General features: G+C 61.1%; 73 protein-coding genes and 2 pseudogenes. 51 read left to right on the top strand and 24 right to left on the bottom strand.

Going from position 1 to position 81,234, the window contains the following annotated elements; translation table 11 throughout:
- Window positions 1-437: 437 nt before the first annotated feature.
- Window positions 438-1,463 (bottom strand): zinc-dependent alcohol dehydrogenase, encoded by a 1,026-nt coding sequence (locus AC3EA7_RS12940; protein ID WP_488614476.1) that lies wholly within the window; start codon window positions 1,461-1,463, stop codon window positions 438-440.
- Between the two features lie 824 nt (window positions 1,464-2,287).
- Here AC3EA7_RS12940 and AC3EA7_RS12935 point away from each other — a divergent pair.
- The 7 genes from AC3EA7_RS12935 to AC3EA7_RS12905 all read left to right on the top strand — a co-directional run bounded on the left by AC3EA7_RS12935 (window position 2,288) and on the right by AC3EA7_RS12905 (window position 8,915).
- Window positions 2,288-2,914, top strand: coding sequence for an ABC transporter ATP-binding protein (locus tag AC3EA7_RS12935; RefSeq protein ID WP_488614475.1), 627 nt, complete (start codon window positions 2,288-2,290; stop codon window positions 2,912-2,914).
- Window positions 2,915-2,975: 61 nt separating this feature from the next.
- The gene (locus AC3EA7_RS12930) at window positions 2,976-3,722 is read left to right on the top strand and encodes a heme exporter protein CcmB (RefSeq protein ID WP_488614474.1); all 747 of its coding nucleotides are present in this window, start codon (window positions 2,976-2,978) and stop codon (window positions 3,720-3,722) included.
- A 57-nt stretch (window positions 3,723-3,779) separates the two neighbouring features.
- Window positions 3,780-4,787: a cytochrome c biogenesis protein gene (locus AC3EA7_RS12925; protein WP_488614473.1), complete on the top strand. Its 1,008-nt coding sequence runs from the start codon at window positions 3,780-3,782 to the stop codon at window positions 4,785-4,787.
- Window positions 4,771-5,004, top strand: coding sequence for a hypothetical protein (locus AC3EA7_RS12920; RefSeq protein ID WP_488614472.1), 234 nt, complete (start codon window positions 4,771-4,773; stop codon window positions 5,002-5,004). The genes AC3EA7_RS12925 and AC3EA7_RS12920 overlap by 17 nt, the downstream gene beginning before the upstream one ends.
- Before the next feature lie 25 nt (window positions 5,005-5,029).
- A complete protein-coding gene (locus AC3EA7_RS12915; protein ID WP_488614471.1) occupies window positions 5,030-5,449 on the top strand; it encodes a cytochrome c maturation protein CcmE domain-containing protein in 420 nt (139 codons plus the stop codon).
- A 132-nt stretch (window positions 5,450-5,581) separates the two neighbouring features.
- Window positions 5,582-7,945 (top strand): heme lyase CcmF/NrfE family subunit, encoded by a 2,364-nt coding sequence (locus AC3EA7_RS12910; protein WP_488614470.1) that lies wholly within the window; start codon window positions 5,582-5,584, stop codon window positions 7,943-7,945.
- 1 nt (window position 7,946) lies between these two features.
- Window positions 7,947-8,915, top strand: a complete 969-nt coding sequence (locus AC3EA7_RS12905) for a J domain-containing protein (protein ID WP_488614469.1) — start codon at window positions 7,947-7,949, stop codon at window positions 8,913-8,915.
- 102 nt (window positions 8,916-9,017) lie between these two features.
- Here AC3EA7_RS12905 and AC3EA7_RS12900 read toward each other — a convergent pair whose 3' ends face one another.
- Entirely contained in the window at window positions 9,018-9,440 is a 423-nt protein-coding gene (locus AC3EA7_RS12900; protein ID WP_488614468.1) for a type II toxin-antitoxin system VapC family toxin, read from the bottom strand.
- Window positions 9,437-9,676 carry a type II toxin-antitoxin system Phd/YefM family antitoxin gene (locus tag AC3EA7_RS12895; RefSeq protein WP_488614467.1) on the bottom strand — a complete coding sequence of 80 codons (240 nt, stop codon included), beginning with the start codon at window positions 9,674-9,676 and terminating at the stop codon, window positions 9,437-9,439. Before AC3EA7_RS12895 ends, AC3EA7_RS12900 begins: the two co-directional genes overlap by 4 nt.
- A 319-nt stretch (window positions 9,677-9,995) precedes the next feature.
- Here AC3EA7_RS12895 and AC3EA7_RS12890 point away from each other — a divergent pair, with 319 nt between their 5' ends.
- The 4 genes from AC3EA7_RS12890 (at window position 9,996) to AC3EA7_RS12875 (ending at window position 14,053) form a co-directional block, all read left to right on the top strand.
- Window positions 9,996-10,586 (top strand): TlpA disulfide reductase family protein, encoded by a 591-nt coding sequence (locus AC3EA7_RS12890; RefSeq protein ID WP_488614466.1) that lies wholly within the window; start codon window positions 9,996-9,998, stop codon window positions 10,584-10,586.
- Window positions 10,587-10,670: 84 nt separating this feature from the next.
- Window positions 10,671-11,360, top strand: coding sequence for a response regulator transcription factor (locus AC3EA7_RS12885; RefSeq protein ID WP_488614465.1), 690 nt, complete (start codon window positions 10,671-10,673; stop codon window positions 11,358-11,360).
- Between the two features lie 190 nt (window positions 11,361-11,550).
- Complete coding sequence (gene proB, locus AC3EA7_RS12880) at window positions 11,551-12,654, top strand: glutamate 5-kinase (protein WP_488614464.1); 1,104 nt, start codon at window positions 11,551-11,553, stop codon at window positions 12,652-12,654.
- 127 nt (window positions 12,655-12,781) lie between these two features.
- Window positions 12,782-14,053, top strand: a complete 1,272-nt coding sequence (locus AC3EA7_RS12875; protein ID WP_488614463.1) for a glutamate-5-semialdehyde dehydrogenase — start codon at window positions 12,782-12,784, stop codon at window positions 14,051-14,053.
- Between the two features lie 23 nt (window positions 14,054-14,076).
- Here AC3EA7_RS12875 and AC3EA7_RS12870 read toward each other — a convergent pair whose 3' ends face one another.
- Window positions 14,077-14,925, bottom strand: a complete 849-nt coding sequence (locus AC3EA7_RS12870) for a nitronate monooxygenase (RefSeq protein WP_488614462.1) — start codon at window positions 14,923-14,925, stop codon at window positions 14,077-14,079.
- 54 nt (window positions 14,926-14,979) lie between these two features.
- Here AC3EA7_RS12870 and AC3EA7_RS12865 point away from each other — a divergent pair, with 54 nt between their 5' ends.
- A complete protein-coding gene (locus AC3EA7_RS12865) occupies window positions 14,980-16,185 on the top strand; it encodes a cytochrome P450 (RefSeq protein WP_488614461.1) in 1,206 nt (401 codons plus the stop codon).
- 55 nt (window positions 16,186-16,240) lie between these two features.
- Here the strand turns inward: AC3EA7_RS12865 and AC3EA7_RS12860 are convergent, their stop codons facing one another.
- Window positions 16,241-17,137, bottom strand: coding sequence for a hypothetical protein (locus AC3EA7_RS12860; RefSeq protein ID WP_488614460.1), 897 nt, complete (start codon window positions 17,135-17,137; stop codon window positions 16,241-16,243).
- A 175-nt stretch (window positions 17,138-17,312) separates the two neighbouring features.
- Here AC3EA7_RS12860 and AC3EA7_RS12855 point away from each other — a divergent pair, with 175 nt between their 5' ends.
- From AC3EA7_RS12855 to AC3EA7_RS12830, 6 genes are all read left to right on the top strand, one after another.
- The gene (locus AC3EA7_RS12855; protein WP_488614459.1) at window positions 17,313-19,286 is read left to right on the top strand and encodes a GAF domain-containing protein; all 1,974 of its coding nucleotides are present in this window, start codon (window positions 17,313-17,315) and stop codon (window positions 19,284-19,286) included.
- Window positions 19,287-19,491: 205 nt separating this feature from the next.
- Window positions 19,492-20,595 carry a M24 family metallopeptidase gene (locus tag AC3EA7_RS12850; RefSeq protein ID WP_488614458.1) on the top strand — a complete coding sequence of 368 codons (1,104 nt, stop codon included), beginning with the start codon at window positions 19,492-19,494 and terminating at the stop codon, window positions 20,593-20,595.
- Between the two features lie 288 nt (window positions 20,596-20,883).
- Window positions 20,884-21,438 (top strand): SMC-Scp complex subunit ScpB, encoded by a 555-nt coding sequence (gene scpB / locus AC3EA7_RS12845; RefSeq protein WP_488614457.1) that lies wholly within the window; start codon window positions 20,884-20,886, stop codon window positions 21,436-21,438.
- 444 nt (window positions 21,439-21,882) lie between these two features.
- A complete protein-coding gene (gene dnaA, locus AC3EA7_RS12840) occupies window positions 21,883-23,226 on the top strand; it encodes a chromosomal replication initiator protein DnaA (RefSeq protein WP_488614456.1) in 1,344 nt (447 codons plus the stop codon).
- A 234-nt stretch (window positions 23,227-23,460) separates the two neighbouring features.
- A complete protein-coding gene (locus tag AC3EA7_RS12835; RefSeq protein WP_488614455.1) occupies window positions 23,461-24,627 on the top strand; it encodes a lipocalin-like domain-containing protein in 1,167 nt (388 codons plus the stop codon).
- A gap of 47 nt (window positions 24,628-24,674) precedes the next feature.
- Window positions 24,675-25,052 (top strand): YbgC/FadM family acyl-CoA thioesterase, encoded by a 378-nt coding sequence (locus tag AC3EA7_RS12830; protein ID WP_488614454.1) that lies wholly within the window; start codon window positions 24,675-24,677, stop codon window positions 25,050-25,052.
- A gap of 7 nt (window positions 25,053-25,059) precedes the next feature.
- Here the strand turns inward: AC3EA7_RS12830 and AC3EA7_RS12825 are convergent, their stop codons facing one another.
- Genes AC3EA7_RS12825 through polX form a run of 4 tightly spaced genes read right to left on the bottom strand, consistent with a single transcriptional unit; the run spans window position 25,060 to window position 27,872 of the window.
- Window positions 25,060-25,482: a hypothetical protein gene (locus tag AC3EA7_RS12825; protein WP_488614453.1), complete on the bottom strand. Its 423-nt coding sequence runs from the start codon at window positions 25,480-25,482 to the stop codon at window positions 25,060-25,062.
- Complete coding sequence (locus AC3EA7_RS12820; protein WP_488614452.1) at window positions 25,483-25,680, bottom strand: hypothetical protein; 198 nt, start codon at window positions 25,678-25,680, stop codon at window positions 25,483-25,485.
- An 8-nt stretch (window positions 25,681-25,688) separates the two neighbouring features.
- Window positions 25,689-26,102 (bottom strand): HIT family protein, encoded by a 414-nt coding sequence (locus AC3EA7_RS12815; RefSeq protein ID WP_488614451.1) that lies wholly within the window; start codon window positions 26,100-26,102, stop codon window positions 25,689-25,691.
- A gap of 30 nt (window positions 26,103-26,132) precedes the next feature.
- A complete protein-coding gene (polX, locus tag AC3EA7_RS12810; protein ID WP_488614450.1) occupies window positions 26,133-27,872 on the bottom strand; it encodes a DNA polymerase/3'-5' exonuclease PolX in 1,740 nt (579 codons plus the stop codon).
- A gap of 403 nt (window positions 27,873-28,275) precedes the next feature.
- On the opposite strand from polX, the gene greA reads away from it, so the two are divergent.
- The 6 genes from greA to AC3EA7_RS12780 all read left to right on the top strand — a co-directional run bounded on the left by greA (window position 28,276) and on the right by AC3EA7_RS12780 (window position 33,631).
- Window positions 28,276-28,749: a transcription elongation factor GreA gene (gene greA / locus AC3EA7_RS12805; RefSeq protein WP_488614449.1), complete on the top strand. Its 474-nt coding sequence runs from the start codon at window positions 28,276-28,278 to the stop codon at window positions 28,747-28,749.
- A 132-nt stretch (window positions 28,750-28,881) separates the two neighbouring features.
- The gene (gene lysS / locus AC3EA7_RS12800) at window positions 28,882-30,351 is read left to right on the top strand and encodes a lysine--tRNA ligase (RefSeq protein WP_488614448.1); all 1,470 of its coding nucleotides are present in this window, start codon (window positions 28,882-28,884) and stop codon (window positions 30,349-30,351) included.
- Between the two features lie 69 nt (window positions 30,352-30,420).
- Window positions 30,421-30,636 (top strand): hypothetical protein, encoded by a 216-nt coding sequence (locus AC3EA7_RS12795; RefSeq protein WP_488614447.1) that lies wholly within the window; start codon window positions 30,421-30,423, stop codon window positions 30,634-30,636.
- A gap of 96 nt (window positions 30,637-30,732) precedes the next feature.
- Entirely contained in the window at window positions 30,733-31,119 is a 387-nt protein-coding gene (locus AC3EA7_RS12790; RefSeq protein ID WP_488614446.1) for a type II toxin-antitoxin system death-on-curing family toxin, read from the top strand.
- Window positions 31,120-31,145: 26 nt separating this feature from the next.
- Window positions 31,146-32,111: an NAD-dependent epimerase/dehydratase family protein gene (locus tag AC3EA7_RS12785; RefSeq protein WP_488614445.1), complete on the top strand. Its 966-nt coding sequence runs from the start codon at window positions 31,146-31,148 to the stop codon at window positions 32,109-32,111.
- A gap of 191 nt (window positions 32,112-32,302) precedes the next feature.
- Window positions 32,303-33,631 (top strand): lysophospholipid acyltransferase family protein, encoded by a 1,329-nt coding sequence (locus AC3EA7_RS12780; RefSeq protein WP_488614444.1) that lies wholly within the window; start codon window positions 32,303-32,305, stop codon window positions 33,629-33,631.
- A gap of 113 nt (window positions 33,632-33,744) precedes the next feature.
- Here the strand turns inward: AC3EA7_RS12780 and AC3EA7_RS12775 are convergent, their stop codons facing one another.
- Window positions 33,745-34,827 (bottom strand): glycosyltransferase family 2 protein, encoded by a 1,083-nt coding sequence (locus AC3EA7_RS12775; protein ID WP_488614443.1) that lies wholly within the window; start codon window positions 34,825-34,827, stop codon window positions 33,745-33,747.
- Between the two features lie 101 nt (window positions 34,828-34,928).
- Here AC3EA7_RS12775 and AC3EA7_RS12770 point away from each other — a divergent pair, with 101 nt between their 5' ends.
- Complete coding sequence (locus AC3EA7_RS12770) at window positions 34,929-36,455, top strand: LCP family protein (RefSeq protein ID WP_488614442.1); 1,527 nt, start codon at window positions 34,929-34,931, stop codon at window positions 36,453-36,455.
- A gap of 189 nt (window positions 36,456-36,644) precedes the next feature.
- Window positions 36,645-37,184, top strand: a complete 540-nt coding sequence (locus AC3EA7_RS12765) for an acyl-CoA thioesterase (RefSeq protein WP_488614441.1) — start codon at window positions 36,645-36,647, stop codon at window positions 37,182-37,184.
- Between the two features lie 464 nt (window positions 37,185-37,648).
- Here the strand turns inward: AC3EA7_RS12765 and AC3EA7_RS12760 are convergent, their stop codons facing one another.
- Window positions 37,649-38,647: an MraY family glycosyltransferase gene (locus AC3EA7_RS12760; RefSeq protein ID WP_488614440.1), complete on the bottom strand. Its 999-nt coding sequence runs from the start codon at window positions 38,645-38,647 to the stop codon at window positions 37,649-37,651.
- Between the two features lie 140 nt (window positions 38,648-38,787).
- On the opposite strand from AC3EA7_RS12760, the gene AC3EA7_RS12755 reads away from it, so the two are divergent.
- Both AC3EA7_RS12755 and AC3EA7_RS12750 read left to right on the top strand, forming a co-directional pair.
- Window positions 38,788-39,408, top strand: coding sequence for a biotin transporter BioY (locus AC3EA7_RS12755; protein WP_488614439.1), 621 nt, complete (start codon window positions 38,788-38,790; stop codon window positions 39,406-39,408).
- Window positions 39,409-40,020: 612 nt separating this feature from the next.
- Window positions 40,021-41,232 carry a hypothetical protein gene (locus AC3EA7_RS12750; RefSeq protein ID WP_488614438.1) on the top strand — a complete coding sequence of 404 codons (1,212 nt, stop codon included), beginning with the start codon at window positions 40,021-40,023 and terminating at the stop codon, window positions 41,230-41,232.
- 172 nt (window positions 41,233-41,404) lie between these two features.
- Here the strand turns inward: AC3EA7_RS12750 and AC3EA7_RS12745 are convergent, their stop codons facing one another.
- On the bottom strand, window positions 41,405-42,691 hold the full coding sequence (locus tag AC3EA7_RS12745; RefSeq protein WP_488614437.1) for an ArgE/DapE family deacylase: 1,287 nt from the start codon (window positions 42,689-42,691) through the stop codon (window positions 41,405-41,407).
- A gap of 4 nt (window positions 42,692-42,695) precedes the next feature.
- Complete coding sequence (locus AC3EA7_RS12740) at window positions 42,696-43,712, bottom strand: dimethylarginine dimethylaminohydrolase family protein (RefSeq protein WP_488614436.1); 1,017 nt, start codon at window positions 43,710-43,712, stop codon at window positions 42,696-42,698.
- Between the two features lies 1 nt (window position 43,713).
- On the opposite strand from AC3EA7_RS12740, the gene AC3EA7_RS12735 reads away from it, so the two are divergent.
- The 3 genes from AC3EA7_RS12735 to AC3EA7_RS12725 all read left to right on the top strand — a co-directional run bounded on the left by AC3EA7_RS12735 (window position 43,714) and on the right by AC3EA7_RS12725 (window position 45,456).
- Window positions 43,714-43,842, top strand: a complete 129-nt coding sequence (locus AC3EA7_RS12735; protein WP_488614435.1) for a hypothetical protein — start codon at window positions 43,714-43,716, stop codon at window positions 43,840-43,842.
- A 252-nt stretch (window positions 43,843-44,094) separates the two neighbouring features.
- Entirely contained in the window at window positions 44,095-44,295 is a 201-nt protein-coding gene (locus tag AC3EA7_RS12730) for a hypothetical protein (RefSeq protein ID WP_488614434.1), read from the top strand.
- Window positions 44,296-44,316: 21 nt separating this feature from the next.
- Window positions 44,317-45,456 carry a hypothetical protein gene (locus AC3EA7_RS12725; RefSeq protein ID WP_488614433.1) on the top strand — a complete coding sequence of 380 codons (1,140 nt, stop codon included), beginning with the start codon at window positions 44,317-44,319 and terminating at the stop codon, window positions 45,454-45,456.
- A 487-nt stretch (window positions 45,457-45,943) separates the two neighbouring features.
- Here AC3EA7_RS12725 and AC3EA7_RS12720 read toward each other — a convergent pair whose 3' ends face one another.
- Window positions 45,944-47,965 (bottom strand): monovalent cation:proton antiporter family protein, encoded by a 2,022-nt coding sequence (locus tag AC3EA7_RS12720; RefSeq protein WP_488614432.1) that lies wholly within the window; start codon window positions 47,963-47,965, stop codon window positions 45,944-45,946.
- 446 nt (window positions 47,966-48,411) lie between these two features.
- On the opposite strand from AC3EA7_RS12720, the gene AC3EA7_RS12715 reads away from it, so the two are divergent.
- Window positions 48,412-50,829 (top strand): FtsK/SpoIIIE family DNA translocase, encoded by a 2,418-nt coding sequence (locus AC3EA7_RS12715; protein WP_488614431.1) that lies wholly within the window; start codon window positions 48,412-48,414, stop codon window positions 50,827-50,829.
- A 35-nt stretch (window positions 50,830-50,864) separates the two neighbouring features.
- Here the strand turns inward: AC3EA7_RS12715 and AC3EA7_RS12710 are convergent, their stop codons facing one another.
- Window positions 50,865-52,367, bottom strand: a complete 1,503-nt coding sequence (locus tag AC3EA7_RS12710; RefSeq protein WP_488614430.1) for a Ppx/GppA phosphatase family protein — start codon at window positions 52,365-52,367, stop codon at window positions 50,865-50,867.
- Window positions 52,368-52,392: 25 nt separating this feature from the next.
- Complete coding sequence (locus AC3EA7_RS12705) at window positions 52,393-52,566, bottom strand: hypothetical protein (protein ID WP_488614429.1); 174 nt, start codon at window positions 52,564-52,566, stop codon at window positions 52,393-52,395.
- A 198-nt stretch (window positions 52,567-52,764) separates the two neighbouring features.
- Between AC3EA7_RS12705 and AC3EA7_RS12700 the strand changes: the two genes are divergently transcribed.
- Together AC3EA7_RS12700 and rnhA are read left to right on the top strand one after the other, a co-directional pair.
- Window positions 52,765-53,835 (top strand): Gfo/Idh/MocA family protein, encoded by a 1,071-nt coding sequence (locus AC3EA7_RS12700; RefSeq protein ID WP_488614428.1) that lies wholly within the window; start codon window positions 52,765-52,767, stop codon window positions 53,833-53,835.
- Between the two features lie 293 nt (window positions 53,836-54,128).
- Window positions 54,129-54,863, top strand: a complete 735-nt coding sequence (rnhA, locus tag AC3EA7_RS12695; RefSeq protein WP_488614427.1) for a ribonuclease HI — start codon at window positions 54,129-54,131, stop codon at window positions 54,861-54,863.
- A 212-nt stretch (window positions 54,864-55,075) separates the two neighbouring features.
- On the opposite strand, the gene AC3EA7_RS12690 is transcribed toward rnhA, so the two are convergent.
- Window positions 55,076-56,149: a c-type cytochrome gene (locus AC3EA7_RS12690; protein WP_488614426.1), complete on the bottom strand. Its 1,074-nt coding sequence runs from the start codon at window positions 56,147-56,149 to the stop codon at window positions 55,076-55,078.
- Between the two features lie 1,545 nt (window positions 56,150-57,694).
- Here AC3EA7_RS12690 and AC3EA7_RS12685 point away from each other — a divergent pair.
- From AC3EA7_RS12685 to AC3EA7_RS12660, 6 genes are all read left to right on the top strand, one after another.
- Window positions 57,695-57,931, top strand: a complete 237-nt coding sequence (locus tag AC3EA7_RS12685) for a CPBP family glutamic-type intramembrane protease (RefSeq protein ID WP_488614425.1) — start codon at window positions 57,695-57,697, stop codon at window positions 57,929-57,931.
- Window positions 57,932-58,206: 275 nt separating this feature from the next.
- On the top strand, window positions 58,207-59,388 hold the full coding sequence (locus tag AC3EA7_RS12680; RefSeq protein WP_488614424.1) for an MBL fold metallo-hydrolase: 1,182 nt from the start codon (window positions 58,207-58,209) through the stop codon (window positions 59,386-59,388).
- Between the two features lie 28 nt (window positions 59,389-59,416).
- Window positions 59,417-59,668, top strand: a complete 252-nt coding sequence (locus tag AC3EA7_RS12675) for a sulfurtransferase TusA family protein (RefSeq protein WP_488614423.1) — start codon at window positions 59,417-59,419, stop codon at window positions 59,666-59,668.
- A gap of 268 nt (window positions 59,669-59,936) precedes the next feature.
- Window positions 59,937-60,521, top strand: coding sequence for a DsrE/DsrF/DrsH-like family protein (locus AC3EA7_RS12670; protein ID WP_488614422.1), 585 nt, complete (start codon window positions 59,937-59,939; stop codon window positions 60,519-60,521).
- 18 nt (window positions 60,522-60,539) lie between these two features.
- A complete protein-coding gene (locus AC3EA7_RS12665) occupies window positions 60,540-61,037 on the top strand; it encodes a protein tyrosine phosphatase family protein (RefSeq protein WP_488614421.1) in 498 nt (165 codons plus the stop codon).
- Window positions 61,038-61,057: 20 nt separating this feature from the next.
- Window positions 61,058-62,815: a SulP family inorganic anion transporter gene (locus AC3EA7_RS12660; protein WP_488614420.1), complete on the top strand. Its 1,758-nt coding sequence runs from the start codon at window positions 61,058-61,060 to the stop codon at window positions 62,813-62,815.
- Between the two features lie 130 nt (window positions 62,816-62,945).
- Here the strand turns inward: AC3EA7_RS12660 and AC3EA7_RS12655 are convergent, their stop codons facing one another.
- The 3 genes from AC3EA7_RS12655 to AC3EA7_RS12645 are packed head-to-tail and all read right to left on the bottom strand — an operon-like array spanning window position 62,946 to window position 65,960.
- Window positions 62,946-64,712 carry an ATP-binding cassette domain-containing protein gene (locus tag AC3EA7_RS12655; RefSeq protein WP_488614419.1) on the bottom strand — a complete coding sequence of 589 codons (1,767 nt, stop codon included), beginning with the start codon at window positions 64,710-64,712 and terminating at the stop codon, window positions 62,946-62,948.
- Window positions 64,658-64,978 carry a metal-sulfur cluster assembly factor gene (locus tag AC3EA7_RS12650; protein WP_488614418.1) on the bottom strand — a complete coding sequence of 107 codons (321 nt, stop codon included), beginning with the start codon at window positions 64,976-64,978 and terminating at the stop codon, window positions 64,658-64,660. Before AC3EA7_RS12650 ends, AC3EA7_RS12655 begins: the two co-directional genes overlap by 55 nt.
- On the bottom strand, window positions 64,965-65,960 hold the full coding sequence (locus AC3EA7_RS12645) for a radical SAM protein (protein WP_488614417.1): 996 nt from the start codon (window positions 65,958-65,960) through the stop codon (window positions 64,965-64,967). The genes AC3EA7_RS12650 and AC3EA7_RS12645 overlap by 14 nt, the downstream gene beginning before the upstream one ends.
- Before the next feature lie 132 nt (window positions 65,961-66,092).
- On the opposite strand from AC3EA7_RS12645, the gene AC3EA7_RS12640 reads away from it, so the two are divergent.
- The 7 genes from AC3EA7_RS12640 (at window position 66,093) to AC3EA7_RS12610 (ending at window position 72,810) form a co-directional block, all read left to right on the top strand.
- Window positions 66,093-66,671, top strand: a complete 579-nt coding sequence (locus tag AC3EA7_RS12640; RefSeq protein WP_488614416.1) for a class I SAM-dependent methyltransferase — start codon at window positions 66,093-66,095, stop codon at window positions 66,669-66,671.
- Window positions 66,668-67,177, top strand: coding sequence for a carboxymuconolactone decarboxylase family protein (locus tag AC3EA7_RS12635; protein ID WP_488614415.1), 510 nt, complete (start codon window positions 66,668-66,670; stop codon window positions 67,175-67,177). Before AC3EA7_RS12640 ends, AC3EA7_RS12635 begins: the two co-directional genes overlap by 4 nt.
- The gene (locus AC3EA7_RS12630; protein ID WP_488614414.1) at window positions 67,174-67,863 is read left to right on the top strand and encodes a response regulator transcription factor; all 690 of its coding nucleotides are present in this window, start codon (window positions 67,174-67,176) and stop codon (window positions 67,861-67,863) included. Before AC3EA7_RS12635 ends, AC3EA7_RS12630 begins: the two co-directional genes overlap by 4 nt.
- A gap of 4 nt (window positions 67,864-67,867) precedes the next feature.
- Complete coding sequence (locus tag AC3EA7_RS12625) at window positions 67,868-68,950, top strand: sensor histidine kinase (protein ID WP_488614413.1); 1,083 nt, start codon at window positions 67,868-67,870, stop codon at window positions 68,948-68,950.
- 597 nt (window positions 68,951-69,547) lie between these two features.
- Window positions 69,548-70,858 carry an ABC transporter substrate-binding protein gene (locus AC3EA7_RS12620; RefSeq protein ID WP_488614412.1) on the top strand — a complete coding sequence of 437 codons (1,311 nt, stop codon included), beginning with the start codon at window positions 69,548-69,550 and terminating at the stop codon, window positions 70,856-70,858.
- A 90-nt stretch (window positions 70,859-70,948) separates the two neighbouring features.
- Window positions 70,949-71,941: a carbohydrate ABC transporter permease gene (locus AC3EA7_RS12615; protein ID WP_488614411.1), complete on the top strand. Its 993-nt coding sequence runs from the start codon at window positions 70,949-70,951 to the stop codon at window positions 71,939-71,941.
- On the top strand, window positions 71,938-72,810 hold the full coding sequence (locus AC3EA7_RS12610) for a carbohydrate ABC transporter permease (RefSeq protein WP_488614410.1): 873 nt from the start codon (window positions 71,938-71,940) through the stop codon (window positions 72,808-72,810). The genes AC3EA7_RS12615 and AC3EA7_RS12610 overlap by 4 nt, the downstream gene beginning before the upstream one ends.
- 70 nt (window positions 72,811-72,880) lie before the next feature.
- On the opposite strand, the pseudogene AC3EA7_RS12605 reads toward AC3EA7_RS12610, so the two are convergent.
- Both AC3EA7_RS12605 and AC3EA7_RS12600 read right to left on the bottom strand, forming a co-directional pair.
- Window positions 72,881-73,507, bottom strand: a pseudogene (locus AC3EA7_RS12605) (DNA methyltransferase); the annotation flags it as partial.
- 18 nt (window positions 73,508-73,525) lie between these two features.
- A complete protein-coding gene (locus AC3EA7_RS12600; RefSeq protein ID WP_488614409.1) occupies window positions 73,526-73,825 on the bottom strand; it encodes a hypothetical protein in 300 nt (99 codons plus the stop codon).
- A gap of 378 nt (window positions 73,826-74,203) precedes the next feature.
- Between AC3EA7_RS12600 and AC3EA7_RS12595 the strand changes: the two genes are divergently transcribed.
- Window positions 74,204-74,404, top strand: coding sequence for a PIN domain-containing protein (locus AC3EA7_RS12595; protein ID WP_488614408.1), 201 nt, complete (start codon window positions 74,204-74,206; stop codon window positions 74,402-74,404).
- Window positions 74,405-74,419: 15 nt separating this feature from the next.
- Here the strand turns inward: AC3EA7_RS12595 and larC are convergent, their stop codons facing one another.
- Together larC and AC3EA7_RS12585 are read right to left on the bottom strand one after the other, a co-directional pair.
- Window positions 74,420-75,607: a nickel pincer cofactor biosynthesis protein LarC gene (gene larC / locus AC3EA7_RS12590; protein WP_488614407.1), complete on the bottom strand. Its 1,188-nt coding sequence runs from the start codon at window positions 75,605-75,607 to the stop codon at window positions 74,420-74,422.
- A gap of 127 nt (window positions 75,608-75,734) precedes the next feature.
- Window positions 75,735-76,673 carry a sensor domain-containing diguanylate cyclase gene (locus AC3EA7_RS12585; RefSeq protein WP_488614406.1) on the bottom strand — a complete coding sequence of 313 codons (939 nt, stop codon included), beginning with the start codon at window positions 76,671-76,673 and terminating at the stop codon, window positions 75,735-75,737.
- A 151-nt stretch (window positions 76,674-76,824) separates the two neighbouring features.
- Between AC3EA7_RS12585 and AC3EA7_RS12580 the strand changes: the two genes are divergently transcribed.
- The 3 genes and pseudogenes from AC3EA7_RS12580 to AC3EA7_RS12570 all read left to right on the top strand — a co-directional run.
- Window positions 76,825-77,601, top strand: a complete 777-nt coding sequence (locus AC3EA7_RS12580) for an MBL fold metallo-hydrolase (protein ID WP_488614405.1) — start codon at window positions 76,825-76,827, stop codon at window positions 77,599-77,601.
- 42 nt (window positions 77,602-77,643) lie between these two features.
- Window positions 77,644-80,652, top strand: a complete 3,009-nt coding sequence (locus tag AC3EA7_RS12575) for a hypothetical protein (protein WP_488614404.1) — start codon at window positions 77,644-77,646, stop codon at window positions 80,650-80,652.
- A 187-nt stretch (window positions 80,653-80,839) separates the two neighbouring features.
- A pseudogene (locus AC3EA7_RS12570) lies at window positions 80,840-81,234 on the top strand (hypothetical protein); the annotation flags it as partial.

Raw genomic sequence — 81,234 nt, 5'->3', positions numbered from 1 at the left:
GGCGTCTTCCGCGTCCGGGTAGAGGTAAGAGACAGGAGGTGAGAGGGGTGTAACCTCCCCCTTCTCCCCGTGTGGGAGCAGGGGGGAAGAGGGGCAAGCAGGCGTCTTCCGCGTCCGGGTAGAGGTAAGAGACAGGAGGTGAGAGGGGCGCCACTGCTCCCTTCTCCCCGTGTGGGAGCAGGGGGGAAGAGGGGCAAGCAGGCGTCTTCCGCGTCCGGGTAGAGGTAAGAGACAGGAGGTGAGAGGGGTGTAACCTCCCCCTTCTCCCCGTGTGGGAGCAGGGGGGAAGAGGGGCAAGCAGGCGTCTTCCGCGTCCGGGTAGAGGTAAGAGACAAGAGGTGAGAGGGGCGCCACTGCTCCCTTCTCCCCGTGTGGGAGAAGGGGGGGGCGGGGGGATGAGGGGCAGAGGATGAGCGCGAGAAAGGAAATGCACCAACTCAGAGTTCGGAGAACACGATGCGCGGCGCCTTGTTGCGACCGTGCTCCACGTCCTCAAACGCCTCGTTCACCTGCTCGAGCGCGCGAGTCTCGTAGAGAACGCGCGTCTTTCCGGCAGCATGCAGCGCAAATGTCTCCGCCAGGTCTACGCGAGTGCCAACAATCGAGCCAATGACGTGGATGCCATTGAGCACCGTCTCGAAGATCGGCAACTGGATATAGTTATCGGCAGGGAGCGCAACGAACACCAGTCGTCCGCCACGGCTCAGTGATCGATACGCCTGCTCGAATGCCTTTGGCGATACCGCCACGCAGATCGCGGCGTCGGCGCCGCCCCATTTCTTGAGTTCCTCAACCGGATCATGCGTGCTGGCATTGATCGTGATGTCGGCGCCGAGTTCTCGCGCAGCCTGCAACCGCTCATCGAGCAGGTCAATTGCCGCCACCGTCGCTCCGGCAATCTTGGCGTACTGCAACGCCAGGTGCCCCAACCCGCCGACGCCGAAGACGGCGACCAACTCCGAAGGACGCGCCCCGGAGACTTTCACCGCCTTGTAGGTCGTGACGCCTGCGCAGGTCAGTGGCGCAGCGTCGAGCGGCGAAATGCCCGAAGGAACAATCCCCACATACTTTGCGAAGGCTTTGGCATACTGAGCATACGCGCCATCGATGAAGTAGCCGGTGTTGAGTTGACGTTCACAGAGCGTTTCCCAGCCGGAAGCGCAATATTTGCAATCGCCGCATGCGTGCCCCAGCCAGGGGATTGCCACGCGGTCGCCTTCCTTTACGTTGGTCACGCCTGATCCGACGCTCTCGACGATTCCTACTCCCTCGTGACCGGGAATGAAGGGCAGTTTCGGCTTGACGGGCCAGTCGCCGTGCGCCGCGTGAATATCGGTGTGACACAGACCCGATGCTTCGATTTTGACCACGATTTCGCCAGGTCCTGGCTCCGGCTTGGGCCATTCCTCGATCCGCAACGGTTGCTGGAAGTCGTGGACGACGGCGGCCTTCATTGTCTTCATTGGCTTTCCTCCTGTTCTCTGAGCGCCTACACGAAATCGATGTGCGAAGAGCTATCTTCGAGCAAAAAGGCCCTTATTATCCCTTCAGAATGAAAGGATCAAGCTTTTGGGGCAAATTGCGAAAAATAAACCGTGCTATCAGGCGTACAGCTAACCTGATGCTGATAGAGGTATTTTCTATCTTTATTCTAAAAAAATAGATAGCGAAGCAAGGGAATCGATCATAGAGAGGTCTCGAGCCTGCAACCTCCCATACAGGCGCAAAGCGCACGTGACGCCATCCAAGGAATTGATGGTTTCTATCAGTGCATCAAGACTTCTTAAACAATCTTAGACTGACAATGCTGAATTGAGAGTACGGAGTTGGATTGATGCTCAGAAGTTATGTTAGAACTATAGCATGTGGAAAAAAGAATGTCAATAGGGGTATCTGACAACTGATAACACCTCTTGTTCGTTGCAGCGATCTGCCATGACACAGTGCGTTTTATCTTTTATCTTTGCACCATCTCACCAGGAGGCGAAAGTTGCCCGTGATCCGTCTCCGTTGGGCGCGGGAAGGTTTGTTCTGTGTGACGTGTCACAAGCGAAGTATGGCGAAGCCAGGAGACCATAGTATAGTATGGGTGAGAAGGCGGTACGAGAGAACTCAAGGGAAGCGGAGAGGGATTTGGGAAGGCAAGCCGTTCGCGTGCTACGCCCTCTGCGCCTCTCTGGGATTCAGAACAACAGGTGCGAAACCTGACCCCTAACCTCCATTTGCCGGAAAGCCTCTTCCGCAGTACCATACCGGATGTCGCTGTCGAACCCCGACATGGATGCGAATGAACGAACCTTTGCGTTTAATCGTCAACGACGTGGCAATCGAGTACGGCGCGCGGCGGGTGCTGGCGGGCGTATCGTTCGAGTTGTGCGCCGGTGAGACGCTGGTCGTGGCCGGCGCCAATGGCAGCGGGAAGAGTTCGTTGCTGCGGGTTATCTGCGGGTTGCAACGCCCGGCGCGCGGCACAGTGGTGATCAGGACGAACGGAACGGTCCTGCGCCCATCGGAGGCGTTGCACCTCCTTGGCTGGGTTGCGCCCGATCTGTACCTCTACCGTGAGTTGACCGCCCTAGAGAACCTGGCATTTTTCGCCGCCGTGCGGGGCATTCGCTGCACCCGCGCCGACCTGGAAGCACTGCTCGATCGGGTTGGGTTAGGCGGGCGCGGCGACGATCTCCTGGCGGCGTACTCGTCGGGTATGACGCAGCGGTTGCGTTATGCCTATGCGTTGCTGCACCGTCCGCGGATCCTGGCGCTCGACGAACCGACTGTGACCTTCGATGCGCGTGGTGTGGCGCTGGTCGAACAAGTGATCGCCCGGCAGCGCGATCATGGAATCACAATCATTGCCACCAATGACCCGCGTGAAGAACGGTTTGGCGATTACATCCTGCGGTTGGCGCAATAGCGCTCCCGCCTGCGACGTTCCGCGACGCCGGGGATCTGGAGCGCCATAACGAGACAACGTGATGGACCCGCATATTTCACCTCAGAGCGCGATTGAGACTTCCTCGACCGCAATGCCGCCAGAAGCGCCGCTCCTGATGGCGGCGTGGGCGGTGTTCCGCAAGGATGTGCGCAGCGAGCTGCGGACACGCTACGCGCTCAACGCCATTCTGCTGTTCGCCGTCAGCACCGTTGTGGCAATGAGCCTGGGGATGGGACCGCTGACCGTCTCACGCAATGCCGACCTGCCGATCATCCAGGCGGCGCTGCTGTGGGTCGCTATTCTGTTTGCGGCGTTCACCGGTCTGGCACGCGCCTTCGTACAGGAAGAAGAAGCGCGCACTGCCGCTGCGCTGCGCCTTTCCGCCCGCCCGACCGCTGTTTTCCTCGGTAAACTGCTGTTCAATCTGGCGCTGCTGCTGCTGCTCGTTGCAGTGACGACCACGCTCTTCATCATCATGCTGCGGGTGAAGGCGGGCAACCCGGGGTTGCTGGCGGCGCTGCTGCTGGCGGGCAGCCTGGGGCTGGTGGCGGCGACGACGTTGATCGCAGCGATCATTGCGCGCGCCAGCGTGAAAGGGGCGCTCTTTGCAGTGCTGTCGTTCCCGTTGCTGGCGCCGCTGCTGGTGGTTGCCATTCAGGGAAGCGCCAATGCGATAGCGGGGCGCGGGTGGGAGAGCGGCGTCGGTTCATTGCAGGTGCTGGCGGGGTATACAATTGCTCTCTTTACAGCTTCACTTTTCCTGTTCAACAGTGTATGGGAACCGTAAAAACATTTGATTTACCCTGTCACATGTAGTATCATTTCAGCAATCAGCATCCGCGCGATGCCTAGAAAGAGCTGTTCCATGAGTGACAGGCTTCGCCTCGATCAGGCTGCCAAGTTCCTCCTTGGCGTCTGGATGTCCGGAATCGTCGTAGCGATGTTCCTGATCGTGCCGCAGTACGTTGGCCTCGGCGACGCCGGGCGTATCATTATTCTGCACGTTCCCACCGCCTGGATTACAACCGTCGCCTTTGCTGTTTCTGCAGTGTACAGCATCCGTTATCTCTGGAAACGCCGACCTGCGGACGATGCCGGCGCCGTGGCGGCGGCTGAAGCCGGATACCTGTTCTGCGCGCTGGCAACCGTTTCCGGGATGTGGTTCGCCAATATCGTCTGGGGGACGCCATGGAACTGGGATCCGCGCGAGACGACGATTCTCATTCTGCTCCTGATCTATGCCGCCTACTTCGCGCTGCGTTCCGCGCTCGATGATGTTGAGCGCCGCCGTCGCCTCGCGGCAGTCTACAATCTGTTCGCCGCAGTGACGATGCCGTTCCTCCTGTTCGTTGCGCCGCGCATGGCCGATAGCACGCTGCATCCGAATTGCGCCTTCATTCAGGGCAGCCATTGCGACGGCATCTGGCTTGAATTGAATGGGACGCGCATCGGTCAGCTTGGTGATGTGGTGCTGGCGCTGCAAGGGGTTGAGCAACGCGGCGATCTTGCGGTTGCGCAGGTGGAAGTGCGTATGCCCGGCTTGCGCGAGGTGGCGTTGCTGGAGCCGTCGTTTGAACTGGCAAGTGGTAAACCGGCGGATCGTCCTGAGTTCCCCGGTCAACAGTTCCTTCTGGCGGTCGAAGGCGTCGATCTGGCGAATGGTCGGGTGCTGCTCAACATGGAAGCGCCAGGAAGCGGGCTGCTGAGCAATAGCCGCACTTTCTGGACCTTTATGGCGGCAAATATTGGCTTTCTGGGGTTGTTTATCTGGTTGTATCGACTTCGTGCCGACGTGCTGCTGTTGCAGGAGCGTCTGGCGCGACGGGAGGCGGCGTATGAACTTCCTGCTTGAACCGGCGATTGCGATCTACACGGCGCTGGCAGTGGCGCTGACGGTCTGGATCGGTATTTTTATCTTTCTATGGCGGATCGATAGCGCCACCCGCGAACTGCGCCGCCGCCTCGATGAGGAAGCGCCGGTTGAGCCGGCAGCGACGCCGCGCGTCACCCTCGAAACTCGCAATGGCCACGCGCGCGAGGCGGTATCGGTGACAGATGCTCAAGAGTAAGCGTTTGAGACGCCAGGAGGCGACAATGGCGACGTTTTCTTCTCCAGTTCGCCGTGCACCGGCGATTAAGCCGCTCCACATGCTTGGCGCGGCAGTGATTGTGCTGGCGATTGGTCTGGGATACTACGGGCTGACCGCGTCGTACCGACCGTACACGGTCAGCATCGACGAAGCGACGCAGAGCGGACGCAGCGTGCAACTGGCCGGCTACCTCGGCGATATGGGCAGGTACGACGCCGATGGCAACTTCGTCTTTATGTTGCAGGACAACACGGGCAAGATGATTCCGGTCGTCTACGCTAAACCAAAACCGTCGAATTTCGAGCAGGCGGTGAGCATCGTGGCGATTGGCCACTACGATACAGCGCGCGGCGTTTTCCTCGCCGATGATCTGCTCGTCAAATGCCCGTCGAAATATCAGGAAATGCAATCGGCTGCGCAGTAACATGTACAGTCTTTATGTTTGACTCCGGCGCCGCGTGTCGCGTCGGCTGAGCCTGTCGAAGCCGACATAACCCGCACAACGTCCGGGCATGACTTACGCAGGGTAAGAAGCGCTCTAGATATCGAGGGTGGGATGTATCTGCTTGGAACAACTCTGATCATCGCCGGGCTGGCGTCCGCCCTGCTAGCGACTGCCGGGTATGCGCTGGCGCCGCGCGGTAATCTGGCGGCGCTGACTTTCGGGCAAGTCGGCGTGCGAATGACGCTGGTTGCAGTGCTGGCGATTGTGGCGCTGCTGAACTATCTGTTCATCGCGCAGCGGTACGATATTGAGTATGTCTATAACTACACCGAGCGCGCGCTCGATCCAGCCTTTCGTGTGGCGGCGGTCTGGGCTGGTCAGTCGGGGTCGTTCGTGATCTGGGCGCTGTGGGGGGTGATTGCGGCGCAATTCCTGGTGCGCCGCACGCGCCACTCCGAGCCGTATGTGCTCACGATTTTTATGGCGATCCAGGCGGCGCTCCTGTTCTATGTGCTGATCCGCAACCCGTTTGTGCCTCTGATGCAGAATGGCGTGGCGGTGACGCCGCCGGACGGTAAAGGACTCAACCCGACGCTCCAGAACATGTGGATGCTCATCCACCCGCCGGTGTTGTTCGTCGGCTTCGCGCTCATGGCTGTGCCGTTCGCCTTCGCCATTGGCGGGTTGTGGCGCCGCGACTACGATGGCTGGGTGCACGATGCGCTGCCCTGGACGCTGGCTGCCTGGGTGTTCCTCGGCCTGGCATTGCTGCTCGGCGGCTACTGGGCATATGAGACGCTGGGGTGGGGCGGTTACTGGGGATGGGACCCGGTTGAGAATTCGTCGCTGGTGCCCTGGCTGACATCAACCGCGTTGCTGCACGCCATGCTCGTGCAGCGCACCGGTCATGGATTGCGGCGCACAACATTCGCTCTGGCAATTGCTACCTATATTTTCGTCTTCTATTCGACGTTCCTGACCCGCAGCGGCGTGCTGTCGTCGTTTTCGGTGCACTCGTTCGTCGAAGAAGGGCTGAAGACCGTCCTCTTCGCTTCACTGGCGATCCTTGCGATTGGCGGGTTCGGTGCGCTGGCGTGGCGCTGGCGCGATATTCCTGGCAGACCGCTCTCCGATAAGCTCCTTTCGCGCGATAGTTTCTTTGCGCTGGGAATTATTGCGCTGCTGGTCATCGCTGCCGTCGTCGGGTTGGGCACGTCGATGCCGCTCATCTCCGCCATCCCTGGCGTCGGGCATCAGTTGCAGTCGATCTTCGCCGGTTCGTTCAAGATCGACGATGGGACGACCTTCGACCCCAACGCGCAGCCGTTCGCCGATGGGCGCTTCGGTCTGGTGGGCGATTTCTACAGCACGACGGTTCCGCCGCTGGGATTGATCCTGGTGATCCTCCTGATCGTCGGTCCGCTGCTTGGGTGGCGCGACACGAACAAACGGTCGCTCCTCCGCGCGCTGCGCTTCCCGGCGATCCTGGCAGTCGTTGTGGCGTGTGTGGGACTGTTGCTCGGTGCGCGTGATCCGCTGCCGCTCGCGTATGTTACCCTGTGCGCTTTCGCGGTGGGCACGAACGTCCTGATGATTGTGCGCACGTTGCGGAGCGGCTGGCTGCGTATCGGCGGCTACCTGGCGCACGTCGGTCTGATGGTCTTCCTGGTTGGCGCGGTTGCCTCGACTCTGTATGCGACGGAGGAGGTGCGCCTGCTCGTGCCGGAAGGGGAGAGCGTCAGCGCGTTCGGCTATGCGGTGACGTTCAACGGCTGGCGACAAACGCCGGAGGGTCGCGGCATTCTCGACTTGACCGTGACCCACGGGAACGAAACCTTTAGCGCGACGCCGCAGCTCTATTTCAATCAGACGATGGGCGCCACGATGGCGACCCCTTCGATCCGAAGCGAATTGTTCCGCGATGTCTACATCTCGCCGTCGGAATATCAGCCGCCATACGACCGCAATATGGCGGATATGGGCATCGGTCAGTCGGGAACGGTTGGACCCTACGAGTTTACGTTCCTGGCATTCGATGTGCCGGATGCGCATGCCACTGGCAGCGCCGATGTGGGGGCGAAACTGCGCGTCACCTACGAAGGGGAATCGATCGAACTGACGCCCAAAGTGCGGTTGGTGACCAGCCCGTCGGATCCGGTTGGCAGCATTGTGGATCTGCCTGCTGAGCTGCCTGGCGGTCACCAGGCGACGCTGGCGGCGTTCGATCCAATGCAGCGGCGGGTGCTGATCCGCGTCGAAGGGCTGAACCTGCCGGTTGATCCCGCGAAAGCCGTCGTCACGCTGAGCCTGAAGCCGGGAGTGATGCTGGTGTGGCTGGGAGTGATCATCGGCGTCACCGGAGGCCTGATTGCAGTGGTGCGGCGCACACTCGAAGGGCGCGGCGCGCTCGAAGGGCGGCGGGTGCGCCTGCCGCGCGGGTTCGGCGAACTGGCGCGCTTTGTAAGTTTGCGCTGATATGACGATGCCGGATTATTACGAGATCCTGCACGTTGCGCCTGATGCCGATGATGAGGCGATCAACACGTCCTATCGGCGCTTGCGCGAACAGTACGACCCGCAAAAGTTGAACGGCGCTGCTGCGGATCTGGTCCAACTGGCGCAGCAGCGCCTGGCGATCATCGATGAAGCATATGCCACGCTGTCTGATGCGCAGCGCCGCGCGCAATACGATGCACAGCGGCAGGCGGCTTTCCAGGATGCGCCCGATTACCGTCCGCTTCCTCCGGCACAGCATACCGAGCGTCCGCGCGATTTCAATGCCCGCCCTACGTTGAGCCAGCCGGCGCCATCGGCTCAAATTGCAGGTCCGGCGGCAGCGGTGATTGCGGTGCTGGCAGTTGCACTGGTGTCGATCATTGGCGGATTGATCCTGACCGGTGGCGGGGGTGTGCCACGGGCGGTTCCCACTCCCACGCTTTCGCCGATGGACGCGCTGGAGACCATGATTGCCCGCGCCCGCCAACTCGCCGAGCAGAACGAGAACGATGCGCAGGCGTGGCTGGACTATGCGAACCTTCTGTACGACAGCGTGCAGATTGTACGAGAGCAGGCGCCCGACAGCGTGTTGTACCAGCAACGCCTGCCGCGCTGGCTCGAAGCGGCAAAAGCCTACGAGCGCGTCCTGGCGCTCGATCCGACGAATGCCGTCGCGCGCGGCGACCTCGGCGCTTCTCGCTGCTTCTATGGCGCCGGCGTCGGGGATCAGACGTTCGTTGTGGAAGGGTTGAAGGACCTCGAAGCGGCAACGACAGCACGCCCCGAAGATACGCGCCTGCTGCTCAATCTCGGTTCGTGCCTGGCATCGACCCAACCACCGCGCACCGATGAAGCCATTGAGGTCTGGCAGCGGATTATTTCACTGGCGCCCGCCGGATCACCTGTCGCCAACGAAGCGCAGCGCCTGATCGACCTGGCGCGCAGGTAGCGTGGTTTTCACAACGCTCGAACCGCACAATAACCGCCTTGCGCGCCGCGCTGGCTGAGCCTGTCGAAGCCAGCGCCTGGCGCACAAATAAAAGCCTGAGCGTCACGAAATGAGATGGACGCCACAGCGTTCCGCTGCGTGTTGCAGCGCTGTGTCGAGCGTTGCCAGCGGCAACCCGTTGCGCATGGCTGTCTCCAGGTACGCGGCATCGTAGGTGGACAATCCCTGTTCACGCGCCAGTGTGACGACATCGTTCAGCATTCGAGGTGCTGATACAGCTTCTATCTCAATCGGCAACCCCCGAATCAACGACAAAAAGCGATTGCTTGCCGCCTGGCTCAACCGCCCGCGTCGTTCAGCGCCGAGCAAGGCGTTTCCGATCTCCAGAGACCAGATCGCAGGAACCAGTGCTGAGGTTTGCGCCAACCGATCCAGCGCCAGATCGGCCAGATTGCTGCTCTCGTCCTCGAAACACCAGGCAAGAGTGATAGATGCATCAAGGACAAACCGCTGATCGACGCTCATGATCGCCCTTCCTCGATCAACTCGCGCGCAGTTATTCCGCTCAGGCGCCGCCCTCTGCGAAATGCCCGGAGTTCGGCGATGACCTCGGCATATGGACGTGTGGAGGTTTCTTCCACCGGCGCAAGGACAGCAACCGGCGTTCCATGGAGGGTAATAACAATGCGCTCACCCTGACGCACACGAGCCAACAATTCGGAAAAGCGAGTTTTTGCTTCGTACGATCCTATAGTGATCACGACATTATCCTTTTTAGACCAGTCTACAACCAGTCTATTCCATGTTTTGTGTGTTGTCAAGGATGCGTCATGCCAATTTTTCAGGATTGAGATCAACAAGTTCTCGGTTCGCGCCGCCCGCATACTCTGGAACAGCGCAAGAGGCAACGAGCAGGCGACATGTCACTCATCGCTCATCACTCGTCACTGACCAGCGCGCTGCCTGTGCACTCAGGGCCGGCGCAAACACTTATGCAATGCCGTGGACTCCTGGGCTCATATTCCGCTATACAGCTCCCGCCAAATGTGTTAAAATGCAGCAACGGGAACGTTTACACGTATGAATGAACAAACAACGCTTCCAAAACGCGCATCGTCTCAACGGAGAGGCATCAGCAGGCGCGAACTGATCACATCTGTAGCAGGGGCGTTTCTCGGCGTCCTGATCATTGGTCTGGTCTGGTTCACGGTTAGTCGTGAAAACGGCGCTGCGTTGCCTGCGGTTGGCGAGTTGAACCGCCCCGCGCCAGACGTGGCGCTGCCGACGCTTGACGGCGGCAGTGTACGTCTGGCAGACCTGCGCGGCAAGGTTGTGCTGGTCAATTTCTGGGGCACCTGGTGCGAACCGTGCAAGGAAGAAACCCCGGCGTTGCAGGCAGCGCACCAGCGATTAGCATCCGAAGGGCTGGTCATTGTCGGCGTCAATCTGCGTCGGCAGGAGACCAGTGACGAGGCGGTGCGCGAATTTGTGCAGCGGTACGGAGTCACCTACCCGATTGCGCTCGATGTTGATGGAGAGGCGGCGCGGTTGTTCCAGATTTCGCCGATACCGGTCAGTTACTTTATCGATCAAGAGGGTACGATCCGGTATGTCCGCATTGGAACGCTTACGACGGATGATGTGGCAGTGCTGTTTGCACAATTACGGTAGTACATTGCCGAAGGCTCTGTGCAGGTTTCCAAATCAATCCGCGTGTACTGGCGCCGGTGTGGCGCGAGAGGCAAGGGTGAGGACATGCAGGGGAATGAGCAGCGTCGAATCTTGATCGTGGATGATGAGCCTGGTCTGCGCGATCTGGTGCGCATCAACCTCGAGCACGAGGGGTTCAGCGTGATTGAGGCTGAGAGCGGCGCTCAGGGTTTGCAGATGGTGCGCGATCAGCATCCCGATCTGATGATCCTTGATGTGATGATGCCGGAAATGGACGGATGGGAGGTCTGCCGGCGGTTGCGCGAGTTCTCGCAGATACCGGTGCTGATGCTGACGGCGCGCACGCAGAGCAAGGATATCGTCACCGGCCTGGAAAGCGGCGCCGATGACTATCTGACCAAGCCGTTCAACATGGATGAGCTGACGGCTCGCATTCGAGCGTTGCTGCGTCGGGTGCCCTCTCCTAATCGCCCGATCGTCGCCGGCGGCGGCGAAATTATGATCGACGAGCAAAAGCGTGAGGTGCTGGTGCGCGGTGAGCCGATCGATCTGACGCCAACTGAGTACGATCTGCTTCTCCTGCTTGCCGAGCACGCCGGCGCTGTGCTCGATCACGAAACGCTCCTGCGTGGGGTGTGGGGGCACGAGTACACTAAGGATAACGACTACCTCAAGGTGTATATCTGGCACCTGCGCCGCAAAATTGAACAGGATCCGCGCGAACCGAAATTGCTGCTGACGGAATGGGGAGTCGGGTATCGTCTGGCGCCGTAGGTGAGGGGTGAGGGGTTAGGTTAAGGGTTAGGGTTAGGGGTTGGGAGGTTCAGTCTCCTGCTGCCTGCCTTTAACCCGTAATTTCTACCTGCTTTGTGCAACCTGCAACCTTTTGCCTCTGCTCTCTCGCCCTTTGCCTGATGCCTCGCGCCCGATGTCGCCCGAAGCCTGATGCCTCGCGCCTGAATGTATGACTCATCCCAGCCGGATTGTTGTCAAAGTTGGCACTAATGTTCTCACCGCCGGCAGTGATAAGGTGCATCGCCCTACGCTCGTGTCGCTGGTGCAGCAGATTGCTGCTGTGCGCAGTCAGGGGGTCGAGATCGTGCTGGTGACTTCAGGCGCCATTGCGGTGGGGCGTGAGCGCCTGAACTTCCCGGCGCGACGACGCGATATTCCGCTCAAACAGATGCTCGCAGCGGTCGGGCAGAGCCGCCTGATGCATCTGTATGAGCAGATCTTCGAACTCTACGGCATTACCGTGGCGCAGACGCTCCTGACCCGCGGCGATCTGGCAGACCGGAATCGGTACCTGAATGCGCGCAATACGTTGCTCGCCTGCCTGATGCACAATGTGCTGCCGATCGTCAACGAAAATGACGTGGTCGCCGTTAGTGAGATCCGCGTTGGCGACAATGACAATCTATCAGCCCTGGTCGCCAACCTGGTCGATGCCGATCTGCTGCTGATCCTGACCGATATCGATGGCCTCTACACTACCGACCCGCGTCGCGATCCGTCTGCAACGCGCATTGCTGTCGTACCCGACATTACCGACCACATCTATGCGATTGCCGGCGGGAGCAATATCCGCGGCACCGGCGGCATGCTGACCAAAATCCAGGCAGCGGACCTTGCGACGCGCAGTGGCGCCGATGTGGTGATTGCCAGCGGTGCTGAACGCGACATTATTGCGCGTGTTGTGGCGGGTGAGGCGATCGGCACGCGCTTCCCGGCGCAGGCGACGAAGGTCGAGAGCCGGAAACGCTGGATTCTGGCGGAAACCGTCCGCCATAGCCGCGTCGTCGTCGATGAAGGCGCGGTGCGCGCTTTGATCAAGGGGGGCAAGAGTCTTCTCCCTGCCGGCGTGGTTGCCGTTGACGGCGATTTTGCCAGAGGGCAGACCATTCGCATCTATGCGGCCGATGGACGGGAAATTGCGCGCGGCATGACGCAGTACGCAGCAGCCGATCTCCGACGCATTCGCGGGCTGCAATCGTCACAGATTGCTGAAACGCTCGGCTTCGATTATGGTCCCGAAGTTGTGCATCGTGATGATATGGTGTTACTGTAGCAGCAATCTCCCTGCGCAACAGGCGTCTGTGTTGGCTGCGCTTCGCGTGCGATAGGCGGCGCCTGGCGCGCTGCGCAACGACGGCGGTGCAGGGTTTATTCTGCTGCGTGTTTTGCAGGAGTGACCTATGGCAAACCTCGAAGAGATTGGCGCTCGCGCTCGCGCTGCCGGACGGCGCCTGGCGCTGATGCCAACCGAGCGCAAGAACGCGGCGCTCGAAGCCATTGCGTTCGCGCTGCTCGATGAGACGAATGTGGCTGAGGTGCTGGCTGCCAACGCCGCTGATGTTGCTGCCGGACGCGATGCCGGTTTGTCGCCGGCGCTGATCGACCGGATGACGCTGACGCCGCAGCGCCTGGCGGCGATTGCCTCCGATACCCGCGCCGTCGCGCATCTGCCCGATCCGGTGGGTGAACGCTTCGATGCGACGGTGCTGGAGAATGGACTGCGGGTGCACAAACGTCGCGTGCCGCTCGGTGTCGTTGGGGTTATTTACGAAGCGCGCCCGAACGTGACAGTCGATGTCGCCGCGCTCTGCCTGAAATCCGGCAATGCGGCAATCCTGCGCGGCGGCAAGGAAATTACCCGTTCGTGCGCAGCGTTGACACGCCTGATCCAGAACGCCATTACGCAAACCGGGCTTCCCGCCGATGCTATTCAGGTGATCGACAACCCGGACCGCGCGCTGGTCGAGCAGTTGTTGCGCCTTGATCGTTACGTCGATGTGATTATTCCGCGCGGCGGCGCCGGGCTGCACCGCTTCTGCCGCGAGAAGGCGACCATTCCGGTGATCACCGGCGGCATTGGTGTGTGCCATATCTACGTCGATCAGGCGGCTGACCTGGACATGGTCGTTCCGATTGTCCATAATGCAAAAGTGCAGCGTCCGAGCGTCTGCAATGCGCTCGACACGCTGCTCGTGCACCGCGCTGTTGCGGCTGAGGCGTTGCCTGCGGTTGCCCGCGATCTGCTTGCCAGCAACGTTGAACTGCGCGTCGATGAGGAAGCGCTGGCTATCCTGCGCACGGCGGGTTTCGACACCCCACAGATCGTTCCTGCGCAGGAGAGCGATTTTGGCGTGGAGTTCATGGCGCTGATCCTCTCCGTTCGCGTTGTCACCGGGTTGGACGAGGCGCTGGAGCATATTGCGCGCTTCGGTGACCATTCCGACGCCATTATCACCCGCGACCCGGCAACGGCAGAAGCGTTCGTGCAGGCGGTCGACTCGTCGGCGGTGTTCGTCAACGCTTCGACGCGCTTCAACGATGGCGGGCAACTGGGATTGGGCGCCGAGATTGCGATCAGCACGCAGAAACTCCATGCACGCGGACCGATGGCACTGCGTGAACTGACGTCCTACAAATGGGTGGTGGAAGGCGATGGGCACGTGCGCGCCTGACCGCACCCGCTAGTGAGGTCTGGTCATGAGGTATTCTCCAGGGCATCCGCGATATGCACTGCTGCCCACGGATCGGCGAGCAGCGCCGATCCTACCTGCACCGCAGTCGCGCCTGCCCTCAGAAAGGAGTGTGCATCAGCAGCCGTTGCGATCCCGCCACACGCCACAACTGGCGCCGGCAGCATGGCGCACACCCTGGTGACGGCTTCCAGCACCAGTGGACGGATGGCAGGACCTGAGAGCCGGCCATGCAGTAATGCGCCGGTATGCGGATCGGGGGCGCAGCCGGTTGGCGGCGTGGCAATCGTCACTGCGTCGGCGCCGGCATCGATCACAGCGCGCGCTGTGGCTATCAGGCGTTCGTGTAAGGGCAGTTTGACCAGCAGCGGCAGCAGAGTCACAGCGCGCACCGCTGCAACGACTCTTGCAGCAGAACTCCACTCGTCGTCGAAGATGAGTTCCATGCCGGCAATGCCTTCGACGCCTTCGAGCGCAGTCGCCACATCGCGATGATCCGCCGCCACGCTCAAAATGACCGGTGTCTTCCAGGCTGCCCATATCGGAACGTACTCGCGCAGCACCCGATCCACCCCGGAATCGCGCCACGCGCCCACACTCAGCAATCCAGCCGGCGTTTCAATGAGGCGCAGCAGCGGCAGAGCGCGCCTGCCGCGTAACGACACGCTTCCGGTGACAATCGCGCCCAGACGTTCGATAGGCACCATCCGCTCGTATTCGACGCCAAACCCCAGACAACCGGCAGCGGTCATCACCGGCGTGCGCAGCGACAGTCCATACGGGTTGTGTGGCGCCAGATCGACCGGCTGCATGCAATCCTCCTCGAATGACCGAATGAACGGAACAATGGTCATCTCGTGTATCGTATCATACATATACAGGATGAAGGGAATAACAAGAGGAAGACTATGCACGCTCCAACCGAACCGCTGCCCGAACTCTGGAGTCCGGCAGCCATCGACAATCCTTACCCGATCTATGACTACTGGCGCGCCGTACAACCGATCCGTTGGACGGGGGGCGACTGGCAGATGTTTCGTTACGCAGACGTACAGACCCTCCTCCGTGATCTGCGCCTGGGCGCCGAACAGTTTCAGGCTGACCCGCAATGGCTGGCAACGACTGGGCTTGCACCGCTCTTTGAAGCCCGCGCGAAGATGATGCTCTTTACCGATCCGCCGGATCATACCCGACTGCGCACGCTCGTCCACCGCGCTTTTACGCCGCGCGTTGTCGAGTCGTACCGTCCGCTGGTGCAGCGCATTGTTGATCAGTTGCTCGACGCTGCCGCAGTACGTGGCGAGATCGAACTGATCGGCGAGTTCGCGTACCCGTTGCCGGTGACAGTCATTGCCCACATGCTCGGCGTGCCTGTCGATATGCACGATCAGTTTCGTCGCTGGTCGGATAGCCTGGCAGCCTTCATCGGCGGCACAACCCGCCCTGAAGCCGAGGTGCTTCCGGCGGCGCTCCAGGCGGTGCTGGACATGAGCGACTTCATTCTGGCTCTGGTGGCTGAGCGGCGCCGCGCGCCACGCGACGACCTGCTCTCGGCGCTGGCGCAGGCGGAAGATGGCGGTGATCGCCTGAGCGAACAGGAACTGGTTGCCAACAGCATCCTGCTGCTCCTCGCCGGTCATGAAACAACCACGAACCTGATCGGCAACGGCACGCTGGCGCTGCTGCGCCATCCCGATCAGTTCGCCCTGCTGCGTGACCATCCGGAACTGACCGCAGCAGCTGTCGAAGAACTGTTGCGCTACGACAGTCCGGTGCAGATGACCAGCCGCCGCGCGCTGACCGACATTGAGTTCCAGGGGCATCACATCGCGGCAGGGCAGACGGTGACCCTCTTCATCGGTTCGGCAAACCGCGATCCGGCGCAGTACGAAGACCCGGGTCGGCTCGACCTGACACGCAGCGATGTGCGGCACCTGTCGTTCGGACACGGTTCGCACTACTGCCTCGGCGCGCCTCTGGCTCGGCTGGAAGGACAGGTGGCGATCAGTACGCTGATACGCCGATTTCCTCATATGCGCACACAAAATGAGCGCGTCGTATGGCGCGACAATTTTGCGCTGCGCGGTTTACAGTCGTTGCACCTTGCCTTGTAGCCGGGCAGTCACAGGCATTGCCTTCGCCTACCCGACGATCTTTTCCGGATAGGCTCTAAGCAGGGACGGCATACTGCGTCTGGTAATCGCGGAACAGCCGCCCCCAGCCGGTATGGTGCAGCCAGCTCAGCAGGGTGGTCGCATCCGCCGGCGTCCAGCGTTGGAAGCAGCGGATTGCCCGGCGGGATGACGGCGCCGCCAGCCCCCACGGTTCGTTCAGCGTATCGCTATCGCCACAGATCGTGATCGCGTTCGGGTTTGCCACGCCCAATCCCTGCCGGTGCGCCTCGCGCAGCCAGGGGACCTCGTGGAGCGGATCGAGACCGAACCGCGCGGCAATGGTTGCGTCGAGCGCCACAGGATCGCGGGATGCCAGGAGCACATTGCGCACCTCGGCGTACTCCGCTTCGGTGTCACGTCCATCACTGATCGTCGTTGCGTCCGCTAGTGCCAGAAGCGGCGCGCCGACGCATCGCACCTGCGCCAGGGCTGGAATGCCACGGAGCGTATTGCGCGTCGCTGTAGCGGGATGCAAGATTGCCGCCGGGCCATGCATGGCGCCAAACAGCCCATTGCACCGGTCAATCCGACACGGCGCCAGCACAACGACCAGCGTCTCGCCGTCGAGCGGCAGCGGGCGGCGTAGCGCCTCAATGCCGAGTGCAGCGGCAATCGACGCATACCCGTACCGGTCGTTGCGGGGAAGGGGCAGCAACGCAGTGATCGAGGCAACTCCCGCGCCACGCAACAGGTGCGCAACCTTCTCCAGTTGCCAGGGCGGTGCGCCGGCGCCGGGAAATGGCATCCGTCGCGCGTATCGTGGGATCAGAATGGCGCGGCGTGGCAGAGCATGGACTTCGATCAGCGCCAGTAACCGCTGATAATCGGCGGCAACGGTGGCTGGAGCGGTATGCACTGCCGCAACGGCAGCGTCTGGCGCGGTGAGCATCATGCAAGATGGTCGTCTTCGTGCGCCAGGATCATACCAGAGGAGAGACAAGCATGCAAGATTGGCGCAGCGATTTGACGTGAAAGCGTCCAATCTTCATGCAACCCCTTCTCAACCAGCGCAGTTTGCTATAATATGCGTGTAGCGTCACAAAAATCTCGTCACATGGCAGGTCTGTATGCACAGCGCGCACACTTCTTTCCTCCCGATGCTCGTGGAGGAACTGCGAGCATCGCTGCCGAATATCTCAGAAGTCATCGATCAACTGGCAGTTAGCCAGTCGAACGAGCAGCGCCGCGTGCTGCTGCGCCAGTTGGGGGCGCTCTGGTATCGTCAGGACGGTGAGCCGGAGGTGCTGGCGGAACTTGGGTTGGCGCTGTCGGAGTTGCACGGCGTCGAGCCGGGGGTTGCGCTCTCCGAATTGCTGCTGGCATACGGTGCAGCGCGCGAGGAACAGCGCACCCGTGAATGGGAAAGCCATCTGGTGCGCCGTATGGCGGAACTCAAAGGTCTCCATCGGATTATCTCCGCCGCCAACTCCACCCTCGATCTGGACACATCGATGCAACTGGTGGTCGAAACCGTTGCGGAAGTGATCGGTGTGGAGGTCTGTTCCGTCTATCTGTACGACAAGAACACCGACGATCTCACGCTGCGGGCGACGCACGGGTTGAATAACGCCGCTATCGGTCAGGTGCGCATTCGTCTAGGAGAAGGTATCACCGGATGGGCGGCGCGGGAAGGGCGCCCGATTGCTGTACGCGATGTGCGCCGCGAGCCGCGCTTCCACATCGAGCCAGGGCTGGGCGAGGAACCGTACCGTTCGATGCTCGCTGTGCCGATCGTTCTCTTCAGTGTTGAACGGTTTCACCTCGGCGCCGCCAAGTTACAGGGCGTGATCACCGTTCAAACGTATGGTCCGCGCGACTTCACTGCCGAAGAGATCAATTTCGTCGAGACCGTCGCGGGCGAACTGGCGTTCTTTATCGTCAATGCACAACTCTACCAGCAGACCGACGAGCAGTTGCACCAGAAGGTGCGCGAACTGACGACGCTGCAGCAGGTCTCGAAGAGCATTGCCGAACAACTCAATCTCGAAGAGGTGCTGAAACTGATTGTTGTCAAGGCGGTGGAACTGTCGCGCGCCGAGCGCGCCGACATTTTCCGCGTCGGCAACGACGGGCGGCTGGAACTTGCCGCCACCTATGGCGGTTCGCCGCGCGGTGAGACTCCCGGGTTCATTGCGCAGGCGGTGCGTGAAGCGCGCCCGCTGGCTGTTCACAACGCCTTCAACGACTCCCGTTTTCCTGAACTGGCGGAGGTCGCCGCGCGCGAGAACTTCTACTCGCTCTTCTGCATGCCGTTGCGCGTCCAGCAAAGTCGAACGATCGGCGCGATCTGCCTCTACACACGTGAAGCGTGCCATTTTGATTATGAGCATATGCGCCTTCTTTCGACATTTGCCGATGAGGCGGCGATTGCCATCGAGAATGCCCGCCTGTACGACGAGAGCCTGCGCGCACTGGCGGTTAAGTCGGCGATGCTGCAGGAAATGCACCACCGCGTGCGCAACAACCTGCAAACGATTTCGGCATTGCTCACGATGCAGCAGCGTCGCCTGACGCCCAACGACCGCGGCGCTCTTGCGCTGCGCGATAGCGTGGCGCGCATCCAGGCGATCGCTGGCGTCCATAACCTTCTCTGCCGCGAAGATGTCGGAGTCACAACGGTTGATGCCGTGGCGCGCCAGATTGCCGACAGCGCCCGCCTCAGCATGTCATCGCCGGAACGCCCCATCCGCTTCGAAATCCGCGGCGATCAGGCGCGCGTCGGGTCGCGCGATGCGACCGTGCTGGCCATCGTGCTGAATGAACTGGTCGTTAACGCCATGACCCATGGATTGGCGGCGGAGGGTGGGTGCGTGATTATCGAAACGACACAGAACGACGGGATGATCACTGTCGAAGTGCGCGACGACGGTCCAACCCGTGTAGCGACCACCGAACCATCGAGCAGCGGCAGCGGTTTGGGGTTGCATATTATTCGCACACTGGTGCAGGACGATCTGCAAGGCGAGTTTTCGCTCATCATTGGCGACGAATGGACAGTTGCCCGGGTGCGCTTCCCGCAGCACGAGAGCGATGGTCAGTAGTGCGGGCGAAGGTGACGGTCACGCGGGAAACGCCCCTCCAGCGACCCCGACGACGGCAGTGCCGCCAGGCTGCTGGGGTGAAGGCGACGGTCACCGCGGGATACATCGGAGGGAAGCGCCCTGCCAGTGACCCTCGCGACGTCAGCGCCGCAGAGTTATCCGCACCCTGACGTGAGCGTCACCAATGAGAGAGAGGATAGCATTTATGACCAAACGCCTCCCGCGAATCCAGGAAGCCCTGCGCCGTCACAGTTTCGACGCGCTGGCGGTTGTGCCAGGAAGCAACCTGCGCTATCTTGCCGGCCTGACGCTGCATGCCGGTCTGCGGCTGACCGTGGCGCTGACGCCAGCAGATGGTCAACCGGCGCTGGTGGTTCCCGGATTGGAGCATGCACGCGTGGCTGAGACAGCGGGCGCTGGGTTTCGCTACTACCCCTGGAGCGACGATGAGGGCCCGGGAAACGCACTGGTGCGCGCGGTGCGTGATACTGGTCTGGGGCAGGGAAGCGTCGTCGGCATCGAACATACCGTCATGCGGGTGTTCGAACTGCGCGCGCTGGAACAGGCGCTCCCCGGCGCACAGTTCGTCGATGCCACCCCCCTGCTGGCAGAACTGCGGACGGTCAAGGACGCAGCAGAACTGGAAGCAATGCGCGTCGCCGTGCAGGTCATCGAAGAGACGTTGCGCCAGATTGTGGCACAGGTGCGGGCAGGCATGCGCGAACGCGACATCGCCGATCTGTGGGAACGCGCCATTCGCGCGGCGGGATGCCAGCCCGCCTTCGAGACGACTGTCGCCAGCGGACCGAACAGCGCGAACCCGCACCATACCAGCGGTGAGCGTGCGTTGCAGGACGGCGACATGGTTGTTTTCGACGGCGGCGCCGTGTATCAGGGATATGCGTCGGATATTACCCGCACATTTGCAGTCGGTCATCCGTCTAACGAAATGCGTCGCGTGTACGAGCTGGTGCTGGCGGCGAACGCAGCCGGACGGGAAGCGGCGGCGCAACCGGGCGCCACCGGCGAGTCGATCGACGCAGCGGCGCGCCAGGTCATCGAACGCAGCGGATACGGACCGTTCTTCATCCACCGCACCGGGCACGGTATTGGTCTCGACGTGCACGAGCCGCCCTTCATCGTCGCCGGAAGCCGGGCGCCGCTGCCGGTCGGTGCGACATTTACCATCGAACCGGGTATCTACCTTCGCGGTGTTGGGGGCGTGCGCATCGAAGATGACGTCGTCATCACTGCTGACGGCGCCGAGTCGTTGACAACCTTTCCGCGGGAACTCCAGTACCTCTCGTAAGACAGGACTTACGCGGTGGCGCGTTTTCAGGTTTCGCCAGAGCCTGCGGCAGCGTGGCGCTCCCAATCAAGGCGGTGCGGTGCACAAAAGAAGACAAGCGCCGCTCTGCCGAAGGCAAAAAGAGCCGTCACGCGGCTCGTCCGTAAGGCGACCGCGCAACTCCTGTCATAAGACAATAATAGCGCGCCAGGCGCAGCATGGACGCAGGCATAGAAGCACAAACAGGCGCAGGCTGAGCGTAGTCGTGCAACCCTTCGTGATCCTTCGTGTCCTCCGTGGATATATCATATGGAACAATCGCTGCTTCTCGACATCCCTGCGCCGCCGGCACCCACAACGGTGCAACTGATTGAGGCGCTGCTGTTCGTCGCCGGTGAACCGGTGACCGTAACTGAACTGGCCCGCGTACTCGACCTGCCACCCGATGCGGTCGAACAGGCGCTCGACGATCTGGCGATAGCCTGCGCCGGGCGGGGCGTGCGCCTGCAACGCCACGCTGATTGCGTTCAGATGGTTTCGGCGCCCGAAGCGGCAGCGGTCATCGAGCGGTTTCTGGGAACGCCAGCATCGTCGCGCCTGTCGGCAGCCGCGCTCGAGGTGCTGACCATCATCGCCTATCGCCAACCGATCACACGTGCGCAGATCGAAGCCATTCGCGGCGTCGACAGCAGCGGCGTGCTCCGCGCGCTCCTGTCGCGCGACCTTATCGCGGAAGGCGGGCGGCTCGAAACCGTGGGACGACCGATTCTGTATGTCACCACTGCTGAGTTTCTCCGGCAGTTCGGTCTGAGCAGCCTGGCCGATCTTCCCCCCCTCGATCTGCCAGATGCGCCTGCGTCGTGATTGTTATGATTGTGTGATAGAATTCAGACGCTTTTCCACATTCTTGCGACAGTTATCCACAATTTCGTGGATAACTGTCGCTTCATCAGGTCTCACTTCATTCCTCATAAACAAGCGATAACAATCGCGCAGGATTGGTTCGGCACGCAAAGTTATCCACGACTCTGCAAACCGTTAGTCGACATAGCAAACGGGCATGTGCCCGATCTCACAATCACGACCGATGATCGGAGGGTGCAGACTATAAGGAAGTGCAATAGACGGAAGCCTTCTTTTGGCTTGAAAAGTCGCGGGGCATGGAGTATGATCGGTGGCACGAGCAAAACATACGAGAAGCTCCTCACCCAAAAGAAGCACCGGTTGCGCTGATTGCACAAACGCTGCACTGGAGTCTAATGGCTACGCTCCAGATAGTTTTCGTCTGCCAAAATCAGGGAGGTTACTGTGAACCTCACCAAAGTCTGGAACACAACTCTGGGATCGCTTCAGGTCCAACTGTCGCGTAACGAGTACAACACATGGATGCGCGGCGTCACCCTTCTCGACATCGATAACGGTGTGGCCATCGTTCGCGCTCCCAATGTTTTTATCAAGGAAGGGCTTGAGAACCGATGCCTGCCTGCTCTCCGTGAGCAGTTGGGATCGATCATCGGGTTTCCTGTCGATGTGCGCGTTGTTCTGGGAACGCCGGAGTCCGAGCGGGCTGAAGGGACGCGGTCATTCCTGCAGCAACTCGATTTGCACCAGGCTGTGCGATCCAGCATGCTCAACCCGCGGTACACTTTCGACCGCTTCATTGTCGGTCCGAGTAATCGCCTGGCAAATGCGGCATGCATGGCGGTGGCGGAGCATCCCGCGCAGGCGTACAACCCGCTGTTTCTCTATGGCGGCGTGGGTTTGGGGAAAACGCACCTCCTGCATGCCATTGGCAATTTTGTGCTGGATCGCGATCCAGAAGTTAATGTGTTGTATGTCTCTTCAGAAACCTTTACTAATGACCTGATTAACTCCATCCGTCGCCAGCAGACCGAGGAGTTCCGTATTCGCTATCGGAATATCGATATTCTGCTGATTGATGATATTCAGTTCATTGCAGGCAAAGAGCAAACCCAGGAAGAATTCTTTCACACGTTCAACACGCTGCATTCAGCCGGAAAACAGATCATCATTTCATCGGATCGGTCGCCCAAAGCGATCCTGACGCTCGAAGAACGCCTGCGCTCACGCTTCGAGTGGGGGTTGATCGTCGATGTGCAAATGCCCGACCTCGAGACCCGCACGGCTATTCTACGCGCAAAAGCCGAGCAATCGCCGGTTCCGGTGCCGCAGTCGGTGATCGATTTCCTTGCCCAACGCATTCAAAGTCACATTCGTGAGCTTGAAGGGTGTCTCAATCGGGTGACTGCATATGCGCAGATGCACAATGTCCCGGTTACAGTCGAGATGGCAACGACGGCGTTGAGTGAACTGATCGATACCAACCGCCGCAAACGAGTCACCCCTGATGCCATCCTGCGCGAGGTCGCTGCGTTCTATAGCGTTGACCTGCGCTCTCTCCAGGGACGCGGGCGCAGCCGCAATATCGTCACGCCGCGTCACGTGGCGATGTACCTGCTTCGCGAGGAAACCGACTCCAGCCTCATGGAGATCGGGCAGTTGCTCGGCGGGCGTGATCATACGACGGTTATGTATGGGTGCGACAAGATCGCCGAGGAACTCGCTACCGATGCACGGCTGCGGCAGGAGGTTATGACTATTCGCGAGCGATTGATGCACAGCACCGGGTAGATCGACAGTCTGCCATCCGCATCGCGAGATCGGTCGTACTTTGCTGTAGCGGTCTAAATCTGGTTCGATCATTGTTAGCCACCGTCTGGTGCTGGCATTTGTAAATATGAGTCCACTGCAAAAAGGCTTAACCACGAAGGACACGAAGCGCACGAAGGTGAATAAAAATGAACAGCATTTCCTTTGTGCCCCTTTGTGACCTTCGTGGTTGCTTGTTGCAGTGAAGTCAAAGATATGACGATCCCTATTCGCATACGGCGCTGGCTGGCATTCGGGCAGCGCCTGGCGCCGATAGTCGCAGTTATGATGATGTTGTCCGCGTGCGGCGCGGCTGCGCCAACTATTGAGCCGCGCGCCCGACTCGCCGTTGCTGAGGCGATGGCAGGCGGCGACGCCGCCGGTTTTGCGCGCGCAACCGCGCCCCGTCCCTTCATTTTCCCACGCGACCACGGTCCCCACCCTGAGTATGCCATTGAGTGGTGGTACTATACCGGCAATCTTCAGTCGTCCGAAGGGCGGCGCTTCGGTTTCCAGTTCACTATCTTTCGCACCGGACTGATGCCCGGCGACCCGGAGCGCCCTTCCGCGTGGGCATCAAACAGCGTCTACATGGCACACTTTGCGCTCAGTGATATAAGCAGTGGGGCGTTCCATGCCTTCGAGCGCTTCAGTCGCGGCGCGGCCGGGTTGGCAGGCGCACAGCCTGAGCCGTTCCGCGTCTGGCTCGAAGACTGGGTTGCCGAAGGAATAGGACCCGATGGCCTGCCCATGCGTGTATACGCCGCCGAAGGGGATGTGGCGATCGACCTGACGCTGGCAGCCGGTAAGCCGCCGGTATTGCAGGGTGACCGCGGCTTGAGCCAGAAAAGTGCTGATGAAGGCAATGCATCGTATTACTACTCCTTTACCCGCATGCCGATCAATGGCGCCGTGCGCGTTGGCAATACCACGTACCAGGTGAGCGGCCTGGGCTGGATGGACCGCGAGTGGAGCACAAGTGCGCTCGGAGCGGATCAGGTCGGCTGGGACTGGTTCGCGCTGCACCTGGACGATGGCCGCGATCTCATGTTCTACCGGTTGCGCCTGCGCGACGGAGGCATCGATCCGTACAGCAAAGGGGTGCTGGTCAGCGCCGAAGGAGCGGCGCGCCGCCTGAGCGTGGACGACGTGCTGGTCGAACCGCTCGATGAGTGGACAAGCCCGCGCAGTGGGGCGACCTATCCGGCACGCTGGCGGTTGCGTGTGCCCGCAGCAGCGATTGACCTCACCCTGACGCCGCTGCTGGCAGACCAGGAGTTGCCGGTGACGGTCGTGTACTGGGAAGGGGCGGTCGCCATCAGCGGCAGCGCTGGCGGCAGCGGGTACATCGAGATGACCGGTTATACCCCAGAAGACAGATAGCAACGTTCATAGATACGTAAACCCTGAATGATATGCCAGGAGCGGCTGTGGAGCACCGTCTGACCTGTAAAGTCTACTACGAAGACACTGACGCACTCGGCGTCGTGTATCACACCAACTACCTCAAATATATGGAGCGCGGACGCAGCGAGTATGTGGAACGGTTTGGCAAACCAATCTGGGAGTGGAATCAGTCCGGTTACTACATTGTCGTCTACGCGATGAACATTCGTTTCAAACGCGCTGCGCAACTCGGCGACATCCTCGAAGTTGTGTCCACATTTAACTTGCAGTCGCCATACCGGGGATTGTTCAAGCAGCGCATCGAGCGCGATGGACAGACCTATGTCGAAGCCGAGGTAGAACTTGCGTGCCTCGACCCGCACTTCAATCTGCGCGAGTTTCCGCCGGAGTTTCGTTCGTGAGACCTCGCTAACGCACACCAATCAGGCGTAACACATCATCGCGGGTCAGATGCAATCCAGGCGGAAGATGCCCCGGCGGATACGATTGCAGGTCCTCGGCATCGAACACCAGGTGAAGGGCAGTGATTGAAGGTTCGCGCAGCATGGCGCGCAGCAGTTGCACAAGGGAGAGCAGACGAAGCCGCGGAACGTTTTGCGGGCGCACAAGACGGTTGCGCTGGGCGAAGCCCAGCGCAGCATCGGGAGACGGAAACGCAAGCAGCGTGCGGGGACGTTTGTGACCGTCGGCAGATGCCACGCTCCCGCTCGGCAGCCAGAACACATAGAACGCATCACCGCCTGCGTGCATACGCAGAGCAGCGAGCGCAGCGCGCAGCGCCTCGAGATTGAGCCCCTGCTCAGCAGCAAGTGTATGAACATCGTCTTCCATTCAGGCAAGCAGGCTCCATGCCGTAGACGTAAAGTTGATAATGTCGGTGCGCTCGATGGCGGCAGCAAACAGGAGCAGGATAAGCAGCAGCAGCACCAGCAGCATGAGCGCCGAAAACGCCTGACGGCGAGCGCTGACGCCATTGCCGGTCAACTCTTCCGTTATATTTGATCGCGTCTCATTATTATCGTTGGCCATAGCGCCCCCTAATCTTTGAGTGCTGCCCGAATCTGTTCCGCAATCGCGCGCAGTTCGGATGGCTCGGCAGGATTAGGCGTCCATGGGCGCAGGACACGGTCGCCCTCCCAGCGCGGTATCAGATGGACGTGGTAATGAAACACCACCTGTCCTGCAGCGGCGCCGTTGTTCTGAACAATGTTCAACCCATCGATATTGAGCGCACCACGGATCGCCAGCGCCACTTTCTGCGCCGTCCGCGCCACTGCTGCAATGAGATGCGGGGGCGTGGCGAAAATGTCCGGGTGCTCTTCCTTGCAGATCACCAGCGTATGCCCCCGACTGGCGGGATTGATATCCATAAACGCCAGCGTCTCATCGTCCTCATACACTTTGACCGATGGCAATTCGCCGCTCACAATACGCGAAAAGACGGATGGCATACTTTCCTCCCCATGCTCTTCAACAGACGCTCAACGTCGACGCAGCCACTCCTGAAGCGCCGCGAAACTCCAGGTATTCGCCACCTGTGATGCACTTGCCCAGCCGCGCCGCGCGGTGACGACGCCTAACCGCATCCACGCCAGATTGTCGGGATGGTGGGCATCACTGTTGATCGTGATAGTGGCGCCAAGCGCCAGCGCGCGTCGCACCGCTGGACCGTCCAGGTCGAGGCGGTGCGGCCCGCTATTGACTTCCAGCAGCACACGATGGTCGGCGGCGGCGCGTGCCAGGGCATCGATATCGACCGGCGCACCTTCACGCGATCCGAGCATCCGCCCCACCGGATGACCGATGATATCGACGTGCGGGTTGCGCACGGCGCGAATCAATCGCTCAGTCGCGGCTTCGGGCGACTGGCGCAACTGCACGTGCGCCGAAGCGACCACAATATCGAGTTCTGCCAGCACATCGTCGGGCAGCGCAAGGTTTCCTTCAGGAGTAATATCGACCTCGACGCCTTGCAGGATGCGAAACGGAACGCCGCGCGCTCCGTATTCCGCATTCAACGCCTCGATGTCGTGGCGCTGCGCGTGCAGCCGCTCCGCGTTCAGTCCGTGGGTCAGCCCGACATACGCGCTATGGTCGGTGATGGCGATATGGGAATAGCCACGGGCGCGCGCCGCTTCCGCCATTGTGCGAATATCGGTGCGCCCGTCGCTCCAGGTGCTGTGCATATGCAGATCGGCGCGGATGTCGCTGAGTTCGACCAGCCGCGGCAGCATACCGGCGCGCGCCGCCTCGAACTCCCCTTCGTCCTCGCGCAATTCCGGCGGGATCCAGGGCAGACCGACGGTAGCGTACACTTCTTCTTCGGTCGCGCAGGTTAGCAACGTGCCATCGGTGCGCCGGAAGCCATGCTCGCTGAAACTCAACCCCCGCGCCAGCGCCAGTTCGCGAAAGCGAATATTGTGTGCCTTGCTACCCGTAAAGTGTTGCAATGCCGACCCCCACATGCCCGGCGGAACGGCGATCAGGTCCGCCTGTATGCCGTTGTGGAGGAGAATGCTGGCTTTTTCGTCCCCTGCCGACTCGACCCGCGCCACAAGCGGCAGCGTCGTAAAGGCGCGCACAACGGCCGGGGCATCGTCGGCAGCCGCCAGAATGTCGAGATCGCCGACCGTGGGGCGGCCCCGGCGCAGGCTGCCGGCATATGCCGCCTGGGACAGCGCGGGCGCAGCGCCACGCAGGGCATCGATCAACGTTTCGGCGATTTCGAGCGCATGCGCCAGCAGCACACGGCGCTCCTGCCGTTCCGCCGCACGGATGCCTTGCAGAATGCTTTCGATCGTTTTAGCGCCGAACCCCTTGAGCGTTGCCAGGCGCCCGCTTTCGGCAGCAGCCCGCAACTCTGCCAGGCTGCTGATGCCAAGTTCGCGGTAGAGACGACCGGCAGTGCGCGGACCGACGCCAGGCACGCGCAGTAACTCGCGCACGCCGGGCGGAACCTTTTCCTGGAGCCGGAGGTAGTACTGCAACTCACCGGTATCCAGGAGTTCGCCAATTTTTTCGGCGATGGCTTTGCCGACGCCAGGAATCTGCTCCAGTTCGCCGCGGGCGCGGTAGGTCGCCAGTGGCGCCGGCAGATCGCGAATCGCATCACCGGCGCGCCGATATGCCTGGACGCGGAACCGATCCTCGTCCAGGATCTCCATCAGGTCAGCAATCGTGCTGAACACCTCAGCAATGTCGTGGTTGGTCAGATAAGACATCGGGCAGCGCAGGCTCTCCGAGTTCCGCACTGCATTATAGCATGGGAACAGGCTTTACAAATGGTTTGCAATCGCATATAATGAGTATCGTCAACGTTATGCAATACATAACGTTGCGCGGGGCGACCCGAGCGGGAGGCTGAGAGCGTGCTCTCAGTCGTTTCATTTACGCGCACGATGCGGCAGAGGTGACCACACACCCTGATGTCTCCCCTTCCAGGAGCGCAGTCAGCCATGTGATCGGGCGCGCACGCGCGTCGGGTTTGCCGGGTCATGTCCTCCTGAGTCGTGGTACGCACGCGCACCGGGAACGCCCCGCAGCGCCATGATGCCGCTTCACGACGGCGGCGACAACCGCAACGCATGCGGATAGGGGAACAAGTGTCGGAAAAAGGTAAGAACGATGAGCGACAGACCAGCATACCTCACTCGTGATGGGCGCGCCAGGCTCGAAGCCGAGTTGGAAGAGCTTGTCACCAAGGGCCGCAAAGAGATCGCAGAGCGCATCAACGCTGCAAAGGAATTGGGTGACATCTCGGAAAGCGGCGAATATGAGGATGCCAAAAATCAGCAGGCTCATCTCGAAGGTCGCATCCGCGAGATTAAGAGCATTCTCGCCCGGGCACAGATCATCGATGAAGAGAATGGCGACAACCACGAAGTTCGCATTGGCTCGCGCGTGACCGTGCGCATCGATGGTGAGCAAGAAGAAGAAACCTGGACGATTGTCGGCAGCACGGAGGCGAAGCCGAGCGAAGGCAAAATATCGAACGAGTCGCCTATTGGCGCGGCGCTGCTTGGGAAACGACCGCGCCAGCAGGTCACGGTGGAGACGCCCTCCGGCGTGATGAGACTCACTATTCTCACTATCCAGTAATCATATTGCTGACTGGCAGTTCCAGGAAAGAACGCGCGCGGATGTCATCCGGGCAGGGTGATATTCGCGCGCGTTTTGATGAATGGCTATGATCTATTTGCGTTTTAACCATAATGGCGTATCATAGGCGCTATGGAACTCAATGAACTACAGCAGCAGCGGCTTGCCAAGCTGGAACGGCTGCGCGCCGCCGGCATCGACGCCTATCCGCCACGCACGCAGCGCACGCACACGATCGGGGCTGTGCTTGCCGGCTTCGACCAGTTGATGGAACGCGGCGAAAAGGTCACCGTCGCCGGACGGATCATCGGTGCGCGGCGGGTGCTCGGTAAACTGGCGTTCGCCCATATTGCAGACGAATCAGGCCAGATCCAGATCTGGCTCAGCCGCGGCGACCTCGGCGACGAGTGGTTTGATCGGTTTCGCGACGATCTCGATACATTTGACATTGTCGAAGCCAGCGGGACATTGCACCGCACGCAGCGCGGCGAACCTTCGGTGTTCGTCACGCATATGGGAGTGCTGGCAAAGTCGCTCAACCCGCCGCCGGAAAAGTGGCACGGTCTTTCCGACATCGAGGAACGCCACCGTCAGCGATACCTCGACCTGATCGTCAATCCTGAAGTGCGCGACGTGTTCCGCACCCGTGCGAAGATCATCAGCACGATGCGGCGTTTCCTGGATGAACGCGGTTTTCTTGAGGTCGAAACGCCAACCCTGCAACCGATCTACGGCGGTGCGTCGGCGCGTCCGTTCATCACCCATCACAATCAGTTGAAGCAGGATCTCTATCTGCGCATCGCCGTTGAACTCTACCTGAAGCGCCTGATTGTCGGCGGCTTTGAGCGGGTCTACGAAATTAGCAAGGTCTTTCGCAACGAAGGGGTTGATCGGACGCATAACCCTGAGTTTACGATGATGGAGTGCTACCAGGCGTATGCCGATTACAACGACATGATGCGCCTGGTGGAAGAGTTGTATCGTACACTCGCACTGGAAGTCGCCGGAAGCACAACGATTGAGTTTCAGGGGCGGACCATCGATTTTGGTCCCGCGTGGCGGCGCGTTTCGATTCCCAAGGCGATTGCCGAACGTACCGGCATCGACATTCTCGAACTGACCGAACTCGAACCGCTCCAGGAGGCGATCCGCGCCGCCGGGCTGAAGGTCGATTTCAAGCCGGCTTGGGGGCGGCAGGTCGATGAACTGTTCAGCGTCTATGTGCAACCGGAGTTGATCCAGCCGACCTTCGTGCTCGATCATCCGGTGGCGCTGTCGCCGCTGGCAAAACGGCGCCCCGATCAACCGCTGCTGGTCGAGCGGTTCGAGCCGGTGGTGGCGGGCATGGAGATCGGGAATGCCTTTACCGAGTTGAACGATCCGCTCGATCAGGAGCAACGCTTTCTCGAACAGGGGCGCGCCTACGATGCTGGCGACGATGAAGCGCAACAGATGGATGTCGATTTTCTCAATGCGCTGATGTACGGTATGCCGCCAACCGGCGGCTTAGGCATCGGCATCGACCGGACGGTCATGCTGTTCACCGATCAGCCGAACATTCGCGAGGTGATCCTCTTTCCGCATCTGCGGCCGCGGGAGTGAGGATGTCTGGGTGTTGCAAGGGCGGGCGGCAGGGGTATACATGGTCCCACAGGCATGGGGGAGGAATCATTGCCACGATCGTTTACCATCGAACGGGAGAACCTGCCCGAAACGGTGCAGGGCTGGTTGCGCGCCGTCGGGCTTGGCGACGAGGAACTGGTCGAATTGATCTTTACCGAGAACGAGGTGCTGCTGCGCCGCCCAATGAGTCCGCAGTTGCGCGAATGGGCGCGTGGCGTAAGCGACCGGTACGATAAGATGTTCCGGGAATTGGCGGGAATCTGAGAGCACCAGGAACCGAGAACTCAGAACCAGGAATGAGAGCGCGGAAACCGGGTGGCTCCCTGATCAAAACGGACTCTCACAGGCGATGTGGATGGCATGGTTCATTATCTGACGACGGACGATGTGCTGGACCTGCATACGTATGCGGTTTTGCGGTACGGGGGGCGTCTGGGGATCGCCAGTCACGACCGGTTGATGTCGGTGGTGACGGCGCCGCGCCAGGTGCTCTTTGAGGCGGAGTTGTATCCTGATGTGCCGAGCAAAGCTGCGGCGCTGATGTTCCTGATGATTAAGAGCCGCCCCTTTGTCAGCGCCAATGAATCGACGGCGCTGCTCTGCATGCTGCGTTTTCTGGCGCTCAATCAAGCATCGCTGCACAACGACGTAGCAGAGGCGGAACTGCTCTGGCTGGTGCGATCCGTCTCGAACTCCGATCTGGATCGCAACGGCGTCGAGCACTGGCTGCGTCAGCGCCTGGCATAATGCAGCGTAGCCCAATAGAGGTGAGCATGACAACAGTGCTGGTCACCGGAGTCGGCGGCGTGCTGGGCAGCCTGGTTGCCGGCATTCTGGCAACACAACCGCGCATGCGCGTAATTGGCGCAGGACGGGTTGCTCCTGAACAGACGCTTGCCGATGTCGAGGTGCGCGTGTGTGATATGAGCGGCGAAACCTTGCTGACGATGATGCGCGCCTCACACGTCGATACGGTCGTCCACCTTGATATGTCCGGCGAAGAAGAAGCGCTTCCTTACGAGATCCCTGGTCGCGGCAACGTATACCGCGCTATCGAGGTGCTCGGCGCATGCCATGCTGCCGGGGTGAAGCGCATCGTTATGCGGAGCAGTACTCTGGTCTACGGCGCACGCCCCGAAGCGCCGATGTTCCTCCCAGAGACCGCGCCGCTGTCCGGCGGGGCGCCGGTCGGCTTGCTGCAGGATTATATCGAGATTGAACGTCTGGTTGCTGATTTCAAGGCGCGCCATCCCGATATGCGCATCATCATGGTGCGCTGCGCACCGGTGACCGGTAACGGCGTCCGTTCGCCGGTCGTGCAGTTTTTCAGCCGCCGCCCGGCGCCGGTGCTGGCGGGTTTCGATCCGCGCGTGCAGGTGCTCCACACGCACGACGCAGCGGTCGCGCTGGCGCTGGCAACCCTGAACGATCAGGTCGACGGCGCGTTCAACATCGCAGCGCATCCTCCCTTGCTCCTGTCGCAGGCGATTCTGATCGCTGGCGGGCAGCCGCTGCCGCTACCCGCGCTTGTGTTTCAGATGGCATCGTTCCTGGATCCGGTCCGTTCGTTGATTGGCACGCTGCCATTCCCGATCGAGTACCTGCAATATGCGTGTGTGGGCGATATTCGCCATGCGGCGCGCGAATTGAACTGGGAACCGCAGCGCGGGCCTGATGAGACGTTGCGTGAACTCGCTGCGGATCACAGGCAATCCGCCTGGCAACTCACGCCTGGTTGAGTCGGCGCCTGTGTCTGACTCGAACAATAACGTCGAACGTAATACCGCATCGTCAGCGGCGTGTGCGCAAAAGCGAAACAACGTCGCTGGAACGCCCCAGAAGTGAACTGCACGCTGCTTCGACCAGGGAGCGTGCAGCCATGGACGGACGACCTGAAATGACCGCATTAGTTGTCCTGAAGGAGGTGGACATGTCGGACGATCCAGAATCGAACGCTCATGATCAGCCCACGGTAATAGATGGATCGAATGTTGCGGATAGTCTTCGGGAGACAGCGCCCACCGGCGAGGCGGAAGAGCGCCCCCCGGTTAACGATGCTGTTTCTGCGGCAGAACAAACCGCGCCTGATGAAACCTCCGCGCCCCAGCCAGAAGAGGCGCCGCCAGCGCCAGAAGAGGAGATCGGCGTGGCGTATGCCGGTGAACAAACCGCATTCGTCGATCCTGTTGCAACCCTGCGCGCCAAGACCGCTGCAGCCGTGCAGGAACTGGAAGTCGAGATTCGCAACCAGACCGAAGGACCGGCGGAAACCCGCGATCTGGCAGCCGACCTTCTGCGCCTGATCCGCGAGAACCTGGAGCGTCTGCGCCCGCCGGCGCTCGACAATGTCGTGACGGCGCTGCGCCAGAATGTGTTCAACAGCGACTATCTCGACCCGGATTTCTGGCGTGGCATTGCTATGGTGCTCCAGTACCAGGTCACCGAACTGACGACATTGATCCAGCGCCGTCTGCGCGGCGAGTTCGCTATTGACGCCTACGGCATGGATACCGAACTTATCGAACTGGTGCGCCCGGTTGCCGGTTTCCTCTACCGTTCCTGGTGGCGCGTCACGAGTGAAGGGCTTGATGGCATCCCCACCGAGGGATCGGCGCTCCTGCTGGCGAACCATTCCGGCGTGCTGCCGTGGGATAGCGCCATGATTGCCACTGCTGTGCTCGAAGATCATCCATCACAACGGCTGGTACGTTCGCTCCACGATCCGTGGATGACGACGGTGCCCGGTCTGGCGCCCGCCCTGGCGGCATTCGGTCAGGCGCCGGCTCTGCCGGAGAATGCCGCGCGCCTGATGGATGACGGGCAACTCGCCTGTGCATTTCCAGAGGGCGCACAGGGTGCAGGGAAACTCTTCTGGAACCGCTACCGGCTGACCGGCTTCGATGCACGCGACTATATCCGGGTTGCGCTGCGCGCCGGCGCGCCGATCATTCCGGTCGCCGTCATTGGCGCGGAAGAGATTTATCCCATGCTGATCAACGTCCGCCCCGTTGCCCAACTGCTGAACCTGCCGTACTTCCCGCTGACGCCGCTCTTCCCCTGGTTTGGTCTGCTGGGCATCACGCCGCTGCCGAGCAAATGGTCAATCATCTTCGATACGCCGATCGACTCATCTGCCTACGGCGCCGCAGCCGCCGACGATCCGACGACGCTGGCGCAGATCAACGATCTGGTGCAACGTCGGATTCAGTCGCTCCTCGATGAGCGCACTGCTGCGCGACGGTCGATATTTTTTGGGTGAGGTGTGATGTGACCGTCATCACTGGACGCCTGGCATGTTCCTGTTCTTCGCCCTGTGCTCCGCGAGGTCAGGCGTGGCATGCGAGTGCTGACGGTCACCTTCGCCCTTGGTTCTCAGTTCTTGGTTCTCGTAACCCCTAACCCCTCATCCTCGACTTGCTCCCCGGTTCTGATATCCTGGCTCTCTGTCAGGCGTTGTTCGAGGCGATCCAGGCGCGCCTGCATATCGCGTTGCCATGCCAGGTCGGCAATTTCCTGCGCGCGAACGCGGTAGAGCACTTCTTCCAGCAGGCGCCGCGTCCCGCCGATCCGGTCCGCCAGAAGGCCGATGAGGAAAATAATGAAGCCAAGAATGAGCGCTGTGCTGCCAACTGCCAGCGACTGTGCGTTATCCTGCGGGAAGTTATCGACCAGTTGGCGCATCAGATACACATACAATGCCCGCCCCAGGAAGAGAAAGCCGGCTATCAGGAAAGGAAGGGCGATATAGGTGAATGTCTTGAGCGGCTCGTATGCCGTGTAGGTGCGCACAATCGTTGACGCCTGCCGTTTGATGAAGTTCCAGTTCCCGGTGTGCAACCGCGAAGCGCGATGCACCGGATTGGTCGCAATCGGCACCGTCTGGATCGTCAGACGGCGCTTGCCCGCCTGGATCAGGTTCTCCACGGTGTATGAAAAATCGCTTGTAACAAATGTGCGCAGCGCCGCTTCACGTGAGAGTGCGCGAAAGCCGCTCACTGTATCAGGCACATTCGTACCCGAAGCCCAGCGCACCACGCCGCTGCCGACCGCCTGCAACATTCGTTTGAGCGGCGAGAAATGGACATTGCTCTCAATCTGGCGATCGCCGATCACCATATCTGCTTGCCCTGCCAGGATCGGCGCGATCAATCGAGGAATCTCACGCCCTGGATACTGATTGTCTCCATCGGTATTGACGATGATATCGGCGCCGAGGCGCAATGCTGCATCAATGCCGGTCTGATAGGCGGTCGCCAATCCTTTGCGACTGGTATGGCGCACCACGTGGTCGGCGCCGTGCGCCAGGGCGACGGCAATGGTATCATCGGTGCACCCGTCGTCGATGATCAACGCTTCGACGCTCGTGATGCCAGGAATGTCGCGCGGAATATCGGCGAGGACGCGCGCGATCGACTCAGCCTCGTTGAGCACGGGGATCTGGACAATCAGTTTCATATGTGTTACGAATGTGTCATCAATTGTGCAGTGCGATTCTAGCCGAGCATGTGATAATTGTAAAGCGCAGCCGCCTGACTGAACGATGATGCCGTGGTGGTATGGAACATCTGATCCTGGACTGTCGTGAAGCGCGGCGATTGATCGATCGCGGCGTTTCTCCGGGTTCGACGCGCCCTGACTGTCGCGCGCTCGGATTTCATCTTGCTGGCTGCGCCGCATGCCGGGCATACCGCGCACGCCGCAATGATGAGTTGCTGGCTGAACTTCTGGCAGCGCCGCGTGATCTTGCGGCGTCGCCGGTAGCGCCGCATCCCCGGCCGGCACGACAGACAGCACGATTGATCCGCAATGTGAGCCTGACACTGGCGGGTATTGCGGCGGTGCTGAGTGTGATGTTTATCGGGCGACTGGCGATTGCTTTCGCCTCGATTGCGGGCAGTATCGACGCGATGGCCGGAAATAACGACCAGGCGCAGATCGCCCCGCCTGTGACAATTCCGCCGGAGCTGGCGACCCTCATCCCGCCAACTGTGCCACCGCCTGCATGGGCAGGCGTCTCCGCCACAGCGATCGTGCCTCCTCCGGAAACTATCGCGCTGACGCGCGTCGCCGACCCCACCGAACCGCCGCGCGCAGTCGCTACGGCTGTGGCAGAACCGCTGACGCCGCGTGCTTCTGCCGCCGCATCGCCGACGTTTGGCGCGCCATCGCCGATGCTGCCGACCATCACCCCCATTCCGTTGCGCCCCGATTATCGTCCCGGGGCGCCAACCCCGCCGCTCGTGCCGATCCCGACGCTGTCGAACGCGCCTCAGCGCGCGCCGCCGCCGGGGACCGCAATGAATGTGTTGCTGCTGGGCATCGACCGGCGACCGGGCGAAACGTTCCCGGCGCGCGCTGATGCGATCATTGTGGCACGTATCGAACCGGAGCGTCGCCGGATCGCGCTCCTTTCGCTGCCACGCGATCTGGTGGCGCCGATTCCAGGATGGGGATGGTCGCGGATCAATGCGGCGACAGTCTACGGCGAACTGAATCCGGCGCTCGGCGGAGGCATCGCGCTTACACGGCGCACTGTCAGCGAGTTTCTGTCCATCCCAATCGACTACACCGTTGCCATCGATTTTACCGGCTTCATTGGCGCGATCGACGCCATTGGCGGCGTGACGATCGATGTGCCGGTTGAACTCTACGATCCGCTCTATCCGACAATGGATTACGGGTATACAGTCGCGCATTTTCGCCCTGGCATTCAGCACATGGACGGTGAGCGCACGCTGATGTACGCCCGTATCCGGCATATGGACAGCGATTGGGAGCGGATGAAACGCCAGCAGGCGGTCATCATTGCAGCGCTCGCACAGGTGCGTGCGCAGAATACCGTCGGACGCATTGAAAGCATCGCTGCGTCGATGACGGCGTTGCGCGGCTACGTGACTACTGATATCCCCGAAACGCAACTCCTCGGTCTGGCATGGGCATTCCGCGACTTCACGCCCGATCAGATCGAACGCTACACGCTCGACGCCAACTATGTCAGCGTCGGTGCGCCAGACGACCCCTACGCCCAGTATGCGCTGCCGGGCGCGGTTGACTATCTGCGCGCACGCCTGCTGGGACAGTGATGTGAACATCGTTCGTATCTCGCGCTGATATGATACAAAGCGCCTCCTGGCGTGCGCGCCTGTCCGATGTCTTTCCTGCATAGCAGAACACCCGTGAAAGAACGGCGCACATGATTGCTGCGCTGGGCAGGCGCTAACTCATGGCATGTGAAGATCTGCTAAAACGGCGCTGTTTGGGAGGAGACAGGAATGGATGAAGATCACAGCTATCGTCGCCTTGAGATGACCGTCTTGATGACGCCGGATATGGCAAACTTCTCCGGGCGCGTCCATGGCGGCTCAATATTGAAACTGCTCGATCAGGTGGCGTATGCCTGCGCCGCCCGATATTCCGGCTCATATGTGGTTACTCTTTCCGTTGATCAGGTTGTCTTTCACGAGCCGCTGTATGTCGGCGAACTGGTCACCTTTCTGGCATCGGTCAATTACACCAGTACGAGTTCGATGGAAGTCGGCGTTCGGGTGATAGCGGAAAATATCCAGGCGCGCAGCGAACGCCACGTGATGACCTGCTATTTCACAATGGTAGCGGTAGACGAGCATGGGAGACCCCATCGCATTCCTTCATTCACCCCCACGACACCTGTTGAGAAGCGGCGCTGGAAGGCGGCGCAATTGCGGCGTGAGTTCCGCCGTGAGATCGAACGTCGCAGTCTGGACATTCGTCTGCACCCTGACGATCTTGCCCCAGAACGCGGGGCGGGCGGGCAGCCCGAAGCGCAGGGGTGATGCTGTCGCAAGGCGGAAGGCGCGTGGGGTGCAAGTGTGAGGCGCACGGAGCGCAGGCAAGGGGGACGCAGGCGAGCAGGGCGCAAGCGGGCAGGCGGGCGCGGCGCAGGTGGAAAGGGTGCACGGTGCAGGCGGAAAGGGCGCGCGGCGCAGGTGGAAAGGGTGCACGGCGCAGGCGGAAAGGGCGCACGGCGCAGGCGCACGAGGTGCAGGTGGGCAGGCGCTTGGATCCGCAGGGCGCAGGCAGAGCGGAGGTGGGCAGGCGTATGGCACACAGTCGTGAGGCGCACGCGGCGCAGGCAGGCGGGATGCAGGTGGACAGGGCGCGAGGTGCGTTCAGGCAAGCGGGCGGGGTGTAAGTGGGCAGGGGCGCGAGGTGCATTCAGGCAAGCGAGCGGGGTGCAAGTGGGCAGGCGGTTAGTCTGAAGGTTAAAGCAAGCAACCTAACCCCTAACCCCTAACTCCTAACCCCCCTGTCGTCGCTCGAACCAGACGATCCCCGCCAGCATCGCTGCGGCGAGCAATCCGGCGGCGATATACCCATCCGGCGCGCGCGCCTGTGAGATGTACACCGCCACCATCCCGGCGCCGCATCCCATCAGGTAACAGACCAACACCGCCTCGCGTCGCGTCAGGCCAAGCGCATTCAGTCGGTGCGATACATGATCTTTGCCCGGCGTAGTCAACGGGTTCTTGCCCCGGCGGAGGCGGGAGACGAAGACCAGTGAGGTATCGAAGATCGGCACTGCCAGAACGCACACTGGCACCAGCCAGGTCACCCACGGCACATTGGACGGAAAGCGCAATCTGATCGCCAGCGCCGCCAGGAGAAAGCCCAGGAAGAGTGAACCGGCATCTCCCATGAAGATCGTCGCCGGGTTGAGATTGTAACGCAGGAAGCCGATACACGCGCCGATCAGTGCGGCAGCCATGGCGCCAACCAGATACTGCCCGCTCATGGCTGACAGGAGCAGAAAATAAGCGGCGGCCACCGTCGTCACGCCGGCCGACAGCCCATCCATGTTGTCGAGCAGGTTGAGCGCATTCGTGATACCCATGACCCAGAAGAGCGTGAGCGCCCAATTCATCCATTCAGCCGGGAAGAGGCGTACCTGTGTGCCGCCGAGGATCAGGATCGCGCCTGCCAGCGCCTGAGCGCCGAGTTTCACGTAGGCATTCAACCCCCAGCGGTCGTCCGCCAGACCGAAGAGCGACACCAGCGTAGCGCCAAGCAAAATGCCGATCAATTCGCGCACATATGCCTGATCGCCAAAGAGAATGAGTGCAACCACGAATGCGGTATAGATGGCAACGCCGCCGAGCAGTGGCACCGGCACAAGTTGCAGTTTGCGTGCGGCAGGTGCATCGACCACGCCGGTGCGCAGCGCCGCCCGTCGCGCTACCGGCGTCGCCAGAACGGAAAAGAGCAGAGCAGTGATGAAAATCAGGAGGATTTGCGTCATCGGTAACCCTGCAAACGAGGTCGCGTGAGCGACATTGTAACTCTTGCAGGATACTATATATCATACTGCTCGTTATGAGAAGTTAAGATGTGCGCATGGGGAGATGCCCCATGCATTTGAAGCATCGAAAGGAGATGTTTATGGTCACACCATCGGTCAGCCATCCGTCGCTCGCGCAGGCCGTCTTTCCACGCGCTTCCTGGTTGCGCGATCTGCTGCTCGTGGTCGGAGGGGTGATTTTTGTGGCGCTGCTGGCGCAGGTTCGGATTGTTTTGCCGTTTACGCCGGTTCCGATCACGGGTCAGACGCTGGGGGTGCTACTGATCGGCGCAGCATATGGCTGGCGATTGGGGTTCATCACGCTGGCAACGTATGTGGTATCGGGAGTTGTGGGGCTGCCGGTCTTTGCGGGCGGCGCCGCCGGTCTGGCGCGCCTCTTCGGTCCGACGGGCGGGTATCTGGTGGCATTTCCGCTGGCTGCGGCATTGATCGGCTTCCTGGTGCAGCGCTTCGGCGTTGATCGCCACCCGTTGCGTTTGGCCGCGTCGATGGCGCTCTGCTCGGTGCTTATCCTGGGGCTTGGTTCGACGTGGCTGTCCTTCGCACTGCAGACGAGCATGAGCGATGCGCTGGCAAAAGGCGCATTTCCCTTCATCCCCGGTGATCTGGTGAAGATGGCGATCGCAGCCCTGCTCCTGCCCGGCGCCTGGCGTCTCATCGGGCGCGCCGATCGGCGTGAGAACGAGGGGTCGCAGGAATAACGCTTCTGGGGAGGAGGAGAGAGAGCCGGATGCCCCTCCTGCAGACGGGTTCCTGCATGCGCTCGGCGGATGTCGGTTCGCGCCGCTGCAGGAGGGTGCAGCCCAAGCATGCAACATGAGGGTCTGTCCAACACATCCGCGCCGGGAAGTTCTGTCTCGCCGCTCTCTTGCCGGAAACCCTGCAATCTGATTGACGCATCAACCGCAATTTCATATAATCTACTGTGTGTCTGCCTGGTAAATGCAGCCGGCAATCGTGCTTTGCGTTATGAGGAAAGCACGATTGCTGGCTGCACACTTGCTATGGACTGCGGAGGGCAATGCATGCAAAACTGTTGCCAGATACGTCGATCATCGCTCACGTCTTCGGATGAGGCGCATCTCACCCGCCGTCAGTCCTTAGAATCATCCGCTGCGGAACCGGTTACTGGGATTCATAATGACCAGGACGTTGTTATTCCGAACGACGGGCATCGTTTCGACACGATTCGTCTGTACACTGATAGCCGCGCTGATCAACGCCCTCACCCGATGTCAGGTGCGCCGTTATCTCCTGGAGAGTCCCCCCAAAGCGGCGATCTGTCCCATGTTCAACCGGTCTTCACGGCGCCTGTGATTGCGCAGCGAGCGCCAGGCGCCTATCTCCAGCGCACGCCAGCCGAAGATCTGATTGCCGAGCATACGACGATGTTCAACCTGCACGAAGATCGGCTTGGTGCGGCGCTGCTGCAACGCATGCGCAGCGGACAGCACGATTTCATCATGCAGGTGTTCGATGCCCTTGGTTCGACCGACCGTGATGATGTAGCATACGAAATGATGCATCGCGCATCTGATGCCGATCTCAGGCAGGCTGTGCAGTCGTCGGAAGGACGTCGCTTGCTTGACCGTATGTTCGATGAACTGACCGCCGGCAACGTTTCGCAGGAGGAGCAACAGGAGGCTGACCGTATTGTGCGCGTGAAAGCGGGTCGGCTTAGCCCGGAACAGTTCGAGCAGGGCATGCGCACAGCAAAGATTTTCCCCTTTCGCCTTCCCGGTCTGACGGTTTTGGATGATGCGCCCATCTCAGCAGAACGACGCGAGCGCGGTCGCATCTGGATCAGACAGCCGGTACGTGTGTTGGGAACGTCAATGTTTCGTGCAGAAACGCGCACGCTGCCATCAGAAGTGTTTACCTCCGGGATTGAATTGCCAGAGGACGAGATCGTTGGGGTGCGGATGTACGATATGGGCGGCATTACGATCTACCGTCCGGCGTTGTTTCTCATTCAACTGGCGAATACGACCGATACCACGGTGCTGACCAAGATCATCGAGGTGGCCGGTATCGGCGTGACGCTCGGCACCGGAGCGCTGGCAATCGCTGGCGGTGAGGCGTCTCTGATCGCGCGCGCCTTTGTATGGGCGGATCGTGTGGCATTTGCGCTTGGCACAGTGGCGTCGGTTATTGCCGAGCATCGGGGCTGGATTATCCGTCGCTTCGGCGCATCGGGACAGACGTTCTTGAGAGCGATTGAAATGCTGCAGAGCGCGTTGTCCGTCTACAACATCGTGTCTATCGTGCGCAACACGCCGCGGCTTGTCACCGGGTTGCGGTCTTCGTTCGACGAGTGGAGCGCTGCGGTACGGGGCATCGAACGCGAACTCAGCGCTGCTGAACTTCAGACGATCCGAACTATTAGCGATGAGACGAATACAATTTTGCAGCAGTGCGCCGCTGTTGCGCAGGCAGCGCAGGGTCCGCCCCAAAGCGGCAGTCTATCGGGCGTGGAAAGCGACACTGCTCTCGGTGCAGCGCCCCCTGTCACACGGCCACGGTAATACTCATACGCGGTCATTTGAACAATCATGGTTGTTGAGCACATCATCCGGTACCGCCCGGTGCAGCCCGCGCAGGCGGGCTTTGCAACCGTAGCTCGCGGCTTCAGCCGCTGGTCGGACTCGAACATCTTGTATGAATGACCGCCACGTGGTATAAGATGACGCCCGCATGCTACGCGACACCGCAGAAGCGCAGCGCGGTCAGCGCCAGTGTTTGCGTGGCAATGCGCAGGTCGGCAATCGCAACCCGTTCATTCGGACGGTGGGCATCGCGCACATCCCCTGGTCCGAAGAGGATCGTCGGGGTGCGGCCCTCATTCACCAGCAGACGCATATCAGCGCCATAGGTCATGCCTTCGAATACGGCTGCCGCGCCGGTGATGTCGGTGAACGATTCGCCGGCGGTCAGCACCAGCGGGTGATCGACAGGTGTGTTCGCGGGTGCAAATTGGCCGCCCCACCACTCGATGCGTGGCGGATGCTCGCGGAGCCATGGATCAGCGTGTGCGGCGCGGGTAACCGTTTCTTCCAGCATCTGTCGCGCTGCGGTGAGATCCTCGCCGACTGCCACACCGTATCGTCCCTCGGCAACGAGCGTTTCGGCGACAGTCGAAGCCCACTCACCGGCGCGCACTACACCAATACACAGCGCATATGGGAGGGTATAACGGCGGTAGAGCCAGCTGATGGGATCGTCCCGCAGCCGCGCCTCTGCGTTGCGTGCGGCTTCCAGGTCCATCAGCGCCTGGTAGAGGAGCATAAACTTTTCGATGGCGCTGACCCCTTCTTCGCGCACACACCCGTGTGCTGCGGCGCCGGGAACGGTCAGGCGAAAGTTGAGCGCCCCCGCTTGCGCCGGCGCAATCCGCAGTTCCGTTGGTTCGACCACAATCGCGCCATCTCCGGTATGGCCGCGCAGCACTGTAGCGAGGGCGCCGCAGCCCCCATCCTCCTCGCCGATCACACTCTGGATGAGGAGGCGCCCCTTCAGCCGCACGCCGGCGTCGCGGATGGCTTTCAATGCGAAGAGCGCGCACGCCAGCCCGCCCTTCATATCGAGCGCGCCGCGCCCGTACACCCAACCGTCGGCAATTGTCGCCTGCCACGGCGGGAAGCGCCACAACGCCTCATCGCCCACCGGCACGACATCGACATGTCCGTTGAAGATGAGGGTTGGTCCATTTCCCAGGCCGCTCACGCCGACGACCCCCAACCCACGCTGACGCTCCACTTCTGCCGAAAATGCCGGATGACGGCGCAGTGCAGCGAAGTCGATCTCCCAGACATCCATCTCACACCCCAGACGTTCCAGGGATGCTGCAACATACTCTTGCGCTGCCGACTCGCCAGGGGAACCGGCGAGGCTCGGAATCGCCACCAGGTCGCTGAGAAACGCCAGCAACCCATCGATGTCAACCGCTTCAATGACTGCACGTTCAATCGGATCGGTGATGGCCATTGTCCTACCCTCGCAAAATCGGGCGTGTCAGGCAAGTCGGGCCGCCTTCCGCCTTGATAGAGATCTCGTCGCCACAGTAGGTCAGCACCTCACATCCTGCCGCCTCCAGGCGTTGCTTTGTCAGCGGGTTATTCTCCAGCATCAGGCACTGCCCAGGCGCCAGCGCCAGCACATTCGGTCCCATCGTCGGGAACTCAGCGTCGGGGACCTCGATCAGGCGAAAGCCGCGACGCTGCAATTCCTGATAGAACGGCACTGAGAGCAACGGCGGATACACAACCGCCAGCCGTTCATCGACGATGCTGATCAGCGACAGCAGGTGCAGGCAAGCGTCGGGACCCTGGTAGTACGGCAGTTCGACCGGCAGGGTGCGGATGCCGTGCGGCGCCAGCGCATCGGTCAACTGGCGCCGCCCTTCGGCGTTCGTGCGAAACCCGATGCCGACGGCAAGCGTTTCTTCGTCGAGCCAGAGGAGATCGCCCCCTTCGGCGCGCGCGTCGCCATCGAGCGTTGCGAGGATCGGGATGCCGATCTGGGCGAAGCATTCAGCCAGCGCCGCTTCCTCGCCGCGCCGCAGTTTCTTCCCCATGCGCAGCACAACTGCGCCCGCATTTGTAACGATTGCCGGATCAAAGACAAAAATGGCATCTGCTCGATCAGGCTGCGGGAGATCGTGATACACCACCTCAACGCCAGCGCTGCGCAGGATGGCAACCAGCGCGTCATGTTCTTCCTGAGCGCGCGCGAGATCGGGACGCGCGGTGTACTGCCAGCGCTGCGGGTCCGCCTCGCCGAACGCCTTGTCTGGCCGCCGCACAACGACCCGCCGGAGCGGCGCGATCATGCTCTGAGCGCCATAGGATCGCATGACTGCACCTGCCTGTGTGAAGAACCAGTCTGGGGTAAGCATACCATACCCTGGAGCGAGCGCTTCGATGTGGACGGTTTCGCTGCTGCTCAGTGATGAGTGACGAAAGATGGATGTTCCGCCTGGAACGGTTGACGCTGAGAGCGCAGGCATCTTGCCCGCACGCATTTTGGGAGCGATCCTGGGAGCGCGGGCATCTTGCCCGCACGTGTATACCCTGCGTCAACGGAGCGCCGGTCGCAGCCAGGACATGGAATGGGCAGGCGGCGGCGGCGAAGCGTAAGGGCGGGTCTGAGATCCGCCCTCGCGCTGTCCAGGTCCAGAATGACGTATGGAGCGACAACGCAGCGACGCAAGGTATGACTGCACCTTCATGGGCACAGAGGCGGGGCTTCTTTGATACAATAGAAGTCACAGGAAATGCTCTATCTTTCTTTCCTGGCGCGCACCGTCGGTGAATATGCACAGGCTGCTGTTCGAGACGGTTCCGCAGACCAATTGAAACCACAGAAGCGCTAGATATGGAGGCGCTCGTATGAAACTTCTTCAGGTCATTGCCAGCGGTATTACCCGGCAACTCAGGCGCCTGAGCCGGTTTTTCAGGCGATCTTCTCCTCGCCGTCGCTCCCCTGAACTTGCCGAACTGGAGTCTCAGTTCTATCGGGATACCGACCAGGATCGCGAGCAGGTCTGGAATCGCCAGTTTTCTAACTCTATCAAATCGGGGCGAGGGTGAGCGTCTGCGCGAATCACCTTTATGATGACGACAACCGACACGCCACCTGTTGCTGCCTCGCATCTGCCCGCGATTACGTCCGCCGCTCTGACGATGTATCAGTTTTTCGACATCGGCGACGCCATCGACCTGGATCAGGCGCAACGCTGCCTGAGCAACCCGTCGGAGCGGCGTGTTCGCCCGCGCACGCGCCAATCCGAAAGTATTCGCATCGCGCAGCCGCCGTTGCGCATCGATCTTGGAAGTGTGCCGGTCACACTGGCGGATGAGCAGCGCATCGGCGCGTTGCGCGCCGTCGTGTACGATCTCGGCGCCGTCGAGATTACCATTGAGATACGCCTGACCACGCCGCTATCGTGGGAGAACGTCGCCGATCTGTTTGCCGCTGCGCAGGAATTGCCAGCCGAGCTGACAAAACGTATTGCCGCTGCGCTCGATGATCTGGAAGCGCTCATTCGACCGGCGATCTCCCATCCGCAGCGTTCGCCGGTGGTCGAAGACTACTGCGTGCTGATCGTCGAACGACTCGCCCCGCCCTGCAATGTCGCTGAACTGTCGGATCATCCGGCAGTGCGCGCCGCGCTCCTGGGTGAGCGACGCACCCTCAGCGCGGATGCGTCGCGTCTGGTCACTGCGCTTAGTTATTACTCGGATGACCTGGCGCTCCTGAGCTGGAACGGCGCACTCCTGATTGAATCGGATGCCGCCGCAGCCGCAACGGCTGTCGATATTCTGGCATTTGCCAATGTCGAACTGCTGCTCATTCGATCCTACGACGCCGTGCTCAATGCGCGTCTGCCGGAAGTGCACCGTCGCATCGCCCAGGCGCAGCAGCGTTTTACCATGCCGCTCGTGCGCCGCTACAGTCAGTTGCTCAGTGATGTGCAGCGGCTGGTTGTGGAAGTGACCGAGGTGACCGAACAGATCGACAATGCGCTCAAAGTCACCGACGATGTCTACTGGAACCGGCTCTACAGCGCGGCGCTCAGAGTGCTGCGCGTGCGCGTCTGGCGCGAAGGCGTCGATCACAAACTGGCGCTGCTGCGTGAGACGTATGCCATGCTCCACGCCGATGCCGACTCGGAACGCGCTGCCGCGCTCGAGTGGGCTATTGTGCTCTTGATCGTCTTCGAGATCGTCATGGCGCTGTTGGGGAAGTGACGCTGTGCCCGCTGTATTCAGAGAGCCAGAAAGCGGTTGTGATCGTACTGATGCCAAGTGGCGGTCAGTCAGACAAGTTGTTCGCGCGTTCGTTGTGCAAGGCGCAGTGGTCAACGCGCAGCGGCGGGCGTGTCGCGGACGCATGATGGTGCAGTGGCATCAGCAGTCCCGGCGGGGCGTTCACGTGCAGTGAGCACGGTCGAATCGCGTCCTCAGCCGCCCGGCGGCTGAGGACGCAGGCTACGGGCGCCAAGCCCGCCTGCGCGGGCTGCACCGGGCGATACCGGATTCTTTTCTCGAAAGCCATGATTGAGTCCACTGCAAAAAGGTTTAACCACCAAGGACACGAAGCACACGAAGGTGAATACACATGAAGCGCATTTCCTTTGTGTCCCTTTGTGACCTTCGTGGTTCGCTTTGTGCCGTGAAGTCATGATTGTCCAAATGACCGCGCATCAGTATCACATTGATCGCTCTGTGAGCGAGATCAACACGCATCAACTTCCACCGATGCGCGTACTTCCACTGCCTGCGGCGCTTCTGCCGCAGCATCGTCCAATGGCACACAGAGCGCGTGAACTGCCTGGCGCTGCTCGAGCGTTCCCCAGACGGCGAGCCGGTCGCCAGCCAGCAACAGGGTTTCTGGACCGGGGTTGGCGATGATGGCAGAGTTGCGCTCAATGGCGACAATTGTTGCGCCGGTGCGCCAACGGATATGGTTTTCGCCAATCGTTTTTCCATCGAGCGACGATCCGGCTTCGACCGTCATCCAGGCAAGGCCGGTCGCCGAGGCAGACTTCCGCAGGAAATTGAGCAGCAATTCTTCCTGACCGGGCAATCGTAGCGGTCGATACCCCTGCATACGCACAGCATCAGCCAGCATGTCAATGGCTTCCGGTGCAACATCACAGCGTAACAGCGCCTGGCGCACCATCTCGATCCCCGCCTCGAACTCCGGTTGCACGATCTCGTCCACGCCCAGCGGTTGCAGTTCCTCGATCTGCGCCACGTTCGCCGCGCGCGCGATCAGCGGCACGGTTGCATTCAACTGGCGCACCTGGCGCACCACCTGCTCCACATTGACCCCGCTGGCAACCACCACGAGCACCAGTCGGGCGTGCGCCAATCCAGCCGCTTCCAACACAACCGGGCTGGCGCCGTCGCCGTAGATCACCGGCAACCCCGCCTTCTTTGCACGCTCGACGGCGTTGTAATTCTGATCGATCACGACACATGGCATTCGGAGGTGCTGGAGCGCCCCCGCAGTATAACGCCCGACCCGCCCATAGCCAATGATAATGATGTGATTGTGCAACGTTTGTTCTGGAATGAGATGCGCCTCGGTGACCGTGCGGGTGCGCCGCAGTCGCGCCGCCAGCGGATCGGCGCCTCGCACCGCAAAAGGGGTCAACACCATCGTCACCACTGCCGTCGCCAGCACCAGCGTGAAGGTCTCTTGGCGAATAGCATTGGCATTCAGCCCGACCTGAGCCAGCACGAAGGCAAACTCGCCGATCTGAAACATGCCCAATCCCACCAGGATCGGAATGCCTTCAGCATAGCCGAAGGCGCGCGAGATCGCACCGAAGATCAACGCTTTTCCAATGGCGACGAGCGCCACCACCAGCAGCACAATGCCGAGGTGATCGAGCAGAAACGCCGGGTCGATGAGCATCCCGATCGATACGAAGAACAACAAGCCAAACAGATCGCGGAGCGGACCGATGTTGCTGAGCGCGTGATGGCTATGCTCCGACTCGCTCAAGACCATGCCGGCAACGAATGCGCCGAAGGCGAACGACAGTCCCGCCAGATATGTCGCATACCCCACGCCAAGCCCAATGGCCACAACCGCGATCAGATAGAGTTCGCGCGAGTTCCAGGCGGCAATCTGCCGCAGAATGACCGGCATCAGGCGTGTGCCGCCATAGATCATCAGTGCAAGAAAGAGCGCGGCGCGAAGAATCGCCCAGCCAAGCACAGGCAATCCTGCGCCGGGGTCGTGAAGCGTTGGCAGAATGATGAGCATCGGCACAACCGCCAGGTCCTGCACAATCAGCATGCTCATCATGATGCGCCCTGCCAGTGAACCGAGCCGTCCCTGTTCGAGCAACGTTTTGAGAATGACCATTGTGCTCGACAGCGCCACAATAGCGCCAAACCAGAGCGACTCGTATTCGGGCCAGCCGAGCATACGACCAACACCAAACCCGAACGCCATGGTCACCAGGATCTGAATCGTCGTGCCTGCCAGTGCAATGGTGCGCACCTTTCCCATGCGACCGAGATTGAATTCGAGACCGAGCGCAAAGAGCAGCAGCGCCACACCGATTTCGGCGAGCAGTTCAATGTCGTGAATATTGCTGACGGTAACCCCGCCGGTATGCGGACCAACGACCACGCCGGCAAGGATGTACCCCAGAATGAGCGGTTGACCGAACCGTTGTGCAATAAATCCGCCAATGAGCGCCGCAACGACGATAATGGCGATATCTGCTGCTATTCCCATACGCGTCTCCTTGCGCAGGTCTTGGTGTGACCGGAGCGGACGCAATCGCCTGCGTGAGCAGGGCGTGCGCTGCAGATTCCCCCGAATGAAGATCGCCTGATGCAGATTGGCTGCTATCAACAGCGCCGAAACGTTCGACGCAGATGTTACCGGGGAAGAGAGATTTCCTCACACGTGGACGAGCAGGCAAAAAGCCAGCTCGAAGATGCACATGTCATTATAACGGCATTATCGTTGTTCTGCACGCCAGAGGTTAGGAGTTAGGGGTTAGTCTTAACCTGCAACCTCTCGCCTCTCGCCTCTCGCCTCTTGCCTCTCGCCTCTCGCCTCTCGCCTCTCGCCTCTCGCCTCTCGCCTCTTGCCTCTCGCCTCTCGCCTCTTGCATCCCATGCGAACATATGTTACTGTGATACTGTCAATTTCCTGATTTCTGCGGCACAACGGCTATGGCGCGCGCAAAATCTTCGTCAACCGGGCGTAAATCAGCAGGGACGCGACGCAAACGGGCGAGCGCAAGCTCGACGCCTGCATTACGCCCGGAACATCAGCGCGAACTGTTCGCCCTGGGGCTTATCGCAATCGCTGCGGTGACGGTCGTGTTCTATGTGACCGGTACAGCAGGCGTGATCGGCGCATCGTGGGTCGAGCTGACCCGCCGCCTGTTGGGATGGGGCGCGCTGGTTGTGCCGCTGTCGCTTGGGTTGCTCGGGGTGGCGATCCTTCTGCAAGAACAGTATGAGGATGTGCGGCTGACCGGCGCGACGGTGCTCGGCACGCTGCTGGTGCTGACGGCGCTTCTCGTGCTGCTGGAGTTCTCCATTGGCGTGCGCGACGGGTTCGATGCGCGCGCCGGGGAAGGCGGCGGCGTCGCCGGGTATGCGATCCTGGCGCTTCTTTCACAGGCGATCGGTCGTCCGGCGGCATTCGTGATCGCCTGCCTGACCGGGCTTGCAGGCATTCTGCTGACCTTTGACATCACATTGCACGAGTTGTCCTCTTCGCTTCGCGACGGCTTTGCCCGCTTCCGGGCAACAGTGTGGAACCCCAGCGTCCGGCGCACTGAAGGGTCTTCCGCCCCGGCATCGCGTTCGTCACCGGTCAAGCCTGATGCGTCAACCACCTATGTTCCGCCGCCGCAAACCGACGACGACATTGTGCCGACGCCAATTGCCGAGCGTCCGACACGCGCCAGTCTGTTCCAGCGCCCCGAAACGCGCACCCGCCGCTCGTCGGGGGCGCCCTCCGTTTCCTCCGCCAAACCGGAAATCGCCCCTCCGCCGTCTTCCGGCGCCGCTCCTGGCAATACGACGCTGCTCACCAACCTGCTGACGACGCCGACCGGCAACGCACCTGCGGAAGTGGTTCAGAAACCGCTCGACGGGTTTGAGATGTCGCCGATATACCGCGCCTGGCCCCTGCCGCCGCTTGATCTGCTGGAAAGTTATCCAGAGGGAACGATTACTGATGAGGAAAAACGGCTGCGTTCGCGCCTGATCGAAGAAACCCTGGCAAGTTTCAAGGTCGAGGCGCAGGTCGTCGGCGTCAATACCGGTCCTGCCGTGACGCAGTTCGAATTGCAGCCCGCCGTCGGTGTCAAGGTTTCCAAGATCACCACGCTGGAGAAAGATCTGGCACTGGCGCTGGCAGCGACATCCATTCGCATCGAAGCGCCGATCCCCGGCAAGAATGTGATCGGCATCGAGATTCCCAACTCGGCGATTTCGATTGTTGGCATGCGCGAGGTGCTCGAAAGCGAAGAGTTCGAGCGCGCCAAAGGGCGATTGAAGTGGCCTCTGGGGAAGGATGTGTCCGGCACGCCAATCATCGCCGCGCTGGATCGCATGCCGCACGCACTGATGGCGGGCGCCACCGGCACCGGCAAAAGCGCCGGGATCAATGCGCTGGTCTGTTCACTGCTCCTCAAGCATACCCCCGACGAGTTGAAGTTCATCATGGTCGATCCGAAGATGGTCGAGTTGATCGTCTACAATCGCATTCCGCATATGCTCTCGCCGGTAGTGACCGAACTCGAGCGGGTGGTGCCGACGCTGAAGTGGGCGACGCGCGAAATGGAGCGGCGCTACAAGGTCTTCGCGCGCTACGGCGTTCGCAATATCGAAGGGTACAAAACGGCTGCGCGCCGCCGCGCCGATCTCGAACCATTGCCCTATATTGTCATCATCATCGACGAATTGGCAGACCTCATGATGATGGCGCCGGATGAGGTCGAAACGCTGATCTGCCGCCTGGCGCAGATGGCGCGCGCGACTGGCATTCACCTGGTGATTGCCACGCAGCGCCCGTCGGTCGATGTTGTGACTGGCCTGATCAAGGCGAACTTCCCCACCCGAATCGCGTTTGCGGTCACGTCGCAGACCGACTCGCGCGTCATTCTGGATATGAACGGCGCCGAACAGTTACTCGGTCGCGGCGATATGCTCTACATGGCCGCCGATGCTGCGCGTCCGATCCGACTGCAGGGCACGTGGGTTTCCGAAGCGGAAGTCGAGCGTATCGTGCAGTTCTGGCGCGATGCGACGCCGCCGGTCACAGACGACGAAAAAGGGAAGTCTGGCGAGCCGGAAACGGAGAAACCCGGCGACCAGAGCGGCATGCAGCCCCCCGGCGAGTTTCTCAGCGTCACTGAACAGGACGAACTGTTGCCGCAGGCAATCAAACTGGTGCAACAGCACTCGCGCGCTTCGGCATCGCTGCTGCAGCGCCGGTTACGGATCGGCTACAGCAAAGCTGCTCAACTGATCGATCTGCTCGAACAGCAGGGAATCGTCGGCCCGGCGGAAGAGGGGCGCAGTCGGGAAGTGCTGAAGCGAGCAGAGGATGGAGAGATGGGGGGGTTGGCGTAGGGACAGGTCTGAGACCTGTCCCTGCGCCACCTCTCTCAACGGATCTCCACATCGCGTCCATACGCTTTGCGGAACAAGCGCGACGCCCGGTTCGCATCCCAGATCTCAACGGCGGCATCGCCGATAGTGCGCGCCGTCATGCGCACCGGGTCGCCGATGTCAACCGTAATATCCTGCACAACCTGGCACTTACGCCGCTCCAGATATTCAGCGATCCGCAACAGCGCCGCCAGCCGCAAGACACGCTGCTCATCATCCGGTTGCAGAAGTGCGCGTAGTGAACCAACGTTTACATCACCTTTGCGGTGGAACTGCACCAGCAGTGCGATGAGCGCAATTTCGCGGTGGGTGAACCCCTGCAGAGCGCCATTCAATACCAGATACGCGCCATGTTTGTGGTGGTCGTAGTAATTGACCGCCAGCCCGATGTCGTGAAGTGTGGCCGCATAGCCGAGCAGCGTGCGTTCCCAGTCGCCATAGGCGTGCAAGGGGCGCAGTTGATCGAACATTGAGAACGCCAGATCGCGCACCTTGGCGGCGTGTAACGCCTCGTAGTTGTAAATGCGCGCCAGGTTCTGCACGCTGAACCCGCGCATATCGGCAAAGAGCGGCGGTTGTTCGCCAACCAGGAAATGCTCGTAAAAGATCCCTTCACGCAACCCCTGCCCGCCGACCGTCAACGCCTCGAACCCGCCGCGCCGCATGAGGTGCGCCAGAATAACAGCGCCGGGAAGAATCAGGTCGGCGCGATCACGTCTGAGACCGGGGATCTCCTCGCGCTGCCGCTGATCCATGCCGCGCAACTGCTCGATCAGCGCTTCAAGCCGCTCGCGCGACAGCACGTACCCATGAACGCGGTCGAGAGGATAGTTGTGCATTTTCTGATCGATCTCGGCCAGGGTGCGGATGGTGCCGCCAATCCCGACCAGCGTAGGACCCTGTTCGGCGCTCAGCCAGTCGAGCGAGGCGAAATACTCGCCAATGCCGGATTCGAGTGCACGGAAATCTTTGTTGCTGATCGGATCGGATCGGACAAATCGTTCGGCGGCGCGCAATGCGCCGATCGGCTGGCTGTACCAGCGGAGAAACCCCCGCCCGCGCACCTGCGACACCTGGGTGCTGCCGCCACCGATGTCGATGGTAAAACCGTCGCGCAGATCGATGGAATTGACCACGCCAAGATAGCCGTAGTACGCCTCCTCGCGCGCTGTGAGCACCCGCATCGACAGACCGGCTTCAGCAGCGATCCGCGCAATGAACTCCGCCTGATTAGCGGCTTCACGGACGGCGCTCGTCGCCACCGGTACGATGGTCTGCACATGCTCAGAGTGACTCAATACGTGAAACAGACGCATCGTCGCCACTGCCCGGTCCATCGCGGCAGGTTTCAGCCGTCCGTCGGGACCAATGCCTTCCGCCAGACGCACACTTTCGCGCACTTCATCGAGGAGACGGAATGAGTGATGCGGCGTGTACCCCATCACGATCATGCGGGTTGTATTCGATCCCAGATCGATGATGCCGATACGCTTCTGCATATGCGCATTCTGATCTTTACAGGCATCACTGCACTGACGATTTGGACGACTGCATCAACGCATACAGACGGCGCTCCATACGCACTGCCGCCTCACGGTACATCGCGCGATGCTTGCGAACGGTTGCAAGTTCACGTTGCAATGCCAACGCCCAGAGCGCAACACCGACTATCAGGGTGAGCCAGAGAAATGTGCGCATACATGGTCTCCAGGTGGTCGAGAAGGCATCAGAGTCAGTCTCTTCTCATTCTAACCCATTCTATCGTGAGAAACAACGGCAGGCGCGCCGTTCGTGGTAAGATACTCTGGTATTCGTTCTTACCCGGCGTAGCATACGTCCCATCATTGGCGATGGACGCTCTGGCTACGCTGCATTTGACATCAGGAAGGAACATCCATGTCCACCCCCGTTCGCATTGGCGTCGTTGGCGCGGGCGCGGTCGTTGTCCACGGACACGTCCCCTCGCTTCAGGCTCTTCCCGGCGTTCAAGTAACCGCCATTTGCGACACCAACCTGGCGCGCGCGCAGGAAGCCGCCGCAAAATTCAATATTCCGCAGGTTTTTGCCGATTACCGCGATCTTCTCGCATTGGGCGATGTCGATGCCATCACCGTGGCTGTGCCAAATGTCTTCCACGCCCCGGTTGCGATTGCGGCGCTCGAAGCGGGCAAGCATGTGCTATGTGAAAAACCGCTGGCGACCAGCGTGGAAGACGGAGAGACGATGGTTACAGCCGCCGAGAAGGCCGGCAAAGTGCTGGCGATCAACATGAGCAACCGTCCACGCCCTGAAATCGTACTGCTGCGTCAGATGGCGCAGTCAGGGCGTTTTGGGAAGATCACCTACGCCTTTGGGCGCATGCTGCGACGCAATGGCATCCCCGGCTACGGCTCATGGTTCACGCGCAAAGAACTGGCAGGCGGTGGCGCGACCATGGACATCGGGGTGCACATGCTCGACATGGTCTACTGGATCCTGGGATTCCCGCCGGTCAGCGCAGTGCGCGGCGAAATCCAGGCGGTGCACGGACCGTATGAGCGTGGGCTTGGCGGATGGGGCGCCGACCGGGTGCCAGGCGGAACGTTCGATGTGGATGATCTGGCGGCGATCCATCTGCGGTTGGCGAACGGCGGCCTGGTGACGATCGAGGTCACCTGGGCGATCCACGCGCGCAACGAGGAGCGCATTCAGATTGCAGGCGACCTGGCAGGCGCCGATTACTTCCCCGATCTCTACGGGAAGGATCATCCGCTGCGCATCTACCGCGCCGAAGATGGCGTACCGGTCGAGATTGCGCCCGATGTGCCGAAGAAAGAGTGGGCATGGGCGGAAGGTTTTCGCCACTTCATCGCTGCCTGCCGGGGCGAAGGCGCACCGCTGGCGACGGGTGCGGAGGGGCTGGCGGTGCTGCGCCTGCTCGATGCGGCATACCGATCAGCAGCGACTGGCGCGGAAGTGCGGGTATGACGGGGGGACACGTCGAACGTGTGAACATTGACGGTGAGGGTGCGCCGGTCGCACGCCCGCCGGACCACGGCAGGTAGAGGCGTGCCCGGGACACGCCCCCCTGGGGGCGCGGGCATCGCTCACGTTGTATGGATCACGGGCGCGCAAGAGGCCACGCCCCCCCTTGGGGACGCGGGCATCGCGCCCGCACAACGGCACGCCCCCCCTGGGAGCGCGGGCACGCCCCCGTGCCAATCGCGCAGGGAAAACGTTGCAGACGGACACGTCACGTTCAGGAACAAGGACCGTATTGCATGAGCAGCAAGAAAAAACAGTACTACGTCGTCGTGAAAGGACGAAATCCGGGAGTCTACACGAAGTGGTTCGGTGAAGGCGAAGCCGCAGAGCAGGTCGAAGGATTTCCCGAAGCAGTGTACAAAGGATTCTATACCCATGAAGAAGCCATAAACTGGCTCAAAGAATTCCCAAAGGAGACCTTATTGAACATTGCTCCCAATCTGGTTGACTATCTCGAGCGCCATGGTGGGGCTGCGATCAGTACGAATGAAATAGTCGCAGATTTACTTGAATCTGGCAAAGTGGTGATATTTACCGATGGTTGCGCCGATCCAAAATCAGGTTTCGGCGGTTACGGTGTTATTCTCAAGTATCGTGGGATCACAAAGGAAATATCAGGAGGTTTTCGAGAAACAACCAACAACCGGATGGAAATCAGGGCCTGTATTGAAGGCTTACGATCTCTGAAGAGAAAATCCGAAGTCGTCATCTTTAGTGACTCGAAGTACGTTGTTGATAGCATGTCAAAAGGTTGGGTCGAAAAATGGCGTGCTCAAGGCTGGATGAGGAGTGAGAAAGAACGAGCAGAGAACTCCGATCTATGGGAGCAGTTGCTGGAGCTTTGCAAACAGCACCAGGTGGAGTTTCGCTGGGTGAAGGGCCATAACCACACCAAAGAGAATGAGCGGTGCGACCAGTTAGCATCAGAGGCGGCGAAAAGGGGAGATTTACCAATTGACCATCGGGCTTAATCGGCAACATCGTGTATCCGGTTTGCGGGAGTGGCGATTCGAGAGGTGTAGGCTGACATCGACCGCTCTCACAAACGCGCCGGTCTTGACGTCAAATTGCTGCCTGTACAGGGGCACGGGATTGCGACCCTGACGTTGCGCCTCTCCTGATCGATGAGGTCTTCGAGACCGAACCAGCGGTTGATGCGGTCTGAAAAGCGTCATCGTGACCGTCACCTGTCTGCATGGCAGTGACTGCATGGCAGGTTCGGATTTTCGCCGCCATGCGGCGCCTGGATGCGGTGCATGCTGTGGCACGTCGGGCAGCCGACGCGCGAGGGTGAGCCGCTGTGACAGGCGGAACACTGCGGAAAGCGCACGTGCGGCATTTTGACGACACTCAGCGCGTGCTGGTCGTGGCAGGTCATACATCCGGTATAGATCGCAAGTTCTGGCGGGAGTGAGCCGTCTGTCTCAGAAGCAGGCGGGTTCGTCGCCGCTGGCGGAGGCGGCTGGGTCGGCGTCGGCGCAGGTATTGGCGTCGCGGCATCAGTCGGCGACGGCGGGATAGTCGGAGATGACGCCGTGGGTGATAACGTGTCAGATGCACTCTGTGTCGCTGTCGCCGTAATCGTCGGGCTGCCCGCAACCGGTGTGCGATTGTCAGGAGATGGCGAGGTTGCCGGTGATGGTTCGACCGTTCTTGACGGAGATAAGGAGAGCGTGGCGGCTGCCGTCGGCGCCGGCAGCGCGGTCTCTGTCGGCGCGACTGCGACGGTCGCCGGTTCTGGCGGCAGAGTTGGAGCGGGCGCGGGATCGAGCGCTGGCGCCTGCGCAACCGGCGCCTGGTCGAGCGTCAGCAGGTACGCCGTCAGATCGGCAATATCCTGGTCGCTCAGGATTTCGCCAAAGTCGCGCCCGACCACGGCACGCGCCAGACCCGCTTCGAACCCTGGCACAACGAAATCATCGTGCACCAGAATCGAGCCGCGAATGTACTCGTCGGCGGCGACGCCGGGAATGCGTGAACCAGCGCGCAGTGCAATGCCTGCCAGGTTTGGTCCCAGACCATCACCCGCTGCCGGATCGACGGAATGGCATCCACGGCAGGCAACGAAACCGGCGATTGCCACATCACCGGCAAACAGCGCCGCGCCACGCTGCAGGTCGCCGGTGGGCTGCGCAACCGGTGATGCTACCGGTGTGGCAACTGCGGCGCCAGGCGCTACCTGATTGGCGACGGCGCCGCACCCGGCAAGCAGCGCAAGCCAGAGCAGCAACACCTCCGCCACGTGACGGTGACGCATAAATCGGTTCCTTCTCCTTGTGACCTGTGTTGATCTCGCACAAAGACGCAAATACACAAAGAAGCCACATCCCCAATGCTGTGAATGATGGCTCTTGCGCCCTTGAAAGATATTGAAAGAAGACCTTGTTTAGTATAAAAAAAAACCGTGCGCAGTGGCGATACAAAGCATTTACCGGGTGTAAACGACACACCACATGATTAAGGGTTTGCTAAGGGCAAACAGGCGTCTCTGGCTTTGACAACAGCGAGTGTGTAGTGCTACACTCACCCGCCGGAGAAGGTGACGGTGCGTGAGATGCACCGGAGGGACGAGCACCGCCAGCAACGCAGGCAGCGCCAGCGTAGGGGCGCTCACATGGGAGCGCCCCAATGCGACTATCATCGGGTGCAGGCAGGAATTGACAGGAAGGGACGCACATGACACACTGCCAATCCTGGCAGGCAACACCAGCGGACCCCGGCAGAACAGCGCGTCAGGCGCCTGCCGTGACGTGTTGCGGCGCCGACCCGGTTCTGCGCGCAGGTACGGCATCCTGGCGCCATTCAGCGCACGGGCGTGATGGTTTTGAGCAAATAAGCCAGTATCGCCCGGGTCAGCCCGCGCAGGCGGGCTTTGCAGCAGGAGCCCGCGACTTATGGTTTTTGAGAAATTAATCCGGTATCGCCAAGTCGAGCCCGCGCAGGCGGGCTTTGCAGCAGGAGCCCGCGACTTCAGTCGCCGGGCTACAAGGCGGATAGCGGAATAATGACTTCATTGCCAAAAGCTGTAAACCACGAAGGTCACAAAGGGACACGAAGGAAATGCGCTTCATGTTTATTCACCTTCGTGCGCTTCGTGTCCTTTGTGTTTAAGCCTGTTTGCAGTGGACTCAATAATTATTCAAACTCCGTCAGCCGCCGGGCAGACAAGCGGATAGCGGAATAATGATGCAACAACCATCAGCCGCCGGGCGGGCAGGCGCATTCACACGCCGTGGCGAGAACGCGGCAACGCCCTTCGCGTGATGAGCCCGACAGTTCAGCGTGGCAGCATGGCGGGCTGCCGCCTGACCTTTCATGGTGGGACTGACAGTGGGTGGCAGACAATCTATGATGCCATGGAGAGGACCGAATCGACAATGGAACACACCGCTGCCAGAAAGCGCGTCCTGATCCTGCTGCCCATTCTGCTGATCGCAAGCGCTGCGTTCGTGTTCAGCGCCGCGGCGCGCTGGCTGGGAGAGGCTCCTGGCTATCTGGCCGGCTTTGGCTTCTACTGGTTGTGGTGTCTGAGCGCGCCGCTGTTCCTCTGGGGAAGGCGTGGGCTTCACCACGTGCTCGCAGCAGAGGCGTCCCTCTTCAGAAAAGAAAACTGGCTGCTCATGACGCTGCTATCGCTCACCATTGCCGGCGCTGTCTGGATGTATTTCATCCCTGGTCTGGCGAGCGTGTCGTTGGGGGTGTTGTTGTTCTCACCGATCGCCATTCTCAACGGAACTGCCGAAGAAATCCTGTGGCGCGGGGTCTATGTAAAGGCATTCGAACACAACGTGATGTTGGGTGTGTGTACCCCGCAGCGGGATTTGCGCTGTTTCATCTGGCGCCAACCCTGGTGTTTCCTGCCGAAGGCGGAGCATTCCCATTCATCATGTCCACATTCACCCTGGGATTGGTCTATGGCTGGGTGGCGTACAGGACGAAGACCGCCAGATGGACCGCTGTTGCCCATAGCCTGGCGGGTGTGCTGGCGTTTGGCGAGCCGATCTCGACGAGCATCGCCTGGCTTGTGTTTCCAGACTGAACGTCCATCGGCGATGGTCATGAGGGCGCTCACAGGAGAGCGCCCCTCCGCTGGCGCTGCCCATGTGTCAGCACCGCTTCGATCACAACGTCAACGAGGAACGCCCCTACGCCGACGGCGCCCGTCTATCCGGCGCGTCCCATATGACCGTCGCCTGTACCAGATGCCCGCTTTCTTTACCAGACTCTTACATTCGCCTTGTACGCGCCTTACACTGCCGGCATACACTACGCCTGTTCGTGATTCTTTGTGAACAACAGTACGAGGTTTGATGTATGACGGTTGCAGAATTGCAAACCCAGGCGCCAGCAGTGAGTGCCAGCGCCCTCTATGATGCGTTGTTGCACAACACGGCGCCGTTCATTCTCGATGTGCGCAACCCGGACGACTTCGCGCGCTGGCGGATCGAGGGTCGCGCCGGATTGACGGTTCAGAACGTTCCGTATTACGACTTTATCGAAGATGAAGAAGGCGCGGTCGCCCGTATTCCCGCTGGCCGCGAGGTGCTGGTCGTGTGCGCCAAGGAAGGGTCGTCGCAGTACGTCGCCGAACTCCTGCGTGCGCACGGCATCGATGCACGCTATCTGGAAGGCGGCATTCTGAGCTGGGGGCATCTCTACGATACACGCGACATTGTCAGCGCCTCCTGGGGTCGCATTGTACAGGTTGCGCGTCCGGCGCGCGGTGATGTCAGTTTCATCGTCATCAGCGATGGCGCCGCCGCGGTCATCGACCCGCTGCGCCACACCGCGCCCTACCTGGAAGCCATCGCCGCACACGGCGCACGCCTGACGCATATTTTCGATACGCACGTGCATGCCGACCACATCAGCGGCGGACCGGCGCTCAACCGTGAGACCGGCGCGCCGTATTACGTTCATCCCTACGATGCGATCCACCCGATCGACATGCTGCCAGCAACAATTGCATACACGGCGCTCGACGATGGGCAGACGTATCGCGTCGGGCAGGTCGAACTGCGGATGATCTGGTATCCGGGGCATACGCTGGGGCAGGTGAACATTCTGGCAATCGCTCCCGATGGTTCGCGCTACCTGTTCACTGGCGACGGCATCTTCCTGCGTTCGTTCGGGCGCCCGGACCTCGGCGGCAAAGGCGAGGCGTGGACGCCAATGCTGTACGAGAGCATGACGCGCCGCCTGCCGCCGCACCTCAACGATGCAACGCTCATCCTGCCATCGCACTTCTCGACGCTCGATGAGGCGGACGAAGCCGGGCGCGTGGCAGCGCCGTGGGGCAATGTCCAGCAGACGAACACCTCCCTGTCGCACCTGGAGTCGGAGGAAGCGTTCCGGTCATTCGTCCTCGGCAATCTGCCGGAGTTCCCGCCGCAGTATGTTGAAATCAAGCGGGTGAACATCGGTCTGCGCATACCTTCCGAGGCGGAAGCGGAGGAACTGGAGCTTGGCAAGAACGTATGCGCCCTGGCGCAATAACACCATCAATCAGAAAGGAATAACGTTCATGGAACTGACATATCACCAGACACTCGATGTCAAGGGCGCAAAGTGCCCGATGCCGCTCGTCAAGAGTCGCAAGACGATTACTGACCTGCCGGTTGGTCAGGTGCTGCGCGTTGTCGCCACCGACCGCGGATCGGTCGCTGATTTCCAGGGGTGGGTCAAGACGGCGAAGAACGTCGAACTCCTGGCGCAGGAGGTTATGCGGGAAGACGGGCAGGAACTGTATGTCCATTACCTGCGGCGCACCTCTTGAGAGAACCAAGAACTAAGAACTAAGAACTGAGAACTGAGAACTGAGAGCCCCGAACTGGCGGATCAAGTGCACGACCGGCAACCAGGCGGGCCGCCGTTAGTGTGAGCGCGGCGATCTTCCTGCAGACGACAACGATTCGCCGTTAAAGTATTGCTCGCATGCTTGTCTCATAGCGCTGGGCGTTGGCTTCGACAGGCTCAGCCAACGCCCGGCACAGGCATCTCTCGTATCGTCATAGAAGAGAAATTCATCATAAAGGGGAAAGAGCATGACTGTGATCGAAACAACGATTGAGCGCGAGCATGAGACCGCCGCGCTGCTCGATAGAATTGCTGCGCTCGAGGCGCGTATTGCGGCGCTCGAGGCACATCCCGCGCAAGGCGTCGAGGATCGCCTGGCGATGGTCGTTTTCTCCGGTGACCTGGATAAAGCCATTGCTGCGCTGATCATTGCGACCGGCGCTGCATCGATGGGGCTGGAAACTTCGATGTTCTTCACCTTCTGGGGCTTGAATGCGGTCAAAAAACAGAAGGTGTTCGCCGGGAAGAACTTGCTGGAACAGGGATTTACCGCCATGCTGCCCGGCGGGTTGGGGCAGATGGGTCTGTCGCAGATGAACTTCTTTGGCGCTGGCGCTCAGATCATTCGCAAGTTGATGCGCGACCACGGCGTGATGTCGGTCGAGGAATTGTTCAACCTGGCGCGTGAACTGGGGGTGCGCATGGTCGTGTGCGATATGTCGCGCGAATTGCTTGGTGTGCGTGACGACGAACTGGTCGATGGCCTGGAGCATGGCGGCGTGGCAACGTTCCTCGGCGACGCAAGCCGCGCCAAAGTGACCCTGTTCATCTGATCACGAGGATCAATTTTTATGAAACCTTGTACGAATGACGCCGAACTGGCGGCAGCCCAGAAGGCTGACCTGATTCGCTACGATATCGACGAACGTCTGACGCTTGCCGGGCAGCCGCAGCTGGAACACTGGGCAGCACTGGCAGTGGAAGGGTTCCAGGTCGTTATCAATATGCGCTCCGACCCGGAACGCGCTGCGACTCAGCAGCAGAACGCTGAAGCCGCCGGGTTGCGGTACATTCACCTGCCATTGCCGGTCTATGAATTGGAACCGGAGCATTTGGAGCAGTATCATCAGACTCTCGCTGCAACGCAGGGGCGCGTGTTCCTGCACTGCCGCTCGGCAACGCGCGTTGCGCTGATGTGGCTTCTCGACCGAATCGTGTACGACAGCTGGACCCGTGACCAGGCGGCAGCCGCATTGCGCGCGGCTGGCTATGATGACGACGCAATGGAAACCTTCGCCTTCTGCACGGATGATTATTTTGAACGCGCCGCCGCTGCTTCCAGCCGGTGAGGCGCAATAGCGGAACCAGTATGGCTGTCTCGTCGTCGCTCAAAACGCCGCTGACCGCTCAGGGTCTTCGGCGTTATTTTCCGTTTCTTGGCTGGCTGCTGCACTATCGCCGGGCTGACCTGCCGAATGACCTGGTCGCCGGTCTGGTGACGGCGATCATGCTCATTCCGCAGAGCATGGCGTATGCTCAGCTTGCCGGTCTGCCGCCGCAGGTCGGGTTGTATGCGTCGGTTGCGCCGCTGGCGGTCTACGCACTGCTCGGCACCTCCGCGCAACTGTCGGTCGGTCCGGTCGCCATTACGTCGCTGGCGGTCTTTGCTGGCGTCAGTGCGCTTGCCGAGCCGGGCAGCCCGCGCTACCTGGAACTGGTGTTGTTGCTGGCATTCATCGTTGGGGTGGTCAAACTGCTGCTGGGTGTGTTGCGCCTGGGCTTCGTGATGAACTTTGTGTCACACCCGGTGCTGGCGGGATTCACCTCCGCTTCGGCGCTGATCATTGCCGCCGGGCAACTGAAGTATCTGCTCGGCTACCGGATTGAAGGCGAACGGGTGCATGAGATCGTTCTGAACGCGGTTGCCGGTGTGAACCAGACCAACCCGGCAACCCTGGCGGTCGGCGCGATCAGCATCGCCTTGCTCATTCTGTTTCGTTCGCGGTTGAAGCCGTTCCTGCAGCAGCGCACACGCCTGCCATCCGCCGCCGTGACCCTGATCGTCAGCGGGGCGCCGCTGGTGACGGTGCTGCTTGGCATTCTGGCATCGTGGTTCTGGCGGCTGAACGAGACCGCCGGGGTGCGGGTGGTCGGCGCCATTCCGCAGGGATTCACCCCGTTCACGCTGCCGGCGCTGAGCGCCGCCGATGCGCAGGCGCTCCTTCCCACCGCGATGACGATCGTCTTCATCAGCGTCGTCGAGTCAATCGCGGTCGCCAAGGCGTTGGCAAGCAAGCGGCGCCAGGCGATCGACGCCGATCAGGAGTTGGTAGCGCTCGGCGCCGCCAACCTGACGGCGAGCGTCACTGGCGGCTACCCTGTCACCGGCGGCTTTGCCCGCTCAGTGGTCAACGATCAGGCGGGCGCCGTGACCGGTCTGGCGTCGCTGGTGACCGCAGCGAGCATTGGCATCATTGTGATCGGGTTCACGCCGCTGTTCTACTACCTGCCGCAGGCGGTGCTGGCGGTGACGGTCATCATTGCGGTGTTGAGCCTGTTCAAACCGGGCGAAGTGCTGCGTATCTGGCGCATGAATCGCACCGATGCGGCGACGTGGGGGGTAACATTTGCGGTTGTACTCCTGTTCGGCATCGAGGCTGGCATTCTGGCAGGGGTCGTCTTCTCGATCCTGCTGTTCCTCTGGCGCACCAGCCGACCGCACATTGCCATTGTTGGGCGGGTTAGTCAGAGCGAGCACTTCCGCAATGTCCTGCGCCATCAGGTGCAGACCTGCCCGCACGTCGTGGCGGTGCGCATCGATGAGAGCCTTTATTTCGCCAACACGCGCTACCTGGAAGACACACTCCTGCGCATTGTCGCTGAGCGACCAGAAGTGAAGCATCTGGTGCTGATCGGCTCGGCGATCAATTTCATCGACGCCAGCGCACTGGAAACACTGGAAGCGCTGCTCCACGAACTGCGCGCTGCCGGGGTCGAATTGCACCTGACGGAGATCAAGGGTCCAGTGATGGATCAACTGCAACGCGCCGGGTTCATCGACCACCTCGGCGCGGAACGGGTCTACCTGAGCACACATCAGGCAATGCAGGCGCTGGAGTGCGTTTGATCTTGCCCGGGTTCAGGTGACGGTCATCTGCGCCAACCACCCCGCTGCCGGGCGCCTCCGACGGCTTTTCCGACCGCCAGTGGATGACCGTCACCGCTGCCACCCCCGCCAAACACCGAATTCTATGGAATCAACCGCTTAACTTCCCCAACATTCCCCGAATAATCACATCCACCGCGGTATCTTCGTCAAGCCCGCGCGCCATCAGGGTTTCGAGTTCCTTGCGGTTGACCGAGCCAATCGCCGCTTCGTGGGTGACGTGCGCTTCGTCGCTGCGGACAATGACAGTCGGTATGTTTTCCGCCACAGCATCGCCCCGCACGATCTCGGCGCAGTCCATGTGCCCCCGCGTTCCAGGGGCATTGCCTTCGGCAGTCGTGAAGACCCGGCTGCGGGCGCGATCGCGCACGGCGATACGGGTCTTCGCCAACCCACGCGCCTTCTCTCCGTTGAGACGCACCACCTCGCGCACCTCGATGTCGTCGTCACCGACGCCGTACACCATTGAGGTCAAATCAACGACGCCGGACGCGGCTACATCGGCAATGTAGTCGATCAGCAACCGACCGACGCGCCCGTGCACCAGGCTGAACGTGCTGAAATAGCGCCCTCCTGCACCGATAGCCACGCCAGCGCGCGCTTCGACGACCACGCCGCCATGCGGTCCGTGGTAGTGCGCTTCAGTGTAGTTCATATGAGCATCTTCACTGATGCGCACGGTGGCATCCATGATGTGCCGCAGATCGCGGGCGTTGGGGAAGGTGCAGTGCGCCAGAAACTCGACCTGCGCACCGGCGCCGATCTCATAATCGGCGACAATCCGCTGCACACCGGTTTCCGCGATCATGCCGAAACAGAGGTGCACCGGGCGCTCCAACCGCACCCCGGGCGCAACCACGATCTGCACCTGAACGCCATCCGGCAGCGGTTCGGCGTTGATCGCCACCCCCGGCACTGTGATAGCGCCAAGCACACGATTGGCGCTGACAACCAGCGCCGCAACGCGACCGGATCGCAATGCAGCAATTGGCCCGCCCGCCTGTTCGTATGCTTGCAGGATCGCTTCATACTCATGCGCCCATGCCGGGTCGTTGTGCGGCATGGTCATGACCGGTATCTGTTGCGCTTTCATCGCACACCTCATCGCTTCTTCGGCAGCGCCGGTTATGATGATCGTCCCGGCGTTCATCACCGATGCGCGATCGGCGATTGATGCCATGTCGTTGCGGTGGGTAATGAGCAGCACCGCACATCCTGAACGCGCCATGCGTCGCACCAGTTGTTGAATATCGCCGAAGCTCAACACATCGACGCCAGAGTCCGGTTCGTCCAGAATAGCGAGACGTGGACGCATAGCGTACACTGCCGCCAGTTCGATCCGCTTGCGCTCGCCGCCGCTCAGGGTACGATCCAGGGCGCGCGGCAGATAGGTTGCCGGGTCCAATGCCACAGCGTGCAGCGCTTCCCACAACTCCTCCCGGCTGATCGCCGGTCTGCCGAGCGTCAGGTAGTCGCCAATCGGCAAGCCATCGAAGCGCGCCGGTTCCTGCCAGGCGAGCGTCAGTCCCAGGCGGGCGCGTTCGTGCATAGGCAGATCGCTGATGTCGCGCCCTGCAAACAGAATGCGCCCTGCATCGGGATGATAGTCTTCGCACCCCATGATGACGTATGCCAGGCTCGACTTCCCGCTGCCGTTGACGCCGAGCAGGGCGTGGATCTCACCCGCCAGCACACTGAGGTTGATGTCGTGCAGAATGGTGCGCCCCTCGCGGAAGAGGGCAACGCTCTGTACGTCGAGCAGAACATCACCAGACGGCATTGCCCACGTCCTCCCCCGACCGTTCAGGTCGTCTCGTCGAGCCAGCGCCGCCACGGCGCCGCAGCTGGCGGCGTCCATGGCGCATCGACCAGACGCACTTCCGCTTCCTGGATGCCGGGCACATCCAGCGCCGTCGCGCGAATCTCGTATTCGAGCACACCGGCCAGCGGACAGAGCGGCGTCGTCAGCGCCAATTCGATAAGCGCCCGCCCATCGGCGACCGTGACCGACTGAATCAGACCAAGATCGACCAGACTGAAGCCGAGTTCCGGGTCAATCACGCGCTGCATAGCCTCCCATACAGCGGCTTCCAGCGCAGTTTCCTGCGGATTACCGGCAACCATAGGATGTCGTCACCGCCTTTCGTGGTGCGGAGGCGGTCGAGGGGTAAAAGGCGTCCGCCGCACACCAGAAGCGCGTGCCGTAGCGTTCGATCACCTGCGCTGCACCACTCGACTCCAGCGTGTGCAGCGCCTGGCGCACCTGATCCGGCGCCCAGCGCGCCAGTGCGCGTTCCAGTTCCTCCGCGCGCATCGGGTGGCGTGCGACGATGGCGAGGATCGCTTCGACAGGAGAGGCATACCCGCGCAGATCGAACGTTCCTTCCGCCGGATGAACCACGTGTGCCGCTGCGCCAAGGATCGCGGTTGCACGCATCAACCCTTCGGCATCGGGCGATTCGACCCAGGGTTCCGCCGGGGGGCGTTCCGGCAGCGTGATGTCGATCCGGTCGGGCTGAACGCGCTGCAACGCCGCAGCAATGTCGCGCAGCGCCTCTTCGCTGTCGTTGATGCCGCGCACCAGCATCACCTCGACCCATAATTGCCCGCGATAGCCGGCGCGGAAGGCAATCAACCCCTCCAGCAAACGCTCGAATGTAGTCTCTGGATGGGGGCGGTGCAGTGTGCGATAGACAGCCGCCGAACCTGCCGAGAAGGTTGGCAGAACGGCATCGGCAGCGGCGAGCGCTTCCCGCACATCGGCTAGATAGAGGAGCGCACCGTTGGTAATCACTGCCACCGGTACTGTCGTCCGGCATTTGATGGCGCGGATGAGTTCGCCAATCTCGCTGTGCAGCGTCGGTTCCCCCGACCCGACGATCGTCACCCAATCGATCTCGTTGGGGGCGCGGGCTGCCAGCGCCTGATCGATCTCATTCAATAGAACCGGCAGTGGTACATATACGCGGCGCTCATTCGTCAGCGGGCGCGTCCGCCCAAGCTGGCAGTAGACGCAATTCCAGTTGCAGGTTTTCAACGGTACAGGATCGATACCAAGCGACCGTCCGAGCCGCCGTGATGGAATGGGACCGAAAACGCACGCCATACCGCTCGTCCGTCCTCCTCATTATCCGGTATACTTAATCCGCCTTGCTCTCATGCTAGATCGCGCCGTCACATGATTTGGGGGAGATATGGGTTGCCCAGGGTTGCATCCCTGCAACGAAACAGGTGGATTATGCTCGATCATTTCGACATTCTGGCGCCGGTGTACGAACGGGTGATCGGTCCACCCGATCCGACGCGCCTGAAAACATTGTTATGCCTGCCGACCGATGGATGGCTGCTCGACGCCGGCGGCGGCACCGGGCGCGTCGCCGCGACGTTGCGCCCGTTCGTCGGCGGCCTGATCGTCGCGGATCAGTCACGGCAGATGTTGCAACGCGCCCGCGAGAAACAGACGTTGTCCCCGGTGCGGGTACAGGTGCAACGGCTGCCTTTTGCTGATGGCTTCTTCAGCCGTATTCTGGTGGTCGATGCACTGCACCACTTTCTCGACCAGCCCGCAGCGATGCACGAACTGGTGCGGGTGCTCGCACCAGGCGGACGACTGGTGATTGAAGAGCCGGATATTCATCGTCCGGCGGTCAAACTGGTGGCGCTGGCGGAACGTATCGCACTGATGGGGAGCACCTTCCTGGCGCCGGAGGTGGTGCGCGACATGCTGGCGGCGCACGGGCTGCACGCGCACGTCGCAGAACGCGACCGCTTCTCGGCATGGATCGTTGCTGATAAACCTTCTGGAGGAGACCAATGAGCCGCGCTCCTGTCTTCCCTCGTCGCTGCTATGCCAGTCCCCGCCAGTTTCTGGCGGATGTCGTCTGGCTGTTCCGGCATCGCGCCCGCTTGCGGCAGGCGTACACCACGCTTTCGCCAGCATTCCGCGAGCGCCTGATGCTTGCCGTTACGGCGGTCAATCGCTGTCGCTTCTGTTCGTTCGCACATACGCGAATGGCGCTGGCGGCTGGCGTGACGAATGCCGAGATTGTGCAGATCCTCGACCAGATATTCAGCAATTGCCCGCCAGACGAAGCGCCGGCGCTGACATATGCGCAGCACTGGGCAGAAACCGATGCCACGCCCGACCCGGCGGCGCGTGAGCGCCTCGCCTGCGAGTATGGCGCGCTCTGCGCCGATGCCATCGAGGCACTACTGCGCATGATACGCGTCGGGAATCTGCTCGGCAACACGTTCGACTACCTGCTCTTCCGTCTTTCCGGCGAACGCCTTGGGTTGACCGATGACGACCGGCGCCTGGTATGAGTGCGACCATCCTGATCATTGAAGACGAAGCCAGCATCCGCACCGTTGCGCGCGCCTATCTCGAGCAGGCGGGCTTTCGCGTGCTGCTGGCGCTCAGCGGACCGGAAGGGGTGGAGATAGCGCGCCGCGAGCGCCCCGATCTGGTCATTCTCGATCTGAATCTGCCCGGGATGGATGGGATGGAAGTCGCTGCACGGCTGCGCCAGGAGTCGGATGTATTCATCATCATCCTGACAGCGCGCAGCGAAGAGAGCGACCGGGTCGCCGGGTTGCGCATCGGCGCCGATGACTACGTTACCAAGCCATTCAGCCCGCGTGAGTTGGTGGCGCGGATCGAAGCCATCCTGCGCCGGCGCCGTTCTGCAACCCCGGTGGTTGACTCCACGCTGCGCTTCGCGCATCTGCGGATCGACCCGGACCGGCGCGAGGTCACCGTTGGCGATCAGGTGATTGACCTGACAACGACCGAGTTCGATGTGCTTCTGGCACTGGCGCGGCACGCCGGCAGGGTGCTGAACCGTGAACAGATCCTCGACCTGGTATGGGGGGACGATTTCTACGGCACCGACCGCGTGGTGGACGTGTACGTCGGGCAGGTGCGCCGCAAACTGGAGGCGGTCGCCGGTGTTCCGCTCATTCAGACGGTGCGCGGCGTGGGGTACAAGTTCATCGATGAAGCAGTGTAATCGCATGGGGCTCTGGCGACAACTTCGCTGGCGCATCATCGCCGCACAGATGCTCGTTGTGCTGGTCGGCGTCGTAACGCTGATTGCGACAGCAGACATCCTAGCGGTGCGAACGGTCGATCCCGCATTACTGCCCGCTTTCGAGAAGGCAATGCTCCAGGCGCTGGTCGTCGCCGCGCTGGCATCGGCGCTCGTTGGTCTGGCTGCAAGCCTGCTGCTGGCGCGTGAGATTCTGCGCCCGCTCTATCAACTGGCGACCAGCAGCCGACGGATCGCCAGCGGCCACTACGATGAACGGGTGACTGTGCCGTTGAGCGACGAACTGCGCGATGTCGCGCAGAGTTTCAACCAGATGGCTGAGGCGTTGGCGCGGGTCGAACAACAGCGCGTGACCCTGATCGGCAATGTGGCGCACGAATTGCGCACGCCGCTCGCCGGTCTCGAGGGGTACCTCGAAGGGTTGCTCGATGGCGTGTTGCCCGGTGATCCCGAAACGATCAGCGCCATGCAGCACGAAGTGCGGCGGCTGCGACGGCTGGTCGATGATCTGCAACATCTCTCGCGGGTCGAGGCGGGTCAGGTAACGATTCAGCCGCAGATCTTCGACATCGTGGCGCTGGTACAGCGTATTGTCGCCCAATTGCGACCGCAACTCATCGAGCAGTGTCTGGAGATCGTGGTCGAAGCGCCGGATGGAGCGATGCTGGCATACGCTGACCCCGATCGAACTGCGCAGGTGCTGGTCAATCTGGTGGGCAACGCCATTCGCTACACGCCGGAGGACGGATGCATCACGCTCCGGGTGCGCAGCGATGCGACGTATGTTCAGGTTGCGGTGGAAGATACCGGCATCGGCATTCCGGCGGAAGCGTTGCCCTACCTGTTCGAGCGCTTCTACCGCGTCGATCCATCACGCAGCCGGGCAAGCGGCGGCAGCGGGATCGGATTGACGATTGCACGCCATCTGGCGCGGGCGATGGGGGGCGAGATCACGGCTGCCAGCCCTGGCATTGGTCAGGGGAGCGTCTTTACCCTGACCCTGCCGCGCGGCAGAGATGATGAAGGGGGTAAGCACGATCTGTCGTGATGGGAAGACGGACTTACGCAGTGGTGCATTTTTGCTCCGCGAGAGCCTGCGGCAGCGTAGTACTCCTGATCAAGGCGCAAAAGAAGACAAGCGCCGCTCCGCCGAAAGCAAAAAGAGCCATCACGGGGTGCAGGCATGATTTGTCAAGAAACGACGCTCCGGTTGCCAGCGATTGAAATCGCCCCTGATGGACCTGCGGCCGACCGTCCGCCTGCGCGGACGGGACCGGCGGCGTCCACCTGCGTGGACGCCCGGCGGAACGCCCGCCCGGCACACCCCCCGCTTGCGGGGGGTTGGGGGGTCAGTCGCCAGCCGAGGCGCAGCGCAGCAGGGACGCGCTTGCTTGCCGCCTGACAATTCATGCCTGGACCCGCCGTCACGCGGCTCGTCCGTGAGGCGCCCGCGTAGCTCCTGTCACTAACTCCTGATTGCACCCGACCATGATCTCTGGATCCGTCCAGGATTTGTGCTATACTCTTCTTATCCATCCTCTAAACCGAGCCAGGAGGTGCGCGCTCTTGATGGTTGAGCACCGGGACCGTGGTGATGAGTCATTCTCCGCATGACCATCTTCGTCATCTGAAAGGCAGGGATGCTATGTTCACGACAAAGTGGTTGAAGCTATTCGGCGTCTTTTCGATCCTCGCGCTCGTGCTGGCTGCCTGTGGCGGCGCACCAGCGACCACCCAGCCAACCGCCGCCCCCGCACAGCCAACAACCGCTCCGGCGCCCACCGGCAGCGGCAAACTCGAAATCTTCAGCTGGTGGACGAATGCCGGCGAAGCCGACGGGCTGAACGCCATGTTCGACATCTACAAGCAACAGAATCCTGGCGTGGAAATCGTGAACGCCACCGTCGCCGGCGGCGCAGGCACGAATGCCAAAACCGTGTTGAAGACTCGTCTGCAGGGCGGCCAGCCGCCGGATAGCTGGCAGGTACACGCGGGCAAGGAACTGACGGCATACGTCGATGCCGGGCAGATGGAGCCGCTGACACAGTTCTTCAAGGAGCAGGGCTTCGACAAGGTGATGCCGCCGAAACTGCTCGAGCAGATCACCTACAACGGCGAAATCTGGTCGGTGCCGGTCAACATCCACCGCTCGAACGTGCTCTGGTACAACATCAAGATTTTCCAGGAGAATGGTCTGACCCCGCCAAAGACCATGGACGACTTCTTCAAGGTGGCGGATGCGCTCCAGGCGAAGGGTATCATCCCGCTGGCAGTCGGCGGCAAGGACCGGTTCGAGACGCCGCACCTGTTCGAGAGCGTGCTGCTGGCAGTCTTTGGACCAGAAGATTATGCCAAACTGTTCCAACCCGGCGCCGACTGGAGTGACCCGCGTGTGCGCGAGGCTGCGGAAATCGCCAAACGGATGCTGGAGTACTCCAACAGCGACCGCTCGTCGCTGGGGTGGGCTGACGCCGCGCAACTGGTGCTCGATGGCAAAGCGGCCATGACGATTATGGGCGACTGGGCGCATGGCTACTTCATCGGCAAGGGCGCGAAGGTCGGCGTCGATTATGGCTACGCTCCCGCGCCGGGCAACGAAGGCGTCTTCATGTGGCTGTCGGACAGTTTCGGTCTGGCGAAGGGCGCGCCAAACCCGCAGCAGGCGAAGGCGTGGCTGGCGCTCTGCGGCTCGCGTGAAGGGCAGGACGCCTTCAACCCGAAGAAGGGGTCCATCCCGGCGCGCACCGACGCGGACGTAAGCCTGTACGACGAGTACCTGCAGTACTCGATCAAAGCCTTTGGCAGCGAGCAGCTGGCGCCGAGCGTCGTTCACGGCGCCGCCGCTCCCGAAGCGTACATGACCGAATACGGCAACGCATTGAACGTCTTTGCCAGCGACCTCGACGTTGATGCAGTCGTCGAGGCGCTGAAGGACGCTGCGAAGGACCTCAAGTGACATAAAAGGCGCAGAACACGGAGAGACGTTGTTGAGACGTAGCATGCTACGTCTCAACGTCTCTTCGCGTCCATCCGCAAAGGAGCACGCATGCAACAGGCAAAGACGCTCAGCGCACGTCCCGCCCGCCGGGTGCGCTGGATGAACCGGGATCGGGCGGTTGCGCTGTTGATGATCGCCCCATCGGCGCTGGCAATCGCCGTCTTCGTCTATGGATTCATCGGCTGGACCGCCTACATCTCGATGACCGACTGGCGGGGACTGACGATGTCAACGTCGTTCGTCGGGTTCGATAACTATCAGACGATCTTCAGCACCGCGCGTTTCCAGACGAACATCCGCAACCTGATTGTCTTTACGATCTTCTTCCTGGCGTCGTGCCTGGTGATCGGGCTGTTGCTCGCCGTGCTCGTCGACTCACGGATCCGCGTCGAGGGGTTCTTTCGCTCGGTCTACATCTTCCCGATGGCGCTGTCGTTCATCGTGACCGGCGTCGTCTGGCAGTGGTTGTTTGCGCCAGGCAACTGGCCCAACGACCCGACCGGCATCAACCTGCTGTTCAAGCAGTCGGGGCTTGGGTTTTTACAGGCGGCATGGACGACCGACACGAACGTTGTACCGGGATGGCGCATCGAGGGGGTACGCACCCGGATCGGCATCCCGATGGCGATGATTCCGGTGGTCGTTGCGGCGGTCTGGCAGATGTCGGGGTTTGTCATGGCGATGTACCTGGCAGGGTTGCGCGGCATTCCAGAAGAGATCAAAGAAGCGGCGCGGGTCGATGGCGCGACTGAGTGGCAGGTGTTTCGCACTATCACGCTGCCGATGCTGCAACCGATCACTCTGAGTGCAGTGATTATTCTGGGGCATATTTCGCTGAAGATTTTCGACCTGATCGTCACGATGACCGGCGGTGCGCCCGGTAACAATACCGAGGTGCCAGGACTCTACATGTATGAAATCACCTTCAAAGCCAACAAATTCGCCGAGGGCGCAGCAGTGGCGATGGTGATGCTGGTGGTTGTCGCGTTGCTGGTGGCGCCGTACCTGATCTACAACCGGCGAACAGAGGTGGAGCGATGAGTAGTGTTGCCATACCTGCACCGGGGCGACGGCGCATCCGCTGGTCGCGCGTGGTCATTTACAGCATCATGATTGCGTTTCTGCTCTTCTTTCTCCTGCCGGTCTACCTATTGCTGATCACCAGTTTCAAGAGTTTCGATCAGGTGAGCCTCAGCCGGATGTGGGACCTGCCGACGCGGTTTTCGCTCGAAAGCTTTGATCGCGCCTGGAACGGCGGCGAAGGGGTGATCGGGATGCGCGGCAGTTTCTGGAACAGTGTGCAACTCGTCGTTCCGGCGACGGTCATCTCGTGCATCCTGGGATCGCTCAACGGCTATGTGTTGTCGAAATGGCGCTTTCCCGGCTCGGAAACACTCTTTACCCTGATTCTCTTCGGCATGTTCATCCCCTACCAGAGCGTCCTGGTGCCACTGGTCGAAGTATTGCGCGAAATCCGGCTGTATGCCACGATACCCGGCCTGATCCTGGTGCACGTGGTCTACGGCATTCCGATCACAACCCTGATTTTCCGAAACTACTACGCGACAGTGCCGAACGAACTTGTGGAAGCAGGGAAGATCGATGGCGCCGATTTCTTCGGCATCTACCGCCATGTGATGCTGCCGCTCTCCGCGCCTGGCTTCGTGGTTGTGGCGATCTGGCAGTTCACCTCGATCTGGAACGAGTTCCTGTTCGGGCTGATCATCACCAACGACCCACAGTTACGCCCGGTGACCGTGGCGTTGCAAAACCTGTCGGGAAGCCAGTTTACGCAGTGGAACGTACAGATGGCCGGAGCGCTGCTGGTTGCGCTGCCGCCACTGCTGGTCTACATTTTCCTGGGGAAATACTTCCTGCGCGGGCTGCTGGCGGGGTCGCTGAAGGGGTAGACGAACGATTACAGCCAGCGTAACGAAAAGCGGTGCGGATAAAATGAAAGCTAATCGGGTGTACAAAGACTCAGGCGAGATTAAGAGATAACTGGGATTCTTTCGTCCCTGAAAGCGAAAGCGCAGGAACAGCCCGCAGACTCATCGCATAGTATTCTCTGTTCTTCTCAATGCCAATCGCCGTGTACCCGACCGCTTCCGCAGCAGCCAGGGTGGAACCGGCGCCCATGAAGGGGTCAAGAACGATGCCTTTGCCAAGGGGCAGGGAGGCATACACAATCTGACGCAGAAACGATTGCGGTTTCAGGCTTGGATGGTTCGCAATCGCGCGCTCTTTCTGTGGGGTGCGTTCGCTCTCGATCACGTCTTCAAACGGATTGCCATCCGGTTTACGCCGCAATCCGCCGGTCTGGAACATTCTGAGGCACTCGCCGACCGTCATATCTTTCGGAACCGGCTTGCGGAAGATGCCCCACGGCTCGTAACACCCGCGCGGCATCGAGCAGACGCCAGGGAACTCTTCTTCCGCATTCTTTGGACGATCACCGCCGCGGAGCGTTCGGACGAGCCGGATGACCTGCCCGCGAAACTCAAGCCCGGCATCGATCATTGCAGCAAAAACGACTTGTGAGAGAAATACGTTTGACACGACGAAGACATGGGCGCCGGGACGAAGAATCCGCAGGGTCAGACGAGCCCACTCGTAAAAGTATTCCTAAATGCGCGCCCTTTCCCGGTCATTGAGCGCTGTAAACCGTGGCAGTGGCGACCGGTTGTGACCGTCAAACGATGGTGGGATGCGCCAGACGCCTCCGTGACCATTTGAGCGTTTTTCCAGCTGATCGGGGTCGTATTCCTTAATTCCGTAAGGCGGATCGGTGACAATCGCGTGCATGCTTTCAGCAGGCGCCCGTTGCATCCATGCGAAGCAATCTGCATAGATCGCCAGCGATCGTGGAAAAGCATGCGATTCGTAATCGAAGGCAAAGGTCTGTTTGAGGTCATCAGCGGTCATACGATGTCACCTGATCATCAATCGTTTCGCCAAATGTACTGGGAGAAGGAGAGAGCGTTTATCCTGCGTTTGATGGAACACGGTCCTGCGCCTGGCAGGAGCGTCTGGCGACGGGAGGAACTGCGTGAGCGCCAGAGTGCTGGTGGACACGAATGTTCTGGTCTATGCCTATGATCGCGCCAAGCCTGAACGACAACAACGCGCCTTCGAAGTTCTGGACCTTCTCTCCATGAGCAACACTGGCGTGCTCAGCACACAGGTGCTTTCTGAGTTCTTTGTTGCCGTAACTCCAAAGATCCTACTCCCCTTCCTGTACCGGATGCCTGTGATCGGATCACCAACTATCTCCAGAGTTGGACCATCTTGGAGATAACGGGTATGATTGTTCTGGAAGCTGCGCGTGGGGTGCGTGATCACCAGTTCAGCTTTTGGGACGCTCAGATCTGGGCTACTGCCCGCCTGAACCAGATCTCGGTTGTCTTTAGCGAGGATTTCAACCCGGGATGGATCACAGAAGGAGTTCGCTTCGTGAATCCGTTTGCTGCGGATTTCCAGATAGAAACCTGGCTGAGCAGATAAGGTTCCGGTGCGACCTCAACACTTCGTCGCTCCATCCTCCAACCGCCCCATCACCATCTGATACACCGCTGCCAGCGGCACACCGCGCTCGCGCGCGATCCGGGCGCAATCTTCGTACTCTGGCGCAGCGCCAAGCAGTTCACCGCGCCACCATTTTCGTTTGACCCGTACCGTGCCCAGCGGCGTGGCAACCTCCCTGATGTCGCGGTCGCATACGTGGCGCTCAACAGGACGACGCCGCACCCCTAGCGTCGTCGTTTCGCGCATGATCAGGTCAACGACCATTTCCTCCAGATCGGCGGGCACGAGAGCGGAGAGCAGCGCAGCGGTGCGTCCTTTCTTCATCAGAATTGGCGTGCACCAGACATCGAGGGCGCCGGCTGTGCGCAGCCGGTCGGCGGCATATGCGATGTGCGCAGCCGGCTGGTCATCGATGTTCGTTTCCAGCAGCACCAGATCCTGCTGCCGGTCGGCGCCGTCTTCCTTGTCGAGATCGCCCAGCCAGACGCGCAGGGCATTCGGGCGCTCCGTCTGGCGGGCGCCAAAGCCATAGCCGACGGTGCGCAGGCGTATCGGCGGGCGGCGAAAGGTTGCCAGCGCTGCCAGGATCGCTGCGCCGGTCGGAGTCGTCAACTCAAATGACGTCTCATCAGGGGTAACCGGTGCGCCAGCCGACGCCAGGATTGCCAGCGTTGCGGGAGCAGGGACAGGCAGGGGACCATGCGCCGTGCGCACCCATCCGGCGCCAAGCGGCAGCGGCGAGGCAAAGACCTGCTCGACCCCAAGCAGGTCGAGTCCTGCCACCACGCCGACGATGTCAACAATCGCGTCGAGTGCGCCGACTTCGTGGAAATGGATCTGATCGACCGTCGTCCCATGGACTCGCGCCTCGGCTTCTGCGAGGATGGTAAAGATGCGGATACTACGATCGATGACTGCTGCGGGCAATGACGCGGCGCTGATGATGGCGCGGATGTCGTCGAGGTTGCGGTGGACGTGACCTTCGGGCGCAACGACGTGGGCGCGCGTGCCGGCGAGCGGTCCGCGCACCTCGCGTGTGGCGTGCAGGTCCCATCCGGCGACGTTGAGACGCTGCAACGCCTCGCGGAGCGCCTCGAGCGACAACCCGGCGTCCAGCAGCGCGCCAAGCGCCATATCGCCGCTGATGCCGGAAAAACAGTCAAAGTAGATGACCCGTGGCATACATCCTTCTCGAGCACAGTATCAGAGTCATCTGAAAAGTCGCCTTACGAGGCGCCGTCAGTGACTCGCCCAGCCAGTTCACGTTTTCAGACACGCTCTCAGCGTGATAGCAACGCAGCGTGCATACTCAGCGCCGTGTGGACTCACCATCTTCACCGTCAGACGACGGCTCTTCAACTGAAACGCGATTGCGCCCGTGTTGTTTGCTCTGGTACAGCATCTGATCGGCGCGATCAAAAAGGCTGAGCGGCGTATCATCTGAACGAGCGACCGCTACGCCAAGCGAGACGGTCACACGAACGGTTGCGCTGTTGGTCGAGAGCGCAGATTGTTCCACCAGCATGCGCAAACGTTCTGTAATGACGCTCAGCATACCGACGCTGACATTCTGCACAACGATGGCGAATTCCTCGCCGCCCCATCGCCCGACGGCATCGAATGCACGCACGTTGTACGCCAGCGTGCGCGCGACCATCCTCAACACCTCGTCGCCGGTCAGATGCCCAAAGGTATCATTGACCGCCTTGAAATGATCGATGTCGGCCAGGACGACCCCAAAGGGCCAGCCATAGCGGCGCAATTCTTCGAGGCGGGCGTGTGTGATGCTTTCGATGAAACGCCGGTTGCCAACGCCGGTCAGTGGATCGAGCAGCGCTAACTGGCGCAGACGCTCGATTTCTTCCAGCGCCGCTTTCTGCTGCGAGTTATCGCTGAACACTTCGACTGCGCCGATGATCTCCCCATGCTCATCCCGGATCGGCGTCACACGCACCAGCACCGGCGCGCGATGCCCTTGTTTGTGGTGCAGAATAACCTCTGCCTGCCGTGGTTGACCATCACGAATGGTCGCAGCCAGCGGACACATGTCGGTGCATAAACGTCGTCCGCATTCGTCGATATGACACAGCAGGTTATCGCCGCAGAAACGTCCCGTCACCTCATTGGCGCTATACCCGGAGAGGCGTTCTGCGCCACCGTTCCAGTACAGAATGCGACGATGCCGGTCAACAAAATACACGCCATCGTACATCTCATCGAGCAGGTGTTTGTAAAATGCGTCGTTCATCGCGCGCCTCCGGGTCGATGCAGGATTACGACGTGCGTTTCACTCGGAGCAAGTATAGCACTTTTGATGTGTCGCCAGAATGCCACAACAGGAACGACTCTGATACAATATCAGCAACGATTGGACGCCAACAGCAGAGGAGCATCCTGGTATGCGCATGATTTTGTTAGGCGTCGGGACGGCGGTGCCGGACGCCGACCGTGATTACACGCATATGGTCTGGGAAGCGCCAGATGGGCTGGTGCTGGTCGATGCCGGCGGCAGTACGTACCAGCGGTTGCTGCGTGCCGGCGTCAATCCGCGTGACTTGAGGGCGATGATTCTGACGCATTCGCACACCGATCATCTCAATGGTTTGCCTGGACTGCTCTTTTCGCTGAAACTCGCCGGATACGACCGACGTCTACCGGTCTATGGCAATGCGCCAACCCTGGCAGCCGCGCAGCGTATTCTCGAAGCGTTTGAACTCGAGCAGTATCAGCCGGAGATCGATTGGATTTCGATTGAAGCAGGCGATGAAATCACCCTGGACGGCGCGCCATACCGTATTCACACCGCGCCAACCGTCCATTCGCGCCCTTGCCTTGCGTTGCGCTTCAGCAGCGACGATGGGCGCGCGCTGGTCTACTCCGCCGACACTGAGCCATGCGACGCAGTGCGTGACCTGGCACGCGGCGCCCTGGTCCTGATCCACGAAGCCACAACGCCGGAACCATTTCCCGGTCATACGTCGCCATACCAGGCAGGCGAAGTCGCGGCTGCCGCCGGAGTCGAGCGGTTGGTGCTCGTTCACTACAGCCCGCGCTGGACGATGAGCGCCGATCGTGCGATTGCCGAAACCCGCGCCGCAGGGTTCACCGGCGAGGTCGAAATCGGGCGAGAGTTCGCGTCGTATCCACTGCCGCCGGTGTTACCGTCATCGATGTGAGCAGATGTCAGATCCGCCCCCATGATCAAGAACTCGGGTTCTATGACCACAAGCGCTCATTCGCCTCCTGACCTCATTCCGCCTTCGGTCGCGGCAGTAACGCAATATCCGCATCTGTACTATCAGACGGGGCGCGCGCTGGCGGTGCAGGCGCGACGCATCGCCGAGCGGTGTGCATGGTTTGTGCCGCGTCCAGCCGCAGTAACAACGCTCGAACAGGCAATACGCGACTGTAACGGAGGCATCGTGGCGCTCGATGGCGATCACGGCGGCGGCGCAACAGCGCTGATCTGCCGGCTGGCTGCCACGCGCCGATGGGCATTCTGGCTGCCTGAAGATGATGCTGGCGGTGGTCTGGCGGCGCTTTGCGCGCAGACGCTGGCGCTTGCCGATCTGCCGGCGCCGCTGGTTCCGCCGATTGCGTCACGCGATGCGCTGACCCTCGAACGGCTGCTCGCGGAAGCGGCAGAGAAACAACCCTCTGGCGATCCTTTGGTTGTTCTTATCGGACGAATGCCAGATGACACTGACGTGCCTGTGCCGCCTCCACTGCCTGTCAGTCTTCCTTCTGGCGTGGTTGTCGTGATGCTGACAACGCCAGATACGCAACAACCGGCGATCGGGGCGCATTTTGCGGCCCGCGTATCGCTCCATGCTGATGAGGCATGGCTGGCGGACGTTGCCGCTCACCTGAGCAGGAACCGTCGTCTGGCGACCATCCTGGCGTCACGCAGTCGGGGATCGCCGCTCTATCTTCGCCTGGCAATTGGATTGCTGGCGGGACGGGCAATCGACGGAAAACGTCTTCCCTCTGGATTGACCGACCTGCATCAACACTGGTGGGAACGGTTGGAGCCACACGGGCGCGCCCTGGCGTGCGTTCTTGCCGCTTCCCGTGAGCCGTTGCCGCTGACGCTGGCAGCAATGCTGGCGGGAAGCGCCGAAGAGTCCATCCGGCATCTGGTGCAACGCTGGGGTCCACTCATCGAGCGTACTGAAGCGGGCATTCGATTGTACCATCGCGCAACACGCGCATTCATTGCCGGAATGTCGGGAGACAACCTGGCATCGGCTCACGCGCGCTTTGTCGAACTGACCCTTGCACAGTCGAACGGGATGACCGAGCGGTCGGGCTGGCAGGACGAGATCGCATTGAGCCGTGAATTCGCCCGTCACAGCGCACTCGGCGGCAGCGCAACGCAAGCGGCGATCAGCAGTGTGGTCCGGCGCGCCTGGGTGCGCGCGCAGGAGCGGCGCAGCGGCAATCTAAGCGATGCGGCTGTCGATGGGTTGTGGGCGCTGCGCGCAGCCGCAAAGAACGACGCAGCACTCCCGCTGTTGCGAGCCGCAGCCCTGACCGGCGGGCTGGCCTTTCTGGCGCGCACCCTGCCGCCCCATGCGCCTGCCGAAGTGTTCGCCGCCGCCGTTGATCGCGGGCAACCGCGCGACGCAACGATGAAGCGCATCCGGGTAATGATCGACCAGTTGCCGGATGGACGCGACAAGGCGCTGGCGTTGCGCAATCTCGGCGAAGTCTGCTACGCACTGCGCATGCGCGCGCCAGCGATGCGGATGCTCTCCGAAGCGCTCGACCTCGAAGCGCCCGGTCCCACCCGGCAATGGCGCGATCAGCACGAAGAAACCCTCGTTGCGCTGGCGCGCGCCGCGATTGGCATTGGTGCACCCGACACGGCGCTTGGCATCACAACCCGTATCGTCCATGCTGAACGGCGCGGCATGATCGAAACCGAAGTCGTGCGCTGGCTGATCGCACACAGGCGGTTGAGCCGCGCCGAAGAGGTGGCGTATGCAATAGCGCATCCGGGGAACCACGACTGGGCCATGGCGGAAGTAGCAATTGCGCACGCACGTGCTGGCGACTATGAGCGCGCCGGTCTGGTGCTTGACACACTGCGCAGTGCCACGACGGTTGCGTGGGTCACTGCCGAACTGGCCTGTGATGCGGCTCGACGCGGCAACCCGCGCGCTGCGGATCGGGTGATGCTCCTGCCGAACCCGGCGCTGCGCGATCGTGCGCTGGCGCAGGTGGCGCGCGCGCTGATCGTTCAGGTTGCGCCAGAGACCGCGCTCGAAGTTGCGCGCCTGATCGATGACCACGAAACCCGCGCCCGTTGCCTGATCGACATGGCGCTCGACCATCCGCCGATTGCGGCGCAGGCGCTCGACGAAGCCGCCACCGCCGCAATTGCCGTCGAAGGAGAGGAGCGGGCATCGGTGATTGCGGCGTTGGCGGCAGCCGAAGCGGCCAGCGGGCAATTCGAGGTCGGTATGCGGATGGCGGCGCTGCTCCCCGAAGGCGAGGAGCGAGACCGCGCCCATTCGCGTACTGCAATTGCGCTGGCGCGCCGGGGTGACTACGCAACGGCAGAGACCGTTGCGCTGACCATTGCAGATGAAGACGAACGCAGTTGGGCGCTCGACGAACTGGCGCGCATTCTGGCGGCGAACGGGCGCCACCGCGATGCATTTGCGCTGGCGGCGCAAATTGGCGACGCTGGAGCACGGGCGCGGCTCGAAGCCGACCTGGCGATTGCCTGGGCGCGATCCGGCGCTGCGGCGGCAGCCCATGCACGCACTGAACAGATCACTGTCCCCACTGAGCGCGCGCGCGCGCAAGCAGCCATCGCGCAGCCGCTGGTCGAATCCGGCGCGCGCGCGCGCGCGTTCACCAGCATTGCCGATGTGCTGCCCCCCGATGTGCGCAGTCGCTACTTGCTTGCCGCTGCACAGGCGCTTGCCGCCCACGGGTTGCCCGAAGACGCCGAAGAAGTGGCGCGGCTCATCCCACGACCGCTGGAACGCGCACGCGCCCTCGTTGCTACGGCGCGCGCCGTCGTCAAGTGCCAGGATACCAGACGCGCTCATCTCCTCCTCGGTCAGGCATTTCTGACCATCGCTCCGCTCGGACGCACCGAGACGCTCCAGTGTATCGGCTGGGCCGCCGACGCGCTGGCGCTGATCGGCGGTGCGGAACTGCTGCTGACCGCCGCCGCTGCCCTGGATGAAATCGACTCCTGGCTCGTTGGGTGAAGGGTTGAACGTTAAGCGTGGGAAGGTTACAGGTGGGCGTTGAACGTATGCAGGTTGCAGATGCGCAGACTGGGGCGCGCCTGCGATGCGCCCGCCATGACGTTGCACATTGCATTCCCGGCATCTGCACAAAATATGCATCGATACCCGGTTTTGACAACCACGGTGTCACCGGCGTATCATCGTCTTGTCTTTGTGTCATCGTCTCCCCAGGCAAAAAGGTGACGACCAGTTCCACGAGCAGGTGATCGGGCTGCGCCGGAGTGACAGCGGCGTCTTCTACCTGCACGGCGACCACCTGGGGAGCGTGAGCGCCGTGACAAACGCAAGCGGCGCGCTGACGGCGCTGCAGCACGACGACCCATGGGGCCGGGTGCGCACCGGCGGCGTCGGGCAGACCGCGCTGAACTTCACCAGGCAACGCCTTAATGCGACGGGGCTGCAGTGGCCCCTTGATCAACAACTCCTGCTGCTGGAAGAAATGACCCGCACCCTGCGCACAGAGCTGGCGTCGAACAGTGCACCGTCGCCCCGCCCGGCGCCAGCGATGTGGCGCGGTCTGCTCAAGACCGCTGCTCCTGC

The organism is Roseiflexus sp., from assembly GCF_057785375.1.
Note: the sequence above shows the minus strand (reverse complement) of the source record. Positions and strands in the feature narration are given on the sequence as shown.

What these genes read in the sequence shown, in the direction of transcription:
- AC3EA7_RS12885 (WP_488614465.1), top strand. Translation starts at nt 10,671, where the DNA reads ATGCAGGGGAATGAGCAGCGTCGAATCTTGATCGTGGATGATGAGCCT.
- AC3EA7_RS12930 (WP_488614474.1), top strand. Translation starts at nt 2,976, where the DNA reads ATGGACCCGCATATTTCACCTCAGAGCGCGATTGAGACTTCCTCGACC.
- AC3EA7_RS12915 (WP_488614471.1), top strand. Translation starts at nt 5,030, where the DNA reads ATGGCGACGTTTTCTTCTCCAGTTCGCCGTGCACCGGCGATTAAGCCG.
- AC3EA7_RS12910 (WP_488614470.1), top strand. Translation starts at nt 5,582, where the DNA reads ATGTATCTGCTTGGAACAACTCTGATCATCGCCGGGCTGGCGTCCGCC.
- AC3EA7_RS12575 (WP_488614404.1), top strand. Translation starts at nt 77,644, where the DNA reads ATGACCACAAGCGCTCATTCGCCTCCTGACCTCATTCCGCCTTCGGTC.
- AC3EA7_RS12920 (WP_488614472.1), top strand. Translation starts at nt 4,771, where the DNA reads ATGAACTTCCTGCTTGAACCGGCGATTGCGATCTACACGGCGCTGGCA.
- AC3EA7_RS12865 (WP_488614461.1), top strand. Translation starts at nt 14,980, where the DNA reads ATGCACGCTCCAACCGAACCGCTGCCCGAACTCTGGAGTCCGGCAGCC.
- AC3EA7_RS12595 (WP_488614408.1), top strand. Translation starts at nt 74,204, where the DNA reads ATGATTGTTCTGGAAGCTGCGCGTGGGGTGCGTGATCACCAGTTCAGC.
- AC3EA7_RS12730 (WP_488614434.1), top strand. Translation starts at nt 44,095, where the DNA reads ATGAAACTTCTTCAGGTCATTGCCAGCGGTATTACCCGGCAACTCAGG.
- AC3EA7_RS12710 (WP_488614430.1), bottom strand. Translation starts at nt 52,367, where the DNA reads ATGCAGAAGCGTATCGGCATCATCGATCTGGGATCGAATACAACCCGC.
- AC3EA7_RS12615 (WP_488614411.1), top strand. Translation starts at nt 70,949, where the DNA reads ATGCAACAGGCAAAGACGCTCAGCGCACGTCCCGCCCGCCGGGTGCGC.
- AC3EA7_RS12650 (WP_488614418.1), bottom strand. Translation starts at nt 64,978, where the DNA reads ATGGTTGCCGGTAATCCGCAGGAAACTGCGCTGGAAGCCGCTGTATGG.
- scpB (WP_488614457.1), top strand. Translation starts at nt 20,884, where the DNA reads ATGGAACAATCGCTGCTTCTCGACATCCCTGCGCCGCCGGCACCCACA.
- AC3EA7_RS12940 (WP_488614476.1), bottom strand. Translation starts at nt 1,463, where the DNA reads ATGAAGACAATGAAGGCCGCCGTCGTCCACGACTTCCAGCAACCGTTG.
- AC3EA7_RS12890 (WP_488614466.1), top strand. Translation starts at nt 9,996, where the DNA reads ATGAATGAACAAACAACGCTTCCAAAACGCGCATCGTCTCAACGGAGA.
- AC3EA7_RS12765 (WP_488614441.1), top strand. Translation starts at nt 36,645, where the DNA reads ATGGATGAAGATCACAGCTATCGTCGCCTTGAGATGACCGTCTTGATG.
- AC3EA7_RS12600 (WP_488614409.1), bottom strand. Translation starts at nt 73,825, where the DNA reads ATGACCGCTGATGACCTCAAACAGACCTTTGCCTTCGATTACGAATCG.
- AC3EA7_RS12630 (WP_488614414.1), top strand. Translation starts at nt 67,174, where the DNA reads ATGAGTGCGACCATCCTGATCATTGAAGACGAAGCCAGCATCCGCACC.
- AC3EA7_RS12925 (WP_488614473.1), top strand. Translation starts at nt 3,780, where the DNA reads ATGCCTAGAAAGAGCTGTTCCATGAGTGACAGGCTTCGCCTCGATCAG.
- AC3EA7_RS12860 (WP_488614460.1), bottom strand. Translation starts at nt 17,137, where the DNA reads ATGATGCTCACCGCGCCAGACGCTGCCGTTGCGGCAGTGCATACCGCT.
- AC3EA7_RS12870 (WP_488614462.1), bottom strand. Translation starts at nt 14,925, where the DNA reads ATGACCATTGTTCCGTTCATTCGGTCATTCGAGGAGGATTGCATGCAG.
- AC3EA7_RS12935 (WP_488614475.1), top strand. Translation starts at nt 2,288, where the DNA reads ATGAACGAACCTTTGCGTTTAATCGTCAACGACGTGGCAATCGAGTAC.
- AC3EA7_RS12815 (WP_488614451.1), bottom strand. Translation starts at nt 26,102, where the DNA reads ATGCCATCCGTCTTTTCGCGTATTGTGAGCGGCGAATTGCCATCGGTC.
- polX (WP_488614450.1), bottom strand. Translation starts at nt 27,872, where the DNA reads ATGTCTTATCTGACCAACCACGACATTGCTGAGGTGTTCAGCACGATT.
- AC3EA7_RS12725 (WP_488614433.1), top strand. Translation starts at nt 44,317, where the DNA reads ATGATGACGACAACCGACACGCCACCTGTTGCTGCCTCGCATCTGCCC.
- AC3EA7_RS12625 (WP_488614413.1), top strand. Translation starts at nt 67,868, where the DNA reads ATGGGGCTCTGGCGACAACTTCGCTGGCGCATCATCGCCGCACAGATG.
- lysS (WP_488614448.1), top strand. Translation starts at nt 28,882, where the DNA reads ATGGAACTCAATGAACTACAGCAGCAGCGGCTTGCCAAGCTGGAACGG.
- AC3EA7_RS12635 (WP_488614415.1), top strand. Translation starts at nt 66,668, where the DNA reads ATGAGCCGCGCTCCTGTCTTCCCTCGTCGCTGCTATGCCAGTCCCCGC.
- AC3EA7_RS12900 (WP_488614468.1), bottom strand. Translation starts at nt 9,440, where the DNA reads ATGAGCGTCGATCAGCGGTTTGTCCTTGATGCATCTATCACTCTTGCC.
- AC3EA7_RS12875 (WP_488614463.1), top strand. Translation starts at nt 12,782, where the DNA reads ATGGCAAACCTCGAAGAGATTGGCGCTCGCGCTCGCGCTGCCGGACGG.
- AC3EA7_RS12835 (WP_488614455.1), top strand. Translation starts at nt 23,461, where the DNA reads ATGACGATCCCTATTCGCATACGGCGCTGGCTGGCATTCGGGCAGCGC.
- AC3EA7_RS12780 (WP_488614444.1), top strand. Translation starts at nt 32,303, where the DNA reads ATGTCGGACGATCCAGAATCGAACGCTCATGATCAGCCCACGGTAATA.
- AC3EA7_RS12775 (WP_488614443.1), bottom strand. Translation starts at nt 34,827, where the DNA reads ATGAAACTGATTGTCCAGATCCCCGTGCTCAACGAGGCTGAGTCGATC.
- AC3EA7_RS12690 (WP_488614426.1), bottom strand. Translation starts at nt 56,149, where the DNA reads ATGCGTCACCGTCACGTGGCGGAGGTGTTGCTGCTCTGGCTTGCGCTG.
- AC3EA7_RS12745 (WP_488614437.1), bottom strand. Translation starts at nt 42,691, where the DNA reads ATGGCCATCACCGATCCGATTGAACGTGCAGTCATTGAAGCGGTTGAC.
- AC3EA7_RS12770 (WP_488614442.1), top strand. Translation starts at nt 34,929, where the DNA reads ATGGAACATCTGATCCTGGACTGTCGTGAAGCGCGGCGATTGATCGAT.
- AC3EA7_RS12825 (WP_488614453.1), bottom strand. Translation starts at nt 25,482, where the DNA reads ATGGAAGACGATGTTCATACACTTGCTGCTGAGCAGGGGCTCAATCTC.
- AC3EA7_RS12705 (WP_488614429.1), bottom strand. Translation starts at nt 52,566, where the DNA reads ATGCGCACATTTCTCTGGCTCACCCTGATAGTCGGTGTTGCGCTCTGG.
- AC3EA7_RS12675 (WP_488614423.1), top strand. Translation starts at nt 59,417, where the DNA reads ATGGAACTGACATATCACCAGACACTCGATGTCAAGGGCGCAAAGTGC.
- AC3EA7_RS12620 (WP_488614412.1), top strand. Translation starts at nt 69,548, where the DNA reads ATGTTCACGACAAAGTGGTTGAAGCTATTCGGCGTCTTTTCGATCCTC.
- AC3EA7_RS12905 (WP_488614469.1), top strand. Translation starts at nt 7,947, where the DNA reads ATGACGATGCCGGATTATTACGAGATCCTGCACGTTGCGCCTGATGCC.
- AC3EA7_RS12740 (WP_488614436.1), bottom strand. Translation starts at nt 43,712, where the DNA reads ATGCCTGCGCTCTCAGCGTCAACCGTTCCAGGCGGAACATCCATCTTT.
- AC3EA7_RS12700 (WP_488614428.1), top strand. Translation starts at nt 52,765, where the DNA reads ATGTCCACCCCCGTTCGCATTGGCGTCGTTGGCGCGGGCGCGGTCGTT.
- AC3EA7_RS12640 (WP_488614416.1), top strand. Translation starts at nt 66,093, where the DNA reads ATGCTCGATCATTTCGACATTCTGGCGCCGGTGTACGAACGGGTGATC.
- AC3EA7_RS12720 (WP_488614432.1), bottom strand. Translation starts at nt 47,965, where the DNA reads ATGGGAATAGCAGCAGATATCGCCATTATCGTCGTTGCGGCGCTCATT.
- AC3EA7_RS12855 (WP_488614459.1), top strand. Translation starts at nt 17,313, where the DNA reads ATGCACAGCGCGCACACTTCTTTCCTCCCGATGCTCGTGGAGGAACTG.
- AC3EA7_RS12850 (WP_488614458.1), top strand. Translation starts at nt 19,492, where the DNA reads ATGACCAAACGCCTCCCGCGAATCCAGGAAGCCCTGCGCCGTCACAGT.
- proB (WP_488614464.1), top strand. Translation starts at nt 11,551, where the DNA reads ATGACTCATCCCAGCCGGATTGTTGTCAAAGTTGGCACTAATGTTCTC.
- AC3EA7_RS12820 (WP_488614452.1), bottom strand. Translation starts at nt 25,680, where the DNA reads ATGGCCAACGATAATAATGAGACGCGATCAAATATAACGGAAGAGTTG.
- AC3EA7_RS12665 (WP_488614421.1), top strand. Translation starts at nt 60,540, where the DNA reads ATGAAACCTTGTACGAATGACGCCGAACTGGCGGCAGCCCAGAAGGCT.
- AC3EA7_RS12785 (WP_488614445.1), top strand. Translation starts at nt 31,146, where the DNA reads ATGACAACAGTGCTGGTCACCGGAGTCGGCGGCGTGCTGGGCAGCCTG.
- AC3EA7_RS12755 (WP_488614439.1), top strand. Translation starts at nt 38,788, where the DNA reads ATGGTCACACCATCGGTCAGCCATCCGTCGCTCGCGCAGGCCGTCTTT.
- AC3EA7_RS12580 (WP_488614405.1), top strand. Translation starts at nt 76,825, where the DNA reads ATGCGCATGATTTTGTTAGGCGTCGGGACGGCGGTGCCGGACGCCGAC.
- AC3EA7_RS12660 (WP_488614420.1), top strand. Translation starts at nt 61,058, where the DNA reads ATGGCTGTCTCGTCGTCGCTCAAAACGCCGCTGACCGCTCAGGGTCTT.
- AC3EA7_RS12610 (WP_488614410.1), top strand. Translation starts at nt 71,938, where the DNA reads ATGAGTAGTGTTGCCATACCTGCACCGGGGCGACGGCGCATCCGCTGG.
- AC3EA7_RS12645 (WP_488614417.1), bottom strand. Translation starts at nt 65,960, where the DNA reads ATGGCGTGCGTTTTCGGTCCCATTCCATCACGGCGGCTCGGACGGTCG.
- AC3EA7_RS12680 (WP_488614424.1), top strand. Translation starts at nt 58,207, where the DNA reads ATGACGGTTGCAGAATTGCAAACCCAGGCGCCAGCAGTGAGTGCCAGC.
- AC3EA7_RS12790 (WP_488614446.1), top strand. Translation starts at nt 30,733, where the DNA reads ATGGTTCATTATCTGACGACGGACGATGTGCTGGACCTGCATACGTAT.
- AC3EA7_RS12655 (WP_488614419.1), bottom strand. Translation starts at nt 64,712, where the DNA reads ATGGACGCCGCCAGCTGCGGCGCCGTGGCGGCGCTGGCTCGACGAGAC.
- rnhA (WP_488614427.1), top strand. Translation starts at nt 54,129, where the DNA reads ATGAGCAGCAAGAAAAAACAGTACTACGTCGTCGTGAAAGGACGAAAT.
- AC3EA7_RS12715 (WP_488614431.1), top strand. Translation starts at nt 48,412, where the DNA reads ATGGCGCGCGCAAAATCTTCGTCAACCGGGCGTAAATCAGCAGGGACG.
- AC3EA7_RS12585 (WP_488614406.1), bottom strand. Translation starts at nt 76,673, where the DNA reads ATGAACGACGCATTTTACAAACACCTGCTCGATGAGATGTACGATGGC.
- greA (WP_488614449.1), top strand. Translation starts at nt 28,276, where the DNA reads ATGAGCGACAGACCAGCATACCTCACTCGTGATGGGCGCGCCAGGCTC.
- AC3EA7_RS12760 (WP_488614440.1), bottom strand. Translation starts at nt 38,647, where the DNA reads ATGACGCAAATCCTCCTGATTTTCATCACTGCTCTGCTCTTTTCCGTT.
- larC (WP_488614407.1), bottom strand. Translation starts at nt 75,607, where the DNA reads ATGCCACGGGTCATCTACTTTGACTGTTTTTCCGGCATCAGCGGCGAT.
- AC3EA7_RS12670 (WP_488614422.1), top strand. Translation starts at nt 59,937, where the DNA reads ATGACTGTGATCGAAACAACGATTGAGCGCGAGCATGAGACCGCCGCG.